At 72.7% G+C, this 115,343-nt stretch carries 101 protein-coding genes, 1 pseudogene and 1 riboswitch (1 of these 103 running past the window's edge); of the genes and pseudogenes, 61 read left to right on the top strand and 41 right to left on the bottom strand.

Annotation, left to right across the window (positions count from 1 at the left end):
• Together ABT369_RS19155 and ABT369_RS19150 are read left to right on the top strand one after the other, a co-directional pair.
• Nucleotides 1-284, top strand: the end of a protein-coding gene (locus ABT369_RS19155; RefSeq protein ID WP_350613569.1) for a DUF1800 domain-containing protein. Its footprint begins 1,144 nt before the window's first position; only the last 284 of its 1,428 coding nucleotides appear in the window; its start codon lies beyond the left edge, outside the window; it ends in the stop codon at nt 282-284.
• A gap of 12 nt (nt 285-296) precedes the next feature.
• A complete protein-coding gene (locus ABT369_RS19150) occupies nt 297-1,517 on the top strand; it encodes a DUF1501 domain-containing protein (protein ID WP_350613567.1) in 1,221 nt (406 codons plus the stop codon).
• Here ABT369_RS19150 and ABT369_RS19145 read toward each other — a convergent pair.
• The gene (locus ABT369_RS19145) at nt 1,514-2,431 is read right to left on the bottom strand and encodes a phosphotransferase family protein (protein ID WP_350613566.1); all 918 of its coding nucleotides are present in this window, start codon (nt 2,429-2,431) and stop codon (nt 1,514-1,516) included. The genes ABT369_RS19150 and ABT369_RS19145 overlap by 4 nt on opposite strands.
• Before the next feature lie 270 nt (nt 2,432-2,701).
• On the opposite strand from ABT369_RS19145, the gene ABT369_RS19140 reads away from it, so the two are divergent.
• Nucleotides 2,702-3,127 carry a hypothetical protein gene (locus ABT369_RS19140; RefSeq protein WP_350613565.1) on the top strand — a complete coding sequence of 142 codons (426 nt, stop codon included), beginning with the start codon at nt 2,702-2,704 and terminating at the stop codon, nt 3,125-3,127.
• A 98-nt stretch (nt 3,128-3,225) separates the two neighbouring features.
• Nucleotides 3,226-4,044 (top strand): PhzF family phenazine biosynthesis protein, encoded by an 819-nt coding sequence (locus tag ABT369_RS19135; protein ID WP_350613563.1) that lies wholly within the window; start codon nt 3,226-3,228, stop codon nt 4,042-4,044.
• 123 nt (nt 4,045-4,167) lie between these two features.
• On the opposite strand, the gene ABT369_RS19130 is transcribed toward ABT369_RS19135, so the two are convergent.
• Entirely contained in the window at nt 4,168-4,731 is a 564-nt protein-coding gene (locus ABT369_RS19130) for a chaplin family protein (RefSeq protein WP_350613562.1), read from the bottom strand.
• A gap of 163 nt (nt 4,732-4,894) precedes the next feature.
• Entirely contained in the window at nt 4,895-5,467 is a 573-nt protein-coding gene (locus tag ABT369_RS19125; protein WP_350613561.1) for a DedA family protein, read from the bottom strand.
• 35 nt (nt 5,468-5,502) lie between these two features.
• On the opposite strand from ABT369_RS19125, the gene ABT369_RS19120 reads away from it, so the two are divergent.
• From ABT369_RS19120 to ABT369_RS19110, 3 genes are read left to right on the top strand one after another with little or no spacing between them, the layout of a single operon-like run.
• Complete coding sequence (locus tag ABT369_RS19120; protein WP_350613560.1) at nt 5,503-5,880, top strand: DnaJ family domain-containing protein; 378 nt, start codon at nt 5,503-5,505, stop codon at nt 5,878-5,880.
• A gap of 59 nt (nt 5,881-5,939) precedes the next feature.
• Nucleotides 5,940-7,181, top strand: coding sequence for a 6-phospho-beta-glucosidase (locus ABT369_RS19115; protein ID WP_350613558.1), 1,242 nt, complete (start codon nt 5,940-5,942; stop codon nt 7,179-7,181).
• A complete protein-coding gene (locus ABT369_RS19110; protein WP_350613556.1) occupies nt 7,178-8,158 on the top strand; it encodes an N-acetylglucosamine kinase in 981 nt (326 codons plus the stop codon). The genes ABT369_RS19115 and ABT369_RS19110 overlap by 4 nt, the downstream gene beginning before the upstream one ends.
• 7 nt (nt 8,159-8,165) lie before the next feature.
• Here the strand turns inward: ABT369_RS19110 and ABT369_RS19105 are convergent, their stop codons facing one another.
• Nucleotides 8,166-8,906, bottom strand: coding sequence for a metallophosphoesterase family protein (locus ABT369_RS19105; protein ID WP_350613555.1), 741 nt, complete (start codon nt 8,904-8,906; stop codon nt 8,166-8,168).
• 120 nt (nt 8,907-9,026) lie between these two features.
• Here ABT369_RS19105 and ABT369_RS19100 point away from each other — a divergent pair, with 120 nt between their 5' ends.
• Nucleotides 9,027-10,670, top strand: coding sequence for a chitinase (locus ABT369_RS19100; protein ID WP_502891785.1), 1,644 nt, complete (start codon nt 9,027-9,029; stop codon nt 10,668-10,670).
• Between the two features lie 22 nt (nt 10,671-10,692).
• On the top strand, nt 10,693-11,511 hold the full coding sequence (locus ABT369_RS19095) for a serine hydrolase domain-containing protein (RefSeq protein WP_350613553.1): 819 nt from the start codon (nt 10,693-10,695) through the stop codon (nt 11,509-11,511).
• Here the strand turns inward: ABT369_RS19095 and ABT369_RS19090 are convergent.
• Together ABT369_RS19090 and ABT369_RS19085 are read right to left on the bottom strand one after the other, a co-directional pair.
• Complete coding sequence (locus ABT369_RS19090) at nt 11,508-13,412, bottom strand: S8 family serine peptidase (RefSeq protein ID WP_350613552.1); 1,905 nt, start codon at nt 13,410-13,412, stop codon at nt 11,508-11,510. The genes ABT369_RS19095 and ABT369_RS19090 overlap by 4 nt on opposite strands.
• Before the next feature lie 158 nt (nt 13,413-13,570).
• Nucleotides 13,571-14,551 carry an aldo/keto reductase gene (locus tag ABT369_RS19085; protein ID WP_350613551.1) on the bottom strand — a complete coding sequence of 327 codons (981 nt, stop codon included), beginning with the start codon at nt 14,549-14,551 and terminating at the stop codon, nt 13,571-13,573.
• A gap of 64 nt (nt 14,552-14,615) precedes the next feature.
• Between ABT369_RS19085 and ABT369_RS19080 the strand changes: the two genes are divergently transcribed.
• A complete protein-coding gene (locus tag ABT369_RS19080) occupies nt 14,616-15,548 on the top strand; it encodes an ArsR/SmtB family transcription factor (RefSeq protein WP_350613550.1) in 933 nt (310 codons plus the stop codon).
• 36 nt (nt 15,549-15,584) lie between these two features.
• Here ABT369_RS19080 and ABT369_RS19075 read toward each other — a convergent pair whose 3' ends face one another.
• Nucleotides 15,585-16,175, bottom strand: coding sequence for an acyl-CoA-like ligand-binding transcription factor (locus ABT369_RS19075; RefSeq protein WP_350613548.1), 591 nt, complete (start codon nt 16,173-16,175; stop codon nt 15,585-15,587).
• Nucleotides 16,176-16,271: 96 nt separating this feature from the next.
• Between ABT369_RS19075 and ABT369_RS19070 the strand changes: the two genes are divergently transcribed.
• Together ABT369_RS19070 and ABT369_RS19065 are read left to right on the top strand one after the other, a co-directional pair.
• Nucleotides 16,272-18,107 (top strand): putative bifunctional diguanylate cyclase/phosphodiesterase, encoded by a 1,836-nt coding sequence (locus tag ABT369_RS19070; protein WP_350613547.1) that lies wholly within the window; start codon nt 16,272-16,274, stop codon nt 18,105-18,107.
• A gap of 4 nt (nt 18,108-18,111) precedes the next feature.
• Complete coding sequence (locus ABT369_RS19065) at nt 18,112-20,139, top strand: prolyl oligopeptidase family serine peptidase (protein WP_350613545.1); 2,028 nt, start codon at nt 18,112-18,114, stop codon at nt 20,137-20,139.
• Here the strand turns inward: ABT369_RS19065 and ABT369_RS19060 are convergent.
• Complete coding sequence (locus tag ABT369_RS19060) at nt 20,136-21,395, bottom strand: MFS transporter (protein ID WP_350613544.1); 1,260 nt, start codon at nt 21,393-21,395, stop codon at nt 20,136-20,138. The genes ABT369_RS19065 and ABT369_RS19060 overlap by 4 nt on opposite strands.
• 210 nt (nt 21,396-21,605) lie before the next feature.
• On the opposite strand from ABT369_RS19060, the gene ABT369_RS19055 reads away from it, so the two are divergent.
• The gene (locus tag ABT369_RS19055) at nt 21,606-22,271 is read left to right on the top strand and encodes a hypothetical protein (RefSeq protein WP_350613543.1); all 666 of its coding nucleotides are present in this window, start codon (nt 21,606-21,608) and stop codon (nt 22,269-22,271) included.
• Between the two features lie 16 nt (nt 22,272-22,287).
• The gene (locus ABT369_RS19050) at nt 22,288-23,049 is read left to right on the top strand and encodes a PH domain-containing protein (RefSeq protein ID WP_350613542.1); all 762 of its coding nucleotides are present in this window, start codon (nt 22,288-22,290) and stop codon (nt 23,047-23,049) included.
• A gap of 258 nt (nt 23,050-23,307) precedes the next feature.
• Here the strand turns inward: ABT369_RS19050 and ABT369_RS19045 are convergent, their stop codons facing one another.
• Nucleotides 23,308-24,669 (bottom strand): chorismate-binding protein, encoded by a 1,362-nt coding sequence (locus ABT369_RS19045; RefSeq protein WP_502891784.1) that lies wholly within the window; start codon nt 24,667-24,669, stop codon nt 23,308-23,310.
• A gap of 175 nt (nt 24,670-24,844) precedes the next feature.
• Here ABT369_RS19045 and ABT369_RS19040 point away from each other — a divergent pair, with 175 nt between their 5' ends.
• A complete protein-coding gene (locus ABT369_RS19040; RefSeq protein WP_350613540.1) occupies nt 24,845-25,060 on the top strand; it encodes a DUF5999 family protein in 216 nt (71 codons plus the stop codon).
• Between the two features lie 21 nt (nt 25,061-25,081).
• On the opposite strand, the gene gcvP is transcribed toward ABT369_RS19040, so the two are convergent.
• Nucleotides 25,082-27,907 carry an aminomethyl-transferring glycine dehydrogenase gene (gcvP, locus tag ABT369_RS19035; protein WP_350613538.1) on the bottom strand — a complete coding sequence of 942 codons (2,826 nt, stop codon included), beginning with the start codon at nt 27,905-27,907 and terminating at the stop codon, nt 25,082-25,084.
• A 78-nt stretch (nt 27,908-27,985) separates the two neighbouring features.
• Nucleotides 27,986-28,080: riboswitch (glycine riboswitch) on the bottom strand.
• Between the two features lie 33 nt (nt 28,081-28,113).
• Between gcvP and ABT369_RS19030 the strand changes: the two are divergent.
• The 3 genes and pseudogenes from ABT369_RS19030 to ABT369_RS19020 all read left to right on the top strand — a co-directional run.
• A pseudogene (locus ABT369_RS19030) lies at nt 28,114-28,767 on the top strand (nucleotidyltransferase domain-containing protein); the annotation flags it as partial.
• Nucleotides 28,768-28,827: 60 nt separating this feature from the next.
• Entirely contained in the window at nt 28,828-29,562 is a 735-nt protein-coding gene (locus tag ABT369_RS19025) for a nucleotidyltransferase domain-containing protein (RefSeq protein WP_350613682.1), read from the top strand.
• Nucleotides 29,563-29,594: 32 nt separating this feature from the next.
• Nucleotides 29,595-30,215, top strand: coding sequence for a methyltransferase domain-containing protein (locus tag ABT369_RS19020; protein ID WP_350613536.1), 621 nt, complete (start codon nt 29,595-29,597; stop codon nt 30,213-30,215).
• A gap of 14 nt (nt 30,216-30,229) precedes the next feature.
• Here the strand turns inward: ABT369_RS19020 and ABT369_RS19015 are convergent, their stop codons facing one another.
• The gene (locus tag ABT369_RS19015) at nt 30,230-31,249 is read right to left on the bottom strand and encodes a hypothetical protein (protein ID WP_350613534.1); all 1,020 of its coding nucleotides are present in this window, start codon (nt 31,247-31,249) and stop codon (nt 30,230-30,232) included.
• Between the two features lie 63 nt (nt 31,250-31,312).
• Here ABT369_RS19015 and clsA point away from each other — a divergent pair, with 63 nt between their 5' ends.
• From clsA to ABT369_RS18955, 12 genes are all read left to right on the top strand, one after another.
• Entirely contained in the window at nt 31,313-31,927 is a 615-nt protein-coding gene (gene clsA / locus ABT369_RS19010; RefSeq protein ID WP_502891786.1) for a cardiolipin synthase ClsA, read from the top strand.
• Complete coding sequence (locus tag ABT369_RS19005) at nt 31,924-32,772, top strand: DUF881 domain-containing protein (protein ID WP_350613531.1); 849 nt, start codon at nt 31,924-31,926, stop codon at nt 32,770-32,772. The genes clsA and ABT369_RS19005 overlap by 4 nt, the downstream gene beginning before the upstream one ends.
• On the top strand, nt 32,769-33,101 hold the full coding sequence (locus tag ABT369_RS19000; RefSeq protein ID WP_350613529.1) for a small basic family protein: 333 nt from the start codon (nt 32,769-32,771) through the stop codon (nt 33,099-33,101). The genes ABT369_RS19005 and ABT369_RS19000 overlap by 4 nt, the downstream gene beginning before the upstream one ends.
• Before the next feature lie 2 nt (nt 33,102-33,103).
• Nucleotides 33,104-33,799: a DUF881 domain-containing protein gene (locus tag ABT369_RS18995; RefSeq protein ID WP_502891783.1), complete on the top strand. Its 696-nt coding sequence runs from the start codon at nt 33,104-33,106 to the stop codon at nt 33,797-33,799.
• Between the two features lie 29 nt (nt 33,800-33,828).
• On the top strand, nt 33,829-34,209 hold the full coding sequence (gene gcvH, locus ABT369_RS18990; RefSeq protein ID WP_350613527.1) for a glycine cleavage system protein GcvH: 381 nt from the start codon (nt 33,829-33,831) through the stop codon (nt 34,207-34,209).
• Nucleotides 34,210-34,366: 157 nt separating this feature from the next.
• Entirely contained in the window at nt 34,367-34,807 is a 441-nt protein-coding gene (odhI, locus tag ABT369_RS18985) for an oxoglutarate dehydrogenase inhibitor Odhl (RefSeq protein WP_350613525.1), read from the top strand.
• 73 nt (nt 34,808-34,880) lie between these two features.
• On the top strand, nt 34,881-35,528 hold the full coding sequence (gene ftsR, locus ABT369_RS18980; protein ID WP_350613680.1) for a transcriptional regulator FtsR: 648 nt from the start codon (nt 34,881-34,883) through the stop codon (nt 35,526-35,528).
• A 226-nt stretch (nt 35,529-35,754) separates the two neighbouring features.
• Nucleotides 35,755-36,219 carry a bifunctional nuclease family protein gene (locus ABT369_RS18975; RefSeq protein WP_223093836.1) on the top strand — a complete coding sequence of 155 codons (465 nt, stop codon included), beginning with the start codon at nt 35,755-35,757 and terminating at the stop codon, nt 36,217-36,219.
• A 952-nt stretch (nt 36,220-37,171) separates the two neighbouring features.
• A complete protein-coding gene (locus ABT369_RS18970) occupies nt 37,172-37,858 on the top strand; it encodes a MerR family transcriptional regulator (protein ID WP_350613524.1) in 687 nt (228 codons plus the stop codon).
• Between the two features lie 162 nt (nt 37,859-38,020).
• A complete protein-coding gene (locus ABT369_RS18965; protein ID WP_350613522.1) occupies nt 38,021-38,188 on the top strand; it encodes a PIN domain-containing protein in 168 nt (55 codons plus the stop codon).
• On the top strand, nt 38,185-38,793 hold the full coding sequence (locus tag ABT369_RS18960; protein ID WP_350613520.1) for a DJ-1/PfpI family protein: 609 nt from the start codon (nt 38,185-38,187) through the stop codon (nt 38,791-38,793). Before ABT369_RS18965 ends, ABT369_RS18960 begins: the two co-directional genes overlap by 4 nt.
• Nucleotides 38,794-38,803: 10 nt before the next feature.
• The gene (locus ABT369_RS18955; RefSeq protein ID WP_350613519.1) at nt 38,804-39,421 is read left to right on the top strand and encodes a DUF2461 domain-containing protein; all 618 of its coding nucleotides are present in this window, start codon (nt 38,804-38,806) and stop codon (nt 39,419-39,421) included.
• Between the two features lies 1 nt (nt 39,422).
• Here the strand turns inward: ABT369_RS18955 and ABT369_RS18950 are convergent, their stop codons facing one another.
• A complete protein-coding gene (locus tag ABT369_RS18950; RefSeq protein ID WP_350613517.1) occupies nt 39,423-40,886 on the bottom strand; it encodes a glycosyltransferase family 4 protein in 1,464 nt (487 codons plus the stop codon).
• 25 nt (nt 40,887-40,911) lie between these two features.
• Complete coding sequence (locus ABT369_RS18945) at nt 40,912-42,909, bottom strand: amylo-alpha-1,6-glucosidase (protein WP_350613516.1); 1,998 nt, start codon at nt 42,907-42,909, stop codon at nt 40,912-40,914.
• A 242-nt stretch (nt 42,910-43,151) separates the two neighbouring features.
• Between ABT369_RS18945 and glgX the strand changes: the two genes are divergently transcribed.
• The 4 genes from glgX (at nt 43,152) to ABT369_RS18925 (ending at nt 49,904) form a co-directional block, all read left to right on the top strand.
• Nucleotides 43,152-45,257, top strand: coding sequence for a glycogen debranching protein GlgX (gene glgX / locus ABT369_RS18940; RefSeq protein ID WP_350613514.1), 2,106 nt, complete (start codon nt 43,152-43,154; stop codon nt 45,255-45,257).
• A complete protein-coding gene (locus tag ABT369_RS18935; protein WP_350613513.1) occupies nt 45,254-47,443 on the top strand; it encodes a malto-oligosyltrehalose synthase in 2,190 nt (729 codons plus the stop codon). The genes glgX and ABT369_RS18935 overlap by 4 nt, the downstream gene beginning before the upstream one ends.
• Before the next feature lie 4 nt (nt 47,444-47,447).
• Nucleotides 47,448-49,148, top strand: a complete 1,701-nt coding sequence (treZ, locus tag ABT369_RS18930; protein WP_350613511.1) for a malto-oligosyltrehalose trehalohydrolase — start codon at nt 47,448-47,450, stop codon at nt 49,146-49,148.
• Between the two features lie 144 nt (nt 49,149-49,292).
• Nucleotides 49,293-49,904 carry a hypothetical protein gene (locus ABT369_RS18925; protein WP_350613509.1) on the top strand — a complete coding sequence of 204 codons (612 nt, stop codon included), beginning with the start codon at nt 49,293-49,295 and terminating at the stop codon, nt 49,902-49,904.
• A 13-nt stretch (nt 49,905-49,917) separates the two neighbouring features.
• On the opposite strand, the gene ABT369_RS18920 is transcribed toward ABT369_RS18925, so the two are convergent.
• Nucleotides 49,918-50,175, bottom strand: a complete 258-nt coding sequence (locus ABT369_RS18920) for a hypothetical protein (protein WP_350613507.1) — start codon at nt 50,173-50,175, stop codon at nt 49,918-49,920.
• A gap of 79 nt (nt 50,176-50,254) precedes the next feature.
• Here ABT369_RS18920 and ABT369_RS18915 point away from each other — a divergent pair, with 79 nt between their 5' ends.
• Together ABT369_RS18915 and ABT369_RS57990 are read left to right on the top strand one after the other, a co-directional pair.
• Nucleotides 50,255-50,605, top strand: coding sequence for an ArsR/SmtB family transcription factor (locus ABT369_RS18915; protein WP_350613505.1), 351 nt, complete (start codon nt 50,255-50,257; stop codon nt 50,603-50,605).
• Entirely contained in the window at nt 50,595-51,497 is a 903-nt protein-coding gene (locus ABT369_RS57990; protein ID WP_502891782.1) for an SRPBCC domain-containing protein, read from the top strand. Before ABT369_RS18915 ends, ABT369_RS57990 begins: the two co-directional genes overlap by 11 nt.
• On the opposite strand, the gene ABT369_RS18900 is transcribed toward ABT369_RS57990, so the two are convergent.
• A complete protein-coding gene (locus ABT369_RS18900) occupies nt 51,395-53,740 on the bottom strand; it encodes a GH116 family glycosyl hydrolase (RefSeq protein ID WP_350613503.1) in 2,346 nt (781 codons plus the stop codon). The genes ABT369_RS57990 and ABT369_RS18900 overlap by 103 nt on opposite strands.
• Before the next feature lie 135 nt (nt 53,741-53,875).
• Here ABT369_RS18900 and ABT369_RS18895 point away from each other — a divergent pair, with 135 nt between their 5' ends.
• The 9 genes from ABT369_RS18895 to ABT369_RS18855 all read left to right on the top strand — a co-directional run bounded on the left by ABT369_RS18895 (nt 53,876) and on the right by ABT369_RS18855 (nt 63,600).
• A complete protein-coding gene (locus ABT369_RS18895; protein ID WP_350613501.1) occupies nt 53,876-54,841 on the top strand; it encodes a LacI family DNA-binding transcriptional regulator in 966 nt (321 codons plus the stop codon).
• 149 nt (nt 54,842-54,990) lie between these two features.
• Complete coding sequence (locus ABT369_RS18890) at nt 54,991-56,310, top strand: ABC transporter substrate-binding protein (RefSeq protein ID WP_350613499.1); 1,320 nt, start codon at nt 54,991-54,993, stop codon at nt 56,308-56,310.
• 13 nt (nt 56,311-56,323) lie between these two features.
• Nucleotides 56,324-57,262, top strand: a complete 939-nt coding sequence (locus tag ABT369_RS18885; RefSeq protein ID WP_350613498.1) for a carbohydrate ABC transporter permease — start codon at nt 56,324-56,326, stop codon at nt 57,260-57,262.
• Nucleotides 57,259-58,086 (top strand): carbohydrate ABC transporter permease, encoded by an 828-nt coding sequence (locus tag ABT369_RS18880; RefSeq protein WP_350613496.1) that lies wholly within the window; start codon nt 57,259-57,261, stop codon nt 58,084-58,086. The genes ABT369_RS18885 and ABT369_RS18880 overlap by 4 nt, the downstream gene beginning before the upstream one ends.
• Nucleotides 58,086-58,676 (top strand): hypothetical protein, encoded by a 591-nt coding sequence (locus ABT369_RS18875; RefSeq protein WP_350613494.1) that lies wholly within the window; start codon nt 58,086-58,088, stop codon nt 58,674-58,676. The genes ABT369_RS18880 and ABT369_RS18875 overlap by 1 nt, the downstream gene beginning before the upstream one ends.
• Nucleotides 58,673-59,524 (top strand): alpha/beta hydrolase, encoded by an 852-nt coding sequence (locus ABT369_RS18870; protein ID WP_350613492.1) that lies wholly within the window; start codon nt 58,673-58,675, stop codon nt 59,522-59,524. Before ABT369_RS18875 ends, ABT369_RS18870 begins: the two co-directional genes overlap by 4 nt.
• Nucleotides 59,518-60,489 (top strand): LacI family DNA-binding transcriptional regulator, encoded by a 972-nt coding sequence (locus ABT369_RS18865; RefSeq protein ID WP_350613491.1) that lies wholly within the window; start codon nt 59,518-59,520, stop codon nt 60,487-60,489. Before ABT369_RS18870 ends, ABT369_RS18865 begins: the two co-directional genes overlap by 7 nt.
• A complete protein-coding gene (locus ABT369_RS18860) occupies nt 60,486-61,943 on the top strand; it encodes an FGGY-family carbohydrate kinase (protein WP_350613489.1) in 1,458 nt (485 codons plus the stop codon). Before ABT369_RS18865 ends, ABT369_RS18860 begins: the two co-directional genes overlap by 4 nt.
• 19 nt (nt 61,944-61,962) lie before the next feature.
• The gene (locus ABT369_RS18855; protein WP_350613488.1) at nt 61,963-63,600 is read left to right on the top strand and encodes a fucose isomerase; all 1,638 of its coding nucleotides are present in this window, start codon (nt 61,963-61,965) and stop codon (nt 63,598-63,600) included.
• A 743-nt stretch (nt 63,601-64,343) separates the two neighbouring features.
• Here the strand turns inward: ABT369_RS18855 and ABT369_RS18850 are convergent.
• The 6 genes from ABT369_RS18850 to ABT369_RS18825 form a co-directional block, all read right to left on the bottom strand.
• Nucleotides 64,344-64,607: a hypothetical protein gene (locus tag ABT369_RS18850; protein WP_350613486.1), complete on the bottom strand. Its 264-nt coding sequence runs from the start codon at nt 64,605-64,607 to the stop codon at nt 64,344-64,346.
• 140 nt (nt 64,608-64,747) lie between these two features.
• Nucleotides 64,748-66,454 carry a 4-alpha-glucanotransferase gene (gene malQ / locus ABT369_RS18845; RefSeq protein ID WP_350613484.1) on the bottom strand — a complete coding sequence of 569 codons (1,707 nt, stop codon included), beginning with the start codon at nt 66,452-66,454 and terminating at the stop codon, nt 64,748-64,750.
• A 99-nt stretch (nt 66,455-66,553) separates the two neighbouring features.
• Nucleotides 66,554-67,408, bottom strand: a complete 855-nt coding sequence (locus ABT369_RS18840) for an MEDS and STAS domain-containing protein (RefSeq protein ID WP_350613483.1) — start codon at nt 67,406-67,408, stop codon at nt 66,554-66,556.
• Between the two features lie 113 nt (nt 67,409-67,521).
• Nucleotides 67,522-68,409 carry a polyphosphate kinase 2 gene (gene ppk2, locus ABT369_RS18835; RefSeq protein WP_350613482.1) on the bottom strand — a complete coding sequence of 296 codons (888 nt, stop codon included), beginning with the start codon at nt 68,407-68,409 and terminating at the stop codon, nt 67,522-67,524.
• 69 nt (nt 68,410-68,478) lie between these two features.
• Nucleotides 68,479-70,107, bottom strand: coding sequence for a VWA domain-containing protein (locus ABT369_RS18830; RefSeq protein ID WP_350613481.1), 1,629 nt, complete (start codon nt 70,105-70,107; stop codon nt 68,479-68,481).
• Nucleotides 70,104-71,159 carry a hypothetical protein gene (locus ABT369_RS18825; RefSeq protein WP_350613479.1) on the bottom strand — a complete coding sequence of 352 codons (1,056 nt, stop codon included), beginning with the start codon at nt 71,157-71,159 and terminating at the stop codon, nt 70,104-70,106. Before ABT369_RS18825 ends, ABT369_RS18830 begins: the two co-directional genes overlap by 4 nt.
• A 230-nt stretch (nt 71,160-71,389) precedes the next feature.
• On the opposite strand from ABT369_RS18825, the gene ABT369_RS18820 reads away from it, so the two are divergent.
• Nucleotides 71,390-73,033, top strand: a complete 1,644-nt coding sequence (locus tag ABT369_RS18820; protein ID WP_350613477.1) for a hypothetical protein — start codon at nt 71,390-71,392, stop codon at nt 73,031-73,033.
• A 331-nt stretch (nt 73,034-73,364) separates the two neighbouring features.
• On the opposite strand, the gene ABT369_RS18815 is transcribed toward ABT369_RS18820, so the two are convergent.
• From ABT369_RS18815 to ABT369_RS18795, 5 genes are all read right to left on the bottom strand, one after another.
• The gene (locus ABT369_RS18815) at nt 73,365-74,792 is read right to left on the bottom strand and encodes a M1 family metallopeptidase (protein WP_350613476.1); all 1,428 of its coding nucleotides are present in this window, start codon (nt 74,790-74,792) and stop codon (nt 73,365-73,367) included.
• A gap of 10 nt (nt 74,793-74,802) precedes the next feature.
• Nucleotides 74,803-75,657 (bottom strand): metal ABC transporter substrate-binding protein, encoded by an 855-nt coding sequence (locus tag ABT369_RS18810; protein WP_350613475.1) that lies wholly within the window; start codon nt 75,655-75,657, stop codon nt 74,803-74,805.
• Between the two features lie 620 nt (nt 75,658-76,277).
• The gene (locus tag ABT369_RS18805; RefSeq protein WP_350613473.1) at nt 76,278-76,865 is read right to left on the bottom strand and encodes a TMEM165/GDT1 family protein; all 588 of its coding nucleotides are present in this window, start codon (nt 76,863-76,865) and stop codon (nt 76,278-76,280) included.
• A gap of 266 nt (nt 76,866-77,131) precedes the next feature.
• Entirely contained in the window at nt 77,132-78,424 is a 1,293-nt protein-coding gene (gene serS, locus ABT369_RS18800) for a serine--tRNA ligase (RefSeq protein ID WP_350613472.1), read from the bottom strand.
• A 44-nt stretch (nt 78,425-78,468) separates the two neighbouring features.
• Nucleotides 78,469-79,152 (bottom strand): TetR/AcrR family transcriptional regulator, encoded by a 684-nt coding sequence (locus tag ABT369_RS18795; RefSeq protein WP_350613470.1) that lies wholly within the window; start codon nt 79,150-79,152, stop codon nt 78,469-78,471.
• A gap of 84 nt (nt 79,153-79,236) precedes the next feature.
• On the opposite strand from ABT369_RS18795, the gene ABT369_RS18790 reads away from it, so the two are divergent.
• Complete coding sequence (locus tag ABT369_RS18790; RefSeq protein WP_350613469.1) at nt 79,237-80,655, top strand: DHA2 family efflux MFS transporter permease subunit; 1,419 nt, start codon at nt 79,237-79,239, stop codon at nt 80,653-80,655.
• On the opposite strand, the gene ABT369_RS18785 is transcribed toward ABT369_RS18790, so the two are convergent.
• Nucleotides 80,597-82,129, bottom strand: coding sequence for an MFS transporter (locus ABT369_RS18785; RefSeq protein WP_350613467.1), 1,533 nt, complete (start codon nt 82,127-82,129; stop codon nt 80,597-80,599). The two genes, ABT369_RS18790 and ABT369_RS18785, sit on opposite strands and share 59 nt — an antisense overlap.
• A 168-nt stretch (nt 82,130-82,297) precedes the next feature.
• Nucleotides 82,298-83,659, bottom strand: a complete 1,362-nt coding sequence (locus tag ABT369_RS18780) for a cytochrome P450 (RefSeq protein WP_350613465.1) — start codon at nt 83,657-83,659, stop codon at nt 82,298-82,300.
• Between the two features lie 183 nt (nt 83,660-83,842).
• Here ABT369_RS18780 and ABT369_RS18775 point away from each other — a divergent pair, with 183 nt between their 5' ends.
• On the top strand, nt 83,843-84,868 hold the full coding sequence (locus tag ABT369_RS18775; RefSeq protein WP_350613463.1) for an adenosine deaminase: 1,026 nt from the start codon (nt 83,843-83,845) through the stop codon (nt 84,866-84,868).
• A gap of 46 nt (nt 84,869-84,914) precedes the next feature.
• On the opposite strand, the gene ABT369_RS18770 is transcribed toward ABT369_RS18775, so the two are convergent.
• Nucleotides 84,915-85,331, bottom strand: coding sequence for a Fur family transcriptional regulator (locus ABT369_RS18770; protein WP_350613461.1), 417 nt, complete (start codon nt 85,329-85,331; stop codon nt 84,915-84,917).
• 180 nt (nt 85,332-85,511) lie between these two features.
• On the opposite strand from ABT369_RS18770, the gene ABT369_RS18765 reads away from it, so the two are divergent.
• Nucleotides 85,512-87,122, top strand: coding sequence for a DHA2 family efflux MFS transporter permease subunit (locus ABT369_RS18765; RefSeq protein WP_350613459.1), 1,611 nt, complete (start codon nt 85,512-85,514; stop codon nt 87,120-87,122).
• A 39-nt stretch (nt 87,123-87,161) separates the two neighbouring features.
• Here ABT369_RS18765 and ABT369_RS18760 read toward each other — a convergent pair whose 3' ends face one another.
• The 6 genes from ABT369_RS18760 to ABT369_RS18735 all read right to left on the bottom strand — a co-directional run bounded on the left by ABT369_RS18760 (nt 87,162) and on the right by ABT369_RS18735 (nt 96,549).
• Nucleotides 87,162-87,605: a GNAT family N-acetyltransferase gene (locus ABT369_RS18760; protein WP_350613457.1), complete on the bottom strand. Its 444-nt coding sequence runs from the start codon at nt 87,603-87,605 to the stop codon at nt 87,162-87,164.
• Entirely contained in the window at nt 87,602-87,955 is a 354-nt protein-coding gene (locus tag ABT369_RS18755) for a DUF4406 domain-containing protein (RefSeq protein WP_350613456.1), read from the bottom strand. The genes ABT369_RS18760 and ABT369_RS18755 overlap by 4 nt, the downstream gene beginning before the upstream one ends.
• A complete protein-coding gene (locus ABT369_RS18750; protein WP_350613455.1) occupies nt 87,952-88,719 on the bottom strand; it encodes a DeoR/GlpR family DNA-binding transcription regulator in 768 nt (255 codons plus the stop codon). The genes ABT369_RS18755 and ABT369_RS18750 overlap by 4 nt, the downstream gene beginning before the upstream one ends.
• 61 nt (nt 88,720-88,780) lie before the next feature.
• A complete protein-coding gene (locus tag ABT369_RS18745; RefSeq protein ID WP_350613454.1) occupies nt 88,781-89,818 on the bottom strand; it encodes a lysylphosphatidylglycerol synthase transmembrane domain-containing protein in 1,038 nt (345 codons plus the stop codon).
• 326 nt (nt 89,819-90,144) lie between these two features.
• Nucleotides 90,145-93,561, bottom strand: a complete 3,417-nt coding sequence (locus ABT369_RS18740) for a discoidin domain-containing protein (RefSeq protein ID WP_350613453.1) — start codon at nt 93,559-93,561, stop codon at nt 90,145-90,147.
• An 84-nt stretch (nt 93,562-93,645) separates the two neighbouring features.
• A complete protein-coding gene (locus ABT369_RS18735) occupies nt 93,646-96,549 on the bottom strand; it encodes an AfsR/SARP family transcriptional regulator (RefSeq protein WP_350613452.1) in 2,904 nt (967 codons plus the stop codon).
• Nucleotides 96,550-96,688: 139 nt separating this feature from the next.
• On the opposite strand from ABT369_RS18735, the gene ABT369_RS18730 reads away from it, so the two are divergent.
• From ABT369_RS18730 to ABT369_RS18690, 9 genes are all read left to right on the top strand, one after another.
• The gene (locus ABT369_RS18730) at nt 96,689-97,450 is read left to right on the top strand and encodes a polyphosphate kinase 2 family protein (protein WP_350613451.1); all 762 of its coding nucleotides are present in this window, start codon (nt 96,689-96,691) and stop codon (nt 97,448-97,450) included.
• Nucleotides 97,451-97,490: 40 nt separating this feature from the next.
• Nucleotides 97,491-97,991 (top strand): hemerythrin domain-containing protein, encoded by a 501-nt coding sequence (locus tag ABT369_RS18725; RefSeq protein WP_350613450.1) that lies wholly within the window; start codon nt 97,491-97,493, stop codon nt 97,989-97,991.
• A 22-nt stretch (nt 97,992-98,013) separates the two neighbouring features.
• Nucleotides 98,014-101,292 carry a bifunctional lysylphosphatidylglycerol synthetase/lysine--tRNA ligase LysX gene (gene lysX / locus ABT369_RS18720; protein WP_350613449.1) on the top strand — a complete coding sequence of 1,093 codons (3,279 nt, stop codon included), beginning with the start codon at nt 98,014-98,016 and terminating at the stop codon, nt 101,290-101,292.
• 53 nt (nt 101,293-101,345) lie between these two features.
• Complete coding sequence (locus ABT369_RS18715) at nt 101,346-102,083, top strand: IclR family transcriptional regulator (protein WP_350613447.1); 738 nt, start codon at nt 101,346-101,348, stop codon at nt 102,081-102,083.
• Between the two features lie 41 nt (nt 102,084-102,124).
• On the top strand, nt 102,125-102,607 hold the full coding sequence (locus ABT369_RS18710) for a cation:proton antiporter regulatory subunit (protein WP_350613445.1): 483 nt from the start codon (nt 102,125-102,127) through the stop codon (nt 102,605-102,607).
• Nucleotides 102,608-102,613: 6 nt separating this feature from the next.
• The gene (locus ABT369_RS18705; RefSeq protein WP_350613444.1) at nt 102,614-103,792 is read left to right on the top strand and encodes a cation:proton antiporter; all 1,179 of its coding nucleotides are present in this window, start codon (nt 102,614-102,616) and stop codon (nt 103,790-103,792) included.
• A gap of 116 nt (nt 103,793-103,908) precedes the next feature.
• Nucleotides 103,909-104,619, top strand: a complete 711-nt coding sequence (locus ABT369_RS18700) for a hypothetical protein (protein WP_350613442.1) — start codon at nt 103,909-103,911, stop codon at nt 104,617-104,619.
• 129 nt (nt 104,620-104,748) lie between these two features.
• On the top strand, nt 104,749-105,174 hold the full coding sequence (locus tag ABT369_RS18695; protein ID WP_350613440.1) for a MarR family winged helix-turn-helix transcriptional regulator: 426 nt from the start codon (nt 104,749-104,751) through the stop codon (nt 105,172-105,174).
• Nucleotides 105,171-106,904 carry an MFS transporter gene (locus ABT369_RS18690; protein ID WP_350613438.1) on the top strand — a complete coding sequence of 578 codons (1,734 nt, stop codon included), beginning with the start codon at nt 105,171-105,173 and terminating at the stop codon, nt 106,902-106,904. The genes ABT369_RS18695 and ABT369_RS18690 overlap by 4 nt, the downstream gene beginning before the upstream one ends.
• Nucleotides 106,905-106,979: 75 nt before the next feature.
• Here ABT369_RS18690 and ABT369_RS18685 read toward each other — a convergent pair whose 3' ends face one another.
• The 3 genes from ABT369_RS18685 to ABT369_RS18675 form a co-directional block, all read right to left on the bottom strand.
• The gene (locus ABT369_RS18685) at nt 106,980-108,164 is read right to left on the bottom strand and encodes an RNA polymerase sigma factor (RefSeq protein WP_350613678.1); all 1,185 of its coding nucleotides are present in this window, start codon (nt 108,162-108,164) and stop codon (nt 106,980-106,982) included.
• 66 nt (nt 108,165-108,230) lie between these two features.
• Complete coding sequence (locus ABT369_RS18680; RefSeq protein WP_350613436.1) at nt 108,231-108,572, bottom strand: YciI family protein; 342 nt, start codon at nt 108,570-108,572, stop codon at nt 108,231-108,233.
• A gap of 38 nt (nt 108,573-108,610) precedes the next feature.
• On the bottom strand, nt 108,611-109,864 hold the full coding sequence (locus tag ABT369_RS18675) for an amino acid permease (RefSeq protein ID WP_350613434.1): 1,254 nt from the start codon (nt 109,862-109,864) through the stop codon (nt 108,611-108,613).
• Nucleotides 109,865-109,938: 74 nt separating this feature from the next.
• On the opposite strand from ABT369_RS18675, the gene ABT369_RS18670 reads away from it, so the two are divergent.
• Nucleotides 109,939-110,892 (top strand): GlxA family transcriptional regulator, encoded by a 954-nt coding sequence (locus tag ABT369_RS18670; RefSeq protein ID WP_350613432.1) that lies wholly within the window; start codon nt 109,939-109,941, stop codon nt 110,890-110,892.
• 21 nt (nt 110,893-110,913) lie between these two features.
• Here ABT369_RS18670 and ABT369_RS18665 read toward each other — a convergent pair whose 3' ends face one another.
• Both ABT369_RS18665 and ABT369_RS18660 read right to left on the bottom strand, forming a co-directional pair.
• Entirely contained in the window at nt 110,914-111,063 is a 150-nt protein-coding gene (locus tag ABT369_RS18665; protein WP_350613430.1) for a hypothetical protein, read from the bottom strand.
• A 110-nt stretch (nt 111,064-111,173) separates the two neighbouring features.
• Nucleotides 111,174-112,016: an RNA polymerase sigma factor SigF gene (locus ABT369_RS18660; RefSeq protein ID WP_350613429.1), complete on the bottom strand. Its 843-nt coding sequence runs from the start codon at nt 112,014-112,016 to the stop codon at nt 111,174-111,176.
• A 334-nt stretch (nt 112,017-112,350) separates the two neighbouring features.
• On the opposite strand from ABT369_RS18660, the gene ABT369_RS18655 reads away from it, so the two are divergent.
• Entirely contained in the window at nt 112,351-113,112 is a 762-nt protein-coding gene (locus tag ABT369_RS18655; RefSeq protein ID WP_350613427.1) for an SAM-dependent methyltransferase, read from the top strand.
• Nucleotides 113,113-113,878: 766 nt separating this feature from the next.
• A complete protein-coding gene (locus tag ABT369_RS18650; RefSeq protein WP_350613425.1) occupies nt 113,879-114,757 on the top strand; it encodes a hypothetical protein in 879 nt (292 codons plus the stop codon).
• Nucleotides 114,758-114,997: 240 nt separating this feature from the next.
• Here ABT369_RS18650 and ABT369_RS18645 read toward each other — a convergent pair.
• On the bottom strand, nt 114,998-115,343 hold a 346-nt coding region (locus tag ABT369_RS18645; protein WP_350613424.1), incomplete at its 5' end, for a hypothetical protein.

Raw genomic sequence — 115,343 nt, 5'->3', positions numbered from 1 at the left:
ACCTCAACATCGCGGCCGGCTGGTATCCGAAGCAGCTGGCGCGGCCGGCGTCGATGCTGGCGTACCTCGTGCCGAAGCTCCCCGCGACCCACGGCGCGTTCGTCGACGCCCTCGCCACCCGTCTCGTCGGGCAGCCCCTGGCCCCGGCGCACAGCGCGGCGCTGCTGAGCTTCCTCGGCAAGAGCGCGACCGCCCCGCTGAAGGCGACGGACGCGGCCGCGACGGGCCGCCTGCCGCACCTCATCGCCCTGATCCTCGACTCGCCGTACCACCTCTACCGCTAAGGGGCACGTGCCATGGACTGCTGCATCTCCCGCCGCGGGGTGCTGACCATCGGGGCCGGCGCCGCGCTCACCGGGCTGATCGGCGAGGGCCTGTCGACCCGGCTGGCGTTCGCGGGCACCCCGTACACCGGCGACACCCTCGTCGTGCTGTCGCTGCGCGGCGGCTTCGACGGCCTGTCGGCGATCGTGCCGATCGGCGACGCCGACTACTACCGGGCCCGGCCGGCGATCGCGGTGCCGAAGGCGTCCGTGATCGCCGGCGACGGCACGTTCGGGCTGCACCCGGCGTTCGCGCCGCTGCAGGCGCGGTGGGCGGCCGGCACGTTCGGCGCCGTGCACGCCGTCGGGCAGCCGAACCCGTCCCGCTCGCACTTCGAGGCGATGGAGGACATGGAGCGGGCCGCGGCCGGCACCTCGATCCGCACCGGCTGGCTGGACCGGATGCTCGGCGTCGCCGGCGCCTCCTATCCGATGGCGGGCGTGGCGATGGGCACGAGCGCCCCGGCGCGGCTGTTCGCCGGCCCGGCGCCGTCGGTGAGCATGCTGACCGTCGACGGGTTCAAGCTCAACGGCGAGGACGCCAAGACCCCGATGATGGGTACCCTCGCGAAGCTCTACGACGGCGCCCCCGACCTGCTGGGCGCCCCGGCGCGGGCGGTCGGGCAGTCCCTCGGCACCGTCGGCGCGCTGCCCGCCTACACGCCGGGCGCGACCTACCCGGCCACGGCGCTCGGCAACGCGCTCAAGGACGTGGCCCGGCTGGTGAAGTCGAACGTGGGGCTCATGGCCGCGACCGTGGACTTCGGCGACTGGGACATGCACGAGGCGCTCGGGGCGCCCGCGAAGGGCCAGCGGATGTACGACCACCTGACCGAGCTGGCCCTGGCGCTGGACGCGTTCGCGACCGACCTCGGGCCCGCGTTCGGGCGGGTGACGCTGGTGACGCTGAGCGAGTTCGGGCGGCGGGTGGCCGAGAACGGCTCCCGGGGCGTCGACCACGGCAGCGGCAACGCGATGCTGCTGCTCGGCGGCGGCGTGCGCGGCGGGAAGGTGCACGGCACGTGGCCGACGCTCGCTCCGGCGGCGCTGACGGCCGGCGACCTGACCGCGACGACCGACTACCGCACGGTGATCGGCGAGATCCTGCAGCGCCGGTGCGGGCTGGGCTCGCTGGCCGACGTGTTCCCGAACGCGGCGGCCGGCACCGCGCTCGGCGTCGTGGCGGCGCGTTAGGCCCTGTCGTCCTGAGCCCCGAGGCGTTCCCGCAGCCAGGTCAGCATCACATCGGCCTGGTCCTGCTGGAACTTGCGCAGCGTGGGCAGGCCGGGCGGGTCGGGCCGGCGGGCGCGGTCGGCGAACATGCCGGCCAGGCCCGCCACGCACCCGGTGACGTCGCCGGGGTCGCCGCCGATGACGTCGTCGGTGATCCGCCCGCCGTACAGCCGGATGTTCAGCACCAGGCACAGCGCGTCGAACCAGGGCGGGCCGGCGCAGCCGAACGGCCAGTCGACGACGACCACGGTGCCGTCGGGGCGGATGAGGAGGTTGTCGGCGCGCACGTCGCCGTGCACGAGCGCGTCCCCGGCCAGGCCCGCGTGCCCCCGGTCGGACAGCTCCGCCAGCAGGTCGAGGTGCCCGGCCGCCCACGGGTCGAGCGTCGCCGGCGGGTCGGCGGCGATGTTGCGCCACCCGGCGAAGTCCTCCACGGTGCCGTCCTGCAGCTTCGGAAGGTTCCGCACCGGTACGGCCAGTGCCCGCAACGCCTCGAGGACCGGCCCGACCTCGTCGTCGCGCCACGGTGTGTGCGGGTGGCGGCCGTCGACGTCGGCGTAGACCAGCGCGACCCAGTCGCCGTCGTCGTGCACGCCGAGCAGCGGCGGCGTCGGCAGGCCCGGCGGCAGCTGGGCGACGACCCCGGCCTCGGCCCGGTGCAGGGCCGGGCTCTGCGGGTTGAGCGCGGCGCCGACGGCCTTCACGAAGGCGCGGCGCCCGGTCGCGGTGACGACCCGGTCGGCGGTGCCGGGCGAGAACCCGCCCGCCTGCGAGGCGGCCGACGCGACCGGCTCGCCGAGGATGTCCTCGACGGCTGCGCGTACGCCGTCCGGCAGGTCGGCCCAGCCGATGCGTACCCCCGATGCCAGCACCATGGCCCGATCGTCGCAGAGGCTTCGCGGCCGGCGACACCGATTTTGGACCGCCGGCCCGTCACGTGGTGCACACGGTGCGTTCGCGCGCCGGCAACCCACGACGGCCCGTCGAGAGACTGCCGGACATGAATACGAGCACGTGAGGCCGGATGTTTCCCGTCGGGAAGCTGACAGGATGTGACCTGTGGCACGTTTGGGGGATTCCGGAACGGGCCACAGTCCGTAACGTCGGTCCTATCGCAGTCTGACAGCACTGAGGGGGAAATCTCCATGAGCGACTTCGACGCCGGAGACACTGGCCAGGACGTCGACTACGGTCACTACGAGGCGGGTCAGGAGCACAACGCCCTCGACCAGCTGCACCAGGCGCACGGCTCCGAGGCCGACGCCCAGTCGCAGTTCGGCGTCTACGAGAACGACCACCACACGGCCGAGTCGACCGACTTCTCGCAGGGTCACCACACCGAGTACGACCAGCCCGCCGCGGTCCACTTCGAGTCGGACGACTACACCAACTACAGCCACGACGCGACCTCGGACGACCACGTCTTCGCGGCCGAGGGCAGCGAGTCCTCGCACCAGGCCGAGTTCAGCGAGCTCAACGCGCTGCAGGAGCGCTTCGACGGCGCGTTCGCCGAGGGCACCGAGTTCCACGGCCAGGGCGGCGAGCAGCAGCTGGGCGTCGCCGACAAGTAGGCGGCCGACCGGCCTGATCCATCGGCCGGCGGGGGCACATGCCACCGCCGGCCGATTGGCATCCGCGGCCGGGACGCGTCCGCAATACGGTCGGGGGCATGGAGATCCTGCGGTACGCCGCGTTCACCGACGTCCCGTCCGGCGGCAACCCGGCCGGGGTCGTGCTCGACGCCACCGGCCTCGCGGACGCGGACATGCAGCGCGTCGCGGCCGAGGTCGGCTACTCGGAGACGGCGTTCCTGACGCCCTCCGGGGACCGGGCGGCCGCGGTGCGGTACTTCAGCCCGCTCGCCGAGGTCCCCTTCTGCGGCCACGCGACGATCGCGACCGCGGTCGCCTACGCCGAGCGCTTCGGGCCGGGCCCGATCCGCCTCGCCGCGCCCGTGGGCGAGATCGCGGTCGACACCGCGCACGGCTCCGCCACCCTGCGCACCGTGGCCCCCGCGACCCGGGCGATCCCCGAGGAGGTCCAGGCGCGGCTGCTGGGGGCGCTGCGGTACACCCGCGACGACCTCGATCCGGGGCTGCCGCTGCTGGCCGCGTTCGCCGGTGCCTGGCATCCCGTCGTGGCCCTGCGCAGCCGGGAGCGGCTGGCCGGGCTCGGCTACGACGAGCCGGCGCTCGGCGCGCTCATGGCCGAGCGGGGCTGGACGACCGTCGACGTGGTGTGGCGCGAGTCGGCGACGGTGTTCCACGCCCGCAACCCGTTCCCGCCCGGCGGGGTGTACGAGGACCCGGCGACGGGGGCGGCGGCCGCGGCGCTCGGCGGCTACCTGCGCGAGCTGGGCCTGGCCGCGACGCCCGCGGCGCTGACGATCCACCAGGGCGACGACATGGGCCGCCCCAGCCTGCTGCGGGTGGATCTGGACGACCGGGACGGGGTGCGGGTCACGGGCCGCGCGGTCGCCATCGCGTGACCTGCCATCGCGTGACACGCCAAGAGCGTTGACCGATGGACCGCGGAGAGGGGCTGCTCCCCGCGGGCATCGGTCAACGCTCTACGCACCCGGGGCAGGCGGTGCCCCGTCACGCCGGACGGTTCAGCAGCTCGACGCGAAGCCGACCAGGGCCACCGAGTTGCAGGACACGTTGATCGGCGCCTGGATCGTGGTCGACGTCTGGTTGCCGTTGCCGAAGCCGGCGTTGAAGCCGGTGTTCCAGCCGCCACCGTTGGCGTTGACCGCCCACGCGCCGCCGTTGCCGCCGCGGCCGTTGTCGCGGTCGTCGTACGAGGCCGCGTTGGCGTTGCCGTTGCCGTTGCGGTGCTTCTTGTGCTTCTTCTTGTGGTTCACGCCGTAGGCGTTCGCGTTGCCGCTGCCGTTGCCGTTGCCGTTGTTGTAGCCGGCCCCGCTGAACGCACCGCCGCTGCCGTTGTAGGCCACCGCGCCGCCGTTGCAGTTCGCGCTCGCGAAACCGATGATCGCGATCGAGTTGCCGCAGATGTTGACGGGCGTCTGGATGGTGGTGGAGCTCTGGTTTCCGTTGCCGAAACCAACGTTGGGGCCGCTGTTCCAGCCATCGGCGTGGGCGGCGGTCCCGGTGAGCGCGAGGCCACCCATTGCCAGCGCGGCCACCTGCACCGACCGGATGAGCCAGCGTTTCATGATGACGACCTTTCGACGAGTGATCGACGGGGAACGTCCGTCGCGATGTCCACCTAACCCGAAATGCGAGCTGCGGACGGATATTTCGGGAAATCTTGTCACGCAATGCACCCGCCCGGTGACATAACGTAGTCTTTCCGGCGCGCCTACCGGGGCCGTTCGGTCAGCGGCGGCGACGCTTGAGCAGGTACCGCACCAGGAGCACGAGGGCGACGACGCCCGCGCCGCCGAGGATCCAGAGTTGGTAGCGCCGCAGCTGCTCCACGTTGTTGCCCGCGACCGCGCCGACGGTGACCCACAGCGCCGTCCACACCACGCCGCCGATCGCGTCGCGGGGCGCGTACTGCCGCCAGGGCAGCGCGGTGGCCCCGGCGATGATCCCGTTGGTCTGGCGCAGGCCGTCGATGAAGCGCGCGACCACGATGATGTTCTTGCCCCGGGTGGCGATGAACCGCTCGGCGCGCTCGAGGCGCTGCTCGGTCAGCCCGACGCGGCGCCCGAAGCGCAGCACCGCGGGCCGCCCGGCGCGCCGGCCGAGCAGATAGCCGAGGTTGTCCCCGGCGACGGCCGCGAGCAGCGTGACGACGGCGACCGCCACGACGTGCGCGGGGTTCTTGTGCGCGGCCACGGCGGACAGCGCGACGATCGCCGTGACCGCGGGGGTCGGGATGCCCAGGCCCTCCAGCAGCACCAGGATCGCCAGCGCGGGGTACCCGTACTGCTCCAACTGCTCCATCGATCAAGATCCTGCCACGGGTACACTCGCAGGCGATGGCCAGCTGGTATGAATCGCACATCGACCGGCAGATCCGCGAGGCCCAGGAGCGCGGCGAGTTCGACGACCTGCCCGGTGCGGGCCGCCCGCTGCCCGACCACGGCGAGCTGTACGACGAGGACTGGTGGGTCAAGGACCTGGCGCGCCGCGAGCGCCTGCCCTCGGGCATCCCGCCGACGCTGCGCCTGCGCCGCGAGGTCGAGGACCTGCCGGAGTCCCTCGGCGACTTCCGCACCGAGGAGTCCCTGCGCCGGGCCGTGGCCGACCTGAACGTGCGCATCGAGCGCGCCCGCCGCGGCCTGACCGAGGGCCCGCCGACCCTGCTGCACCCCCTGGACGCGGACGCCATGGTCGCCGAGTGGCGCCGGCGTTGACAGCGACCCCACTGAACTGTTAGTTAGTCTTCCTATTAGTTGACCTGGAGGGCTGGCTCGTGAAGATCGCGGTTGTGGGCGGCGGCTCGACGTATACGCCGGAGCTCGTCGACGGCTTCGCCCGCCTGGCCCCGTTCGCCTCGGAGATCGTGCTGCTGGACCCGGCCGCCGACCGGCTGGCCGTGGTCGGCGCGTTCGCCCGGCGCATCCTGTCGGCCCAGGGCTCCCGCACGACGCTGCGCTGGACGTCGGACGTGGACGACGCCCTGGCCGGCGCCTCGACGGTGGTCATCCAGCTGCGGGTCGGCGGCCAGCAGGCCCGCATCAGCGACGAGACGTTCCCCCTGGCCTGTGACTGCGTGGGCCAGGAGACCACCGGCGCCGGCGGCTTCGCCAAGGCCCTGCGCACGGTGCCGGTCGTGCTGGACATCGCCCGCCGGGCCGACCCCGGCGCCTGGATCGTGAACTTCACCAACCCGGTGGGCATCGTGACGCGGGCCCTGCTCGACGACGGCCACAAGGCCGCGGGCCTGTGCAACGTGGCGATCGGCTTCCAGCGCCGCTGGGCCGCGGCCCTGGGCGTGGACCCGTCGGCCGTGACGCTGGACCACGTGGGCCTGAACCACCTGACGTGGGAGCGGGCCGTCTACGTGGACGGCACCGACCGCCTGCCGGCCCTGCTGGACTCCTCCCTGGAGGAGATCGCCGCGGGCGTGCAGATCCCCCCGGCGGTGGTGCGGGCCCTGGGCTACGTCCCGAGCTACTACCTGCGCTACTTCTACAGCCACGACGAGGTGGTGGCCGCGGAGCGCCACGAGCCGACCCGGGGTGAGCGGGTCCTGGAGATCGAGCGGGAACTGCTGAGCATGTACGCCGATCCGTCCCTGGACCGCAAGCCGGACCTCCTCGGGCAGCGGGGCGGCGCCTTCTACTCGGAGGCGGCCGTGGGCCTGATCGCGTCCCTGCACGACGACGACGGCGGCGTGCACGCGGTGAACGTGCGCAACCGCGGCTTCTTCCCCTTCCTGCCGGGCGACGCGGTCATCGAGACCACCTGCCGGGTGGGCGCCGCGGGCGCGACCCCGGTCCCGGCGCCCCCGCTGCCGGCCCACCTGGCCGGCCTCATCTCCGGCGTGTCGGCCTACGAGGACCTGGCGGTGCAGGCCGCGGTGCGGGGCGGCCGGGACCGCGTGTACCGCGCCCTGCTCACCCACCCCCTGGTGGCCCAGCACGACAAGGCGGAGCGGCTGACCGACGACCTGCTGGCCGCGAACCACGACCACCTGCCGTGGCTGGCGTGACGGCCCGCCTCTACGCCGCGGCCGACGGCGGCAACTCCAAGACCGACGTGGTCGTGGGCGACTCCGACGGCCGCATCCTGTCCCGCGTCACCGGCCCGACGATCTCCCCGCACGTCCTGAGCTTCGAAGGCGCCCTGGCCCAGCTGTCCGCCCTGGTCGCCCAGGCCCGCCGCGAGGCCTCCCTCCCGCCGTCGATCGAGCTGTCCCACCTGGCCGTCTACACCGCCGGCGCCGACCTGCCGATCGAGGTCGACCGCCTCAACACCGAGATCTCCGCCCTGGCCCTGGCCGCCACGACGACCGTCGACAACGACCTCTTCGCCCTCCTGCGGGCCGGCACGGCCACCCCCGACGCGGTCGGCGTCGTCTGCGGCGCGGGCATCAACGCCGCCGGCCGCCGAGCCGACGGCGCGACCTCCCGCTTCCCGGCCCTGGGCCAGCGCTCCGGCGACTGGGGCGGCGGCCAGCATCTCGCGGCCCTGGCCCTGTACCACGCCATCCGCTCCGAGGACGGCCGCGGCCCGGCGACGGCGCTGGAACCGGCCGTGCGCGACCACTTCGGCCTCCCGACCGTGGAGGCGGTGACCATCGCCCTGCACCTGGGCGACCTGCCGGAGTCCCGCCTGGACGAGCTCTGCGAGGTCATGTTCGCGGTCGCCACCGCCGGCGACGAGCTGGCCACCCGGGTCGTGCGCCGCCTGACCGACGAGATCGAGTCCCTCGTCCGCGTCTCGGCGAAGCGCCTGGACCTCCTGGAGGCCCCGTACACGATCGTCCTGGGCGGCGGCGTCCTGACGGCCCGCCACCCGATGCTGCACGACGACCTCATGCCCCGCCTGCACGCACTGTCGCCGCGGGCCACGGTGAACGTCCTGTCCTCCCCACCGGTGGCGGGCGCGGCGCTCCTGGCCCTGGACGCACTGCACGGCGGCCCGTGCCCACCGGCGCTGGAGTCCGCGGTCCGAGCCGCGCTGTAGCCCACGATCAGTCCCCGGTGAACTCGGCGAACGCCTCGAGCGCGTCCGCGTCCCCGTACGGCCTCGTCACGTAGTGCTCGGCCCACCAGGCGGCCTCCGGATGCCGGCCGGCCGCGATCCGCTCGGCCGCCTCCGCGGCGTCGTACGCGGTGCGCCGCAACTGCACCACGCCGTCGCCGAGCAGGGCCCAGTACGCGCCAGCCGGCCCGTAGTTCATCCCGACGCTGCCCGGGTTCACCACGCGCCGCCCTCCGGCGAGCCGGTCGAACGGCATGTGCGTGTGCCCGCACACGACCAGCCCGGCGTCGACACCGTCCAGCACCGCGTTCCAGCGGGAGATCGGCGAGTCGACGAGGACGAACTCGTCGTCCCGGCGCGGGGTGGCATGGCAGAACAGGGTCGGGCCGAGTCCGTCCACGTCGAGCGTCACCGTCATCGGCAGGCCGGCCATGAGGTCGCGGTGCCGCTGCTCGATCAGGGCGGCACAGGTGGCGGCGTCGGCCGCGGACCGGCCCTCGCCGGGCTTGCCGTCGAATGCGTCGACGAGCTCGCGCTCGCCGTTGCCGTGGACCCAGGTGGCACGGTCGCCGAGCCCGGCGAGCACGTCGAGGGTCTCGGCCGGCATCGGGCCCCCGGCGATGTCGCCGAGCAGGACGATCCGGTCGGCCCCGTGCGCCTCGACGTCGGCGAGGACCGCCTCGAGCGCGGGAAGGTTGGCATGGACATCGGCAAGCACCGCCACTCTCATTCCTTCAACGTACGTGTGCGGCGTCCGCCGGAGCCGTGATGATGAAGGCCGGGTTAAGAGCTCTGGACATGAACAGTTAACAAACCTAATAATGGCGACCACCGTCGATGGAGGTCGCCCATGAAGCCCATGAAGCGCGCCGCGCTCGTTCTCGGCGCCGCAACCCTGCTGGTCACAGGCCTGTTCGTGGCCACCAACGCGTATGCGGCCAACCTGCTGTCCAACCCCGGCTTCGAGAGCGGCAACCTGTCGGGCTGGTCGTGCACCGGCTCCGGATCGGGCGCGGTCACCTCGCCCGTGCACTCCGGCTCGTACGCCCTCAACGGCAACGCCACCACCGCCGACACCGCCCAGTGCACGCAGACCGTCAGCGTGCAGCCGAACACCGCGTACACCCTCTCCGGCTGGGTCCGCGGCAGCTACGTCTATCTCGGCGTGACCGGCGGTGCGTCCACGTGGACCCCCGCGGCCACGGCCTACACCCAACTCACCGTCCCGTTCACCACCACCGCCGGTCAGACCTCGATCCAGGTGTACCTGCACGGCTGGTACGGCACCGGCGCGTACAACGCCGACGACATCTCCCTCGACGGCCCCGGCACCCCGCCGACCACGACCCCGCCGACCTCACCGTCCAAGAGCGTCAGCCCGAGCCCGTCGAAGAGCGCGTCGGCGAGCCCGAGCCCGAGCAAGAGCGCCAGCCAGAGCCCCAGCACGAGCACCAGCCCGACCACCCCGGTGACCGGCATCCCGAAGCACGCGCTCATCGGCTACAACCACGCCAGCTTCGCCAACGGCTCCGGCTACATCCGCATGGCCGACATCCCCGCCGCCTGGGACGTCATCGACCTCGCCTTCGGCGAGCCGACCAGCGTCACGTCCGGCGACATCCGCTTCAACCGCTGCTCCGCCGCCGAATGCCCCAACGTCGAGTCCGACGCCGAGTTCCTCGCCGCCATCAAGGCCAAGCAGGCCCAGGGCAAGAAGGTCCTCATCTCCATCGGCGGCCAGAACGGCCAGGTCCAGCTGACCACCACCGCCGCCCGCGACGCCTTCGTCAGCTCCGTCGGCGCCATCATCGACCGGTGGGGCCTCGACGGGCTCGACATCGACTTCGAGGGCCACTCGCTCTACCTCAACGCCGGCGACAGCGACTTCCGCAACCCGACCACCCCGGTCGTCGTCAACCTCATCAGCGCCCTGAAGTCTCTCAAGGCCAAGTACGGCGCCAAGTTCGTGCTCACCATGGCCCCCGAGACCTTCTTCGTGCAGCTGGGGTACCAGTTCTACGGCGGCACCACCCAGGGCGACAACCGCGCCGGCTCCTACCTGCCCGTCATCCACGCCGTGCGGGACTTCCTCACCATCCTGCACGTCCAGGACTACAACTCCGGCCCGATCTGGGGCCTCGACAACCAGTACCACACCATGGGCGGCGCGGACTTCCACATCGCCATGACCGACATGCTCAAGGCCGGCTTCCCGGTCGCCAACACCGGCCAGACCTTCCCCGGCCTGCGCGCCGACCAGATCGCGATCGGCGTCCCGGCCGCGGTCAGCGCCGGCAACGGCTACGTCGCCAACGGCGTCGTGCAGTCCGCGGTCACCTGCCTCGTCAACGGCTCCGGCTGCGGCGGCTACACCCTGCGCGGCGGCACCTCGCCCGCGCTGCGCGGCCTCATGACCTGGTCGATCAACTGGGACCGCTACTACAACTGGGAGTTCCAGAACGCCCAGCGCCCCTACCTGAACACCCTGCCGTAAACGCTTGCCGTAGGTTCGACGGGTGAGCGCACTCGACCTGGTGACCAGCTGGCCCGTACCGACCGCCGCCGTGGCGGTCGTGGACTCCAAGGGTGTCCGCGACCGCCACGGCCCGGACACCGCCCTGCCCTGGGCGTCGGTCACCAAGCTGCTCACGGCCCTGACCGTCCTCGTGGCGGTCGACCGCGGCGACGTCCTGCTCGACGAGCCCGCCGGCCCCGAGGGGGCCACGGTCCGCCACCTGCTCGCCCACACCTCCGGCGTCGCCTTCGACACCGATCAGATCCTCGCCGGCCCCGGCCGCAAGCGCATCTACTCCAACACCGGCTTCGAGCTGCTCGCCGGCTTCGTGCTCACCCGCACCGGCGGCACCTTCGGGGAGCTCATGACCGAGTCGGTGCTGCGGCCGCTGGGCATGGGCGGCACCCGCCTCGAGGGCTCCCCCGCCGCCGGCGCCATCGGGCCCGTCTCCGACCTCGCCCTGCTCGGCCAGGAACTGCTCGACCCGTCGCTCGTGCCGGAGCTCATGCCCGAGGCGGTCACCGTGCAGTATCCGGGCGTCACCGGCGTCCTGCCCGGCTTCGGCCGCCAGGACCCGAACGACTGGGGCCTCGGCTTCGAGCTGCGCGACCACAAGTCGCCGCACTGGACCGGCTCGAACAACTCGCCCCGCACGTTCGGGCACTTCGGCAAGACCGGCACGTTCCTGTGGGTCGACCCCGACGCCGGCCTCGCCCTGGCCTGCCTCACCGACCGCAACTTCGACACCTGGGCCGCCGAGGTCTGGCCGGAGCTGTCCGACGCCGTGCTCAACGAGCACGGCGCCGGAACCGCGTCCTAGTACCAGCCCGCCGTCGACCAGTCGTCGGCCGACCAGTAGTGACCGCTCCAGTAGTGCCCCGACCAGTAGTGGCCGGTCCAGTACTGCTCGGACCACGCCGGGTCGCTCCACGAGCCGGTCCCGGTCCACGGCGTGCCGCCCCAGGTCGCCGCCGACCACGTCCGCGACGTGTACGGCGGCACCCACCGCTGGTTGTCCTGGTCCAGGCAGTCCCACAGCTGCAGCTGGATGCCGTTGGCGGAGCTCCAGTCGGTGACGTCCAGGCACCGGCCCGAGCCGGCGTTGATCAGCTGCCGCGCCGAGGTCACCTTCCACTGCTGCGCCGGCGTGCCGTTGCAGTCGTAGAGCTGGATCTTCGTGCCGTTCTGGTTCGCCGCCGCGGTCACGTCCATGCACTTGCCCAGCGCGCGGACGGTGCCGTCGGACTGCAGCTGCCAGTACTGCGCCGGCGTGTTGTTGCAGTCGTACAGCTGGATCGGCGTCCCGTTGTTGTTGAGCCGGTTCATCACGTCGATGCACTTGCCGGCCAGGCCCGCGATCTGCCCGGTGCCGCCGGTGCCCCCGTCGCCGGTCCAGGTGTCGCCGGCCATCCGGTAGCCCATCCAGACGCCGCCGTTCCACGTCTGCTTCTGCCCGGCGAGGCTCGCCCACGCCGCGTTGTTGAACGGGCCGAAGATGGTCCGCTCGCCCGTCAGGGACACGTTGTCGACGGTCAGGTGGTTGCCGCCGCGGGCCGTCTCCACCGAGCCGGTGCCGGTGCCCTTCGCGAACGTCTGCGTCACGTTCGGCGTGCCGAGCGCGGCCGACGCGGCCACGTTGAGCTCCTTGTAGCCCTTGCCGGTGCCCGTGCTCAGCGCCGACGCGCCGTTGACGAGCAGCGCCTTGACCTGGTCCGGGGTCAGCGACGGGCGCTGCTGCAGCAGCAGGGCCGCGGCCGAGGACACCACTGCGGCCGCCTGCGACGTGCCGGAGCCCTTGAAGCCGGTGTCGCCGACGCGGGCGCCCGGCCACGTCTGGTCGACGTAGGAGTTGATGTCCCGCAGCGACACGATCGACTCGCCCGGCGCCAGCAGGTCCACCTTGCGCGACGCGGTCGAGCCGTTGGTGAACGTCGCCAGCTCGTCGTCGCTGGTGCTGACCGTCTGCTTCGTCGTCGACGCGCCGACCGCCACCACGAACGGGTCCATCGCCGGGTTCGTCAGCGCCGTCGTCGTGCTGCCGTTGTTGCCGGCCGCGATGACGACCACGATCCCGGCCTGCCACGCCTGCTCGACCGCGTACATCAGCGGGTCGACGTTCTGCGCGGACATGCCCGCCGTGCCGTACGACAGGTTGATGACCCGGATCGGGTTCGCCGGGTCGTAGTTGCGGTTCTGCACCACCCAGTCGATCGCCGCGATCATCTGCGTCACGTCGGCCGCGCCGGTCGCGGTGCCGACCTTCAGCGAGGTCACCTTGGCCTTGGGCGCCAGGCCGACGGTGCCGCCGGCCGTGTCGTTGCCGACCATGATGCCCGCCATGTGCGTGCCGTGGCCGAACGTGTCCAGGTAGCGCAGCTGCGCCGACTGCGACTCGAACGACAGGTCGGGTCCGTTCACGACCTGCCCGGCCGGGAGCCCGGTCACCGGCGCGATCCCGGTGTCGACCAGCGCGATGCCGACGCCCTGCCCGGTCAGCGACGCCGCCGAGCCGGTGTCGGCCCGCACGATCGACCGGACGCTCTTCAGTGTCGTGCCCGCGCTCGTCGGCCACTCGTCGGCGAGGAACCCCCCACCGGCCTTCCTCGCGGCCGTGCCATCCCCGGGCAGTGCCGCCGCGGCCGGGGTGGCCGCGGCGAACAGCCCCAGCGTCGCCACCGCGGCCACCGCACTCCAGCGCCGGCCCGCTCTCGCTCTGCTCATCAACCATCTCCCCGTCCATGGAGCTTCCCGGAAGATCACGATGAGCCGCCGGCAACGGAAAGTCACGACCTGACCACGAGAACGCGCCGAACGCCCGACAGGATTTCCTCAGCGCTGTCGTACGGCCGGTGAGCTGCGAAAACGAATCGCCCGACAGATCACCAGGCCCACGCCTCCGGGCCTGGTCCCCCGTTGCCGACCGGCGGGAAGATCGCGTTCAGCCGCTCCTCAGCGTCATCGGTGAGCGTCGTGGCGAGGGCCTCCAGCGCGTGGTCGAGCTGCTCCGGCGTGCGCGGCCCGACGATCGGCGCGGTCACCCCCGGCCGCGCGAGCAGCCACGCGAGGGCGACGGTCGCCGGGTGCACGCCGAGGTCCTCGCAGAACGCCTCGTACACCTCCAGGACGTGCCGGTGCTCGGCCACCCGCGCGGCCGCGTGGGTCATGGTCCGCCCGGCCGCGGCGTCCCGGTGCTTGCGCAGCGCCCCCGACAGCAGCCCCTGCGCGAGCGGCGACCAGGGCAGCAGCCCGATCCCCAGCGCCTGCGCCGCGGGCACCACCTCGAGCTCCACGGCCCGGGTCAGCAGGCTGTACTTGAGCTGCTCCGACACCAGCCCGAGCGAGTGCCGCCGCATCGCCGCGGCCTGCGCGCCCGCCAGGTGCCAGCCGGCGAAGTTGGAGCTGCCGACGTACACCACCTTCCCCTGCGCGACGAGCACGTCCATCGCCTGCCAGATCTCCTCCCACGGCGTGGCGCGGTCGACGTGGTGCATCTGGTAGAGGTCGATGCGATCCGTGCCCAGCCGCCGCAGCGACGCCTCGCACGCGGCGACGATGTGCCGCGCCGAGAGCCCGCGGTCGTTGGGGCCCTCACCCATCGGCTGGTACACCTTCGTGGCCAGCACCACCTCGTCGCGCCGCCCCGTCTTCGCGAACCACGAGCCGATGTAGGACTCGGAGGTCCCCTCGTAGTCGCGCGCCCCGTACATGTCCGCCGTGTCGACGAAGGTGATGCCGTTGTGCATGGCCCGGTCGAGGATCGCGTGGCTGTCGTCCTCGCCGAGCTGCCAGCCGAAGTTCATGGTGCCGAGGCACAGCCGCGACACCTTCAGGCCCGAGCGCCCCAGGTTCGTGTAGTGCATGCCGGGAACGCTATGACCGCGGCCACGCTGGGCCGAGCCGTTCGACCGTGCTCGAATGGAAGGCGTGAAGCGCCTCGAACTCGTCCCCGACGACCTGCTGCGGCTGCGCTTCGCCCACTCCCCGATGGCGGAGGTGGTGACCAGTGCGCTGGCGGCGCGGGACGGTTCGTGGCAGTACGGCCGCTGGCGCAGCCGCCTGGGCTCGAGGACCGACGATCTCGACGTCTTCTGGCGGGTCGTGGCCACGCCGAGCGGCGGCATCCCCGACTTCCTGACCCCGTTGCCGCGCACCGCCCGCCCCACCCTCCAGGCCGAGCTCGAGGCGATCGCCGCGACCGATCCCGCGCGCGTCGCCGCCGACCTCGACGGGTGCGGCGTACCGTTCGGCGACCCCGCGGCGCTGCTGCCCCCGCTCGTCGCGCAGATCCGGCGGTACTTCCGGCTGGCCCTGGCCGACCTGTGGCCCCGCCTGCGGGCGACGGCGGACAACGAGATCGCGCACCGCACGAACACGGCCGCGTTCCCGGGCCCGCACCGCCTGCTGGAGAACCTGCACCCGCGCATCCGCTGGAACCCGGACACGCTGCAGCTGGACTACCTCAAGGACTCCGAGTACCCGTCATGGTCCCTGGACGGCCACCCGCTGTTCCTGCTGCCGACCGCCTTCACCGGCACGAAGGCCTGGATCATGGACTCGACGGCCGGCCGCGCGCTGTGGTATCCGCCGCGCGCCATGGGCGCCCTGTTCGCCGCCCCGCCGGCGCCCCCGGAGCCCCTGGCCGCGCTGCTGGGCGCGACGAGGGCCGCGGTGCTGGCCCTGCTGGCCAACCCGGCCAGCACCGGCGACGTGGCGGAGCAGCTGGGCCTGGCCCCGGCCACGGCGTCGCACCACCTCACCGCCCTGCGCGACGCCGGGCTGATCGTGGCGGCCAGGTCGGGCCGGCGCCTGAACTACCGCCACACGGATCTCGGCGAGCGGCTCACGACCCTGGGCTGAGCGTCCGGGACGGCTCCGGGCAGATCCGGTGCCCGCTCAGTAGTCCGCGAGGTGCCGCAGCGCCTCCTCGACCAGCGGCTGCAGGGGCACCGGCGGATCGGCGTGCAGCCAGCGGTGCGTGGCCGCGTCGCACGCGGCCGCCACCGCCCCGCCGACGACCTCGGGCAGCAGCGAGGTCGGCGGCAGCCCGAGCCGCTCCGCGATCGCCGAGGACAGCGCATCCTGCATCGCCGCCCGCACGCGCAGATACTCCCCCTGCATCGCCGGCGTCGCCAGCACCATCCGCAGCCCCGCGAACCACACCCGGTCGGGCACGTGCTCCGGCACCGCCCCGCCCGCGAACTCGGCCAGCATCGTCGCCTCGATCGCGGCGCGCAGCGGCTCGCCCGGCGGCCGCGCCCGCAGCGCCGCCCCGGCCCGCTGGGCCCGGTCGACGGCCAGGGCGCAGATCGCCTCGGCCTTCGAGGAGAAGTAGTTGTTGAAGGTGCGCGGCGACACGCCCACCTCGGCCGCGATGTCCTCGACGAGCACGCCGTCGAAGCCGCGTTCCACGCTCAGCCGCAGCGCGGCCAGCGCCAGTGCCCGCCGTGTCGCCTGCTTCTTGCGCTCGCGCAGGCCCGGTTCCATCCCACCAGCCTAGCAAAACGTGCTGGATCAGCAACTTTGCGTGGCACGCAAGAAATAACCCCTCAGCTCGGGACGAACCCCGCCGATCAGGGGCTCATGGTGCGGGACCGGCTCTGGATCGGCCTGCTCGGGATCGGGCTCACGGCCACCGCGCTGTGGGCGGCCGACGTGCTGCCCGGGCTGGCGTTCCCGCTCATCGGCACCCTCTCCGCGCTGGCCTGGGCGTTCGGGCCCCGCCTGCACGACCTGCGCCCCCGGCGGCCCTGGCGCCTGCTCACCGCGGCCGCGCTGTTCTTCCTCGCCGGCGTCGTGCTCCGGGCGCTGCTCGTCACCCAGCCCTACCCGCTCGCGCAGCTCGGCGACGCGTTCTCCGTGTGCGGGTTCGCGTTCCTCGTCGCGGGCATGGTCACGTTCCTGAGCCGGTGGGGCATCAACCGGCACGCGCTGCTCGACGGGCTCATCGTCTGCATCGGCGCCGCGATCACCTCCGCCCTGCTGTTCATCCTCCCCGCGACCGCCGTCCCCGGCCGGCCGGTGCTCGTGAGCGTGCTGGCCGGGTTGTACCCGCTGCTGGACATCGTCATCCTGCTGCTCGGGGTGAACATGGCGTTCACCACCGCGGTCCGCCGCCCGGCGTTCATCCTGCTCGGCGCCATGCTGCTGCTCATCTTCGCCGGGGACCTCGGCTACGCCGTCATCGGCCGCGAGGGGCACGTGACCGGGTCGCCGCTGCTGGACCTGCCCTACCTGCTCGCCTTCACCGCCGGCGGGGCGGCCGCCCTGCACCCGAGCGCCGGCGCCCTGGCCAAGGCCACCCCGCTGCCGATCCAGGCGTGGTCGCCGGCCCGGATGCTCATCATCGGTCCCGCGGTCGCGGCCCCGTTCGCGCTGACGGTACTGCTGCCACATCCGGCGCCCCTGTCGCGCTGGATCCTCGGCGTCGGCGGCGCGGCCATCGTGGCGCTGCTGCTCGCGCGCGCGTCCGGCGCGGTGCAGAGCCACGCCGCGGCGCAGCGCCGCTTCGAGCACCAGGCCACCCACGACCCGCTCACCGGCCTGCCGAACCGGCGCCTGCTGCAGCTCATGGTCGACCGGCGCCTCGCCGAGGGCGGCGAGCGCGTCGAGATCGAGGTCGCCCTGCGCGCGGCCGTCGCCCAGGAGCAGCTGGCGATCGCCTACCAGCCGATCGTCGACCTCACCGACGGCCTCGGCACCCGCACCGTCGGCGCCGAGGCGCTCGTGCGCTGGGAGCACCCGGTGCGCGGCTGGCTCGGCCCGAACATGTTCATCGCCGTCGCCGAGGACGCGAACCTCATCTCCGCGCTCGGCGCCTGGGTGCTGCGCGAGGCCGTGCAGCAGCTGGCCCGCTGGCGCGCCAAGGGCGTCGTCGGCGAGGACTTCTGGATGTCGGTGAACGTCTCGCCGCGCCAGCTGGGCGACGCCGCGTTCGCGGAGCGGGTCGTGGCGATCCTCGCCCAGGCCCGGGTGCCGGCCCGCAACCTGGTGCTGGAGATCACCGAGTCGGTCATGGTCGAGGGCGGCGAGCTCACCGAGCGGCTCCTGCTGCGCCTGCGCGAGCTGGGGGTGCGCATCTCCGTCGACGACTTCGGCACCGGCTTCTCCGCGCTGGGGTACCTGCGCCGCCACCCGGTCACCGGCGTCAAGATCGACCGCTCGTTCGTCGGCGGGCTCGGCGCCAGCACGCAGGACGAGGAGATCGTGCGGGCCGTGGTCGCCATGAGCAGCGCGCTCAACCTCGCCGTGGTCGCCGAGGGGGTCGAGACCGCCGCCCAGCGCAACGTGCTCGCGGCGCTCAAGGTGCCCCTCGCGCAGGGCTGGCTGTGGGGCAAGGCGGTGCCGGCCCACACGTTCGCCGCGACCCTCCGCGCGCGTGAACGGGTCGCCGAACCCGTGGCCGTTCGGTCAGACTGATCGGATGCCGGACGAGGATGACCTGAACCTGTGGCTCGAGGACGTCGAGGGCACGGAGGCGCTCGCGTGGGTCCGTGAGCGCAACGCCGAGACCGTCGCCGCGCTGACCGGCGGGGAGCGCTTCGCCGCCCTGCGCGACGGCATCCAGGCGGTGCTCGACGCCGACGACCGCATCCCGATGATCGCCTGGCACGGCGAGCGCGTGTACAACCTGTGGAAGGACGCCGGGCACCCGCGGGGCCTCTGGCGGCGCACGACGCTCGAGTCGTACCGCGGCGGCACCCCGGACTGGCAGACCGTCCTGGACCTCGACGCGCTCGCCGAGGCCGAGGGCGAGAACTGGGTCTGGCAGGGCCCCACCTACCTGCGCACCGGCCCGCTCGCCGGGGAGCACCGCTGCCTCGTGGCGCTGTCGCGCGGCGGCGCCGACGCCTCCGTGGTGCGCGAGTTCGACCTCGACGCGCTCGAGTTCGTCAAGGACGGCTTCGAGCTGCCCGAGGCCAAGAGCAGCGTGAGCTGGATCGACGCCGACTCCGTCTTCGTCGGCACCGACACCGGCCCCGGATCGATGACGTCCTCGGGCTACCCCCGCCAGGTGCGGGCCTGGCGGCGCGGCACCGCCGTCGCCGACGCGCCGGTCGTGTTCGAGGGCTCCCCCGACGACGTGTCCGTCCGCGCCACCTCCGACCCGTCGGTCGACGGCCGCCGCGCGATCGTCCGGCAGGCGACGGACTTCTTCAACGCCCGGCGGTACCTGCTGACCGACGGCGAGCTCACCGAGCTCGACGTCCCCGAGGACGCCGGCGTCGACATCCACCGCGAGTGGCTGCTGGTGCGGGTCCGCACCGACTGGCCGGTGGCGGGCGTGACGCATCCGGCGGGCACCCTGCTCATCACGCGGCTGGAGTCGTACCTGTCCGGCGACCGCACGCTCACCCCGCTCTTCACGCCGGACCCGCACACCTCGCTGAGCTACGCGGAGTGGACCCGCACCGGCCTGATCCTGGTGCTGCTGGCCGACGTGCGCAGCCGGCTCGAGCTGCTGTCCTTCGCCGACGGCGAGTGGCGGCGCACGGTGCTCGGCACGGAGCTCGGCCAGACCGACGTGTGGACCACGAACCAGGACGCCGACGAGCAGTACCTGCTGCTGTCCAGCGGCTTCACCCTGCCCCCGACGCTGCGCCACGGCGTGCTCGGGTCGGCCGAGGGGCCCGCGATCCTCAAGCAGGGCCCGGCGTACTTCGAGGCGGACGGCATCGAGACCCGGCAGTTCTTCGCCACGTCGGCGGACGGCACCCAGGTGCCCTACTTCGTGGTCGGCCGCCCCGGCGCCGGACCCGGCCCGACCCTGCTGTCCGGCTACGGCGGCTTCGAGGTGTCCCGCGTCCCGTCCTACAACTCGATCATCGGCCGCGGCTGGCTCGCCCGCGGCGGCACCTACGTCGTGGCGAACATCCGCGGCGGCGGGGAGTACGGGCCGGCCTGGCACCGGGCCGCCCTGCGCGAGCAGCGCCCGCGCGCCTACGAGGACTTCGCGGCCGTCGCCGGCGACCTCGTCGAGCGCGGCATCACCACCCGCGAGCAGCTCGGCGCCGAGGGCGGCTCCAACGGCGGGCTGCTCATGGGCGTGATGCTGACCCGTTACCCGGAGCTGTTCGGCGCGATCGTGTGCGCGGTGCCGCTGCTGGACATGCGCCGCTACCACCTGCTGCTCGCGGGGGCGTCGTGGATGGCCGAGTACGGCGACCCCGACAACCCCGAGGACTGGGCCTACCTGTCGCTGTTCTCGCCGTACCAGAACGTGCGCGACGCCGTGCCGTACCCGCCGACGCTCATCACCACGTCGACGCGCGACGACCGGGTGCACCCCGGGCACGCGCGCAAGATGGTGGCGCGGCTGCGCGAGCACGGCAAGAACGTCACGTACTACGAGAACATCGAGGGCGGCCACGGCGGGGCGGCCGACAACGCGCAGCTCGCCTTCAAGTGGGCCCTCGCGTTCGAGTTCCTGTGGCGGACGCTCGCGGCTTAGGCGGGGGCGAGCGCCGCCAGGTCGTCCGCCGCGACCCTCCGGCGGGTGGTGCGGCGGTAGCGGTAGACCTGCACGGCGCCGGCGATCCACAGCAGGTACTGCACCGCGAACGCCCACCGGAACGCGGCCAGCGTCGGGTGCTCGGCGCCCGGCGGGGTCCGCACGTCCAGGATCACGCCAACGGCGACGATGAGCACGATGGAGGCCGCGAACCCGCCGACGTTCACGATGCCGGTCGCGCCGCCGATGCGGTCCGCGGGGTTGAACGAGCGCGCGTAGTCGAAGCCGATCATCGAGCCGGGGCCGTTGACCGTCAGCACCAGCACGAGCACGGTCAGCAGCCACAGCGGGGCGCGCCCCGGCCACAGCAGCACCACGGTCCAGGCCAGGGCGGACGCGCCGACGATGCCGAGGACGAGGGTCGAGCGGTGGTACGGCAGCCGCCCGCAGAAATGCCCGATAGCCGGGCCCATCACGAGCCCGCCGATGGTGAGCAGCGACAGCAGCAGCGCGGCGGTGTCCGGGGCGAGGCCCTCGCCCTGGGTCAGGAACGGATACCCCCACAGCAGCGCGAACACCGAGCCGGAGAACTGCGTGACGAAGTGCGTCCACAGCCCCAGCCGCGTGCCCGGGTGGTTCCAGGAGTGCTTCAGGCCGAGCTTGCGCGGCGGGCCTTCGCCGGCCTCGCCGGCCTCGGCGGCCTCGGGCTGGTCGCGCAGTGCGACCAGGACCAGCACGACCGCCACGGCACCCAGCCCGGCCGCACCGAGGAACGTCGCCGTCCAGCCCTCGTGGCGCAGCAGCAGCACCAGCGGTACCGCGGACGACAGCGCGCCCAGCTGCCCCAGCATGCCCGTGACCTGCACCATGAGCGGGTTGCGGCGGGGCGGGAACCACATCGCCACGATCCGCAGCACGCTGATGAACGTCATCGCGTCGCCGACCCCGATGAGCACCCGGGCGGCGATGGCCGTGCCCACGTCGCCGGCGAAGGCGAACACGAGCTGCCCAGCGAGCATGAGCGCGCCACCGGCGGCGAGCAGCCGACGGGAGCCGAACCGGTCCAGCAGCACGCCGACCGGGATCTGCATCGCCGCGTACACGGCCAGCTGCGCCACGGAGAGCATGGACAGCAGCGCCGTGCCGACGCCGAGACGGTCCGCGGCCTCGACCCCGGCGACGCCGAGGGAGGAGCGGTGGAAGACGGCGACGATGTACGCGAGGAGCCCGACGGACCACATGATGTAACGGCGCATAGCGCGACCCACGCTATCGGCCCGCGGGCGGGATGCGGGGTGAGTGTGACGGCCCTCAACTGTGCGTTTGCAGACACCGCCTACGCTGTCGGGGTCTGCTTTGCCGTTTCTCGTCCGGTTGACACGCATCGCTTCGCTGTTTCTCATCCGGTTGGACACGCATCGCTTCGCCGTTCTCGTCCGGTTGACACGCATCAGGGGAACTCCGTCATGACCGACCCGACCGCCCTGACCGACCGCCCGATCGCGTGGGAGCATTCGGGCGACGGCGAGTTTCCCTACCAGGCCGAGGTCGACGGCCGGGCCCTGACCGTGCGCGTCAACGACTTCCCGGCGGAGCCGCTCTACACCCTCATCGTCGACGGCGCGGAGCTGGCCGACCTCGACGACTGGCCGCGGTCGTGGCGCCGGCCCCCGACCCCGAACCACCTGCTGGACCTGGTGGCCCGCCCCGTGACGGCGGACCTGCTGGGCACCTGGGCCCGCCGCGTGTGCGGCGTGACGACGGAGCACGCCGCCGAGGTGGCCGCGCTGCTGGGCCTGCCCGCCCCGACCCAGGACGACCTGGGCCGGCTGTTCGTGCAGCCCAGCCCGCCCGGGACCGCGTGGCTGCAGCTGTTCATGAACGACCGGGCGGGCCTGGCCTCGGTGGAGGTCCGCTTCGCCGAGCCGTCGCTGACCCGGGCCGACCTGGACGCGTGCTTCGGCCCGAGCGAGAACCTGCCCCGGGTGCACTGGGACTCCCCGCACGTGACCGCGCACCGCATCACCACGCCGGACGCCCCGCTGTCGTGCACCCTGTTCGCGTCCTTCGACGAGGACCCGGCCCCGGACTCGCGCGCCTTCCAGATCTCCCTGCGCCGCGACCACCACTGAGCTTGGTGCCGGACCCATGCCGCTCGCCTACAGGATCACCGCCACCGTCGTCGGCGTGGCGGGCTTCGCCGCGCTCGCGGTGCACCGGTTCGTGCTGCAGGCGATGTTCTGGCGGACCGAGCCCGCGTCCACCGGCGTCTGGCTGAGCTCCGCGACCCTCGGGATCGCCCTGCTCGGCCCGCTCCTGGTCTACCTCGGGCTGACCTGGCGGCGGCTGCGCCCACCGGCGGCCTTCCAGCGCGGCGCCGGCGGGGCGGCGTTCACCGTGTCCGGCTCGCCGGCGCTGCCCGGCTTCCTGGCCATCCTGCTGATGCTGCAGGCCGGCAACGCGCTGCCGTACGAGAAGGTGCCGGGCACGGACCGGATCGGGCTGCCCGCCGACCCGGTGCTGCAGTGGTTCTTCGCGCTGCCCGCGCTGGAGGTCCTGCTCGCGCTCGCGGTGCTGTGGCTGCCGCGCACGGCGCTACGGCTCACCCCGGCCGGGATCACCGTGCGCAACGTCTCCCGGGTTCAGGAGATCGCCTGGGACGACCTGCTCCCGGGTGGCCCGCAACCGGGGCGGCAGTGGATGATGCGGCTGCGCTTCCGCGGCCCGGGCGGCGACCCGCGCTCGTGCCGCGTCGCGCTGTTCCTGTTCTCGGTCGACGGGGCCTTCCTCGCCTCGGTCGTGCGGCATTACGCCGAACGGCCGGAGCACCGCGCCGACATCGGCACCGAGGGCGAACTGGAGCGGCTCCGGTCCGGCTTCGGGCAGCGGGTGCCGCAGCCGGCCGCCTGAGGGAGTGCCACGCCTTCCGAATCTCCCTGCGCCGCGACCACCACGAAGCGTGTCGCCAGGTTCGACGCTCCGGATCGACCGCCATGATCGGTTAGGTGGCGGAGGGTAAGATTAGGTTAGTAAAGATGAGCCCGGCCGACCGACCCGTGCGCATTCGCGAGGCCGCGGGTCACCAACCACGCAACGCCCGCTTGATCGGGGCCGTCTTCGCCGCCGCCTCGGCCACTGGGTCGCTGTCCCAGATGAACCCGCCGCGGGTCACCAACCGCGCAACGCCCGCTTGATCGGGGCCGTCTTCGCCGCAGCCTCGGCCACCTCGGCTGCCGGGTCGCTGTCCCAGACGATCCCGCCGCCAGCCCACAGGTGCGCCCGGCCGTCCGCGACCGCCACCGTGCGGATCGTGAGGCCGAGGTCGACCTCGACGCGGCCGTGCGGCGCCCCGGGGCCCGGCGCCCCGTGGCCGATCCACCCGCAGGCACCCATGCTCGGGCCGCGGCCGACGGGCTCGAGGCGCGTGGCCACGTCGATCGCGGCGAGCTTCGGCGCGCCCGTCACCGAGCCGCCCGGCCAGACCGCGGCGAGGAGTTCGGCCAGGCCCACGCCCGGCGCGAGCCGCGCGCTGACCGTCGACTCGGCCTGCCACAGCCCGGACCACCGGCGCAGCGCGAACAGCTCGTCGACGCGCACCGAGCCGACCTCGGCCACCCGGCCCAGGTCGTTGCGCTCGAGGTCGACGATCATCACGTGCTCGGCGCGCTCCTTCGCCGAGGCCAGCAACTCGGCGCGGCCCTGCGCCGTCGCCGGGCGGGTGCCCTTGATCGGGCGGGTGACGGCCCGGCCGCCGGCCACCGCCACCAGGGTCTCCGGGGACGCCGAGGCGACCCACCAGCGCTCGCCGCGCAGCACGCCGCCGTAGCGGGCGCCCGGGAGGGCCGCGACGCGCGCGAGCGCGGGACCGGGGCCGGGGCCGGAGCCGGAGCCGGAGCCGAGGCCGGGACCAGCCCCGAACGGGGCGCTGGCGTGCCCGACGAGGTTGACGACGTACACGTCGCCGCGCGCGATCGCCGCCCGCACGCCGTCGACCGCCGCCGCGTGCTCGGCCTCGGTCCAGCTCGGCGTCCACGGGCCGATGGCGGAGACACCCCCCGGTGAACCCGCCGAAAAATCGGATATTTCCGAAACACCCGGGGAATCGGCAGCGAGGGGCGGGGCCGATTCGCGCCATGTGAGTGAAGAGGCAAATCGCCCCGAATCCGGAGAATCCGCATCCGGCGCCGGTGCAACGTTCACGGTTCCGGGTGACGAATAGGCGACAGTTGTCCCGGGCTCGGGTGACCGGCGCGGGCCGTGCGAGTACGCCACCGCCACCAGATCCGGCACGGAGGGTGCCGGCGACGGAGTCACGGAGGGTGGCGCCAGGAGGACCGAAATCCCACAGGTGAACGCGTCAGTGACGGTGGGTGACGCCGAGATGTCCGCGAGATGCACGCCCTGCGACGCGGCGAACTCGGTCAGTAATTGAAGAGGGTCTCCGCCGTCCCGGGAATACCATTCGAAGCGGGAGCGCTCCCAGATTCGGGCTCTGCACGCGCCGGGTAACCCGGGCGGGTGAAGATCCACAGTCCCGGGCTCGTACCCGACAACCGGTCCTAGTGTGCTCATACGAAGGGTGGATTATCCCCAAGTTGTGCCGTCACATGTTCGGAATAGTGTCGTTGGCCGTAGTAGCGTGCATCACTGGTCATGTGAAGAACCCCACAGACCTCAATTGAATCTCTCAAATCGGAGACCCCCGATGCTCTGCCAGCACCAGCCCCCCTGTCCCACCGCCGAAGACAACGACCGCGAAGCCGCCCGCGTTTCCGCGAGCCACCCCGAGCAGGGGTGGAGCCTGCTCTGCAACGGCGTGATCGTCTTCGAGGACACCGGCGAGCTTCTGCCCGATTGCTCCGTGATCGAGCCTCACCGCGGGTGGGCGCCGCACACGCTGGTGGGCGCCGCACCGCGGTAACACTCCGTAGCTACGGGGAAGTCACTCTTCGTAAGCGGAGGCCGGAGGACACGAGCACACCAGGTTCCGGTCTCCGTAGCTGTCATCGATGCGGCGCACCGGCGGCCAGTACTTCGCCTCGCGCGAGGCCGCCGACGGGAAGGCCGCCACCGACCGCGGGTAGGCGTGCTCCCACGAGTCGGCCGTCACCACCGCCGCCGTGTGCGGCGCGTTCACGAGCGGGTTGTCGTCGGCCGGCCATGCACCCGCCGCCACCCGATCGATCTCCGCCTTGATCGCGATCATGGCGTCGCAGAACCGGTCCAGCTCGCCCAGGTCCTCGCTCTCGGTCGGCTCGACCATGAGCGTCCCGGTCACCGGGAAGGACATCGTCGGGGCGTGGAAGCCGTAGTCGATGAGCCGCTTCGCCACGTCGGCGACGGTCACGCCGCTGGCCTTGGTGATCCCCCGCAGGTCCAGGATGCACTCGTGCGCGACGAGGTGCTCCGCGCCGCTGTAGAGCACCGGGTAGTGCTCGCGCAGCCGGGCCGCCACGTAGTTGGCCGCCAGCACCGCCGTCGCCGTCGCCTTCGCGAGGCCGTCGGGGCCCATCAGCCGCAGGTACGCCCACGGGATCGGCAGAATGCCGGCCGATCCGAACGGCGCCGCCGAGACCGGGCCGACCGGCGCGTCCGCGGCGAGGAACGGGTGCGAGGGCAGGAAGCGCGCGAGGTGGGCGCGGACCGCGACCGGCCCGACGCCGGGGCCGCCGCCGCCGTGCGGGATGCAGAAGGTCTTGTGCAGGTTGAGGTGCGACACGTCGGCGCCGAACTGCCCGGGCTTGGCGAAGCCGAGCAGCGCGTTGAGGTTGGCCCCGTCGACGTAGACCTGCCCGCCGGCGTCGTGGACCTTCCCGCACAGCTCGGCGATGCCGGTCTCGTACACCCCGTGCGTCGACGGATACGTGACCATGATGGCCGCGAGCCGGTCGCGGTGCTGCTCGATCTTCCGGTCGAGGTCGGCGAGGTCGACGTTGCCGAGCTCGTCGCAGGCGACGACGGCGACCCGCATGCCGGCCATGACGGCGCTGGCCGCGTTGGTGCCGTGCGCGCTGGACGGGATCAGGCACAGGTCGCGCTCGGTGTCGCCGCGGTCGTGGTGGTAGGCCCGGATCGCCAGCAGCCCCGCGAGCTCGCCCTGCGATCCGGCGTTGGGCTGCAGGCTCACGGCGTCGTAGCCGGTGACCTCGGCGAGCCAGCGCTCGAGATCGGCGATGAGGCGGCGGTACCCCTGGGTCTGCGCGTCGGGCGCGAACGGGTGGACGTTCGCGAACTCGGGCCAGGTGATCGGCTCCATCTCGGTGGTCGCGTTGAGCTTCATGGTGCAGGAGCCCAGCGGGATCATGCCGCGGTCGAGCGCGTAGTCCTTCTCGGAGAGCCGGCGCAGGTACCGCAGCATCGCCGTCTCGGATCGATGGCTGCTGAACACCGGGTGCGTGAGGTAGTCCGACGCGCGGCGCAGCGGCGCCGGGACCGAGTCGGCCGTGTCGAGCCCGGTGACGTCGGCGTGGGCGAGGCCGAAGGCGGCGAGCACGTCGCGCAGGTGCCCGAACGTCGTGGTCTCGTCGCAGGCGATGCCGACCCGGTCGGCGTCGACGCGGCGCAGGTTGATCCCGCGCGCCGCGGCGGCCTCGACGATCTCGCCGGCCCGACCTGGTACGACCGCCGTCACCGTGTCGAAGAAGGCCCGGTGCTCGATGGTGACCCCGCCCGCGCTGAGCCCGGCGGCGAGGCGCACGGCCATGTCGTGGGTCCGCGCGGCGATCTCGCGCAGCCCGTCGGGGCCGTGGTAGACCGCGTACATGCTCGCGACGACGGCGAGCAGCACCTGCGCGGTGCAGATGTTGCTGGTCGCCTTCTCGCGGCGGATGTGCTGCTCGCGGGTCTGCAGCGCGAGGCGGTAGGCGGGGGCGCCGCCGGCGTCCTTGGACACGCCGACGAGCCGGCCGGGCAGGGTGCGCTCGAGGCCCTGGCGGACCGCGATGTATCCGGCGTGCGGGCCGCCGAAGCCCATCGGCACGCCGAAGCGCTGGGCGCTGCCGACGGCGACGTCGGCCCCGATCGCGCCGGGCTCGCGCAGCACGCACAGGGCGAGCAGGTCGGCGGCGACGGTGGCGATCGCGCCCCGCTCATGGGCCAGGGCGATGACGGCCTCGTGGTCGCGCACGGCCCCGGAGGCGCCCGGATACTGCAGGTGCACCCCGAAGAACGCCTCGGGCAGCTCCTCGACGGCGAGGTCGAGGACGCGCACCTCGATGCCGAGCGGTTCGGCGCGGGTCCGGATGACGGCGAGGGTCTGCGGGAGCACGTCGGCGTCGACGACGTACACCTCGGACTTCACCTTCGACGAGCGCCGCGCGAGGGTCATCGCCTCCGCGGCCGCGGTCGCCTCGTCCAGCAGCGACGCCCCGGAGACCGGCAGCCCGGTGAGGTCGGCGACGACGGTCTGGAAGTTCAGCAGCGCCTCGAGCCGGCCCTGGGAGATCTCCGGCTGGTACGGCGTGTAGGCCGTGTACCACGACGGGTCCTCGAGCACGTTGCGCAGGATCACCGGCGGGGTGTGGGTGCCGTGGTACCCGAGGCCGATCATCGACACCAGGGTCCGGTTCGCCGCGGCGAGGGCCCGCAGCTCGGCCAGCACCTCGGCCTCGGACGCGGCAAGCGGCAGGTCCAGCGGCTTGTGCCAGCGGATCGAGCCGGGGATCGCGGCGGTCATGAGGTCCTCGACCGTCTCGTACCCGACGGTCTTGAGCATCCGGGCCTGTTCGTCGGCGCTCGGGCCGATGTGCCGCGCGGCAAAACTGGTCATGGGCCACACTCTCTGGGCGGATCTCGGGACAGGGGCGAACGTGCGCTCCTCCCCCTCTGTCGCAGACTCCAGAGGTGCCAACCCGCCGCGGTCCTTTTGCCTGAGAGGTTCCGGGGAGGATTTGCCCCTTCGGCGTCGCTGCTCTGCACAGCGATCTCTCCCGCGCGGGTATTGCCGGCACGACTACCCTACCAACAGTGCAGGACTTGACCATCGTGGCGAAGCACACGATCTACTCCGCGGTCGTCGGCTCCCGCGCCTACGGGCTGGACGGCCCGGACTCCGACACCGACCGCCGGGGCGTGTTCCAGACGCCGAGCGACGCCTTCTGGTCGCTGGACAAGCCGCCCACGCACGTCGAGGGGCCGCTGCCGGAGCAGTTCTCGTGGGAGGTCGAGCGGGCCTGCACCCTGGCCCTCGCGGCGAACCCGACGGTGTGGGAGTGCCTGTCGTCGCCGCTGGTCGAGCACGTCACGGACGCCGGCCGCGCGCTGCTGGAGCTGCGCCCCGCGTTGCTGTCCCGCCGCGCCGCCCGCACCTACGGCGACTACGCCCGCGACCAGCTCGGCAAGCTCACCTCGGTGCGCGCCCGCACGGGCGAGGTCCGCTGGAAGCAGGCGATGCACATGGCCCGCCTGCTGCGCGCCGGCGCCCACGTCCTGCGCACCGGCGAGGTCCTGGTGGACGTCACCCCCTGGCGCGACGAGCTCCTGGCGATCCGCCGTGGCGAGCTGAGCTGGGAGGACTTCCAGTCCCTGGCCGGCGCCCTGACCGCCGACCTGGCCGCCGCCGACTCGGCGTCGAAGCTCCCGGAGGAGCCCGATCGGGCTGCGGTGGAGCGCTTCCTGTTCGCCTTGCGAACCGCGGCACCTGTACCGCCCGTGCGAGTGACCACCACCCAGCCCCCGACCCCGGAGGGCATCCCGGCCTGGGCCGGTGCGGTGGCCGACGAGCACCCGTATCCCCTCGCCTTCGCCACGGTCAGCGGCGCCCACCTCTACGGCTTCGCCTCCGTCGACTCGGACCTCGACCTGCGCGCCTGCCACCTCCTGCCCCTGGACGAGGTGGTGGGCCTGGACACCGGCCCGGACACGGTGGAGCTGGGCGGCGAGCGCGAGGGCATGGAGCTGGACATCGTCAGCCAGGAGCTGGCGAAGTTCATCCGCCTCCTCCTGCGCCCGAACGGTTACGTCCTGGAGCAGCTGCTCTCCCCGCTGGTCGTGCGCACCAGCCCCCTGCACGACGAGCTCAGGGCCCTGGCCCCGCACTGCGTGACGCCGGAGCACGCCCGGCACTACCTGGGCTTCGCCTCGGGCCAGTGGCTGCTGTACTCCAAGACCGGCGAGCTGAAGCCCGCCCTCTACACCCTGCGGGTGCTGCACACCGGCATCCACCTGATGCGCACCGGCGAGATCGAGTCGGACCTGCGCGTGCTCAACACCCTCTCCTACGTCCCGGACCTGATCGAGGCCAAGAAGGCCGGTGAGCACCACGCCCTGCCCCCGTCGCTGGTCGCACCGGAGGTCCTGGCCGCGGACGTGGCACGGCTGACGGCGGATCTGGAGTCGGCGCGGGACACCTCACGGCTGCCCGCGACCCCGTCGGCGGCCCCGGCGCTGAACGACCTGCTGATCCGCACCCGGCTGTCGCGATGACCGAGCCTTTGCACGGCCCTTTGCACGACCCCTTGAACGAGCCTTTGCACGGGCCGTCGGGCCGGGCCGAGACCATCGCCGCCTTCCACGCCGGGCTCGGGCTGGACGGCCCCACGTGGCGGGCGGCCGGCTGGGGCAGCGAGGACCTGCAGCGCGTCCGCTTCGAGGCCCTGACCCGCGCCGCCGGCTACGCGGGCGGCACCGTGCTCGACTGGGGCTGCGGCCCCGGCGACCTGTACTTCCACCTCCGCGCCATGCGCCTCCCCCTGCACTACACCGGCGTCGACCTGAACCCGGCCATGGTCGAGCTGGCCACGTGCCGCGGCGTCCCCGGCGTCTCGCTCCTGCCGGTGGCCGAGACCCCGGCGGGCCGCCACGACTACGTGTTCCTCAGCGGCGTCTTCCAGTTCGCCGACCCGGACGACCCGCTCTACTACCTCAGCACTTTAGAACACGCGTACGACATTTCCGGGCGAGCCGTGGCCGCGAACTTCCTCAGCGCGAACCGCCCGGCGGCCGCCCGCGCGCACGACGAGCTCTACGCCGACCCGTCGGTCCTGATGCGGTTCGCGGCCGCCCTGACCGACCGGTGGCGCATCGACCACGCCTACCACCCGCAGGGCGCGGACTTCACGATCGCCCTGCTGCGCTAGGGCCCCGGCCCCGTTCAGCCGGCGCGGCAGCGGGCGGAGTTGGGGTCGACCATCAGCAGCGAGGAGTCGACGGCCTCGAAGTCGGAGCCTTTCAGCGCCTTGAGCGCGTCGAGCTGGGTGTTGCTCCACTTCGGGTCCTCGGCGCCGGTGAAGTACCACGGGGAGCCGTTGTCGGCCAGGATCGCGCCGTACGTCTTCAGCGCCTGCGCCACCGCCCGGGCCTGCGGCGGGTACTTCGCGATGTCCACCGACGCCTTGAGCCGGAACCGGGCGCCCATCGGCGGCAGCGCGGCGTCGGTGGCATCGGACGCGGCGTGGCGGGCCGGCCAGACGAAGGACTTGCGGGTCTTCGGCGCGGTGAAGCGGATCGCGTGGTCGATCCGGCCCGCCGCGGCCTCCTCGGCGCGGGGCAGGCCGGGCAGGATCGGCAGGCCCGCGGCGTCGGCCGAGGTCCAGCCGCTCTTGCGCAGGGCGTTGCCGCGCAGGTCGTACACGGCGCCGGAGCCCGCCTTCCAGGAGCCGTCCGGCTGCACCGACGCGGCGTAGAGCTCGTACGCCTTGCAGGCCGCGGTGTCCTGGACGATCACGTGCCGGTCGCCGCCGGCGTTCGCACCGCCCTCGACGCGCGCGTTACGCGGGATCGGGTACGGGCCCGGGTCGCTCTCGCCGGCGTACTCGAAGGTGACCTGGACCTTGGCCTGGCCGGCCGGGACGTTCGTGATCGGGATGCCGAACGTGGTGCCGAAGTCGGGGTGGGCGTGCGCGGCGGCGCCGATGCTCGCCACCCAGGCCGCGGAGTCGCGGCTCACGGGCAGTTTGGACACGTCGGCGTGCCAGACGTTGTCGGCCGGGAAGATCGTGCAGGGACCGGCGGTGGAAGGCGCCGGGGAGGCGGTCCCGAGCCCGCCCTCGGCCCCGGGGATCGCGGGCGACGCGGCCAGGGCCGGCTGCGGCGTGGCCGGGGGCGGCGTCGCGGACGGCGAGCAGCCCTGCAGCAGTACCAATGCCAGCACCACGGCCGTCGTCCGCCTCATGCCGCGCGACGCTACCCGGCGGGCCGCGGCGCCTCCACCAGGTCACCCGTGCGGGCTGTTAGCATTCCCCGCGTGGCAGACCGGCAGGGTCTCGGGCCGGTGCTCACCGTCCCGAACCTCATCAGCTTCATGCGCCTGCTCGGCGTGCCATTGTTCCTGTACCTGTTCCTCGCCACCGACGCCACCGGCTGGGCGGTCACCGTGCTCGTCATCGGCGGGCTCAGCGACTGGGTCGACGGGTACGCGGCGCGCCGGCTCAAGCAGGTCAGCCGCCTGGGCGAGCTGCTGGACCCGCTCGCCGACCGGCTGTACATCCTGGCCACCCTGTTCGCGCTGACGTTCAAGGACGTCGTGCCCTGGTGGTTCACGATCGCGCTGCTGGCCCGCGAGGCCGTGATGGTGCTGGTCCTCGTGGTGCTGCGGATCCTCGGCCACGGCCCGCCGCCGGTGCACTACGTGGGCAAGACCGCCACCGCGATCCTGCTCATGGGCTTCCCGATGATGCTGCTGGCGCACTTCGCCGAGTCCGCGCGCTCGTGGGCGCAGCCCAGCGGCTGGGCGCTGCTGTGGTGGGGCATCGTCCTGTACTGGGTCGCGGCCGTGTTCTACGTGATCCAGGCCACCGTGCACGTCCGCGCGGGGCGGGCGGTGCAGTTGAAGGCCTCCAGCTCCTCGTGACCTCGCCCCGCCGCGACGACCTGCTCGGCGAGCTGTTCCGCAACCCGCTCGACCCCGGCTACGCGGCCGCGGCCGCGCGCCGCGGCGACGCTCCCCCGCCGCGGTCCGGCCGGTGGCTGACCGTCGTGGCGATGCTGGCCATCGGGTTCCTGCTGGCGGTGGCGTACCACCAGGTGGTGCAGGCCGCCCCGGGCACCTCGAAGGCCCGCGACGATCTCGTGGCCGACGTGCGCGCCCGTCAGAAGACCGCCGACGACCTGCAGCGGCGCGCCGCCGAGCTGCGCGCGCAGGTCGACCAGGCCCGCGACGACGCGCTCGCCGACGGCGACAGCGCCGCCCGGCTGCGCGACCTGGCCGCCGGCACCGGCACCGGCAAGGTCACCGGGGACGGGGTGGCGGTCCGCATCGCCGACGCGCCGCCGCAGGTCGATCCGGTCACCGGCCGTACGCAGGACGAGAATCTCGGCGTCGTGCTCGACCGGGACCTGCAGGACATCGCCAACGGGCTGTGGCAGTCCGGCGCCGAGGCGGTCGCGGTCAACGGCCAGCGGCTCACCGCGACCGGCACGATCCGGGCCGCCGGTGGAGTCATCCTCGTCGACTTCCGGCCCGTGACCAGCCCCTACGAGGTGACCGCGATCGGGCCGCCGGACCTCGCCGACCGGTTCAACGCCTCCGCGACGGCGAAGCGGTTCAAGCGGTACGTCGACGAGTACCGCATGCAGTTCGGCGTGAAGAAGCGCGCGAACCTCGCCCTCGCCGGGGCCGCCGAGCCGCCGCTGAAGTACGCCCGGACTCCCGCCCCGACCCCTTCGTCGACTCCCTCTGGAGGTCCCACGCGATGATCGCCGTGATCGCCCTGGCCATCGGCGTTGCGGCCGGTGTCTTCCTCGAGCCGTCGGTGCCGCTCGGGCTGCAGCCGTACCTGCCGATCGCCGTCGTCGCCGCGCTCGACGCGGTCTTCGGCGCCCTGCGGGCCAAGCTCGACGGCATCTTCGATGACAAGCAGTTCGTCGTCTCGTTCGTGTCGAACGTGCTGGTCGCGGCGCTGATCGTGTACCTCGGGGACAAGCTCGGCGTCGGCGGGCAGCTGTCCACCGGCGTCGTGGTGGTCCTCGGGGTGCGGATCTTCGGTAACGTGGCCGCCATCCGCCGGCATCTGTTCCGGGCGTAGCCGTGCGCAAGCCCGCCAACCTCGTCATCGCCGTGCTGCTGGCCCTGCTCGGCTTCGCCGTCGCGGTCCAGTTCAAGGCCGGCGGTACCGATGCCGAGCTCTCCTCCGCCCGGCCCGAGGACCTCGTGCGAATCCTGTCCGACCTCGACGCCCAGCAGGACCGCCTGCGCGGCGAGATCAGCGACCTCGAGGACACCCAGCGGCAGCTCGACTCGGGCGCGCAGGGGCGCGACGCGGCCCTGGCCGAGGCCCGCAAGCGCGCCGACGAGCTGGGGATCCTCGCCGGAACGCTCCCCGCCGAGGGGCCGGGTCTGCAGATCGACCTCACGCAGGGCTCCGAGGCCATAAAATCCGAAACCGTGCTCGACGCCATCGAAGAACTGCGCGGGGCCGGGGCCGAGGCCATGCAGATCGCCGGGGCCGGTGGGCCCGCGGTGCGCATCGTGGCCTCGACGTACTTCGTGGACGCCCCGGACGCGGGCCGGCTCGTGGTCGACGGGACGATGATCGCCGCGCCCTATACGATCACGGTCATCGGAGGTCCGGACACCATGCGGACGGCGCTGAACATCCCGGGAGGGGTCGTGGACAGCGTCCGCCAGCACGGCGGTACGGTTTCCGTGCGCGAATTGGATCCCGTGCGCGTCAACGCGTTGCACAATGCCGGTGCGCTGCAGTACGCCAAGCCCGCACAGTAGTACCCCAGCCGAGCGAAGAAGGACTTGACGTGATTCCCGACGATCTGCGGTACACCGCCGAACACGAATGGCTCGCCCCCGCCGGGGAGGGCACGTTCAAGGTCGGCATCACGCACTACGCGCAGGACTCGCTGGGCGACATCGTGTTCGTCCAGCTGCCCGAGACGGGTGCCGCGTTCGAGACCGGCGGGTCGCTCGGTGAGGTCGAGTCGACCAAGAGCGTCTCGGAGATCTACGCGCCGGTCGCCGGCGAGGTGGTCGCGGTGAACCCGGCCCTGGAAAGCGCGCCGGAGCTCATCAACTCCGATCCGTACGGCGAGGGCTGGCTCGTCGAGCTCAAGGTGAACGACCCGGCGGCCGTCGACGCGCTGCTCGACGCGAAGGCGTACGCCGACCTGACCGCCGGCTGATCTCCCGGGAATTCGCCCGGTATTTCACCGACGCCCTTGCCGCGCGTCCGGTTGACCCGTGATTTCGCGCGTGACTAGGCTCGCTCAGTCAACCGTATGCGTTCCGAGGCTTCCCATGCATCCGGCTGACCCCGACATACGACCGTGAGGTGGTTCGATGACGCGCCCAGACGACGAGTTTCCCCCACTCGACGTCACGTCCACGCTCAACCTTGGCGCCATTGAGGATGCCATCGAGGGGCCGGACAACGACATGGTGCCCACCCGCATGTCGGGTTCCCTGCCGCCGGGCACGGCGCTGCTCGCCGTCCGCCGCGGCCCGAACGCCGGTGCGCGCTTCCTGCTCGACCACGACGTGACCACGAGCGGCCGGCACCCCGACAGCGACATCTTCCTCGACGACGTGACGGTCTCGCGCCGCCACGCCGAGTTCCACCGCGAGGGCGGCACCTTCACCGTGCGCGACGTCGGCAGCCTCAACGGCACCTACGTCAACCGGGAACGCGTCGAGGCGGCGACGCTGAGCAACGGCGACGAGGTCCAGATCGGCAAATTCCGCCTCGTGTTCGTCGCAGGACCGCGCCCCGACGAGAGCTGAGGCGATGACGGCGTCGGCGGCCGCCTGGAACAATCCCACCCCGGGTGAGGACCTCACCCGGGGTGAGCGTCTCATGAGCATCGGCGAGGTCCTCGCGCACCTGCGCGGCGACTTCCCCGACGTGACCATCTCCAAGCTGCGCTTCCTGGAGACCGAGGGGCTCGTCGAGCCGCGGCGCACCCCGGCCGGGTATCGCAAGTACACGTGGATGGACGTTTCGCGGCTGCGCTACGTGCTCACCGCGCAGCGGGACCAGTACCTCCCCCTGCGCGTGATCCGCGAGCACCTCGCCACCATGCGTGAGCCGCTGACCGAGGTCACGGATTCGGTACCGGCCGAGGCCCCCGCCGAGATCCGCCTCACCCGCGAGGAGCTGCTGAGCAAGGCCGGGCTCACCGAGGCGGCCCTCAAGGCGCTCGAGGACCACGGGCTGCTCAAGTCCCGCCCCGGGGCCGGCTATGACGCCGACGCCCTCGAGGTGGCCATGGCCGCGGCCCGCCTCGGCGAGTTCGGCGTGGAGCCGAGGCACCTGCGCGCCTACCGGGCCGCCGCCGACCGCGAGATCGGGCTGTTCAGCCAGCTCGTGACGCCGCTGACCAGGCAGAACGGCCCGGCCGGCCGCGCCCGGGCGGCCGACACGGTCCACGAGCTCGCGGCGCTCACCCAGCGCGTGCACGCCGCCCTGGTGCGCGCCGGCCTGCGCGAGATCCTCGGCAAGTAGCCCCGCCACCCGGCCCATGTCCGGCCCGCGTCCGGCCCTCGGAGGCCGGACGTTCTCCACCTTCCGGGCAAAAACTGGGTGAACGGGACGTTTCGCACCACGCTCGATCGGCTCCATCCGCAGGCGATCTTCACCACTCGGCACACCAGACGGGCATCGCGAGTGGCACGACTGCGGTGGAGTCCGTGTAACGTGCAGGGAGAGGCAAGTCGACACGGAGGCGGCAGTGCGAGAGCTGAATGTGGTCGGAGTTCGCGTGGAGCTGCCTACCAATCAGCCCATCGTGTTGCTCAAGGAGGTCGACGGAGACCGCTACCTGCCGATCTGGATCGGCGCGGTAGAGGCCACCGCGATCGCCTACGAGCAGCAGGGGGTGAAGCCGGCCCGACCCCTGACCCACGATCTGATGCGCGACATGCTCGCGGCCCTGAAGGCCCCGCTGCACGCCGTCGAGATCGTGGAGATGCGCGACAACATCTTCTACGCCGAGCTCGTCATCGGCGACAACGTCCGCGTGTCGGCCCGCCCGAGCGACTCGATCGCCCTGGCCCTTCGCGTGGGCGCCCCGATCCGCTGCGCCGACCAGGTGCTGACCGAGGCCGCCATCGTCATCCCCGACGAGCAGGAGGACGAGGTCGAGAAGTTCCGGGAGTTCCTGGAGCAGGTCCGCCCGGAGGACTTCGCCGGCTGATCGCCCGGCACGTCCGATCCGGCCGCCGCGGCTCTCATCAGCCTCACCCGCCCCGGTCGCGGCCTGGCAGCAGTTCGGCGCCTCCGCAGCGACTCACCCAGTCTCGGGCGAGTCCACCATGCCCCGGGCTCCCACCGACCAATCTCACCCCGATACCGCCCGGCCGAGGCAAAGCCGTGCGCAGCAATGGGCGAGCGGCGGGCCACGAGCCGGACAACAGGCGGCGGACCGAGGACCGGACGGCAGGCGGCGGCAATGCGGGCGGCGGTGCGGCGAACCGAGGACACAGACGCCAGGCCGCGGCACAGGCGGCGACAAGGCGGGCGCGGCAACGTACGCGACGATGAGCCGGCAGACGGCGACGACGTGGGTGCGGGGCGGCGAAGGACCAGCGCGCGCGGCGTTGCGAGCGTGTGGGGGCGGTTGCGGCGGCCTGGGTTGGGCGCGGGTGGGTGAGCTCGGGCGGGCCCAGGGTGGCGAGTGTGCGACGCGGTTGGTAACAAATCGGGCACACGCCCGTGTGACAGGGGCGGAAACGCCTGCGCAGTTCGGTGAAGACGCTTGCCTTCCGGAACACGACAGGTAGCGTCGGTGGTGGGTCAACCGCAGCGTCGGGATGCCGTCGCCGACGGTCAACCAGTGCCACGGGCGGACGCGCGCAAGGTTTCACGCACCGGCACGCGGCGTGTCGCGGCGTTACCTCCCCGCAGACCCTCAAGGTGCGCTATAGGGTTGCGGGTGTTGACGCTGGAGGTGGGTCGCAATGCAACAGCCCCCGGATCCCGGGATACCCGGCCATGCCGCTGAGGCCGCTGAGTATGCCCAGGTGAACCCGGCCACGCAGCCCCGCACGGCGGCAGGCGCGCCGAACGGTCACGCACCCGTTGCCGGGCTCGGTACCCAGATCGACCACCGTTCACACATCGGCCCCGGCTCCCCCGCCGGATTCGCGATGACCGCCGATGCCATGGACACCAGCGACATCGGAGGCGACGTGGACGCCTTTGGGGCGAGTTCAACCGCCGGGGCCGGCTCGAGCCCCGCGAACAGCACCGGATCCGCGGACGCCGCGTCGGCCAACGCCGCCACCAGGCCGAGCATCGCTGACGCCGACGACGTCGGCTACCGCGGCCCGACCGCCTGCCACGCCGCCGGGATCAGCTACCGCCAGCTCGACTATTGGGCCCGCACCGGGCTCGTCGTGCCCTCCGTGCGCGACGCCAGCGGCTCCGGCAGCCAGCGCCTCTACTCCTTCCGCGACATCGTCGTGCTCAAGGTCGTCAAGCGCCTCCTCGACGCCGGCGTCTCGCTGCAGAACATTCGCAAGGCCATCGACACGCTGCGCTCGCGCGGGGTCGGGGACCTCGCCGGGATCACCCTGATCTCGGACGGGACCACCGTCTACGAGTGCCGCTCGCCCGAGGAGGTCGTCGACCTGCTCCAGGGCGGCCAGGGCGTCTTCGGCATCGCGATCTCCGGGGCGTTCAAGGAGATCGAGGGCACGCTGTCGCACCTGCCGGCCGAGGCGGCCACACCGGGCGAGGAAGTGCCCGCGCCGCCGGCCACCGGCAGCGCCGAGGACACCTACGCCGGGGGCGACGAGCTCGCGATGCGCCGCGCCCGCCGTCGCGCCGGCTGACCGAACCCACCACCGCACCTCGCGACCTCCGTTCACCGAGCCGTGCCCCCAGTTTAGAACAGGGGTACGACACAAACGGGCGTGTCACGAAAGGTGGGCAGCACGTCGTTGCCGACACGCCGACCCGGCACCAAGATCAGACGCATGCCCCCGCAGCGAGTCGTGATCGTGGTCTTCGACGGCGTCCAGAGCCTCGACGTCACCGGTCCGCTCGAAGTCTTCACAGGCCGCCGACAAGGCGAGCGGCAGGCCGCGCGACAGCAAGGCGAGCGGCAGGCCGCCCGCCGACAAGGCGAGCGCCAGGCCGCGCGGTGTTGTACCGCCGGATGACCGCCCTGGACATCGTCGGGCCCTACGAGGTGCTGTCCCGCCTGCCCGGCGCGTCGATCACGTTCGTCGGCTCGGGCCCGGGACCGGTGCCGGCGGACACCGGACTGCTGCACCTCGGCGACCGGTCCGGCTTCGCCGAGGCGCCGGAGCCCGACGTGGTCGTCGTCCCCGGCGGGCCCGACGTCGCCGCCCAGGTCGCCGACGCCGAGCTGGGCGAGTGGCTGCGCCGGGTCGACGCGGGCGCGACCTGGATGACGTCGGTGTGCACCGGCTCGCTGATCCTCGCCGCCGCCGGCCTGCTGCGCGGGCGCGCCGCGACCTCACACTGGCTCGTGACCGAGCGGCTGCGGGAGTACGGCGCGCTGCCGTCCCCCGGACGGGTGGTCGTCGACGGGAAGTACGCGACCGCGGCCGGCGTCTCCGCGGGCATCGACCTCGCGCTCACGCTCGCCGGGCGGATCGCCGGGCCGCAGGTCGCGCAGGCGATTCAGCTCGCGATCGAGTACGACCCGCACCCGCCCTTCGCCGCCGGCTCCCCCGCGTCGGCCCCGCCGGAGGTCATCGCGTTCCTGCGCGCCAACCGCCATCTCGTGGTGTCGTCGTAAGCTCCAGGGCGTGACGTTCCGTGGCTGGCCCGCCGAGGCGCTCGAGTTCTACGACGGACTCGAGGCGGACAACTCGAAGACGTACTGGACCGCGCACAAAAGCATCTACGAGGAGCAGGTGCGCGGCCCCATGAGCGAGCTGCTCGCGGAGCTGGAACCGGAGTTCGGCCCGGCGAAGATCTTCCGCCCCTACCGCGACGTGCGCTTCAGCGCCGACAAGTCGCCGTACAAGACCTCGTGCGCGGCCTCGTTCGAGCGCGGCGGCTACGTCCAGCTGACCGCCGGGGGCCTCGCCGCCGGCGCCGGGGCGTACATGATGGACTCGCCCCGCCTGGCGCGCTACCGCCAGGCGGTCGCCGCCGACGCGTCGGGCCGCGAGCTGGCCGCCATCGTCGCGGACCTGGCCGCCCGCGGCTGGTCGGTGACGTCGCACGAGCAGCTCAAAACGGTGCCGCGCGGCTTCGACAAGGAGCACCCGCGGGCCGGCCTGCTGCGCCACAAGGGCCTCATCGCCTGGCACCAGTTCCCGCTGAAGCCCTGGCTCGGCACCGCCAAGGCGCGCGGGCACGTCGAGACCTTCCTACGCGGCTGCCGCCCCCTGCAGGACTGGCTAGCCGCGCATACCTGATTCAGCGGCGCTCGACGGCCGCCATCAGCACGTCGAACGGGGCCGCGGCCGCCCGGGCCGCCGCGTCGCGGTCCGCGGCCTCGCGCGCCGCCGGTTCCGCCCACAGACCGCCCTCCAGCGCGAGCGCCGCCCGGGCCGCGTCGGCGCCCGCCTGCCAGGCGGCCTCCTCGGCCGCCGCGCGGACCAGGCTCGCCGGCCGCTCGCCGACCGGCACCTGCGGCGGGTCGGCCAGCAGGTTGCCCGGCGGCACGAACACGACCGGCAGGCCGCTGCCGAGGACGGCGGCCTGGCGCCGGGCCTCGAAGGCCGGCGAGTCGTCGATCGCCGCGCCGTAGACGGCCGCGGTGCGGGCCGCGATCGCGTGCCACGAGTGCCGCTCGCGGGCCATGGCGCGGGCGCGGGTCGCGAGGGTCTGGGCGAACATAGGGTCCTGCAGCAGCGCCCCGACGGCGTCGGCGAGGCCGTCCGGGTCGCCGGCCGGGAAGCGGATGCCCGTGACGCCGTGCTCGACGATCGAGGCCAGGCCGCCGGTCGAGGCCACGACGAGGGCCGCGCCCGAGGCGGCGGCCTCGAGGGCCACGGTGCCGGTCGGCTCGTAGCGGCTCGGCATCACGAACGCGTCCGCGGCGGCCAGGACCGCGGCCAGGGTCGGCTGGTCCAGGGTGCCGGGGAAGGAGACGGCGCGGTGCAGCTTGAGGCGGCGGGCCTCCTCGATCAGGGTGCCGCGGTAGGGGCCGTCGCCGGCGACGACCGCGCGGGTGCCGGGGTGGCGCTCGCGGATCGCGGGCATCGCGGCGAGGAGATCCTGCACGCCCTTCTCGTTGACGAGGCGCCCGGCGTAGGCGATCAGCGGGCCCTCGCCGGCGAAGCGGAGGCGGGCCTGGAGCACGGCGCGGGGCTCGGCGGTCCACACGTCGGGGTCGATGCCGCTGGGGACGACGTCGACGCGCTCGGCGGGGACGTCGAAGAGGTGCTGGACCTCCCAGCGCAGGTATTCGGTCGGCACGATCACGCGGCAGGCCTCGGAGCCCAGCCACCACTCGACGGAGTGCACCGAGCGGCTGGTCTCCCCCTCGAGGTAACCCTGGCGGCGGCCCGCCTCGGTGGCCTGCAGCGAGGCCACGAACGGGATGCCGAAGTGCTCCTTGAGGGTCACCGCGGCGTGGGTGACGAGCCAGCCGTGGGCGTGGATCACCTCGTAGCCGGCGGCCGGCGCGGTGCGGATGGCGGTCTCGGCCAGCATGTGGTTGACGGCCATGGTGTGGCTGAGGTCGGTGTCGTCGGTGGACGGCACGGCGGCGGCCCGGATCACCCGGACGTCGCCGAGCATCGATGTCGCCGGGGTGCCGGACTCGTGCCGGGTGACGACGGTGACGTCGTGGCCGGCGGTGCCCAGCGCGGTCGCGAGCGCGGCCGTTCGTGCATCACTCGAAGGAAAGTCCCAGGCGATCATCAAGACGCGCATAGCGGATACCTCTCGTCGCCGACTGTCACCGTAGCGCGTTCCGACGCTTCCGCGGACCGGCTTCGCGGGTCAATTTCACTTTTCCCGATGTTGCGGGACGTGCACCTTGCACATTGCAGTTTTGCCTGATGACGGTGCGTGCGTGCAGCAGAGCGGCGACCGATCGGGCGGAGAACGGCGCCCCGGTCGGGCGGTACGGCGCGTCACCCTCCGCGATCTCGCTGACCGAGCCGAGACCGCACTCGCCCAAATGTCCCTCAACGGCGACGGGCAGCGCGTCCACCGGCCGGCCGGCGGCACACATCGCGTCGACGTACGGCCCGAGCCACCACGGCCACACCGTTCCCTGGTGATATGCCGTGTCCCGGGCGACGACTCCGCCCTGGTGCGCACCAAGGTACCCGTATTCACCAGGGCCAAGCGTGCGCAGGCCCAGCGGCGTGAGCAGGCTCTCGCCGACGGCCCGCAGCACGTCGTCGCGCAGGCGGGGCTCGTCGGCGCCGGGGGCGTACGGCAGGCTGAACGCGAGGAGCTGGTTGGGGCGCAGCACCGAGTCGTCGTGGACGCCGGAGCCGCCTTTCGGGTAGGGCGCGGGGCCGGCGTCGACGACGTCGTAGAGCCAGCCGTCGGGCGCGCGGAAGCGCTTCACGAACTGAGCCCGGACGGCGTCGCGGCGGCCGTGCACGACGGACGCGTCGCGGCCGCAGCGCTCCCGCAGCGCGGCGACGGCGCCGAGCGCGTTGGCCCACAGCGCGTTGAGCTCGACCGGCTTGCCGTCGCGCGGGGTCACCGGTCCGCGCGGCAGGCGGGCGTTCATCCAGGTGAGGCCGGCGTGGTCGGCCTCGAGGACGAGCAGCCCGTCGAGGGGGTCGACGCTCACGCCGTCGAGGGTGCCCTTCGTGTACGCCGCGATGACCCCCTCCACCGCGGGCAGCAGCTCCGCGGCGAGGTCGGCGTCGCCGGTGCGCGCGATGTGCCGGTCGACCGCGTGGACGTACCACAGCGCCCCGTCGGCGTCGCCGAGCTCCTCGGCCCGCAGGCGCGCGCCGAGGCCGGCGTGGGCCCGCAGCAGCTCGCGGCCCTCGGCGGCGCGGCCGGTGTGCAGGAAGAGCCCCTCGTAGGCGGTCATGGTGTCGCGCAGGTAGCTGCCGAACCACGGGTACCCGGCGATCACCTCGGGCACGCCGTCGCGGTCGATGATGAAGGCGTCCGCGGCGAGCGTGAGCAGGCGCTCGGCGGCGGTGCGCACGCCGGCCTGGCGCACGAGCCGGCGGGCGCGGCGGCGGGCGGCCTCGACCACGGCGGGGCCGTCGGGCAGCGGCGCGGCGTTGCCGAGGTCGGAGCGGGCGGTGACGGTGAGGGTCTCGCCGGCGCCCAGGTCGGCCGCGAACGTCCCGGCGGCCCAGAGGTCCTCGACCGGGTTGAGGCCGCGGGCGGTCTCCTCGCGGTGGTAGGCGTCGAGGTACCACTCGCCGAGCGGCGTCCAGCCCGGCCCGTCGAGCTCGTACGCGTCCTCGATGTCCAGCGGGCCGTCGGTGCAGAAGCGCTCGCCGTCGGCGTCGCGCCACGTGCACAGGGCGGTGAGGCCGAGGTGGACCCGGGCGCCGGGCGGGGCCGCGACCAGGCGGTGCACCACGGCGACGGCGTTGCGGCCGCGGACCATCGCGACCTCGCGCTCGAGGACGTATTCGCCGAACCGCCAGCGCCAGCGCGGTACACCGTCGACGATCTCGAAGGATTCGAGGTGGTGGTGGCCCTGGGGGTCGATCGCGCCGGAGCCCCACTCGTGCACCGCGAGGCGGTGCTCGGCGCCGCCGGGCAGCCGCAGCACCGGGTCCAGCGCGGCGAGCGCGACGCGGCGCTGCGAGGTGACGAGCAGCGCGTGGTACCGGCGCGTGCGCAGGCCGGCGACCGTGCCGGTCGCGTATCCCCCGAGGCCGTCGGTGACCAGCCATTCCGCTTCGAATCCCGCCGGGGTGGCGCAGGCATGCGGGCCGAAGGTCATCACCGATCCGGGGGGCATGTGCCCAACTATGATCCGAACCCCCTCGTTTCAAACGCGCGCCACGGCTGAATTCGCCGGAGATTCATCCTGGAACCGTGTCGGGAATCCGACGCTGCGCCGAGCACGATTCATTATTGAAGGAGCGGGGCATATGGCAGCCAGCTTCGCGCGTACCCGCGCGTGAACTTTCGACGCACGTAACACTGTGGCAACGGGGGCACCGTTGAACAGCGGTGCCGAGCAATGGAGCGGGAGCGAACATGCAGGTCTGGCCGGGCAACCGGTACCCGTTGGGCGCGACCTACGACGGGCAGGGCACCAACTTCGCGATTTTCAGCGAGGTGGCCGAGTCCGTCGAGCTGTGCCTCTTCGACGACCACGACGCCGAGGAGCGCATCAAGCTGGTCGAGGTCGACGCGTTCGTCTGGCACGCCTACCTGCCGGGGGTCGAGCCGGGGCAGCGGTACGGCTTCCGCGTCAACGGCCCCTACGAGCCGCAGCGGGGCCTGCGCTGCAACCCGCACAAGCTGCTGCTGGACCCGTACGCGAAGGCCATCGACGGCGACATCGCCTGGGATCCGGCGGTGTACGGCTACGACTTCAACGACCCCGAGCGGATGTCGGAGGCCGACTCGGCCCCGTTCATGCCCAAGGCGGTCGTGGTGAACCCGTACTTCGACTGGGGCAACGACTCGGCCCCGCGGGTGCCGTACCACCACACGGTCGTCTACGAGGCGCACGTCCGCGGCCTGACCATGCGCCACCCGGACGTGCCCAAGGAGCTGCGCGGCACCTACGCCGGCATCGGCCACCCCGCGGTCGTCGAGCACCTCAAGCGGCTGGGCATCACCGCCGTCGAGCTGCTGCCCGTGCACCACTTCGTGCACGACCAGCGCCTCGTCGAGCTGGGCCTGTCCAACTACTGGGGCTACAACACGATCGGCTTCTTCGCCCCGTACCACGGCTACGCCCACCGGCACCGCGGCCAGCAGGTCCAGGAGTTCCGCGGGATGGTCAAGGCGCTGCACGCGGCCGGCATCGAGGTCATCCTCGACGTCGTCTACAACCACACCGCCGAGGGCAACCACCTCGGCCCGACGCTGAGCTTCCGCGGCATCGACAACGGGCACTACTACAAGCTCGAGGACGAGGACAACCGGTACTACACCGACTACACGGGCACAGGCAACAGCTTCAACGTGCGCAACCCGCACTCGCTGCAGCTCGTGATGGACTCCCTGCGCTACTGGGTGACGCAGATGCGCGTCGACGGCTTCCGCTTCGATCTCGCCTCGACCCTGGCCCGCGAGTTCTACGACGTCGACCGCCTCTCGACGTTCTTCGAAGTCGTGCAGCAGGACCCGGTCGTCAACCAGGTGAAGCTCATCGCCGAGCCGTGGGACGTCGGGCCGGGCGGCTACCAGGTCGGCAACTTCCCGCCGCTGTGGACGGAGTGGAACGGCCGGTTCCGCGACACCGTGCGCGACTTCTGGCGCGGCGAGCCGGCGACGCTGGGTGAGTTCGCGTCGCGGATCACCGGCTCGGCCGACCTCTACCAGGACGACGGGCGGCGGCCCTTCGCCAGCATCAACTTCGTCACCTGCCACGACGGCTTCACGCTCAACGACCTCGTCTCCTACAACGAGAAGCACAACGAGGCCAACACCGAGGACAACCGCGACGGCGAGAGCCACAACCGCTCGTGGAACTGCGGCGTCGAGGGCCCGACCGACGACCCGGCGATCGCCGCGCTGCGGGCCAAGCAGCGCCGTAACTTCCTCACCACGCTCATGCTCAGCCAGGGCGTGCCGATGATCTGCGCGGGCGACGAGCTCGGGCGCACCCAGGGCGGCAACAACAACGCGTACTGCCAGGACAACGAGATCAGCTGGGTCGACTGGGAGAACGTCGACGAGCAGCTGCTGGCGTTCACGCGCGGCCTGGCGCTGTTCCGGGAGCGCCACCGGGTGTTCCGCCGCCGCCGCTTCTTCACCGGCCGGCCGGTCGCCCGCACCGAGGGCACCCCGATCGCGGACGTCGCCTGGTTCGCCACCGACGGGCGGGCGATGACCGAGGAGGACTGGGACAACCACTTCGGCAAGGCGCTCATGCTCTTCGTCAACGGCGAGAGCATCACCGAGCGCGGCTCGCACGGGGAGCGGCACGTCGACGACTCGTTCCTGCTGTGCTTCAACGCGCACTACGAGCCGCTCGACTTCGTCATCCCGACGCAGGAGTACGGCAAGGAGTGGGAGCTGGTGATCGCGACGGCGACGGGGCCGGCCCGCGACGGCGTCAGCTACACCGCGGGCGGCACGATCACGGTGCCGGACCGCTCCCTCGTCGTACTGGACCGCACGGTATGAGGGTGCCGACGGGGACGTACCGCGTGCAGGTGCGCCCGGACTTCGGGCTGGACGCGACCGCCGGCCTCGCCGGATACCTCCGCGCGCTCGGGGCCTCCCACCTGTACTCCGCGCCGCTGCTCACCGCCACTCCGGGCTCGCCGCACGGGTACGACGTCGTCGACCCGCGCAAGGTGAACCCGCAGCTCGGCGGGGCGCCCGCCCTGGACCGGCTGGTGGCGGCGCTGCGGCAGCAGGGGCTCGGGCTCGTGGTCGACATCGTGCCCAACCACATGGGCCTGTTCCAGCCCGCGGCCAACCCGATGTGGTGGGACGTCCTGGCGAGGGGGCGGGCCAGCGTGTACGCGGACTGGTTCGACATCGACTGGGACGCCGGCCCGATCGTGGTGCCGGTGCTCGGCTCGCCGGCCCTGGACGACCTGCGCGTCGAGGACGGCGAGCTGCGCTACTACGAGCACCGCTTCCCGATCGCCGCCGGCACCGGGGACGGGACCGCGCAGGAGGTGCACGCGCGGCAGCACTACCGGCTCGTGTACTGGCGCGAGGGCAACGAGCGGCTCAACTACCGCCGGTTCTTCGCCGTCACCGAGCTCGCCGGGGTGCGCGTCGAGGACCCCGCGGTGTTCGAGGCCACGCACGCGGAGATCCTGCGCTGGGTCCGCGAGGGCCTCGCCGACGGCATCCGCGTCGACCACCCCGACGGCCTGCGCGACCCCGGCGAGTACCTGACCCGTCTGCGCGAGCGGGCCCCGGACACGTGGCTGCTCGTCGAGAAGATCCTCGAACGCGGCGAACCGATGCCACCGTGGCCCGTCGACGGCACCACGGGCTACGACGCCCTGGCCGAGGTCTGCGGCCTCTTCGTCGATCCCGGTTTTCCGGAGCCATCCGGCAAGAGCTGGGAGCAGGAGTCGTACGAGCAGATGCTGGACGTCACCGGGCGCCTGTTCACCGCGGAGCTCAACCGCCTGGAGCGCCTGGGCGGCGACAGGGCGCTGCTGGCCGAGATCGCCGCGAACTTCGACGTGTACCGGACCTACCTGCCCTACGGCGTCGAGCACCTGGAGAAGGCCGCGAAGGGCAACGTCCCCGAACGGCTGCGGGACCCGGGCGACGAGCTGGCGGTCAGGTTCCAGCAGTTCACCGGCGCGGTCATGGCCAAGGGCGTCGAGGACACGGCGATGTACCGCTGGAACCACCTCATCGCCCTGAACGAGGTCGGCGGCGACCCCAGCCGCGTCGGCGTCGAGCCGGACGAGTTCCACGAGGCCCAGGCGCGCCGGCACCGCGAGTGGCCGAACGGCATGACCACCCTGTCCACGCACGACACCAAGCGCGGCGAGGACGTGCGGGCCCGCCTCGCCGTGCTCAGCGAGGTGCCGGACGAGTGGCGGGCCGCCGTCGCCGGCTGGCGCGAGGCCGCCCCGCTGGACGACCCGTCGTTCGAGGCCCTCTTCTGGCAGACGATCGTCGGCGCCTGGCCGATCTCGCAGGAGCGGCTGCGGCTGTACTTCCAGAAGGCCGCCCGCGAGGCGAACCGCTCGACCTCGTGGGACGAGCCGGACAAGGCCTTCGAGGACGCCGTCGAGTCGAACCTGGCCCGGGTCTTCCGCGACCCTGACCTGCACCGCTCGGTGCAGGACTTCGCGTCCCGGATCACCCCCTACGGCTGGAGCAACGCGCTGGGCCAGAAGCTCGTGCAGCTGACGATGCCGGGCGTGCCGGACGTGTACCAGGGCACCGAGCTGTGGGAGAACTCCCTCGTCGACCCGGACAACCGCCGCCCGGTCGACTTCGCCGAGCGCCTCGACCTGCTCGCCGCGCTCGACGCCGCCGCGGCGGCCGGCCAGCCGCTGCCGCCGGTCGACGTGTCCGGCGCGGCGAAGCTGCTCGTGGTCAGCCGCGCGCTGCGGCTGCGCCGCGACCGGCCCGAGCTGTTCGGCGACTACCGGCCCGTCGAGGCCACCGGCGCGGCGCAGCAACACGTCGTCGCGTTCGACCGGGGCGGCGCGCTCACGGTCGCCACCCGGCTCCCGGCCGGCCTCGAGGCCGCCGGCGGCTGGCGCGACACCGAGCTCAAGCTCCCGGCCGGCGACTGGGTCGACGCGCTCACCGGGCGCGGGGCCACGCCGAGCCTCGCCGATCTGTTCGCCTCCTACCCCGTCGCGTTGCTGGTGAAGGGCTGACCGCATGGAGTTCCGGGTCTGGGCGCCGTCCGCGCGCCGTGTCGTGCTGCACAGCGGGGACGCCGCCATTCCCATGACCGCCGACGGGCAGTGGTGGACGGCGCAGGACCCGTCGGCCGGCCACGGCGCCGACTACGGCTTCGCGCTCGACGACGCCGGGACGGTGCTGCCCGACCCGCGCTCCCGCTGGCAGCCGGGCGGGGTGCACGAGCGCAGCCGGGTCTACGACCACGCCCGGTTCGCCTGGGGCGACGCGGGCTGGACCGGGCGCCAGCTCGCCGGGAGCGTCGTCTACGAGCTGCACGTGGGCACCTTCACGCCGTCGGGGACGTTCGACGGGGCGATCGAGCGGCTGCCGTACCTGCGCGAACTGGGCGTCGACCTGGTCGAGCTGCTGCCGGTGAACGCCTTCAACGGCGAGTACAACTGGGGCTACGACGGCGTCGGCTGGCACGCGGTGCAGGAGAGCTACGGCGGCCCCGACGGGCTCAAGCGGTTCGTCGACGCCGCCCACCGGGCCGGGATCGGCGTGCTCATCGACGCCGTCTACAACCACTTCGGCCCGTCCGGGGCCTACGCACCCCAGTTCGGCCCGTACCTCTCCGCCGGCGCGAACACCTGGGGCCGCTCGCTCAACCTCGACGAGGCCGACTGCGGCGAGGTGCGCCGGTTCATCATCGACAGCGCGCTGCAGTGGCTGCGTGACTACCACGCCGACGGCCTGCGCCTCGACGCCGTGCACGCGCTCGTCGACCGCGGCGCGACCCACCTGCTCGAGGAGCTCGCGGCCGAGGTCGACGCGCTGTCCGCGGCGCTCGGGCGCCCGCTGACCCTCATCGCCGAGTCCGACCTCAACGACCCGAGGCTCGTCACGGCCCGGGAGGGTGCCGGCTACGGCCTGCACGCCCAGTGGGACGACGACGTCCACCACGCCCTGCACGCCCTGCTGACCGGGGAGCGGCAGGGGTACTACGGCGACTTCGGCAGCCCCGAGTGCTTCAAGACGGTGTGGGAGTCCGCGTTCTTCCACGCGGGCACCTGGTCCTCGTTCCGCCGCCGCGTGCACGGGCGCGCCGTGGACCGGGCGCGCATCCCCGGGTACCGCTTCGTCGTCTGCCTGCAGAACCACGACCAGATCGGCAACCGCGCGACCGGGGACCGGCTCACCGCGACCCTCTCCCCCGGCCTGCTGCGCGTGGGCGCCACGCTGCTGCTGACCTCCCCGTTCACGCCGATGCTGTTCATGGGCGAGGAGTTCGCGGCCCGCACCCCGTGGCAGTTCTTCACGAGCCACCCGGAGCCGGCCCTGGCCGCGGCCGTGGCCGACGGGCGCCGCGAGGAGTTCGCCGCGCACGGCTGGCCCCCAGGCGACGTGCCCGACCCGCAGGATCCGGAGACGTACGCGCGCTCCCAGCTCGACTGGGCGGGCATGGACATGGAGATGCTCGAGCTGTACCGCCGGCTGATCGCGCTGCGCAAGTCCCGGCCGGGCCTGTCGGACCCGCGTCTGGACCGCGTCCACGTCGTCCACGACGACGGGGTCCTGCTGATCCGCCGCGGCGAGCAGACGGTGGTGGCCAACCTGACGGCCGACCCCCGGACGGTCCCGCTGCGCGCCGAGTGCGTGCTCTTCGCGACCGACGAGGCCGTCCTGCTCCAGTCCGGCCTGCTGACCCTCCCCGCCGAGTCGGCCGCGATCCTCTGACGGCCCCGCGGCGCCTCCCGGCCCCGAGGGCGGCGTGGACGGCCTCGCCAGCCTGCTGGACCCGACGGCCTGAATCGTCGCCATCCGCGCGAAACGACCGATAGGCGACAGCCCCGGCGGGGGTGCCGGCACCACAATGCGATCATGACGAGGTTCATGCCGGTGGGCAGCCGGCGCCACGCCGCGCTGCTGGTCGCCGCCACCGCCGTGGTCTGGCTGATCGCCGGCGTGGCGGTCGCGCTGGGCGGCCGGATGTGGTGGGCGGTGGCGGCGTTGCCGATCGCGGCCCTGCTCGTCCCGCCGATCCTGCTGTTCCGGCTCAGCGGCGAGCGGACCTGGCCGACCTGGGTGGCGTTCGGCTTCGTGTTCGTGCTGCTGCTGACCGCGTACGCCGGGCCGGGCGACTGGTACCTGCGCGCCGCGGGCACCCGCACCACCGCGACGGTCCGCGAGGTGTCCTGCCCGGCCCCGACCCGCGATGCCCGCACCAACCGGTGCCTGTACACCTACAAGCTCTACGACGCGTCCGGCGCCCAGCTGCCGGGCGAGTTCCGCGACACGGTCGAGTACGAGTACGGCAGCCCGGTCGACGTGGTCGTCGATCCGCACGGCCTGCTCGGCCCCCGCCTCGCCGCCGACCTCGACACCCGGGTGTTCGACGTCCTGGCGCTGGCCGGTTTCGCCGGCTTCGCCGCGACCGTCGCCGCCGCGGCCCACGCCGGCCGCCGCACCAGGAAGCCTCAGGCCGGGCCGTAGAGCGGCTCGGCGGTCAGCTGCCCGCCGGGGTCCACGAGGCGGCGGGGCCGGCGACCCCGGCGGCCAGCAGCAGGGTCCGGCCGGACAGCCCGCGCTTCGCGCGGTCTGACGCCGCGGCGAGGGGGAGCGCGGGCCAGGTGCCTCTGGCGGCCTTCGTGCGCGCGTCGAACAGCCGCGTCCCGCCGTCGCCGTGCGGCGCGAGCAGCGGGCCGTCGGGCGTCGGCAGCACGGCCACCCAGGCGGCCATCGGACGGGCGGCGTCGATTCGCACGAGGGACTCCTCTTGACCACGTACGGGCCGAGCTGGTTAAGTAACCAATAGGTTAGATAACCACTTGGTTAGGTACGCGATGAGCACTGATCGGCTGAGTATGACCTTCGCGGCCCTCGCGGACCCGACGCGGCGGGCGATCCTCGCCCGGCTCAGCGCGGGCGAGGCGACCGTGAAGGAGCTGTCGGCGCCGTTCGCGATGAGCGGGCCCGCGATCTCCAAGCACCTGCGGGTGCTGGAGCAGGCGGGGCTGATCTCGCGCGGGCGGGAGGCGCAGTGGCGGCCCTGCCGGCTGGAGGCCGGGCCGCTGCGGGAGGTCGCCGCGTTCGCCGAGGAGTACCGGCGTTTCTGGGACGAGAGCTACTCGCGCCTGGACGCTTATCTGCAGTTTCTTCAGGACGACATCAAGGAGCCGGACGATGAGCACTGACACGCTGGGCGTGACCGGATTCGAGCTGGACGGCGAGCTGGGGGTGCGGATCACCCGGGTCGTGGCCGCGCCGGCCGGGCTCGTGTTCGACGTGCACACCAGCCCGGAGCACCTGCCGCACTGGATGGTCGGGCCGCCCGGCTGGACCATGGGCGTGTGCGAGATCGACCTGCGGCCGGGCGGCGCCTTCCGGTACGTCTGGAGCACCGCCGGCGGCGAGGAGCTGACGATCTCGGGCGCCTTCGAGGAAGTCGAACGGCCGCAGCGGCTGGTGAGCACCGAGGCCTGGGCGGGCTGGCCCGCGACCCGCAACACCCTGACGTTCACCGACCTCGGCGGCCGGACCCGGATCACGACCCACATCACGTACCCGTCGGCCGAGGCCCGCGACAACGCCCTGCAGAGCGGGATGCGCGAGGGCATGGACGCCACGTACGCGAACCTGGAGTCGTACCTGAACACGCGCACTGACGGCCGGTTCACCATGCGGCTGGAGCTGGTGCCGATCCCGGTCGCCGACGTCGACGCGGCCCGGGTCTTCTACGCCGACCAGCTCGGCTTCCACGTCGACCACGACATCGAGCCCGGCAACGGCGCCCGGATCATCCAGCTGACCCCGCCGGGCTCGGCCTGCTCGATGCTGCTCTCCAAGGGCCTGCCCGGCATGGACCAGGCGCCGGGCGTCGTGCACGGCCTGCACCTCGTCGTCGACGACGTCCGCGCGGCCCGGGAGGCGCTGCTCAAGCGGGGCGTCGACGTCGGCGAGGTGCAGGACATGGGCGGCATCCTCTACGCCGGGTTCGCCGACCCCGACGGGAACTCGTGGCTGCTGCAGGAGATCCCGCCGTCGGCGGCGACCTCGAGCGAGCCCCAGGACGTGCCGGCCACGTAGGGATAGCGGCCGGGGCGCCGGCCACGCGTCCAGGCCGTCAGCAGCGACCAGCCCGCCATGGCGCGCACGTAGTGGTCGCCGCACTCGATCTCGTTGAACGGGTTGCGGCGCGTGCCGTCGTAGCGGGCCCGCACGCCGCGGACGATCGCCAGGCCCTCCTCGTCGAGGCCCTCATACAGGCAGTGGGCCGCCACCTGGTACTCCACGCCGGTCCAGACCTCGTCGCAGTAGCGCAGCGGGACCGCCGGGCGCCCCCCGTGGGGCCAGGTGCAGACCACCAGCCCGGTCTCGTCGCCGTCGGCGAACTCCCGATAGCTGTGTTTCGCAAAGCCACTGCGGAGGTTGTACCGAACGATCGACCGCAGCGCCGAACGCACCCGGTCGACCGGCAGCAGGTGGCCGAGCCCGAGCTCGTGCGCCCACCACTGCCCGAGCAGCTGATCCGACAGGCACCCGCCGCCGAACGCGTAGAACTCGCCGTTCCACAGCAGCTCGTCGTACGCCTTCGAGGCGCGCTCGAAGCGCTCCCCGTACGCCGGGTCGTCCCCCATCTCGTGCATCGCCCGCAGCGCGGCCAGCCACAGCCCGCCGACGAACATGTTGGGCTCGTGCAGCGAGATGTCGTACGTGACCGGCTGATCCCCGCGCAGCACCCCGTCGCCGCCGGTGTCCCAGGTCTCGGAGACGTACGACATCAGGCGGACCAGCGAAGGCCAGACGGAGGCCAGCCACGAGGCACCGGCGCCGTCCTGCACCGAGCGGTAGGTCTTCAGCACCGCGCCCAGCATGCCGTCCAGCGCCGGACGCTCCGGCCCGCCGATCGGCACCCCGTGCAGCTGCGGGAGGTACAACGGCAGCACGACCCGGTGCGGGATCGAGCCGTCCGGGGCCTGGATGGCGAACTCGGTCTCGCGCATGTCCCGCCCGACGGACGGGAACAGCCGGGCCAGGGCCTGCTCGTAGTTGAGCACGTGGTTGCAGTTGAGCGGGCAGGAGCCGCCCGCGTCGCCGTTCCAGTTGCGGGTGGAGGCGCCCAGGGCGCCCTCGAACGCGTACGTGCGGCCGTCCGCGGTGCGGAACACGCTCGGCGAGCGAACCAGGGCCGGCTGGGCCGCGATCGTCTCCCGCAGCGGCTCGGGCAGGTCGCTGCCCGCCACCGCGTCGGCCCACGCGCGCGACGCGGCGTCGAGCCGGTCGCGATCGGCGAGGTAGGCGTCGAGCACGTCGAGGGCGCCGCCGAACCGGGTCGCGTAGTGGTTGCCGACCCAGAAGCGGGCCGGGCCGTACGGGTGCTGGGGGCCGAAGCGGTCGAAGTCGGCGTACCGGTTCGGGAACCACCACGCGTGCACGATGTCGATGGTCGTGGACTCCCCCGGCGCCAGCGCGAACGCGGCCGCGACGGCGGCGTCCCAGGTGTGCCCGGCCGGGCTCGGGCCGCTCGGCGCGCGCATCGGCGACGCGCCGGAGGCCAGGGCCGCGCGCAGGGCGGCGTCGGAGTAGTCGCCGAGCTGGGTCGGGGCGACGAGGCGGACGGTCTCGGCGAAGCGCAGCAGCGCGTCGGCGTCGTGGGCGCGCGGCAGGACGGCGGCGGGCGAGTCGGTCCAGAGCAGCAGCTCACCGGCGGCCGGGTCGTCCTCGGCCAGGCCCGGGTGGTCCATGAGCACGCCCGACTGGCCCGGCCGGCGCAGCAGCCGGTTGACGTTGCCGCCGTAACCCGCCCCGCGGGTGCCCCGGATCGGGGTCACGCCGTCCCAGCCGGCCGCGTTCTGCAGCGCGCCCAGCAGGAACCCGTGGCGGAACTCGGCGCTGTCGTTGCGGATCGTGAAGCGGAAGCGGACCAGCGGCAGCGCGCTCGCGTCGGCGTCGAGCGGCACGAAGGGCGTGTGCGCCTCGAGCGCGACGGCGACGGGCAGCGCCGGGTCGCGATAGGTGACGGTCGCGAACGGGTAGGCCGCCTCGAACGTCGTGTCGGCCACGAACGGCCAGCGCCAGGACTCCCCCGCGTCCGGCACGTCGGCGTCGGAGACGTTCGCCGCCGGGCGCGGGTGCGGCGCGATCGGCGCGGCGCGCAGCAGGCGCACGACGTCGTCCGGCGGTTCGAGGGAGGAGACCCGCAGCGCGAAGAACGAGTCCGGCAGCAGGCCCGTGTGGTTCGGCGGCCCGTTGAGCTGCCACTGCCGCAGCGCTCCGTCCCCGCACAGCGCCATGTGCCCGGTGCCGAGCCCGCCGAGCGGGAACGCCACCGCGCGCCGAGCGTCTCCGACGTACACAAGATCCTCCGCCTGTGAAGCAACTGTGTGAACCAAACCTGTGAAATCGATTTCACGGAAAGTAGATCCTGGCCCCCCGTCTGTCAAGACGCCCTAGAGTGTGGCTCCATGGCCACGATCTACGAGGTAGCGGCGCTGGCAGGGGTCTCGCCCGCGACCGTCTCGCGCGTCTTCAACGGCAACACCGTCTCGCCCGAGAAGCAGCGAGCCGTGCGCGACGCCGCCGCCAAGCTGGCCTTCACGCCCAACAAGACCGCCCGCCGGCTGCGCAAGCAGAGCTCCGAGGTGGTCGCCCTGCTCATCCCCGACATCGAGAACCCGTTCTTCACCGCGCTCGCCCGCGGCGTGGAGGACCGGGCTCAGGAGTCGGGCTTCTCCGTGGTGCTGTGCAACACCGACGACGACCCCGCCAAGGAGCTGCGCTACCTGCAGATCGCCGCGTCCGAGCAGATGGCGGGGGTGATCCTGGCGCCCGCCTCGGACGAGGCCGACCTCGGCGCGATCGCCTCGCTCGGCCGCCCGGTCGTGGCCGTGGACCGCACCACGCCCTACCCGGTCGACGCGGTCAAGGTCGACAACCGGGCCGCCGGCATCGCGGCCACGACGGCGCTGTTCGACGCCGGCTACCGCCGCATCGCCTGCATCGCCGGGCCGATCGGCATCGAGGCGACCGAGGACCGGTTCCTGGGCTGGCGGCAGGTCATGACCGCGCGGCGGGCCGCGGTGCCGGACGGTTTCCTGCGCCACGCCAACTTCCGCGCCGACGGCGGGCACGCGGCGATGCGGCAGCTCCTGGCCCTGCCGGAGCCGCCCGACGCGGTGCTGACCACGAACAACCTCATGGGCGTCGGCGCGCTGCAGGCGATCCTCGAAGCGGGCGTCGATCCGGCGAAGTTCGGGCTCGCGGTCGTCGGCGAGCTGCCGTTCATGTTCCTGACCCCGCCCGCCGTGGTGCAGGTCCGGCTGCCCGCCCGCCACCTGGGCACGACCGCCGCGACGATGCTGCTGGAGCGCCTCGGCGGAGACGCCCAGCCGCCCCGCACGATCGTCCTGCGCGCCGATCTCGCCCCGTGACTGCAATCGATACCAGCAGAGAAGTTCCCTGATCAGGGGCATCATGACGAGTCTGTGGAGGGGTCCTTGACGAAATCGATTTCTTGGACTTCACTGTGCCCACCGCACCGCCTCCCAACCGCCTCCCAATCCGAGAGGGACGCAGGCTCATGAACACCCCGTTACGCAAGTTCGCGCTGCTGTGCGCGACCGCCGCGCTCGCGGTCTCACCCTTGGCGGGCTGCTCGAACGACGACCCCGGGGCCTCCGGCGGCGACAAGTCGCTCGAGATCGTCTACTGGAACTACGGGCCGGCCGCGGAGTCCGGCAACAAGGCCACGGCCGACGCCTTCATGGCCGCCCACGCCGGCACCAAGGTGACGCTCACCCCCGTCACCGGTGAGAACTGGGGCACCTACTACGCGAACGTCGCCACGCTCATCGCCTCCGGCAAGCGCCCCGACGTCATGGTCATCTCGGGCGAGGGCGCCCAGTTCGTGCACGCCAACAAGCTCGTGCAGCCGATCAACAAGTACCTGGAATCCGACGCCGAGGCCAAGACGCTCACGGGCGACATCGCCAAGGGGCTCATCGACGGCTTCACGGTCAAGGGCGACGTCGTCACGCTGACGTACGGCTGGAACGACATGGTCGTCTACTACAACACCGACGTGTTCAAGCAGGCCGGCGTCGAGCCGCCGAAGGCCGACTGGACGTGGGCCGACTTCGAGGCGACCGCCAAGAAGCTCACCGCGGACACCAACGGCGACGGCAAGCCCGACCGGTACGGCTTCACGTGGGCCAGCAACGAGATCTTCCCCGGCATCATGCCCTGGGTCGCCAACGCCGGCGGCAACCTCACCAGCGACGACGTGTGCAAGGCGACCGCGGACTCGCCCCAGGTCAACAAGGCCGTGTCGTTCCTGCGCAACCTCATCACCGAGGGCGTCGCCCCCGCCCCGATGCCGATGAGCGACGTGTTCACCCGTTTCCAGAACGGTCAGGTGGCCATGTTCGGCGCCGGCCGCTGGCCCATCGCGACCTTCCTGCCCGCCGGGTTCAAGGCGTTCGACATCCAGCTGTACCCCAAGGGCGACACCTACAAAACGGTCTTCGGCGGGGCCGGGTACCCGATCCTGAAGTCCTCCAAGAACCCCGACCTGGCCTGGGAGTACCAGAAGTTCACGGTCAGCGAGGAGATCGAGAAGCAGTACGTCGGCACGCCCGACAAGCCCGGCGACTCCATCCCGTCGCGGCGCTCGCTCGCCCAGACGATCTCGAAGGTCGGCGTGCCGCCCGCGAACTCCGACCTCTACTACGACAGCATCGACAAGTACCCGACGCTCGTGCCGTACCCGGCGCCGGCGAAGTACAGCGCCTTCGAGTCGACCGTCCTGCGCCACCTGCAGCTCATCTTCGCGGGCGAGGCGAGCGTCGCCGACGGTCTCAAGAACATGCAGGGCGAACTGAGCAGCATCGTCACCTGCTGAAATGGCTGACCTCATGACAACTGGCACCATCCCTCCGGCCGCGGTCGTCACCGACCCCGGCCGGGGGGTCCCCCGCCGCAAGCGCCGGGACGGGCTCGCCGCCCTGGGGTTCCTGTCCCCGTCGATCGTGACGTTCCTCGTCTTCGTGCTCGCCCCGACCGCGGGCGTGCTGTACCTGAGCTTCTACGACTGGAACCTGCTCAGCGACGGCGAGTTCGTGGGCCTGGCCAACTTCGACCGGCTGGTGCACGACGAGCGGCTGCTCGGCGTGTACGGCTCCACGACCTACATGGCCCTGGCCATCCTCGCCGTGAACGTCGTCTTCGGCCTGCTCCTCGCGGTGCTGCTGGAGACGCGGATGCCCCGCTGGCTGCGCGGCTTCTTCCGGCTGTCGTTCCTGTTCCCGTTCGTCGTGTCGGCCTCGGCGGTAGCGCTGATCTGGCGGTTCCTGCTGAACAAGGACCTCGGCCTGGTCAACTACCTGCTCGGGCTGGCCGGCGTCGACCGCATCGACTGGCTCGGCTCCTCGGCCTTCGCGCCGGTGTCGGTGATCGTCGTGAACTCGTGGAAGACGATCGGGTTCTCGATCCTCGTCTACATCGCCGGGCTGCAGGCCATCCCCGATGCGCTCAAGGAGGCCGCGATCGTCGACGGGGCCAACGCCTGGACCCGCTTCTGGCGCATCACGTTCCCGATGCTCTCGCCGACGATCTTCTTCCTGGTCGTCATCAACACCATCAACTCGTTCCAGATCTTCGCCGAGCCGCGGGTGCTGACCCAGGGCGGGCCGGGCGACGCCAGCCGGACGATCGTGGAGTACCTCTACGACCGCGCGTTCGGCGACTTCGACCTCGGCTACGCCTCCGCCATCGGCATCACCTTCATGCTGGTGCTCATCGTGCTCACCGCGATCCAGTTCCGGCTCTCCAGAAGATGGACCTTTTACGAGTGAGCCGCATCCTGTCCCGCGTGGCGACGTTCACGATTCTCGTCATCGCCGCGCTCGCGATCACCGCGCCGTTCCTGTGGATCTTCCGGGGCGCGTTCTCGGGCTCGGACGCGGAGCTGTACCGGCTCCCGCCCACGTTCGACCCGGACAACCTCACCACGGCGAACTTCGGCAAGGTCACCGACCAGGTGCCGTACTTCCGCTTCTTCCTCAACTCGATCATCGTGTCGACGACGATCACGCTGGCGCAGCTCGTCACCTGCTCGACCGCCGGCTACGCGTTCGCCCGGCTGCGCTTCCGCGGCAAGGGCGTGCTGTTCGCGGTCGTCATCGGCTCGCTCATGATCCCGATCCAGGTGACGATCGTGCCGCTGTTCCTGGTCATGTCGAAGCTCCAGCTGACCAACACGCTGTGGGCGCTGATCCTGCCGGGCATCTTCAGCGCGTTCGGCATCTTCCTGCTGCGCCAGCACTTCCTCGCGCTGCCGTTCGAGCTGGAGGAGGCGGCGAAGCTCGACGGCGCCGGGCACCTGCGCACCTTCCTGCGGGTGATCCTGCCGCTGTCCGGCCCGTCGATCGCCACGCTGGGCATCCTGTGCTTCACGTACTGGTGGAACGACCTCCTGCTGCCGCTGGTCATGATCAGCGACACCGAGCGGCAGACCCTCCCGGTGGGCCTGGTGCTGCTGGCCGGGCGGTTCTCCACCGGCTCGCTGGGCACCATCGCGGCCGGCATCGCGATGGCGATCGTCCCGGTCCTGGTCGTGTTCATCGTGGCCCAGCGCTACATCGTGCAGTCGATCGCATCGAGCGGATTGAAACTCTGATGGACAACACCACCCTCCCCGCGCTCGCCTGGTCCGGCGCCACCGCCTTCTGGCACGAGCTGCCCCGCAACCTCGGCGCCGGGCTGCTGCTCGGGCTCAGCGCGGTGCCGCTCGGCGCCGCCCTGCTCACCGGCGCGCCCGGCTGGGTCGCGGCCGCGGCGACGCTGCCGGTGACCCTCGCGCTGACCGGGCTCGCCGCGCTCACCGCCGGCGAGGACCCGCGGCTGGCGGCGCTGCTGCGGGTCGACCCGGTGCTCGCGGCACTCCTCTCGGTCGCCGGCCTGGCGCTGCTCGCCCCCTGGGGCGTGGTGCCGGCCGCGGCCGTCCTGATCGTCGGGCCCTACGCGCTCGCCTACGGTGCGGTTCGGGGCAAGCGCGGCCTGGCGGCGCTGCGCGGCGGGGTCATCCTCGCCGCGTACCGCCCCGCCTGGGCCCTCACCCTGACCGGCCTGACCGTGCTGGGCGCGTTCGCCGCCGCGGCCTCGGCCGGCGTGCTCGCCCTCGTCGCCGCCCCGCTGCTGCTGACGATCGCGGCCCGCCAGACCGCCGCGCTGCTGGGAGAGATCGACGCGCTGCAGGCGACCCGATGATCCCGCTCACCGCGCACCTGCCCGACGGGCCGCTCTCGGTGGCCGCGGTACGGGCCGTCGACGACCGCTTGCGCGCGCTCGTCGAGCCCGCCGTCGCACCGCGGGTCGCCGGCGCGGACGGCGTGGCGCTGCGCGTGCACGGCACCGGGCCCGCCTGCGTGCTGTGGATCCACGGCGGCGGGATGTTCCTCGGCGCCGCCGAGTACGACGACGCGTTCTGCTGCGACCTCGCCGCCGCGCTCGGTGCCACGGTCGTGGCCGTGGACTACCGGCTCGCCCCCGAGCACCCGCACCCGGCCCCGCTGCACGACTGCCGCACGGCCCTGGCCTGGTGCGCGGCCCGCCACGAGCGGGTCGTCGTGGCCGGGGGCAGCGCCGGCGGCGGGCTGGCCGCGGCCCTGTGCCTGCTGACCCGCGACGAGGGCGGCCCCGCGATCGCCGCCGCCCACCTCTACTACCCGATGCTCGACGACCGCCACGAGACCCCGAGCGCCGCCGAGAACGCCGACGCCCCCGTGTGGAACCGGCGCCTCGCCGACGTGGCCTGGGAGGCGTACCTCGGCGGCCGGACCGCCGACGCCTACGCCGCCCCCGCACGAGCGGAAAACCTGCGCGGGCTGCCGCCGACCTACCTCGACACCGGCGGGCTCGACCTGTTCCGCGACGAGGACGCCGGCTACGCGCGCCGGCTCGCCGAGGCCGGGGTGCCGACGGTGTTCGAGCTGGTGCCGGGCGGGGTCCACGCGTTCGAGGTCTACGACCCGGCCGCCGAGGCCAGCATCGCCACCCGCGAGCGCCGCCTCGCCGCGCTGCGCCGCAGCCTGCGCGAGGACTTCCGCACGTGGTGACGATCTACGAGGTGGCGGCCCGGGCCGGCGTCTCCCCCGCGACCGTCAGCCGGGTGCTCAACGGGGCCAAGGTCTCCGCCGAGTCCGAGCGGCTCGTGCGGGCGGCCGCCGCCGAGCTCGACTTCACCCCCAACCGCACCGCCCGGCGCCTGCGCGGGCAGCACTCGGCGGTGATCGGCCTGATCATCCCCGACATCGAGAACCCGTTCTTCACGGCGCTCGCCCGCGGGGTCGAGAACCGGGCCCGGGCGGCCGGCTTCTCCGTGGTGCTGTGCAACACCGACGAGGACCCGGACCGCGAGGCGACCTACATCGACATCGCGCTCGCCGAGCACATGGCCGGCGTGATCCTGGCCCCGGCCGACGACGCCAGCGACGTGAGCCGGCTCGTCGCGCACCGCCGGCCCGTCGTCGCCGTCGACCGCAGCCTGGCCCGCGCCGACGTCGACGCGGTCACCGTGGACAACCGGGCCGGCGGGCGCTCCGCGGCCGAGTCGCTGTTCGCGGCCGGCTTCACCCGGGTCGCCTGCATCACCGGGCCGAGCTCGGTGGAGACCGCGCAGCTGCGGATGGCGGGCTGGCGGCAGGCGGCGGCCCGGCACGCGGGCGAGGACTACCTCGAGGACCTGCTGCGCTACGCCGACTACCGCGTCGACGGCGGCCGGGCGGCGATGGCGGAGCTGCTCGCGCTGCCCGAGCCGCCGGACGCCGCGGTGGTGGCGAACAACCTCATGGCCGCGGGGGCGCTCGACGCGCTGCACGACGCCGGGCTCGCCCCGCCGGGGTTCGGCCTCGCGGTCTTCGGCGACCTGCCGTTCGCGTCGTTCGGCCGCCGCGGCATCCGGGTCGTGGACGTGCCGGCGCGCGAGCTCGGCGAGGCCGCGGCGACCCTGCTGCTGGAGCGCATCGGGGGCGACGCCGGCCCCGCCAAGACCGTGGTCCTGCGGACGAGGGAGCAACGATGACCCTGTTTCTGGGCGTCGACATCGGTACCTCCAGCAGCAAGGGCGTCCTCGTCGACGCCGGCGGGGCCGTGGTGCGCACCGCGGTGCGCGAGCACGACGTGGACCGCCCGCACCCGGGCCACGTCGAGATGGACGGCGCGGTGTGGTGGGACGAGTTCGTCTCCCTCGCCGAGGAGCTGACCGCGGGCGTCACCGTCGCCGCCGTCGGGGTCAGCGGCATGGGGCCGTGCGTCCTGCTCACGGACGCGGCGGGCACCCCGGTGCGGCCGGCGGTGCTGTACGGCATCGACACCCGCGCCACCGCCGAGATCGAGTCGCTCACCGAGCGGCTGGGCGGCGCCGACGCGATCCTGGCGCGCTGCGGCTCGGTGTTGTCCTCGCAGGCGGTCGGCCCGAAGCTGGCCTGGCTCGCCGCGCACGAGCCCGCGGTGTCCGCCCGTGCGCGCCGGCTCTTCATGCCGGCGTCGTGGCTGGCGTACAGGCTGACGGGCTCCTATGTCCTGGACTTCCACTCGGCCAGCCAGTGCACGCCGCTGTTCGACACGCACGCGCTGGACTGGCACCGGCCCTGGTCCGAGCTGATCGCCCCGGGCCTGGAGCTGCCGCCGCTGGCCTGGCCCGGCGACGTGGCCGGCACCACCGCGCGCGCCGTCGCCGGCATCCCCGCGGGCACCCCGGTCATCACCGGCACCATCGACGCGTGGACCGAGGCCGTCAGCGTCGGCGCCCAGCGCCCGGGCGACCTCATGCTCATGTACGGCACCACGATGTTCCTGGTCGCGACCGTCGACCGGCTCGTGACCAGCCCGGTGATGTGGGGTACCGTCGGCGCCTTCCCCGGCACCCGCAACCTGGCCGGCGGGATGGCCACGTCGGGCGCCGTGACGTCGTGGCTGCGCTCCATCACCGATGCCTCGTTCGAGGCGCTGCTGGCCGAGGCCTCCGCGTCCGGCCCGGGCGCGCGCGGGCTGCTGATGCTGCCGTACTTCGCCGGGGAGCGCACCCCGATCCAGGACCCGGACGCCCGCGGGGTGATCGCCGGGCTGACCCTGTCCCACACGCGCGGCGACCTGTACCGGGCGGCGCTGGAGGCCACCGCGTTCGGCGTGCGGCACAACGTCGAGGCGCTGCGCGCGGCCGGCGCGGACATCTCGCGCGTGGTGGCGGTCGGCGGCGGCACGCGGGGCGGGCTCTGGACGCAGATCGTCTCGTCGGTGACCGGCCTGCCCCAGGTGGTGCCCCAGGTGACGGTGGGCGCCTCCTACGGCGCCGCCTTCCTGGCCGCCTCCACGCTTTCCGAGATCGACATTGATGCATGGAATCCGCCGGCTGCCGTCGTAGAGCCCTCCTCGCAGGCGGAGTACGACGAGCTCTACGCGCTCTACCTCGGCCTCTACCCGGCCACCCGCACCATCGCCCACACGCTCGCGGCCCGCCAGCGGCTGCTCGCGTGACATCTCCCGGAGGACCCCGATGAGCACCTACACCCTCCCCGCCGCACCGTCCCGCCCGGCCGCCGAGCCGAACACCGCGTACCTCATCGCCAGCGGCGACCTGCGCCCCGCCGCGAACCGAGCCGGCTGGCCGACCCAGGAGCGCATGGAGGCCGCCGTGGCCGCCGCGCTGGCCGAGCTCGGCTGGACCGTGCGGCGGGCCCACGACTACGACCCCGAGGCCGGGCACGGGTTCATCTCCAGCCAGCGCATGGGGCTGGAGGTGTTCAAGTCGATCCCGCCGGACGCGCCGCTGATCGTGGCGGAGGCGGTGTGGCAGTACAGCCACCACGTCCTCGCGGGCCTGCGGACCCACCGCGGCCCGATCCTCACCGTGGCGAACTTCGCCGGCGACTGGCCCGGCCTGGTCGGCCTGCTGGGCGTCAACGCCGGGATGGCGAAGATGGGCGTGGCCTACTCCACGCTGTGGTCGGTCGACTTCACCGACGAGTGGTTCCGGTCCGGCCTGCGCTCGTGGGTCACGACCGGCTCGGTGCCGCACGACGCCTCGCACGTGCGCGACCTTCCGGCGCTCGCGGACGGCCCCGAGGTCGCGCTGGGCCGGGCGCTGGCCGGGCAGCTCCTCGCCGACAAGGCCATCATCGGCGTCTTCGACGAGGGCTGCATGGGCATGTACAACGCCATCATCGACGACGAGCTGCTGAACCCGATCGGCATCTACAAGGAGCGGCTCTCGCAGTCCGCGCTGTGGGCCGAGATGCAGCGGGTTCCCGACTCGGAGGCCGACGCCGTGGGCGCGTGGCTCTCGGCGGCGGGCATGACCTTCCGGCTCGGCACCGACGAGGCCACCGAGCTGACGCCTTCGCAGCTGCGGTGGCAGTACAAGATGTACGTCGCCGCCCTGCGCATCAGCGACGACTTCGGCCTCGACGCGGTCGGCATCCAGTACCAGCAGGGCCTGAAGGACATCTGCCCCGCCTCGGACCTGGCCGAGGGCCTGCTGAACAACGTCTCCCGCCCGCCGGTGACCTCCCGCGACGGCTCCCGCGTGCTGTGGGACGGCGCCCCGCTGCCCCACTTCAACGAGGCGGACGAGGGGGTGGCGGTCGACGCCCTGGTCACGAACCGGATCTGGACCGCCATGGGCCTCGACCCGGCGACGACCCTGCACGACGTCCGGTGGGGCGAGGACTACGACGGCCGCTTCGTGTGGGTGTGGGAGATCTCGGGCTCGGTCCCGGCGTCACACTTCGCCACGGGCTACGCGGAGGCGGTCGGCTGGCGGCAGGACCCGGTGTACTTCCCGCTCGGCGGCTCGACCATCAAGGGCATCTGCAAGCCGGGCGAGGTGGTCTGGAGCCGCGTCTTCGTCCAGGGCGGCGCGCTGCACGCCGACCTCGGCCGCGCCTCGGCCGTGTCCCTGCCGGACGAGGAGTCCCGGCGCCGCTCGGAGGCCACGACCCCGGCGTGGCCCATCATGCACGCGGTCCTGCACGGGGTGAGCCGCGACCAGTTCATGGCCCGGCACAAGGCCAACCACCTGAACGTGGCCTACGCCCCGGACGCCGCGACCGCGGACAAGGCCCTGCTGGCCAAGGCCGCCCTGCTGTCCACACTGGGCGTGGAGGTCCACCTCTGCGGCGACGTGAACCTCTAGCCACCGCCGATAGGGCCGGCCCGGGGACCCGGACCGGCCCTATCGCGAGACCGCCCGAATGAGCGCGGTCATGATGGACACGAACCCCTTGATGATGGCGATCGTCAGGCTGAACATGCCCGAGATGAGCGAGATGACGATGCCCACTGCGACTCCCAAACCGTCGGCGCAACCGTAGAAAGGCATCGTCGCGGCGTCCGGCGCGGCTGACCATCGCCCGAAGCGATCGCCACCGGCCCCGCGCGACGGACGCATTCCGGCAGCGATCTCCCGACGCCGCCGTCCTGACCGTGTGCGTCAGGACGGCGGCGGCGGGTCGAGGCTGAACGCGCCGACCGGCAGGGAGAGCGGGAGCCAGAACACCCACCCGGGCGGAGCCGGTTGCCACGAGGGATCCGGGCGCCAGCCGACGGGCGGCGCCCATCCCGCCGGCGGCGAAGGCCAGCCGGGCGCGGGGCGGAAGCGCCAGCAGCCGGATCGTCGGCAGGTACTCGCCGCTCATCTTCGGCGTGAGCGTGCCCGCGACGCTGCCGTTCACCCGCACCTCGACGACGGTACGGGTCGTTCGCGCTGCCTGCTCGACCGGCACCGCCCGGCGGCAGACTGGCCGGCACGATGAGGTGCGGCTCGGCGAGATCGAGGCGGACGGAGCCGACAAAAGCGAAGGCGGTCCTGGGCCCGGCCGTCGTCGGACTCGTGGTCATGGCGGTACCCGCCCCAGACCGCGCATTCACCTGCGGCAACTAGCCCTGGCCGACGAGGGCCGTGAGGATCGGGAAGCAGGCCCGCGGCTCCTCGCGCGGCAGGTGGCCGACAACGCCGCCGCCGCATTTGACCACGACCACCTTTGCGTCGCGGGCGTTTGTCGGTTCGGGCAGCAGTTGTGCCGCCATCTCCAGCTCGGCGCCGTCCTCGCCGACCGTGGACGGCAGGAGCCGCCGTATGTGCTCGGCGTAATGCGACTCGCCAACAACGTCGCGGCCCGCCCATCCACGCTGTCCCCCCAAGGTCGAACGGCTGCATTCGCGCAATGGTGGGGCCGGCCTAAAACGGACTATCATAACACGATCTCGGTCAATCCGTGCGATTTCAAGCCGGGAGTCGAGGTGAGACGGCTCGGCCGGTGCTGCCGGCCGGCCACCGTCGTTCAGGCCCGGGCGTCCAGGATCTCGGCGATCTGCAGCATGCGCGGGTCCGCCGTCAGGTCCTCGAGCTTCAGCGGCAGCGGAATGCGCCAGTTCGGGTACTGCTGCGAAGTCCCCGGCAGGTTGGGCTGCCGCGGTTCGCCCAGCACGTCGTACGGCGACGCGAGCAGGATGCGGCACGGCGTGCGGGTCAGCAGCTTGTGCATCGCCACCACGAGTTCGGCGTCCGTGCTCGTCTCGTCCGCCAGGCCCTCGGCGCTCAGCAGGGCCAGCAGCGCGGCCCGGTCCTGGCCCGCCGCGGCCTGCTCCTCGGGCACGGGGCGGGTCAGCACGCCGGCCGCGGCGCGGGCGTGGACGTGCTCGCCGGTCAGGAAGCCCGTCGCCGTCGGCAGGTCGTGGGTCGAGATGCTCGCCATGGCGTTCGCGGGCCACTGGGCCGGCGGGATGAAGGCGCCGTCCTCGTCCCGCGTGAACCACAGGACCGCCGAGCCGAGGATGTTGCGCGCCTGGAGGGTCTCCGTGACCACCGGCTCCACGGTGCCCAGGTCCTCGCCGACCACCACGGCACCCGCGCGGACGGCCTCCTCGATCAGGACGCCGAGCATGGACTCGGCGTCGTAGTGCACGTAGGCGCCCTGGGCCGCGCCGTGGCCCGGCGGGATCCACCACAGGCGCCACAGGCCGGCCACGTGGTCGACCCGCAGGCCGCCGGCGTGCTCGAAGATGCCGCGCAGGAGGTTTCGGTACGCCTCGTAGTCCGTGGCCGCCAGGCGATCCGGCCGCCACGTCGCCAGGCCCCAGTCCTGGCCCTGCTGGTTGAACGCGTCCGGCGGGGCGCCGACCTTCGCGCCCGCGGCGATCACGTCCTGCAGGGTCCACGCGTCCGCGCCGCCCGGGTCGATGCCGACCGCGAGGTCGTGGACGATGCCGACCGCCATGCCCGCCGCGGCCGCGTTGGCCGCGGCGAGCTGTTCGGCGCAGCGGCGCTGGAGCCAGACGTGGACGGCGGCCCGCTTCGGGTCGGCCGCGGCGTACGCGGCGGGGCCCGGGCGGCGCAGCTCCTGCGGCCACTCGCGCCAGTCGACGCCGTGGACCTCGGCGAGCGCGGTGTAGGTGGCGAAGTCGCGCAACGCCGGCTCAATATCCGAAATGTCCGAAAGGTCGCCAGCGAGCAGCTCCAAGGCCGACCGCTTCGCGCGCCACACGGTGTCGTAGTCGATCAGGTCGGCCGAGGCCGGGCGCAGCGCGTCGACCCGCGAGCGCAGCTCGGCATCCGCCGATCGGTACTCGGGCAGGTCCTCGACGCGCAGGTAGACGGCGTTCACGAAGCGGCGCGAGGACGGCGAGTACGGCGACGACGGCATCGGGTCGACGGGCGCCACGGCGTGCAGGGGGTTGACCAGGATCGCACCGGCGCCGGTCAGGGCCGCCCAGCGCGCGAACACGGCCAGGTCCGCGAAGTCGCCCACGCCCCAGGAGGCGGCGGAGCGCACACCGTACAGCTGGATCATCCATCCCCACGTGCGCGGCACCTCGGGCAGCGCGACGGGTGCGGCGGCCGGCGCGACCCCGGCACCGCGCGGCTCGAGCAGGGCCATGACGGACCGCACGACCTCGGAATCGATGTCGACGCGCCGGTGACCGGCGGTCTCGTACCAGGTGGCGACACCCCGGGCCGCGGCCTCGGCGGCCAGGGACTCATCAGACATAGGCGACACGTCGCCAGTCTTACCCCAAGGCCGTGATCACGAAGCGGCGAAACGCGTAAGGTCGTGATCGCGAAGCGGCGAAAACGCGCAAGGCCGCGATCACGAGGCGGTGGCGACCGGACCGGCGGCAACGCGGTCGCGCAGCACCAGGCTCGGCACCGACTCGGCGCCCACGAGCTGTAATGCCTGGCGCACCCCGCGGCCGCAGCGCACGACCGTGTGCCGGTGCGGGCGCGACGCGGCGAAGCGGACGATGTGCGCGGCCCCGGCCGCGTCCACGAAGTCGAGGTCGCTCGCGTCGAGCATGACCACGGAGTCGGCCGCCGCCACCAGCTCGAGAATCGACGGCAGCGACTCCGCGTTCGAGGCGTCCAGCTCCCCGGTGAGCCGCAGGTGTGCGCCCCAGCCGCCCAGCGTGAACGCCAGCAGCGGCCCGGGGTGTACCGCCCCGATGCGCGCCAGCAGCTCCTTGCCGAACCGCCGCCGGTCGTAGAGGCACAGCCCCGTCACGCGCGGGTCGCCGAAGAAGCGGTTCACCTGGTGCTCGTAGGCGAACAGGTCGGTCGGCGTCCACGCGGGCCGGTCGGTCCAGGTCATCTCGGCGGCCACGCAGAGCGCCGGCCACCCGCCCCGCAGCGTGCCGTCGACGAGCCGGCCGAGCAGGTCGAGCATGTCCGCCACGCCGAACAGCGGGCCGCCGAAGCTCCCGAGCGGGGCACCGGTCTGACCGGTGTCGTAGCGCACCGTGCTGAGCTGCCCGGGCGCGGCCCCGATCACGTCGGCGGCCAGTGCCTGGGCCAGGTCGGCCGAATCGGTGTCGAGGAATATCACAACGCGGTGACCAGCGGTGACGGCGCGTTGCGCGAAGTCGGTCAGCAGCCCGCGGATCTCGTGGTCGCCTGAGTAAGACAGCGTCACGTGCCTGCCGAACAACGCCGTCCCAAGCTCCCGCACGGGCAACACTTTACGACGTGCAATGCCGTGCCGTGAGTGCCGCAGGCGTGAATGCCCGACTTGCTCTACTCAACCCCTCGGCGTGTCGCTACTCAGCCGTACGCGGCCATGTCTCAGAGCCGCGGCGCGTCGTCCGCCTTGTCGTCGGCGAGCGCCGCCGGGCCCAGGATGAGCGGGTCGGGCGTCCCGACGAGATCGGAGTCCTTGTTGGCGTAGTCGAACCGGCTCAACACGTGCCGCATCGCCTCGAGCCGCGCCCGCTTCTTGTCGTTGCTCTTCACGACCGTCCACGGCGCGTCGGCGGTGTCGGTGTAGAAGAACATCGCCTCCTTGGCCTCGGTGTAGTCGTCCCACTTGTCCAGCGACGCGAGATCCATCGGCGACAGTTTCCACTGCCGCACGGGGTCCACCTGCCGGATCAGGAACCGGGTGCGCTGCTCGTTGCGCGAGACCGAGAACCAGAACTTGACCAGCTTGATGCCGGAGCGCACGAGCATCCGCTCGAGCTCGGGGGCCTGACGCATGAACTCGAGGTACTCGGCCCGGTTGCAGAACCCCATGACCCGCTCGACCCCGGCCCGGTTATACCAGGACCGGTCGAAGAGGGCGATCTCGCCGGCGGCGGGCAGGTGCTGGACGTAGCGCTGGAAGTACCACTGCGTCGACTCCCGCTCGCTGGGCTTCTCCAGCGCGACCACGCGGGCGCCGCGCGGGTTCAGGTGCTCCATGAACCGCTTGATCGTGCCGCCCTTGCCGGCCGCGTCGCGCCCCTCGAAGAGGATCACGAGCCGGTCGCCCCGGTCCTTGATCGAGTTCTGCAGCTTCAGCAGCTCGATCTGCAGGAGACGCTTGGTGCGGTCGTACTCCGCGCGCGTCATCCGCTCGCCGTAGGGATAGTCCTCCCGCCACGTGTCGACCGGCTGACCGTCCTTGCGCAGCAGCACCGGGTCGTCATCGTCGTCGTCCTCGACCAGGTAGTCGTCGAGCGAGAGTTCCGTCATCCTTTCGATGTACCCCAAGCCCCGGCATTTGACCACTGCCGGGGCCTGAACAGCGGGCAACGAACAAGATCACTGGTACCCGCGGATCTCCTTGAACGCCGCCGGCAGTGAGGCCGTGCGGGCGTCGAAGGTGCGCCCGCCGGTGAGGTCGGCGATCTGCTGCATCTCGGCGACGTTGCCCTCGCCGAAGAGGATCGTGAACACGGGCACCTTGGCCAGCTGCGGCACCCGCGACCTGAACGCGTCCAGGCGCGAACCCGCGGTGACCTCGCCGTCGGTGAGCAGCACGATCGACGTGAACCGGTCCGGGTCGTCCTTGGCGAGGGCCGCCGCCTGGTCGTAGGCGGTGAACAGGGCGTCGTAGATCGCGGTGTCCCCGGACACCTTCAGCCCGGCGGCGTAGCCCCGGATCTGATCCAGCGTCGGCTGGAAGTTGTCCTCGGGCACGTCGAACCGGCTCACCTGGCCGGGCTTCGTGCTGAACGGGATCATGAGCACCTGCTCGCGGCCGTTGAACCGGCTGAACTGCCCGGACAGGCTGGTGTCGGCGCCGGTGAGGCCGATGAGCGCGTTCTTGAGGCCCTCGATGCGCTCGCCCTTCATCGAGCCGGACAGGTCCAGCACGTAGATCGTGCGCGCGGGCTTGCGCAGGTCGTCGCCGAACGCCCCGATGAGCGCGTTGGCCGCCTCCAGCTTGCCGGGGAAGGGCAGCTCGGGCAGGCTTCCGCCACCCTTGGGGCCGAACTCGGGAGCCAGAGCCAGATTCGGTACGGCGGGCCGCCGCCACGTGCGCGCCATGATCTCCTGCTGCACGCTCGGCCGGCGCAGGTAGTCGGCGATCGCCGCGTAGTTCGTCTTCGTCTGCTCGGGCACTCCCGCCAGCAGCGTCAGCGGGTAGTCGGCGGTGACGGCGCCGTCGGACGGGTACACCACGGAAAGCTTCTCGGGAAGCTTGCCGGAGGCGTTGAGCGACAGGATCACCGACTCGTAGTTGACGAGCCCGTCGACGGCATGGTCGTTCTTCTCCACGGCGTTCTTGGTGAACGCGTCGGCCAGCCAGCCCGACGAGCCCGCGGTGAGGTTCTGCCCGGCGAAGAAGGCCCGCAGGCGCGGGGTGAGCGGGGCGATCTGCTCGGTGCCCAGGGCCGCGCCGGTGCCGGACAGGGCCGCGGCGACCCCGACGAGCGCGGAGAAGCCCGAGTTCGAGCTGGCCGGGTTCGTCATGCCGTAGGTGAACTTGTGCTCGCCCGCGGCGACCGCGATCTCCGACCAGGTCGGGCGGTGCTCGACCCAGCCCAGCTGCTTGGCGACGGACTCGCGCAGGCCGAGTACGACCGGCGAGGTCGCGACCTTGGTGGCGGTGCCGATCTTGTCCCCGGCGCCGGGGTGCAGCTGGAGGTACCGGTTGCTGGCGAACCAGATCGCGTCGTAGCTCTTGGCGGCGTTGCCCGACACCACGTTCTCGACGCCGTCGAGGGTGCCGGTGGCCTGGAGCTTCACCTCGACCCCGGTGGCCTGGCGGGCCTTGTCGAGGATCGGCTGGAGGTCGGCGAGCTCGCTGCCGGCGAGGACGCGCAGGGTGCCGGAGCCCTTGAGGAACGGGCCCTCGCTGGCCGCCGGTTCGGACCCCTTCGGCTTGCTGGTGCACGCGCCGAGCAGGAGCACACCAGCCAGGGCCGCGACGCCGAGCCTCCTCATGCCATTTTCTCCTCAAGCCGAGCCAGCAGGCTGTGCTGGGTGTCGTAGTCGGGGTCGGGCACGGCGCCGGCGATGGAGTCCGGCAGGGCGGCGTCTCCGGGCCGTACCTTGGCAAAAACCGGCGCGGTCAGCGTGCTGTCCGCGGTCCGGAAGCCGTGCTTGGCCGCCAGGCGCTGCAGCTCCTGGTCGCTCGCCAGGAGCTTGGCCACCGTGACGCCGTCCGCGCTCAGCGGCACGATCGTGTGCTCGCACATGAGGGTCGGCGTGGGGTACAGCACCGTCTGCCCGTTGGCGAGCCCCTGGTTGACCGCGTGGTCGACGAACTGGGCCTCGTAGATGAGCACCATCGGCGCGAAGTCGGTCCCGCGGCGCAGGTAGCTCTCGAACGGCTCCTCGCTCGTGGTGTCCACGGCGCCCTGGTCGGTGAAGAGCTTCGCGACGGCGCCGAGGTCCCCGCCGGTGACCTTGTCGAGCAGCGCGGCGAACATCGCCGCGGAGTTGGAGTCCTCCGGCCGCGTGGTGGCCACGAGCACGTTCTGCGCGACGGGCCGCGTCGTGTTGCCGGGGATGTCGGTCCACTTCAGGTTGCGGCGGTTCGCGTCGACCAGCGCCTTGAGGTCCAGCCGCCAGACCTGGGCGCTGTCGCGCTGGGCCAGCTTGGCGCTGCCCAGCAGGTCCACGATCGGCTGGAAGGTCGCGACGGCCAGCGGGGAGGAGAACACCACGACGTTCTCGCCCTTGGGGTCGGCGTGCCGGCGCACCTCCTCGGCGGCGGCCTTGCTGCTGGGGAAGGCGAAGTCGTACCCCGTCGTGCGCGTGACCATCTGCCGGGACCCGGACGCGTCGGCGCGCACCGCCCAGCCGTGCCGGGCCAGGGCCGCCTTCACCGCGGGGTCGTCGAAGAACGGCTTCTTCTCGGAGCCGACGATCGCGGTGAGCTGCTTGACGTCGCCCCCGCCGGGCCCCTCGCCGCGGCCGAGCAGGTGCCCGGCGACGGCGCCGGCGACGACCAGCACGAGCGCCAGGACGATCAGGGGTCCGGTCCGTTTCACGCCCCGATCCTGCCCTATTCGGTCAAGCTTCGTCCGTCAATGTCCTGTTCAGCCGGCGTTCATTTCGTCCACAGTGGAGCACCGCCGTGTCGGCCGCATCACCCTGCGTCGCGAAGTGCGTGGAATGCTTCATCCGAACGGCCGAGCCTCGCCGCCGACCGGCTGGCCAGGGCCTTAATCCGCCTTGCTCGATGTCATACTGCCCGTCGGTCAGGGGGAGGGTGGCGCGGATGGGACGGCATCAGACGACGGGCGGCCCGCTCGGCGTGGTCCTGCGCGGGCTGGTGCTGCTGCTCGCCGTCGGGCTCCTCGGCGGCGCCGGCTGGTACGTGCTGCACGACAAGTCCGCCGGCGACGACGGCAGCCAGTGCCCGACCACGCTGCGGGTCGTGACCGCGTCCTCGTTCTCCACCGTCGTCTCCGCGGCCGGCCGGACCCTGCGCGCCGGCAAGGACTGCATCCAGCTCGACGTCACCACCGCCGACGGGCGCCCCGCGGCCGGCCAACTCGCCCAGGTCAACGCCGACGTGTGGATCCCCGACGACGCCAGCTGGGCCACGATCGCGGCGCCCGGGCTCCTCGCCGCCACGGCCAAGGACAGCCCCGCGCCGACGCTCGCGACCTCGCCGATCTTCATGGTCACCGACGAGGCCACCGCGGCGAAGATCAAGGGCGGGCAGGACGGCGGCTGGCTGGCCCTCGCCGAGCTGCTCGACGCGAAGTCGTCCGGCGTGCGCCTGGTCGTGCGCGACCCGTCGCTGTCCGGCGACGGCCTGGTCGCGGCCGGGGCCGTGGGCGAGGCGGTCTGGCTCAAGGAGGGCATGGACGCCTCCTCGCTCGCGCTGAACACCACCCTGGCGGTGACCCGCACCGTGACCCACGACCTGGCCGCGACCCCGGACGAGGCGGGCGAGGTCGGGCTGGTTCCGGAGTACGCGCTGCTGCCCATCATGAACCTCGCGCGGACCCGCACCTATCTGGCCGGGGCGGACCATACGGCGCTCATGCGGTACACCTGGCTGCCCATCGCCGCCGCGGCCCGTGACCCGAAGCGCGCCGCGGCCCTCAAGCGCCTCCTCGACAGCTTCGGCAGCACCGACGTGCGCCAGGCCGTCAACGCCGCGGGCCTGCGCGGCCCCGGTCAGGTCCGCCCGCCCTTCGAGGGCGGATCCGCCCTGCCCGAGCCGACCGCGCCGCCGTTCGACGTGCTGGCCGCCCACCACGTGCAGCACGTCTTCGCGACCTGGGACCCCGAGGACCGCCGCAGCAACCTGCTCATCGCCGTGGACATGGCCGGCTCGGGCAACGGCGCGAGCCCGGCCGGCTCCCCGCCGGGCAAGCAGGCCCCGATCGACGTGCTCAAGGCCGGCTGCCGCGTGGTCGGCGACCTCATGCCGGTCGGCTCCCGCCTGGGCCTGTGGGAGATCAGCCCCGGCCAGCCCGGCGGCTACCGCAAGCTGCTGCCGTCGGACCGCCTGGACGACACGTCGAAGGCCGCCTTCACCCGCTCCGTGAACACCCTGACCACGCACAAGGCCGGCCCGGGCCTGCTGGACACGATCGTCGCGGCGTACCAGTCCGTGCGCGACGACTGGCACGACGACATGTTCAACCAGGTCTTCATCCTGACCGACGACGCGAACAAGGACAGCGCGAACGCGGCCGCGGTGTCGGCGATGGTCGAGAAGCTCAAAGGACTCCAGGACCGCGAGCGCCCGGTCACGATCAGCGTGGTCGTGCTCGGCAAGAAGGACGCCGCGGACCGTCTGAAGACCGCGCTGCAGCCGCTGGGCGCGTACGTCGACAACGCCCAGCAGGTCGACGACGTACAGGCGGCGTTCATCCACGTCGTGGCGGGCGGCCTGCACGAATAGCCCGGCCACGTTGACGCCCTTTGATAGGAAGGGGCAACGTCGGCGAGCGTGCCGCCCCGGGGATCGGCGGCGCCGCTCGCGACGCGGGAGGGGCCCCGCGGCGCGCGCCGGTGGACATCCACCGGCAACGGGGGCGCGCCGCGGGCCACTACGCACTCCGCGCTCGGCCCGCCGCCTACCGCCAGGACCCGCAGATCAGCGGCGCGGTCCCGGCAGCGGCGCGGCCGATGCTCCTGACGGACGCACCCGACCTCGACGCGACCTGCGTCGGCGGGTTGGCGTCGCTCGGCGGGCCGACCAGCCCGCCGCCGCGGCGACGGTTGCTCGGCGGTCAGGAGGGCGTGGTCGGGGAGTCCAGCCAGGCGTTGATCAGGGACGTGAAGTCGCGGCCGGTCTGGCGGTTCACGAACGCGATGAAGTCCGCTCGCGACTTCGCCGTGCCCGCGTTCGACGACGCCCATGCCCGGCCCAGGGCGAAGAAGCGCTCGTCGCCGAGGGCCTTGTGCAGCTGCCGCAGCATCAGGGCCGGGCACACGTAGACGTTGTTCTCGGCGAAGCTGTCCGCTCGCGGGTGGCCCGGCGGGCCGATGCGCCCGCGCAGGTCGGCGTCGGCGGAGCGGGCCGCCTGTTCCCAGCGGGCCATCGCCACCGGGTCGGACTGAGTGCGGTACAGCTGCTCGACGTAACTGGCCCAGCCCTCGTTCAGCCACACGTCCTGCCAGGTCGACGGGCCGACCGCGTCGCCGAACCACTGGTGGGCGAGCTCGTGGACCAGCACATCGGGGGCGCCGGTGCCGTGGGCGACGTCGGCGCCGACGGTCATCATCTGCTGGGTCTCCATCGCCGACTGCGACGGGACGAGGACCACGCCGGTCGAGGGGAACGGGTACGGGCCGAAGCGGGTCTCGAGCCACTGGACGTACGCCGGGAGCTGCCGCAGCGCCTCGAGCTGGCCGGCGTTGTCGGAGGGGCGGGTCCACAGGGTGATCGGGAGGTTGTTCGGGCCCTTGAGCTCGGTCTTCGTGTACTGGCCGACCGCCAGCGTGGTCAGGTAGGACGCGACAGGCGTGGCCGAGGTGTAGCGGAAGGTGGTGCCCGAGACCGGGCCGGGCGTGCCGCTCGCGACGGCCGACCAGCCCTGCGGGACCGTGACGGCGATGTCGTACAGCGCCTTGTCCGACGGCTGGTCGTTCGCCGGGTACCAGGTGCTGGCCCCGTACGGCTCCTGCATCGTCCACAGCTCGCCGCCCGGGGTCACCGTCAGGCCGAGCGGCTCCACGTCCCCGCGGTGCGAGGGCATCGCGACGGTCGTGGGAGTCCCGCTGTACCCCACCGCCAGCGTCGCCACCGCCCCCGCCGGCAGCGCCTTGTCGACGACGAGATCGCCGTCCGCGACCCGGCCCGTCGCGGTCGCTCCGTCGATGCTGATGGAGCTCAGGGTGTACGCGCTGGAGAAGTCGAGCCTGACCGAGTCCACGGCGTGCACGGCGCGGACGCGGATCGTGGCGGTGCCGGTGAGCGTGCGCGGCCCGGGTGCCCAGGTCAGGGCCAGGTCATAGTGCAGGACGTCGAGCGCGGGGTTGCCGTAGGCCGGGTAGATCGGGTCGGCCACCGGCGACGAGGTGCCGTCGCGGTTGCTGTGGTCCTGCACGGTGGCGCTCGGGCTGGTGATGGGCAGGCCCTGGGCGCGCGGCGGCTGGGGCGTGCAGCCGGTGACCAGCAGCACGGCCGCCGTCAGCACCCCAAGCGCGCGTCGCACCCGACGAAGACTAGCCGCAGCCGAGGGCGGTGCGGAGGGTCGCGAGGTTGGAGTGCATGGCCGTGAGGTACGTCTCGCCGTCCTCCACGCCCTCGATCGGGTCGAGCACGGCCGCCCGGGCGCCGATCTCGCGGGCCACGGTCTCCGAGAGCTTCGGGCTGACCAGCGACTCGAAGAAGATCGTGGTGACGCCGCGCTCCTTCGCCAGCCGGGCCACGTCCCGCACGCGCTGCGGTCCCGGCTCCTCGTCCGGGTTCAGGCCGGTGACGGGGACCTGGGTGAGCCCGTAGCGCGCGGTGAGATAGCCGAACGCCTCGTGACTGGTGACCACGTCGTGCCGGACGCAGTTCGCCAGTCCGCGGCTGTACTCCCCGTCAAGCTCCCGCAGCCTGCCCTCCAGCCCGGCGGCGCGCTCCCGGAACTCGGCGGCGTGGGCGGGGTCGGCCTCGGCGAGGCGGTCCGCGACCTTGCCGGCGATGGTGGCCAGCCGCATCGGGTCGAGCCACACGTGCGGGTCGGCACCGTGCAGGGCGGCGACGGTGGACACGTCGAACGTCTTGGCCTTCTTCTGCAGGTCGGCGCCCTCGTCGACGGCGGGCTGGAAACCTCGCAGGTACAGCACCAGGTCCGCGTCCTCGAGCGCCGCGAGCTGGCTCGGCTGCAGCTCGAGGTCGTGCGGCTCGGCCCCGGCCCGGGTCAGGTTCTCCACGGCGACGCGGTCGCCGCCGATCTCCTCGGCGACGAACTGCAGCGGATAGAACCCGGCCACGACCCGCACCCGGCCGTCGTCGGGCTGCTCGTGCACGGCGCATCCGGCGAGCGAGACGAGGGCCGCGCAGAGCACTGCCGACGCCCTCCACCGCATGCCCCAAGTCTCCCGGGGATGACAACCATTGTCAAAAACGCATGGATTCGGCCGCGCGTCCCGGCACGTCCCGGCACGTCCCGGCTCAGTCGCGGCGATGCGCTTCCACGCGGGCCGCCATGAGGCTGGCCGCAGGCCGTCGCGAGTCCGGGCCGCAAGTAGGGCGCCCACACAGGCCGTCACAAGCCCGGCCACGGGCCGGGCGGCGTCCGCGCGCAGGCCACCGCGAACCCGGCCGCAAGCCGAGCGCCCGCGCGCAGGCCATCGCGGGCCGGGCGTGGGCTGGGCGTGGGCTGGGCGTCCGCGCACAGGCCACCGCGAACCCGGCCGCAAGCCGGGCGCCTGCGCGCGAGGCGGCCCGCCGCACGCCGACGCGGACGATCACCGCTCCGGCGCCAATCAATCCCCGCTGCCCCGGTCCGGCCGCCTGCGAGGCGCCCTCACGGAGGGCGACATCGACGCCAAGAGGCCGCCCGCACCGCCCGCGCGAGGGCGGAGGAGCGGGCGGCCCGCAAATGGCCGCAGCAAATTGCACTGATGTCGGATTTATACCCTGGCGGGTGATAAATCCGAGCATGTCGTGGCGCGAAGCGCCCGACATGTCGGGAAAACCCCCCGCGTCAGAGCAGCTCGCGCAGCGCCTCAACCAGCAGCCAAACGCCGAAGATCGCGAACAGCGCCGCGGCCCCGTACTTGATGGCCTTCTCCGGCAGGTGGCGCCCCAACTGCCGGCCGACCACGATCGCCAGGGCGTCCGCGGCGACCATGCCGACCGTCGAGCCGATCCAGGTGCCGAGCCAGCCGTGCTGGGTGGCGAGCGTGATCGTGGCCAGCATCGTCTTGTCGCCCAGCTCGGCCAGGAAGAAGGACACGCCCACGGCGATGATCGCGGAGCGGGTGGTGCGCTCGGCCTTGCCGCGCTCCTCCTCCGTCAGCCTGTCGCCGCGCAGGGTCCAGGCGCCGAAGGCGAAGAACGCCAGCGCGGCCACGAGCGAGATCCAGGCGGTCGGCAGGGCGGCCCCGAGGCCGTAGCCGACGGCGACGGAGACGAGGTGGACGACCGCCGTGGCGATGGTGATGCCGATGAGCACCGGCACGGTGCGGAAGCGGGTGGCGAACGTCAGCGCCATCAGCTGGGACTTGTCGCCGAGTTCGGCGACGAAGATGACGCCGAAGCTGATGGCGAGGGCGGAGAGGAACGCGCTCAAGGTGGAACCCTTCCCGGGACGGACCGGGAGGCGAGGGCGGACGACCTCGACCCGGCCGTCCGACTTGTGAAAACACAGCCGACAGCGAGGCCGAAAGTCTCGTCCGCTTCCGAGAACGGAAGCCGCACGGCCGGGCCTGAAACTTCCAGCGCCAGTATGTCGACCGGGCAGTTGAGGACTACTCCCCTTCGTTCACCCTCACCTTAGCGGAAACGCCCGGCCCCGCACGACGTGATCACCGGCACGTCGTGCGGGGCCGTGGCGCGCTACTTGCGCTTTGAGGGCTTCGTGATGCGGTCGGTGCCGACCTTGTCCCGCAGGACCTCCGGGACCAGCACCGAGCCGTCGGGCTGCTGGAACTGCTCGAGGATCGCGGGGACGAGCCGGCTGGTCGCCAGCGCGGAGCCGTTGAGCGTGTGCACGAACTTGTTGTTCTTGGAGCCCGGCACGCGGTAGCGGATGCCGGCCCGGCGGGCCTGGTAGTCGCCGGCCCAGGAGACCGAGGAGATCTCCTTGTACTTGCCGGTGCTGGGCATCCAGACCTCGATGTCGATGGTCTTGCGCATCGAGGCGCTGGCGTCGCCGGCCGCCAGCAGCGAGCGGCGGAAGTGCAGGCCCAGGTCGCGCACCAGGCCCTCGGCGTAGTCGACCATCTCCTCGAGGGTCTTCTCGCCGTCCTCCTGGCTGGTGAACTGGAAGATCTCGACCTTGTTGAACTGGTGGCCGCGGACCGTGCCGCGCTCGTCGGAGTGCGAGCCGGCCTTCTCGCTGCGGTAGCAGGGGGTGTACGCGTACACCCGGTGCGGCAGGCTGTCGGTCTCGAAGATCTCGTTCTGGTAGGCGCCCAGGATCGCCGTCTCCGAGGTGGGCAGCAGGAACCGGCCCCGCTCGCCCTCCTCCCCGGCGATGTGGAAGACCTCGTCGTAGAACTTCGGGAACTGCCCGGCGGCGTAGCCGGCCGAGTCGAGCAGCAGGTGCGGCGGGAGCATGAACTGGTAGCCGGCCGCGAAGTGCCGGTCGATGAACCAGTTCACCAGCGCGAACTCCAGCCGGGCGCCCCAGCCGGTGTAGATCCAGAAGCCGGAGCCGCCGAGCTTCACGCCGCGCTCGTAGTCCACGAGCCCGAGGTCGCTGGAGAGCTGGACGTGGTCGCGCAGGTTCTCGATCACCGGCGCCTCGCCGTAGACCTGCACGACCTGGTTGGCCTCCTTGCCGCCGGCCACCACGTCGTCGGCGGGGAGGTTCGGCAGCACGCTCATCGCGCTGTCGAGGTCGCGCTGGGTCTGGGCCAGGCGCTCCTCGAGCTCGGCGAGGGCGGCCTTGGCGTCGCGGGCGCCCGCCTCGATGGCCTGGCCGGCGGCCTTGGCCGCGGCGAACGCGCGCGCCTCCTCCTTGCGCCGGGCCCGCTCGGCGTCGATCTCGCCGATGAGCTCGCGCCGCTGCTTGTCGAGGTCGGCGATCGCACTCAGCGCGCGGGACACCTCGGACGGCTCGAGCCTCTTGGACAGTCCGGCCTCGACGGAGGCCCGGTCCTTGCGAATCAAGTCGATGTCGAGCATGCTGCCGCGCACCTTCGCTTCGATTTGGGAGAAAACCCGGACGCTCAGGATGCTACCGGGCGGCCCGCAGCCATTTTCTCCACCGCGCCCATTACCAGGTCGATGCCGAAGGAGTAGTACCGCTCGAGGTCCGGCAGGGACCGGTAGCTGTCGGCGAGGCGGACCATGTGCGGGAACTGCTGCGGGGGCAGGCCCTCCAGGTGCAGCCGCTGCCGCCGGAGCCACTCGTCGACCTGGTCCGGGGGCACCGCCAGGGGGCAGCCGGGCTGGGCCTGCACCAGGCCGATCGCCGCGTGCAGCAGGTAGGAGGCGACCCAGTACGCCTCTTCGAGGGTGAACCCGGCCCGCTCCAGCAGCCCGAGCGCGTCGTCGGTGGCCCTCGTGAAGCCCTCGACCTGCTGCTTGTCGGCCGCGTGCAGCAGGTCGGGCAGGCACGGGTGGGCCCGCATGGCGCGCACCAGCGCCTCGACCATCGCGCGTAGCTGGTCGGGCCAGGGGTCGGTCGCGTGGCGGTCGGCGCGCACCTCGGCCAGAACGTGGTCGATCAGGCCGAGCAGCAGCTCGTCCTTGTTCTTGAAGTGCCAGTACAGCGCCATCGGGGTGACGCCGAGCTCCTGGGCGAGCCGGCGGATGGTGATGGCCTCGAGGCCGTCGGTGTCGCCGATGCGCAGGGCGCGCTCGGCGACGGCGGACTTCGTGAGGCGCTCGGCGGAGGTCTTGGGCGGCACTTGACAACTGTACAACGTATGGGTTCTCCTCTACAACGTACATGTACGACGTACAGGTACACCGTATAGGGGGAGCACATCACCATGAGAAATCGCTGGCTGGCCCTGGTCGCCGTGGCCCTGGGCACCTTCATGACCTACCTGGACAACAACGTCGTCAACGTGGCGCTCCCGTCGATCCAGCGCGACCTGCACCTGAGCATCTCGGGGCTGGAGTGGATCGCGAGCGCGTATATCCTGGTCTTCGCCGGCCTGCTGCTGGTCGGCGGGCGCGTCGCCGACGTGTTCGGCATGCGCGGCATGTTCTTCATCGGCCTGGGCGTCTTCACGGTCGCCTCCGTCGCCGCGGGCCTGGCCGGCAGCCAGGAGATCCTGATCGGGGCCCGGGCCCTGCAGGGCGTCGGCGCGGCCCTGCTGACCCCGACGGCCCTGGCCCTGCTCACCGAGCTGTTCCCGGACCCGAAGGAGCGCGGGGCGGCGGTCGGCATCTGGGGCGGCGTGGGCGCCCTGGCCCTCGCGATCGGGCCGCTGACCGGCGGATTCCTCAGCCAGCACGCCTCCTGGGGCTGGATCTTCCTCATCAACGCCCCGATCGGCGTGGCCACGGCCGTGCTCGGCGCGCTGACGCTGCCCGCGGGCCGGCGCAGCGCCGACCGCAGCCTCGACCTGCCCGGCCTGGCCACGAGCGCCCTGGCCCTCTTCGCGCTGACCTACGCGCTCATCGAGGGCGAGTCGAGGGGCTGGGGCTCCGGCACCATCCTCGGCGCGTTCGCGCTGGCCGCGTTCGCCGCGATCGGGTTCGTCGTGATCGAGCTGCGCACCGAGCACCCGATGGTCGACCTCAAGTTCTTCCGGATGCGGGTCTTCAGCGGCGGCCTCGCCACCATGGGCCTCTGGGCGTTCGGCGTCTTCGGCATCTACTTCTTCACCGCGATCTTCCTGCAGAACGTCCTCGGGTTCTCCCCGACCGAAGCCGGCTCGGCGTTCGTCCCGATGGCGCTCGTCATGGCGGTCATGGCCACCGTCGCGCCCCGGCTCGAGGCGCGCTTCGGCGCCGGGCCCACGGTCGCGGCCGGCATGGCGCTGATGGCGGCCGGGGTCGGCGCGCTCGCGACCGTCGGCGAGGGCGCCGGGTACACCGACCTGCTCCCCTGGTTCCTGGTGTTCGGCCTCGGCGGCGGCCTGCTGGTCCCGCTCAACAACGTGATCCTGGGCGCGCTGCCCCAGGGCCGGGCCGGGATCGCCTCGGGCATGCTCAACGTGTCGCGCGAGGTCTTCGGCCTGCTCGGCATCACGATCCTCGGCGCGATCCTGTCCAACCGGCAGGGCGCGGCGAGCGGCGAGCCGCTGCACCGGTTCCTGGCCGGCTACCAGTTCTCGCTGGTCGTGGCCGCCGCGCTGGTCGCCGCCGGGGTGCCGATCGCGCTGGTGATGCTGCGGCGCATCACGACTCCGCGGACGCCGGCGGCCGTGGCCCCGGAGCCGGAGCTCCAGCCCGTCTGAGCGAGGCCGGAGGAGCATCCAGGGCGCAGTGCCGCAAGGGGTGCTCCTCTGGCGGCCGCGGCTCGGCCCGGGGGTTGCGGATGCTCACCGCGGCCAGGCCGCCGGCGAGCACGCACAGCGCCGCGCAGATCAGCACGGCCCGGTGGAAGCCCGCGGACAGCAGGTCGGGCGAGGCGTAGGCGGCCGCGGTGATGCCCGCGGCGGCCGGGAGCACCGCGACGGCGACGAGACCGGCCGCCCGGGCGACGTCGTTGTTCACCGCCGAGGCCATCCCGGCGTGGGTGGCCGGCGCCGAGGACAGCGCCGTGGAGGTCAGCGGGGCGACGGTGATGGACAGACCCAGACCCAGCACCAGTACCGCCGGCAGCACCTCGGTCAGGTACGAGCCCCCGGCGTCGATGCGGGCGTACAGCGCCATCCCGGCCCCGGCGACGACCGGCCCGAGGCTCATCTGCAGCCGCGGCCCGATCCGCGCGGCGAGGGCGCCCGAGCGCGAGGACAGCAGCAGCATCACGACCGTCAGCGGCAGCAGGGAGACGCCGGCCTCCAGCGGGGAGTACCCGGCGACCTGCTGCAGCTGGATCGGCAGCAGGAACAGGGCGCCGCCGAGCGCGCCGTAGAGGATGAACGTCACCACGTTGGTCGCGGTGAACTGGGCGGAGCCGAACAGCCCGAGCGGCAGCATCGGATGCTCGAGCCGGGTCTGCCGCCAGAGGAACCCGGCCACGAGCAGGGCCCCGGCGACCAGGGCGGCGAGGACGGGCGCGCTGGTCCAGCCGAGGGCCTGGCCCTCGATGAGCCCGTAGGTGACGCCGATGAGCCCGGCGGTGATGAGCGCCCCGGAGACCAGGTCGACCCGGCCGCTCGCCTCCTCGTCGCGGGACTCGGGGACGTGGCGCCAGGTGAGGTACACCACCGCCGCCGCGATCGGCACGTTGATCGCGAAGATGAGCCGCCACGACGAGGAGCCGAGGCCGACGAGCCAGCCGCCGAGGAAGGGCCCGATCGCCGTGGCCACGCCGCCGAGCCCCGACCACGCGCCGATCGCCCGGCTGCGGTCCTCGGGCCGGAACGACGCCTGCAGGATCGCAAGGCTGCCCGGCGTGAGCAGGGCCGCGCCGACGCCCTGCAGCGCCCGGGCGGCGACGAGCGTCCACCCGTCCGGCGCGATCCCGCAGAGCACGGACGCGGCCGCGAACCAGACCACGCCGAAGGTGAAGACCCGCCGCCGGCCGTACCGGTCGCCGAGCGCGCCCGCGAGCAGCAGCAGCCCGGCCAGGGTCAGCGTGTAGGCGGTGACCACCCACTGCAGCACCTGCAGGCCGGTGTCGAAGGAGCGCCCGATCGCGGGCAGGGCGATGCCGACGACGGTCGCGTCGATGGAGGCGATGCCGGAGCCGAGGATGGTGGCGGTGAGCACCCAGCGGCCGGTGGGGCTGGCGAACGCGAGGCGCTCGTCCGCGGTGGCGGTCATGCGCCCAACCTAGACCGTCGCACCCGGTACGGTCTTGCGCCACGGACGCCGGTGCGCCCAGTCTGGCTCGGCGAGGCTTCGCTGATGCCGACCCAGACCGGGCGTTCCTGGCGGGAGCGACGGTCCGCCGGTGACGCGGGCCCGAGCCATGAATCCCGGCGGCACCTGTCAGTTGCGCAGGCCCTTGACCCTGACCTTGAACGACATCGCGGGGCCCGGGGTCGGGGCGGTCTTCGTCGCCAGGGTGTAGTCCGGCGACTCGAGCTCCAGGTCGAGGCGGTGGAACAGCCGGGCCATCGACAGGGCCATCTGGACGTCGGCGAAGCTCTTGCCGAGGCAGGTGTGGGGCCCGCGGCCGTACGGCGAGTACGCCCCCGGCCGCAGGTGCTCGGCCCGCGGCTTCTCGTAGCGGGTGATGTCGAACGTGTGCGGCTCCCGGAAGTACTCCTCCATGAAGTGCGGGACGGTGGTGCCGATGTAGACCGTCTCGCCCTCCCGCACGGTGTGCCCGGCGAAGGAGAAGTCGCGGGTCGCGGTGCGGATCAGGGTGACCGCGACCGGATACATCCGCATGGTCTCCATCAGCGCGTACCGCGTCGCGGGCAGCCGCCGCACGTCCTCGTCGGCGATCGGGCCGCCGGCGAACAGGGCGTCGGCCTCGGCCTGGATCCGCGCGAGGACCTCGGGGTGCTTGAGCACCGCGTAGACGAACGCCGCCGTCGTGTTGGCCACGGTGTCCAGGCCGGCCACGTAGGGCCCGGTGAGCGTGAGCACCAGGTCCTCGGCCGGCACCAGGTGGGGCCGGTTGAGGTGGGCGTCCATGAGGTCCTCGACGAGGTTGCGCTCGCCCTCGGGGGTCTGCCCGTGGCGCGCCTTGAGGTCGGCCGCCATCTGCTCGCCGAGCTCGAAGACCCGCGCCTTCGCCTTGCGGTACTTCGGGTTGCGCAGCAGGATGCGCGGGCGCTGGCGGGTGACGAGGACGTTGAGCACGTAGAGCGTCAGCAGCCGGATGTCGGGTACGTACTCGCGCGGCGCGGCCCCGGTGAGCAGCTCGCCGAGCTGCTCGGTGACGAGGTACTGCATGCCCTGCACGACGGGCACGGTCGTGCCCGGGCGCCAGTCGCGCTCGAGCACCCGGTCGGTGATGTCGAGCAGCTCGGGGCCGCGGCCCTTGATGGCGTCGCGGGAGTAGCCGCGGCGCATGAGCTCGCGCAGCTCCTTGTGGCTCTCGCCGTCCTCGCCGGTGATGGTCCGGGTGGCGCCGTACTCGTCGATCATCCCCTGCCAGAACTCCCGGGAGCGCAGGCACTCGCGGCCCTCGCGGGAGTTCATGAACTCGGCGGCCTCGGCGCCGGCGAGGACGGTGCGGGACTTGCCGAGCAGCTTCATCCGGAAGACCGGGCCGTGCTCGCGGTATGCCTTCACGAGGAAGGCCGCGGGGTCCTTGCCCATCTCGAGGGCGCTGCCGAGGATGGGCACGCCCTTCACCGTCGGCGTCGGCTTGACCGGCGCCTCCTCCGCGATCGTCATTTGATCGAGGGTATCGAATGTGACTGCGTTTCGATGCCCTGGACGTTACTGATCCGTGACGAACGACTACCTGTTATGGTCGGCCTGCGGGCCGAGAGGCGCTGCGACGGGTGCCGTGCATCCGCCACGCTCGGACCGCCCCGCGGACACGAAGGGCGCCTCCGACGCGGAGGGCACATCCCCATGCGCGACCTCACCGAGTTCGTGGCCGGCCTGCCCAAGGTCGAGCTCCACGTGCACCACGTCGGCTCCGCCGCCCCGGCCACGGTGGCCCGCCTGGCCGAGCGCCACGCCGGCAGCACCCCCGTCCCCGCCGACGCGCAGCTGCTGGCCGAATACTTCACGTTCACCGACTTCGCCCACTTCATCGAGATCTACCTGTCGGTCGTCGATCTCATCCGCGACGCCGAGGATGTGGCGACGCTGACGTACGACATCGGCGTGAACCTGGCCGCGCAGAACGTCCGCTACGCCGAGCTGACCCTGACGCCGTACTCGTCGATCACCCGCGGCATCCCGGCCGAGGCGTTCTGCGAGGCGGTCGAGGACGCCCGCGCCCGCGTGGCCCGCGACCACGGCACGGAGCTGCGCTGGTGCTTCGACATCCCGGGCGAGGCCGGCATCCCCTCGGCCGACGTGACCCTGGAGACGGCGCTCAAGCACCGCCCGGACGGCCTGGTCAGCTTCGGCCTGGGCGGCCCCGAGCGCGGCGTGCCCCGCGAGTGGTTCGCGCCGCACTTCGCCCAGGCCCGCGCGGCCGGCCTGCGCAGCGTCCCGCACGCCGGCGAGTCGACGGGCCCCGAGACGATCTGGGACGCCCTGCGCCACCTCGACGCCGAGCGCATCGGCCACGGCATCGCCGCCGCGTCGGACCCCGCGCTCATGGCGCACCTGCGGGACAACGACATCGCGCTCGAGGTCTGCCCGACGTCGAACGCGTGCACCCGCTCGGTGCCGTCCCTCGCGGAGCACCCGCTGCCGGCCCTGGTGGCGGCGGGCGTGCCGGTGACCATCAACTCCGACGACCCGCCGATGTTCTCGACCACGCTCAACCAGGAGTACCTCGTCGCGGCGTCCCTGCTGGGGCTGGACGCCGACGGTGTCGCCGGCCTGGCGCGGCAGGGGGTGCGGTACTCGTTCCTCGACGACGCGCGCAAGGCCGCCCTGATCGCGGAGATCGACGCCTACACCGAGGCATTCCAGGGGTAGGCGCGCACTCCCCCGGGCCGTCACCCCCGGCGGCGGCCCGGGCCCGTCAGTGCTTGCAGGCGGCGCAGGTGCCGAAGATCTCCAGCGTGTGGCTCACGTCGGAGAAGCCGTGCTCCTCGCCGACGCGGTCCGCCCAGCGCTCCACGGCCGGGCCCAGCACCTCCACCGTGCGGCCGCAGCCGCGGCAGACGAGGTGATGGTGGTGGCGGTCACTGCAGCGACGGTAACGCGTGTCACTGCCAGGGACCTGCATCACATCGATCTCGTTGGTCTCGGCGAGCAGCTGCAGGGTGCGGTAGACGGTCGTGAGGCCCACGTTCGCGCCGCGCTCGCGCAGCATCACGTGCAGCTCCTGGGCGCTGTAGAAGCCGTCGACGTCGCCGAGCAGCGTCATCACGGCGTCGCGCTGCTTCGTGTTGCGACGGACCGGGTGCGCGTCCAAGTCGTGGGCATGGTCGTTCACCCGTAGAGCTTAGCGTAGCCTTAGTGAGTTGAACCTCCCCCGGTTTGGGCGTCCGTTCTGCGTTGCGCCAGCGGCGTAAGCAGGGGATCTCGATCACGGCCCGCAACACGGGCCGCGTAGGCTGAGGCCGAAACCAAACACTTGTACGTGTGATTCGCACACGGTGGGGGGAGCAAGGACGTGGCTCAACCGGAAGTAGCCGCAGCCTCGGGTGGAGGCGCGGCGGCGGCGCCTGACAAACTCGACGCCGCCGTATTCAAGATCGCGGGCGTGGTCGTGCTCGGCGCGATCATGTCGATCCTCGACGTGACGGTCGTCAGCGTGGCGATCCCGACGTTCATGGACAAGTTCGACGCCACCTACGCGCGCGTCGCCTGGACGATGACCGGCTACACCCTGGCCCTCGCCACCGTGATCCCGCTGTCCGGCTGGGCCGCGGACCGGTTCGGCACCAAACGGCTCTACATGCTGGCGCTGTTCCTGTTCACGGTCGGCTCCGGGCTGTGCGCCACGGCCGGCTCGATCGACCAGCTGATCGGCTACCGCGTGCTGCAGGGCCTCGGCGGCGGCATGCTGATGCCGATCGGCATGACGATCATGACGCGCGCGGCCGGCCCGCAGCGCATCGGCCGGCTCATGGCCGTGCTCGGCATCCCGATGCTGCTCGGCCCGATCGGCGGCCCGATCCTCGGCGGCTGGCTCATCGACGTGGCGAGCTGGCACTGGATCTTCCTGATCAACCTGCCGATCGGTGTCATCGCGCTCATCTACGCGCAGTTCGCGCTGCCGAAGGACAACACCGAGCCGTCGGAGTCCTTCGACTTCCTCGGCATGCTGATGCTCTCCCCCGGCCTGGCGCTGTTCCTGTTCGGCGTGTCCTCGCTGCCGGAGACCGGGACGATGAGCGCGACCAAGGTCTGGCTGCCGATGCTCATCGGCGGCCTGCTGGTGATCGGGTTCGTCTTCTACTCGTTCAAGCCCAAGCACCCGCTGCTGGACCTGCGGCTCTTCCGCAACCGCAACCTGGCGTTCGCGTCGCTCTCGCTGTTCGTCTTCATCATCGCGTTCATGGGCGCCGGCCTGCTCTTCCCGAGCTACTGGCTGCAGGTGCGCGGCGAGTCGACGCTGGACGCGGGCCTGCTCATGGCCCCGCAGGGCATCGGCGCGATGCTGACCATGCCGATCGCCGGCATGCTCGCCGACCGGATTCCGGTCGGCCGGACGGTGCCGTTCGCGATGGCCCTCATCGCCATCGGGTTCTTCTCGTTCACGCAGGTCGGGCCGGACACGTCGTTCCTGCTGCTGGAGGGCTCGCTGTTCGTGATGGGCCTGGGCATGGGCGGCACGATGATGCCGATCATGACCTCCGCGCTCAAGACGCTGACCGGCCATGAGGTCGCCCGCGGCTCGACGCTCGTGAACATCCTGCAGCAGATCGGCGGCTCGGTCGGCGGCGCGATCATGTCGGTGATCCTGACCAGCAAGACCGGCGACGCCCCGGCGGTCCCCGGCGCGACCAACCCGCAGACCGGCGGGCCGCTGAAGATCACCGACCTGGCGGTCGCCTCGCACCACGACCCGGCACTGGCGGAGAAGCTCGGCCCGGGCGGCCCGGGCCTGATCGATCAGGGCCTGCACTACCTCGCGGACTCGTTCGCCTCGACGTACTGGGTGGGCTTCATCCTGGTGCTGTGCACGTTCATCCCGATCGCCTTCCTGCCGCGCAAGAAGGAGGTCTCGCACCTGCTGGACGACCAGCCCGCGGGTGCGCCGGCGGTGATGATCCACTAGGCGGCGACGCCACCAAAAGAGCTGTGAGGCCCGCGGGCCTCACAGCTCTTTTGTGTAGTACACCCGGTGAAAGCCGGCCTCGGTCGCGCGGCGGGTCTCGCGATAGCCGCGGCGCGGGTAGTAGGCGAGGTTCTCGTGCATCGCCGCGTTGGTGTAGAGCCGGATCTCGGGGAGGCCGAGCGCGCGGGCGCGCTCCTCGGCGAAGCGCAGCAGGGCCGCGCCGACCCCGCGGCCCTGCGCCGCCGGGTGCACGGCGACCGTGTCGAGCAGCAGGTGATCCGGCATCGGCACGAGCACCAGGACCCCGACGGGGTCCGGGTCGGCCCCGAGCCAGACGTGGCCGGCCGCGATCAGCGCCGGGTAGTCGGCCGTCATCGGGGCCGGCGGGCGGCCGATCCGCGGGACGTAGCCGGCGAACGCGGCTGCCACGACGGCCTCGGTGACCGCCGCGTCGGCCGCCGTCGCGCGGACGACCGCCGTCACGCCGCCGGGACCTCCGCGAGGGAGGCGAAGACCGCCTTGCCCTCGGCCCGGGCCTGCGCGACCATCTCGTCCGCGCCCGCCGAGGGGCCGCCGATGCGCAGCACCGCGTCGCAGCGCGCCAGCAGCCGCGCCGAGATCGGGTGGAAGATCTCGTCGAACACCGCGTCGCCCACGGCCGCCGACCCGGCCCGCTCGATGAGCGGCAGCGCGAGGGCCTCGCCGGTGACCGGCAGGTGCCCGGCCCGGAAGAGCGTGACGGCGGCGTCGTTCATGGTGTCGACGTTGGCCCGCAGCTTGGCCGGGTCGTCGCCGGTGCCGGAGCGGTAGGGGCCGGCCACGAGAATCATCATGCGGGAACTCCTTCGATGAGCACGCCGGCGTCGCGCACGGCGGCGAGGGTTTCGTCGGACGGGTCGGCGTCGGTCACGAGCACGTCCGCCGCGTCCAGGGGGCCGACGCGCGCGAAGGCCTGGACGCCGAGCTTGGTCGCATCGGCCACGACGATCGTGCGACCCGCCCGGCGCAGGGCGGCCCGCTTCACCGCGGCGTCGTCGAGGTCGAACTCGGACCAGCCCAGGTCGGGGTGCACGGCGCCGATGGACATGACGAACGTGTCGAAGCGCAGCTGCTCCAGGGCGGCGAGCGCCAGCGGCCCGACGAGGCTGCGCTCCCCCGCCCGGGACTCGCCACCGATGACGAGCAGCCGGATCCCCGGCTGATCCGCCAGCCGTACGGCCGCCTGCAGGCTCAGCACCGCCACCGTCAGCGGCGCCCGGGCGGGCAGGTGCGCGGCGAGCTCGGCGGTGGTCGTGCCGGCGTCGAGCAGCACGGTGCCGCCCGGCTCGATCAGCGCGGCCGCGGCCCGCCCGAGCCGCGACTTGGCCGCGGCCGACCAGCGCTCGCGGACCGCGAACCCGGCCGACTCGGCCGGCACGCCGAGCGCGACGGCGCCGCCGCGGACCCGGCGGACCAGGCCCTGCTCCTGCAGCTGGTCGAGGTCGCGGCGCACGGTCATCTCGGAGACGCCCAGGCGCTCGGCCAGCTCGCCGAGGGTCAGGCGGCCGCTGCCGCGCACCAGGCGCAGGGTCAGGTCAAGGCGATCCGGCACAGGCACGCACGGAATCTAACAGCGATCTCTCAAATCTCACAAACGAGTGTCGGATGAACTCACAAAGCTAACGGCGACTGGCGAGCGCGGGCGGCTGGACCGGCGGCGCGTCCGGGATCTTCGGCCCCCGGCGCAGGGTGGCGTACGCGAGCAGGCCGAGCGGGATGATGATCCAGCAGGAGAGCAGGCGGTACACGAGCATCGCGGCCGCCGCGGGCCCGTGCCCGGCGCCGGCGGAGACGAGCCCGGCCAGCAGCGCGACCTCGACCACGCCGATGCCGCCCGGGCTCAGCGGCACCTGGCGGACGAGCTGCACCGTGAGGTACACCGTCGCCAGCCGCACCAGGCTCACGTCGATGTCGAACGCGGCGGCGGTCGCGGCCAGGCAGGCGAAGTCGAGACCCCAGTTGACGGTCGCGTGGACCAGGGACAGCACCCAGGAGCGGCGCGGCAACCGGCGCAGGTCGTCCCAGGTGCGCCGCACCGAGGCCTTCGATCGGGCCACCCAGCCATCGGCGCGGGCGGGCTCCTCGTCGTCGGCGAGCACCGGCGGCGGCACCGGGCGGCGCGGCGAGATCAGGAAGTCGAGCCCGAACACCATGGCGGCGATGACCAGCATCGCGATGACCAGCACGAGCGTGTCGGTGTTGCCGGTGGCGCCGCCGCGCGGGATGAGCACGACCGCGCCGTACATGAGGATGAGCGCCACCCCGGACAGCACGCCGGAGAGCACCGCGACCGCGCCGGCCGTGCGCCGGGTGGCGCCTGCCGTGCGGAACTGGCGGAACGCGAAGCCGGCCGACACCGCCGAGCCGGCGGGCAGGCTGAACGAGATCGCCGAGCGCGTGAAGGTGACGGCGATGGCCCGCGGTACCGACATCCGCACCCCGAACCCGGCGAGCAGCCGCCGCTGCTGCAGGGCGAAGTGCCGCAGCGAGGTCATCTCCGCCGCCGCGGCGAGCACCAGCCACCACGGGCCGGCGGAGCGCAGCACGCCGAGGGTCTGGCCGAAATCGGGCAGGTTCTTGCGCAGCGTGAACACCGCCACCGCGAGCACCAGCAGCAGGCCGGTGACACGCAGCGCGGTCCTGCGTCGCTTGCCCACGAGATCACGATCCCACCGGGAGGTAGCGAAACGGCGAAGATCCTCAGTTCCGTCACAGTTGCGCGCGTCACCTTCCGGGGCGTGGCCCTGCCGCGCCGGCCCGGCAGGGGCACGGGCTCACCGCCGGCTCACCGCATGGCGGCCGGCGTCCCGGGGCTGCTCCGCCTCCTCGACGGCGACCGCGACGGGGACGCGGCGCCATCATGCCGGCGGCGAGCAGCCCTGCCCCGGTCAAGATGACGGCAAGGGTCGGCGGAGGACCGCAAGATCGAGTCGGCAGCCCGCCGGCCCGGCCCGGCGCGGGGCCGGGCCGGCGGTGGGGTGGGTCAGGAGTCGTACGCCCGGAACTCCCACAGCGAGAAGCCGTACTGCGTGCCACGCTGCGTGCCGTGCATCCGGATGTAGCGGCCGGTGCCGGAGACGTTGAGCGTCTCCGTGCCGCCCTGTCCGACCGTCGTCGAGGAGATCGTCGTCCAGTGCTCGCCGTCCGGAGACATCTGGATCTCGTAGCCCTCGCCGTACGCCGTCTCCCACTGCAGGACGATCCGCTTCACGGTCTTCGTTTCGCCCAGGTCGACCTGCAGCCACTCCTGGTCGGTGTACTGGCTCGACCAGCGGGTGGTGCTGTCGCCGTCGACCGCGTAGCGCGGCTCGAAGCCGCTGACCTCGACCGACGAGCTGGTGGCCGGGCGCCCCTGGGCCAGGGAGCCGACGCGGTGCAGGACCGTGTCGACCGCCTGCAACTCGGCGACGATCGCCTCCACCTCCGGCGAGCCCTCGACGTAGCGGCCCTCGGCCAGCTCCTTGGAGTGCCGGTCGTACTGCGCCTGCAGCAGGTCGGCCCGCGGCTTGAGGTAGCCGGCCACGCAGTTGGCGACGTGCTCGCCGACCTGGTCGGCCACCGGGCAGTCGACGTTGAACGGCGCGGACTGCCCGGCCTTGACGTTGGGCACGAAGCCCTCCGCGCACGGCCGCCCCGTCGAGGCGGGAATGCAGTTGCTGTAGGCGGACCCGGCGACGAGCAGTGCGTCCGTCAGCCCCGCGCGGCCCGGCATGTCGCCCAGGGTCACCTGGTCGCCGATCAGGCGCTGGTCGCCGTACAGCAGGCCGTTGAGGATCGCGTTGCCCTCCAGAGCCTTGGGGAAGGCCACCTCCGTGTACGCCTGGATGAGCGCGAGGGTCGTGGTGAGGTTCCGGTTCGCCGTGCCCAGCGCCGTCTCCTTCTGGATCTCGTCGAGCACGATCTGGTAGTACAACAGCTGCTTGCCGTACAGCGCGGACTGCGTGCGCCGGGTCGTGTCCTGCAGGACCGGCTGGTCGACGGCGACCGATCCGGACTGCTCGATCAGCGGCTTCCAGGTGCCGGCCCAGTTGTTCGCCACCTCGTCGCGGGCGGCTGTGCACTTCTGGGTCTCGGTCTTGCGGTTGAACGTGCAGATCTGGCCGACGTACTTCTTGACCGTCACCCGCCGGATGTCCTGGGCCGGCTGGTTCGGCCAGTTCATGCGGGTGACGAACGTGACCTGCGCGCTGCCCGACAGGTCCTCGAGCGGGTCGCCTTCGGTGTCGACCCACTCGGCGGTCCAGCACGTGGAGAACGCCGGCTTGACGTCGCCCGGCATGGCCAGCGCCGCGTTGTGGTAGACGTTGGGCAGCGACGCGTTGTTGGCGTTGGCGGGCGCGCTCAGCCTCGCCCCGGTGCCGCTGCAGACCGGCACCGGGGACGTCTCGGCGATCCGGATGCCCGGCGTCTGGTCCGCCGCGCCGAAGGGGCTGTAGCGCCCCTTGCCCTCGGCGGCCCGGTCACGGATGGCCAGCAGCGCCGCCGACACGTCGCCGGTGTAGCGCTTGTAGTCCGTGACCAGGGTGTTGAACACCGGGTTGGTGGCGCCGCCGGCGGCCGGGGCGCTGAGCCCCCGGGTGGCCGTCAGGTAGTCGTTCCCGGCATCGCGGATGGCTTTGGAGCGGCTGACGTCGTACTGCCGCGCGTACGCCTGGTTCTGCAGTTGCAGGGCCATGTACGCGCGGGCGCCGAGCTGGTACACGCCCGCACTCGGCGGTGCCTGGCCCAGTTGTGGCGTGCCGGCGCGGTACACGTCCCTGGCCCGCCAGTTCAGGTACCCCACCGACCCTTCCGGCCCGTAGGTCGTCAGGACGAACTTGATGTCGGCCTTCTCGCTGAAGTGGTCCGTCCATGCCGCGAACGTCGACGACCGGGCCTTCTGGGTCGCCAGCAGGTGGAAGCGGTCCTGGACGGTCTTGTAGACCTCGTACTCCGGGAACGGCGCGTGGGCAATCTGCTCGTAGTTGACGTACGTGTTGATGTTGTTGCGTTCGAGGTCCAGCTGGCCGTCCTGCAGCGCGTGCGCGGTGAACAGGGCGAGCGTGTCGACCTTCGACTCCAGCCGCAGCAAGATCTGCTGGATGTCGCCGAGCTGGCCGCGGATCACGTCGATGTCGCCCTTCAGACGATCCAACTGGGCGACGAGGTTCGTGTACACGACCGAGAGCGCCTCCTCGATCGCATCGAAGCGCTGGTCCATCTCCTTGTGCAGGCTGGCGATGTCCGCCCGGATCACCTGCAGCTGGTCGAGGATGAGCTGGTTCGGGTTGGGACCGGAGGCGAACAGCGGCAGCACGCTCATCACCGCGCCGATGATGTTGCCGGTGAGGGCCATCGTGGAAAGCGACGTCAGCGCCTCCCCCAAGCCCAGGCCGGCGATCGTCGGCAGGTAGTTGTTGATCGCCGTCGCGATCGCCAGCCCCGACTTGCCCAGGGTCGCGACCTGCGTGCCGAGGTTGCTGTCGGCGAAGCCGGCCAGGGTGGACAGCACCAGCACCCCGGAGCCCAGCCCGTCCAGCGTCCCCTGCCGCTGGTCGGCCGCGGCGCGCGCCCGGGTGTAGTCCTCGGACTTCGGCTGGTTGCCCGGGCCGACCGGATGCTGCGCCGACGCCTCCTTCATCTGGGCGACGACGGCGTCGTTCTTCTCGCTCAGCTTCTCCATGGCCACCTGGACCTGGCGGCGGACCTCCGCCAGGTAGGCGTCCCGGTTCTGCTGGCGCGTCCGCAGCGCGTTCACGTCGACGCCCGTGGCCAGCAGCGGGTCGGCGAGCAACTGCTCCTGGCTCGCGTCGAGCCCCACGCCGGCCCGGCCGCCCATCATGGCGTTCCAGGCCGCGGTGAACGCCGCGTCCTGCTGGCCGAGGCGGGTCACCCGGCCCCAGGCGGCGCCCTGCACCCCGTACCACTGGGACAGGTACATGTTCGTCTGGTAGATGCCGGTCACCTGGTTCATGGACTGCCCGATCTGCGCGAGGCTCTCGCCGACCGTGCTCTCGAGCAGCATCCTGAGCCCGGGGGTGACGATGTCGACCCCCGGGAGTGTGACCGCGGCGGCGACGAGCTTGCTCAGCGACTCGTACGTCCCGCCGCCGTAGGGGTCGGTGATCTGCTGCGCGTCGAGGGCGTCCTTGACGCGGGTCATGTGCCGGCTGATGTCCGCGGTGGTGGCGTTCGGGTTCGCCGCGCGCCAGTCCGCCGCCGCGACCGAGATCACCAGGTCCTTGAGGCCCTGCAGGCCGGTGTCATGGGTGCGCATGTGCGCGGCGAACAGCTCGTCGCGCAGCTGCTGCTCACTCCAGTTGACGGCGGCGCCGGCCCGGGCGGCCGGCGCCAGCGTGATGCAGAGGGCGACCGCCAGCAGACCGGCGAACCGGTGCAGCCGCCGGAGGGTGATACTCACGAGACCTCCTTCGCCGTCCGCGGGGGTGCGGAACGGGCCGGGACAGTCTGGGAACCGCCACTGCGAGATGACTGGAGGTGCCGGTCAGGCCATGGTCTGGTACGGCCGCAGGAGCGCGGTGACGTCCGAGCGGCCCATCAGCCGGCCCCGTCGCGCGGCGGCGTCGAGGCGCCCGGGCGCAAGTGCCGCCTCGACCGCGGCCCGGACCGCCGGGGCGTGCAGCGGGTCGGTCCGCTCGGCGGCGAAGCCGACCTCCGCGGACATGGCGTCGACCGCCGCGAGCAGCTCCGCGGCGTCCACGGCGGGGTCGCGGCCGGGCGTGGCGGCGTCCGGGGCGAGGCCGGCCAGCGCGCCCGCGGTGGTGTGGGCGATCATCAGCCAGGACGTCCGGTCGCCGGAGTCCTCCAGCTGGGCCAGCACCGCCGCGCCGAGACCGGCCGCGACCCGGGGGCGGCCCCGCTGCTGCTCGATGCGGATCAGCGTCCAGGCGGCGGACCAGGCGACCCACTCGTGACCGCAGCGCATCGCGGTGCGCCAGGCGGTGTCGAGGTGCGCGACCGCCGTGTCCGCCCCCGTCACCAGGCTGCGCACCACGCCGAGCGACGACGACGCCTCCGCCCGCACCCAGTCCAGGCCGGTCGTCTCGGCCAGCCGTGCGCCCCGCTCGGCATCGGCCAGGGCCTGGCGTGGGTCGGCGCCCGACAGCACCGCGAAGTGCGCCGCGTAGCCGAGGCAGCGGGCCTCGATGACCGGGTCGCCGGCGCGCGCCGCCGTGTCGTGGGCGGCGGCCGTCAGCGCGTGGGCCTGGTGGAGGTCACCGCCCAGATAGCACAGGGCGCCGAGGGCGAAGCGGGCGTGGGCGACGACCGCGGGCGGCGCGCCGTCGCGGTCGGCGGCCGCCAGGAACTCCCGCAGCACCGCGGTGCCCTCGCCGATCGCTCCCCACCGGTACCAGAACCACATCAGCGCGGCCGCCAGGCGCAGCCCGGACTCGCCGTCGCCCGCGGCCCGCGCCGAGGCGAAGGCGGTGCGGAGGTTGTCGCGCTCCTGCTCCAGCCGGGCACCCCAGTAGCCGGCGCCGCCCGCGACCATCGCGCGGTCGGCCTCCTGCGCCAGCCCCACCATCCACCCCAGGTGCGCCCGCCCGGCCGCGTCCCGCTCCGCGGGGCCCTGCTGCTCGCGGGCGAACTGCCGGACCGTCTCCAGCAGCCGGTACCGCTCGGCGGGTCCGCGCACCACGAACGAGCGCTCCACCAGGTCGGCGATCCGCTCGGCCGGGCCGCTCTCGCCGGCCGGGTCGAGCCGCGCGATCAGCTCGTCCGCCGCGTCCAGGGTGAACCCGCCGGCGAACACGCTGATCGCCCGCAGCAGCCGCTGCTCCGCCGGTTCCAGCAGCGAGTACCCCCACTGCAGGGCGGCCGAAAGCGAACGGTGCCGCGCCGGGCCGCCCCGCCGGCCGTCGGCCAGCAGGCTCAGCCGGCCGGCCGCTCCCCCGCCCGGCGGGGCGGTCAGGGCGTCGGCCAGGCGGTCCAGGGGCAGCACGCGCGAGCGCGCCGCGGCGATCTCCACGGCCAGCGGAAGCCCGTCCACGGCCGCGCAGATCCGCCGGATCGCCCGCTCGTCGGCGGGGCCGGCCGACCAGCCGGGCCGGGCCGATCGCGCGCGCTGGACGAACAGCTCGGCGGCGTCGCCGGCCGGTAGTGGGGCGAGCTCCACGAGCGTCTCGCCGGGCGCCCGCAGCGGCTGGCGGGCCGTGGCGAGCACCCGCACGCCTGGGCAGAACTGCAGCAGGTTCGCCACCACCTCGGCGGCCTCGTCCGCCAGATGCTCGCAGTTGTCCACCACGAGCAGCGTCTCCCAGGCCCGCAGCACGTTCGTCAGCTGCCCGGCGTCCTCGACGCCGACGAGGCCGAGCGCCCGCGCGACCGTCGCGGCCACCAGGCTCGCGTCGCGCACGGGGGCGAGCTCGACCAGCCACGCCCCGGCCGGCGGCCGGGGCGCCGAGCGGGCCACCTCCAGCGCCAGGCGGGTCTTGCCCACACCGCCCGGGCCGACCAGGGTGACCAGCCGGTGCCCGGCGAGCAGCGCTTCGACGGCGGCGATCTCCCGCCGCCGGCCGACCAGCCCGTCCAGCGCCACCGGGAGCCGTCCGGGCGGCGACACCGCCGGCGGCTCGGCCGCTGCCGGCCCGGCGGCCTGCGGACCGCTCAGCGCCGGCGCCTGGACCAGGATCCGGGCCTCCAACCGGCGTAACCGGTCGCCGGGATCGACACCGAGTTCCTCGGCGAGCCGACGGCGCGCCGCCCGGAGGGTGGCCAGCGCGTCACCCTGCCGCCCGGCCCGGTACTGGGCGAGCGCCAGCAGCTCCCACAGCCGCTCGTCCAGGGGCGACTCCTCGATGAGGGCCGCGAGCGGCGCGATCGCCCCGGCGTGCTCGCCCAGGCCGATCGCGGCGGCCTGCCGGTCCACGTTCATGGTGGCGCGGGTCCGCTCCAGCCGGGCGGCGTGCGTGACGAGGAGCGGGGCCTCGGGCACGTCCTCGTACGGCCGGCCGCGCCACAGCGGCAGCGCCGCGTCCAGCAGGGCCGCCGCCGCGGCCGGCCGGTGCGCCACCAGGGCCGAGTGGGCGGCGGACGCCGCCCGTTCGAACCGGTCCGCGTCCACGCTCGCGTAGGGCAGCCGCAGCGCGTAGCCGGCCCCGTCGAGCACCACGCGCCGGGCGGTCGCCCGGGCCGCCCGCCCGGGCTCGAGCATCCGTCGCAGCCCGGCGATGTAGCCCTGCAGGGTGTTGCCGGCGCGGCCCGGCGGCCCGTCCGGCCAGACCTGATCGATCAGCGTGTCGACCGGGACGACCCGGCCACCGGCGCAGAGCAGCAGCGCCAGCACCGTGCGCGGCCGTGGCCCGCCCACCCGGACCTCACGGCCACCTACCCGCACCCGCATCGGCCCCAGCACCGAGACCGCCACCTCGTCGAATGCGTGCGTCACACAGACCTTCCGGTTTCCAGGATCGCGCGTCGAGCCGCCATGGTAGGCCCGGCGGACCAGGGGTCAGCATCGATGGGATGCGCCGACGGGTGGTGCGGCTCGGCGTGCCCGAGGCTCACGAATGTGACAGGCTCTGATCATGACCAGGCTTTCCAAGGTCGATCTGTCGGCCGATTTCCCGCGGGACGAGGCGGAGGATCGGCTCGTCGCGGCTCAGCAGCGGCTGCTGCGGCTGCGCCTGCTGCTGGGCGGCCAGCTCGGCGAGCACAAGATCGGGCCGCCGCTGTGCATCATCTTCGAGGGCTGGGACGCCTCCGGCAAGGGCGGGACCATCAAACGGCTCGTCGCGCCGCTCGATCCCCGCCACGTGCGCGTCGCGCAGTTCGCCGCGCCGACCTACGACGAGAAGCGGCACCACTTCCTGCAGCGGTTCTGGGCCGTCCTGCCCGGCTGGGGCGGCATGGCCGTGCTCGACCGCTCCTGGTACGGCCGGGTCCTCGTCGAGCGCGTCGAAGGCTTCGCCACCCCGAAGCAGTGGAAGCGCGCCTACGACGAGATCGCCGAGTTCGAGCGCACGCTCACCGCCGAGGGCATGATCCTCATGAAGTTCTGGATGCACGTCTCGCCCGAGGAGCAGCTGCGACGGTTCGAGGACCGCGCGAACGACCCGCTGCGGTCGTGGAAGCTCACCGACGAGGACTGGCGCAACCGCGAGCGCCGCGCGGACTACGAGGCCGCGGTCGAGGACATGCTCGACAGGACCGACCGGCCGCGCGCCCACTGGACCGTCGTGCCCGGCGACAGCAAGCGGTACGCGCGCGTCGCCGTGCTCGAGGAGGTCTGTCACACGATCGAGACGAAGCTGGCCAAGCGCGGCTACGACCTGGACGCCGCCGGCTGAAGCCGGTTTGAAAACCCCCGGACCAGGTGATGAAGTCGGGATGGACGACATCACCGCGCTCATCCTGGACGACCACGCCGCGTTCCGCCGCGGATTCGCGCGCCTCGACGACGCCGAGGGCGAGGAGCAGCTGGCCGCGGTCTGGGACGCGCTCGCACTGCACCTGGAGATCCACGCCGAGGCCGAGGAGCGGATCCTCTACCCGCACCTGCTGCGCCAGCACACCGACGAGGCCGAGGAGGAGACCGACGACGCGATCCGCGACCACAACAAGATCCGCGATGCGATCGACGCGGCCAAGGAGCACAAAGCCGGCTCCGACGCCTGGTGGAAGGCGGTCTGGGAGGCGCGCAAGGAGAACAGCGAGCACCTCACCGAGGAGGAGGACGAGGTGCTGCCCGACTTCCGCAAGCACGCGGGGATGCAGCTGCGCGTCGAGCTGGGTGAGCAGTGGCTGACCTTCTACGGCGAGCACCCGAGCGGCAAGGGTCTCACGTTCACCGACAAGGACCCGAAGCGGTACATCCAGGAACACAGTTGAGGCAACGGGGCATGATGACCCGGTGAAGCGAGAGCGTATTCCGGACTGGTTCGCGGCCGGCCTCATGGTCGTGGCGGTTCTGTGCATCGCCGCCGCGGTCAGTGTGGCGCTCGGCGCCCGGGTGCATCCGGTGCGCGCCAGCATCGACGCGCTGCTGCTGCCCGCCCCGGCCAACGTCGGCTACGCGGCATTCCTGATGACCCTCGCCGCGGGCGTGCACAACCGCAAACGGATCGCGTTCTGGCTGCTCGTGATCATCCTCTCGGTGCAGGGGTTGTACGACCTGTTCGTGCTCTCCGACCTGGGCGAGCGCGGCGCCGAGGCCCGCGAGCTGCGGCTGCCGTTCCACGGGACGACGGCCGCGGCCGTGAACCTCGGCGTGACCGTGGTCCTGCTCGGGCTGCTGTGGCTCGGCCGGCCCCAGTTCGCCGCCAAGGTCCAGCCGGCCAGCCTGCCCAAGGCCCTCGCCACGCTCGGCGTCCTGCTCGTCGCGTTCACCGCGGTCGGCTGGGGGCTGCTCGAGCTGTTCCCGGGCTCGCTCGGGCACGGGGTCCAGCGGCTGGAGTACAGCGGCCGCATCGTCCTCGGCGGCGCGTTCGGCTTCGATGTCGGGCGCCACGGCCGGGCCCCGGGCTGGGTCAACCTGGTGCTGGGCGCCTTCGGCGCGATCGCCATCTTCGCGGCCCTCTTCGCCCTGCTGCGCTCCCAGCGCATGATCGCCTCGCTGGACCCGGACGAGGAGCGCGCGGTCCGCCGGCTGCTGGCCGAGCACGGCGAGCGGGACTCGCTGGGGTACTTCGCCACCCGCCGCGACAAGGAGGTCATCCTCTCGCCGTCGGGCCGCTCGGCGATCACGTACCGCGTGGTCTTCGGCGTGTCGCTGGCCAGCGGCGACCCGCTCGGCGACCCCGACTCCTGGGGACCGGCGATCGAGGCGTGGCTGCAGGAGGCGCGCGAGTACGCCTGGACGCCCGCCGTGATGGGCGCGAGCGAGGAGGGCGCGACCGCCTACGCGCGGGGCGGCCTGCGCGTGATCGAGCTCGGCGACGAGGCCATCCTGCACGTGCGCGACTTCGACCTGGACTCCCCGCGGCTGCGCCAGGTGCGCCAGGCCGTGCACCGGGTCGAGCGGGCCGGCTACACGGTGCGCATCCGCCGGCACGCCGAGATCCCCGCCGACGAGATGGGGCGGATCATCGAGCTCGCCGCCCGCTGGCGCGACACCGAGACCGAGCGCGGCTTCTCGATGGCCCTGGGCCGCCTCGGCGACCCGAACGACGGGCGCTGCGTGCTCGTCGAGGCCCACGACGCGAGCGGGCGCGAGGTGGCGCTGCTGTCGTTCACCCCGTGGGGCGCCGGCGGGCTGTCGCTGGACCTCATGCGCCGCGACCGGCAGTCCGACAACGGGCTCATCGAGACCATGGTCGCCACGCTCATGCGGGAGGCGCCGCGCATCGGGGTGCACCGGGTGTCGCTGAACTTCGCGGTGTTCCGGGCGGTGTTCGAGGAGGGCGCCCGCATCGGGGCCGGGCCGGTGCTGCGGCTGTGGCGGGCGATGCTGCTCGTGGCGTCGCGCTGGTTCCAGCTCGAGTCGCTGTACCGCTCGAACGTGAAGTACAACCCGCAGTGGCTGCCCCGGTTCCTGTGCTTCGAGGACGTGCGCGACCTGCCCAAGGTCGGGCTCGCCTCCGGCGTCGCCGAGGGCTTCGTTGTCGTACCGTCGCTGCTGACCCTGCTGCGCCGGGGCAAGTCGTCGCCGTTCGCCGCCGACCGGCGCGATCTCGTGATCACCGACGAGGAGCTGGCCGCCGCGGCAGCGGCCGCCGCCGAGGCCGGGCCGGACGTTCGCAAGCGGCCCGAGCAGGTGCGCATCCGCATCGCCAAGCTCGACGCGCTGCGGGCGTCGGGGATCGAGCCGTACCCGCCCGGCTTCGCCCGCACCCACAGCGCGGTGCAGATCCGGGCCGCGCACCCGGACCTGGCCGCGGACACGCGCACCGGCGACCGGGTCGCGCTCGCGGGCCGGGTGATCCGCCTGCGCGACCACGGCGGGCTGTGCTTCGCCACCCTGCGGGACTGGACCGGCGACCTGCAGGTGGTGCTCACCGGCCGGCCCGAGTTCGCCGCGACCGTCGACCTCGGCGACCACGTGGGGGTCGCGGGCGAGGTCGGCACCACCAGGCGCGGCGAGCTGTCGGTCTTCGCCGACGCGTGGGAGCTGACCGCCAAGTGCCTGCAGCCGCTGCCGGACAAGCACAAGGGCATGGCCGACCCCGAGGCGATGGTCCGCCGCCGCCACGTCGACCTCATCGTGAACCCGCCCGCCCGCGACATGGTCCGTACCCGCTCCGCCGTCACGTTCGCGCTGCGCCGGGCGCTGCACGGGCACGCGTACGTCGAGGTCGAGACCCCGGTGCTGCAGCCGATCCACGGCGGGGCCAACGCCCGGCCCTTCGTCACCCACAGCAACGCCTACGACATGCGGCTCTACCTGCGCATCGCGCCGGAGCTGTACCTCAAGCGCCTCGCCGTCGGCGGCGTCGAGCGGGTCTTCGAGATCGGGCGCAACTTCCGCAACGAGGGTGTCGACGCGACCCACAACCCCGAGTTCACGATGCTGGAGGCCTACGAGGCGTACGGCGACTACACCACCATGCGCGGGCTGGTCCGCGAGCTGATCCTGGCCGCCGCGGGCGACGAGCCGGTGCTGCGGCGCGAGTTCGCGGGGCAGGAGCGGGTGGTCGACCTGCGCGACGAGTGGCCGGTGGTGCCCGTCTACACCGCGGTGTCGGAGGCGGCCGGGGCCGCGGTGACCCCGGACTCGACCGTGGCCGAGCTGCGGGAGCTGGCCGACAAGCTCTCGATCGCCTGGCTCGACGGGTGGACCCACGGGCAGCTGGTGCTGGAGCTGTACGAGCACCTGGTCGAGGGCGCGACGGTACGGCCGACGTTCTACACCGACTTCCCCGTCGACGTCTCCCCGCTGACCCGCCAGCACCGCGACGACCCGCGGCTGGCCGAGCGCTGGGACCTCGTGGCCTTCGGGATGGAGCTCGGCACGGCGTACACCGAGCTCGTCGACCCGGTCGAGCTGCGGGCCCGGCTGACCGCGCAGTCGCTGCGGGCGGCGGCCGGCGACCCGGAGGCGATGGAGCTCGACGAGGACTTCCTGGACGCGTTCGAGTTCGCGATGCCGCCCAGCGGCGGGCTGGGGCTGGGCGTGGACCGGCTCGTCATGTTGCTGACGGGCCGGACGATTCGCGAGACGCTGCCGTTCCCTCTGGTGAAGCCGGGGCGCTAGAGTGGAATGAGTCCAAAGTCCTTGTTCGTGCCGGCGATGGGAACACACGCCGAATGGCCGATGAGAGCCCGACCCTGGATCTCCTCGAGCGGCTGGCGGCGGCGTCCGATCGGATGACGATCGACGCCCTGTCCCGCCAGATCGGACTGCCCGAGCCGATCCTGCGCGGGCGCCTGGCGCTGCTGGTCGCGCGCGGCTGGGTCGAGGCCGACGCCGACGGCTCCTCCTACGCGATCGGCGTCGGGGCGCTGCGGCCGCTGGGGGCCTACCTCTCCGCCGACCGCACCGCCCGGCTGGCCGGGCCGATCCTGGGCCGGCTGCGCGACCAGCTCGGCGAGTCGATCCGGCTCGTGCGCCTCGACGGCGCCGCGATCGTGTGCCTGGCCGTGCGCGAGTCCGCCCACGACCTCGGCGGGCCGGTCGTCGGCCGGCGCTTCCCGGCCATCTCCGCGGCCAGCGGGCGAGCGATCCTGGCCACACGCGGCGCCGCCGAGATCGACGCGATCGTGGCCGCGGGCGTGCGGGCGCACACGGCGGACTCCGTGGTCGAGCGGGCCGAGCTGGACGCCGCGCTCGCCGAGTGCCGGGCGCGCGGGGTGGCCTACGAGCGCGGCGAGGTGCTTCCCGGCGTCGGGTGCATCGCCGCCGCGGTGCGCGTGGACGGGCTGCCGGTCACCGACGCGATCAGCTGCGGGGCGCCGCTGTCGCGGCTCACCCACGACCACGCCGAGGACATCGCCGCCGGGGTCCGGCGCGCGGCCGACGACCTGGCGGCCGCCATTCTGGGGTGAAACCGGCATTTGCGGACCTTCTTCGCTTTTAGCATGGGTCCATGGACGTCGAGCGCATCGACCTGCCCGGGATCGGCACCAGCCACGTGGTCACCACGGCGCGCGGCCGGCGGATCGGCATCGTGTCGCACCGCAGCGGCCGGCGGGACCTCGTGGTCTACGACAAGGAGGACCCGGACACGAGCGTCGTGTCGGTGGCCCTGAACGCCGACGAGGCGAACGCCGTCGCGGAGTACCTCGGCACCGCCCGCATCGTCGAGCAGCTCGCCGAGATGCAGCGCCAGGTCGCCGGGCTGGTCACCGAGCAGCTCGTGATCGCGCCGGGCTCCCCCTACGCCGGGCGGACGCTGGGCGACACCAGGGCCCGCACGCGCACCGGCGCGTCGATCGTGGCGGTGGTGCGCGGCAACGACGTGATCGCGAGCCCGCGGCCGGACTTCGGGCTGCGGGCGAGCGACCTGATCGTCGCGGTCGGCACCCCGGCCGGGGTCGAGGGCGTCGCGGCGCTGCTCACCGACGGGTAGGGCCGCGTGCACCACGACACCATCCTGGTCGAGCTCGGCGCCGTGATCCTCGCCCTCGGGCTGCTCGGCGCCGTGTCGCTGCGGTTCTCGATCTCGCCGATCCCGCTGTACCTCGTCGCCGGCCTCGCCTTCGGGGCCGGCGGGGTGCTGCCGCTGGACACGAGCACGGAGTTCATCTCGGCGGGCGCGAAGATCGGCGTGATCCTGCTGCTGTTCACGCTCGGGCTGGAGTACACCGCGCCGGAGCTCGTCGGCACGCTGCGCACCTGCGCCCCGGCGGGCCTGGTGGACCTCGTGCTCAACGCCGCGCCGGGGGTGGCGGCCGCGCTGATCCTGGGCTGGGGCCCGGTCGCCGCCGTGGCTCTCGGCGGGGTCACGTACGTGACGTCGTCCGGGATCACCGCGAAGGTGCTCGGCGACCTCGGCTGGCTCGGCAACCGCGAGACGCCGGTGGTGCTGTCGCTGCTGGTCTTCGAGGACCTCATGATGGCGCTGTACCTGCCGATCCTGACCGCGGTGCTGGCCGGCGTGGGCGTGCTCGGCGGCACTGCGACCCTGGCCCTGGCCGCCGCGACGATCAGCTTCGTGCTGCTGGTGGCCCTGCGCTTCGGCAACGTCGTGGAGCGCTTCGTGGCCAGCGAGAGCGAGGAGGTGCTGCTGCTCAAGGTGCTCGGGCTGACCGTGCTCGTGGCCGGGGCGGCCGAGCTGCTGCAGGTCTCGGCCGCGGTCGGGGCGTTCCTCGTCGGCATCGCGCTGTCCGGGCCGCTCGCGCACACCGCCCGGCAGCTGCTGACCCCGCTGCGGGACCTGTTCGCGGCGGTGTTCTTCGTCTTCTTCGGCCTGCAGACCGACCCGCGCGCGCTGCCGCCGGTGCTCGGCGTGGCCGCGCTGCTCGCGCTGTGCGGGATCGTCTCGAAGCTCGCCACCGGCTGGATCGCGGCCCGGCGGGCCGGGGTCGCGCTGACCGGGCGGGTGCGCGCCGGCGCCGCGCTGCTGCCCCGCGGCGAGTTCAACATCGTCATCGCCGGGCTCGCGGTCGCGGCCGGGAGCCATCCGAAGCTCGGCCCGCTCGCCGCCGCCTACGTGCTGATCCTCGCCGTCCTGGGCCCGATCGCGGCCCGCGCGGCCGAGCCCGTGGCCCGGCTCTTCACCCGGCGAGCCCAGCGCCGACGAACGGCCGCATAACTTTGCCCGAAATGCGGAATTTCCCTGATCCACCCGGCTTTGCCCGAATAAGCGTGTTTGGCTCACGTCGGAGGTGCCACGGCAGCGCAGCCGTGGCGGACGACGGGGGAACACCAATGTTCAAGCACAACCGGATGCTGCCCGCCATCGGCGCGGCGACGCTCCTGGCGACGCTCATCGGCGCGCCCGCCCACGCGGCCGGCACGGGGCACGGCCCGGGTGGCGGCGGCGCCACGTTCGACCAGCCCAAGCACGCGCACACCAAGGCCGCCCCGATGGCGTGCCGGGAGATGACCGTGGACGGCGGCTTCGAGTCGCCGAAGCTCGGCGGCCAGGACTGGATGCAGTTCGACGAGGACGACGTGCCGGGCTGGCGCACCGACGACCCGGACGGCAAGATCGAGATCTGGGGCGGCAACATGGGCGTCGCGCCGCGCTTCGGCAAGCAGTTCGCCGAGCTCAACGCGACCGGCTCGGGCAACTCGATCTACCAGGACATCAAGACCAAGCCGAACACGAAGATCTACTGGTCGTTCTGGATCCGGGCGCGGGACACCTCCGGCGGCAAGGACGTGGACGCGACCTCGATCCACTTCGGCCGCACGCCGAAGAACGACACGAGCGTCATGGGCGTCGGCTCGGCCTTCGCCTACGCCAACTCCGCGGACGACGTGCGCTGGAAGCGGCTCTACGGCTGGTACAAGACCGGCCCGGGCCAGACCTCGACCCGGGTCACGCTGACCGCGGACTCGAGCGCGTCGACGGACGACGGCTTCGGCAACCTGGTCGACGGCCTCACCATCACCGAGAGCCCGGACTGCATGTAAACCGGATACCCGACACGACGCCGGTCGACGCGCACCCAGCGCATCGACCGGCGTCTTTTGCTGTCAAGGGCGGGTGAACTTGGCGACACCGCATAAGCAACTTCTATAAGTACGTGATACGAATTGGGTATGCCCGCAGCTCGTACCGCCTTGGATCCTGCACGCCTGACGGTCGCCGTCGAGCGCGTGTTCAGCCTCCTGCGGCAGGGCAACCCACCGAACGACATCAGTCTCACGGCCGCCTCGACGCTGCGGCGCCTGGAGCGCGAAGGACCGCGGCGGCTCACCGAGCTCGCCACCGCGGAGGGCGTCACCCAGCCCGCCATGACCCAGCTCGTCCAGCGCATGGAGCGGGAGGGGCTGGCCGACCGGGCCGCCGACCCCGCCGACGGCCGGGTCGTGCTGGTCAGGATCACCCGGGCCGGGTCCGAGCTGCTCGAGCGCCGCCGGTCGGTGCGCGCCGCACATCTCGCCGCCCTGCTGGTCGACGTGTCCGACGACGATGAGGCGCTGATCGCGGCTGCGCTGCCGGCGCTGGAGAGGCTCGCCAAGTGACCGACACCCTTGAGGCGCACGGGGGCAGCAAGTCCGGCTTCCGGGGAGCGTTGTCGGGTGGCAAGGACCACCCGCACTACAAGTGGGTGGCGTTGTCCAACACCACCCTCGGCATGCTGATCGCGACGATCAACTCCTCGATCGTCCTGATCTCGCTGCCGGCCATCTTCAACGGCATCCACCTCAACCCGCTCGCCCCCGGCAACGTGTCCTATCTGCTGTGGATGCTGATGGGGTACATGCTCGTCAGCGCCGTGCTCGTGGTGACCCTGGGCCGGCTCGGCGACATGTACGGCCGGGTGCGCATCTACAACCTCGGCTTCGCGCTGTTCACGATCACCTCGATCGCCCTGTCGCTGGACCCGTTCGACGGGGGCGGCGGCGCGCTGTGGCTCATCGGCTGGCGCGTGCTGCAGGCCGTCGGCGGGGCGATGCTCATGGCCAACTCGGCCGCCATCCTCACCGACGCCTTCCCGGCCGCCCAGCGCGGCATGGCCCTCGGCGTGAACATCGTCGCCGGCATCGCGGGCTCGTTCATCGGCCTGGTGCTCGGCGGGCTGCTGGCCGAGTGGAACTGGCGGGCGATCTTCTGGGTCAACGTGCCCATCGGCGTCATCGGCACCATCTGGGCGTACCGCAGCCTGCACGACACCGGCCTGCGCCGGCCCGGGCGGATCGACTGGTGGGGCAACCTCACGTTCGCCGTCGGGCTGACCGCGGTCCTGGCGGGGATCACCTACGGCATCCAGCCGTACGGCGGCCACAGCCAGGGCTGGACGAACCCGTGGGTGCTGACCGGCCTGATCGGCGGCGCGGCGATCCTGGGACTCTTCGCCTGGATCGAGCGCCACGTGGCCGAGCCGATGTTCCCGCTCGGCCTGTTCAAGATCCGCGCGTTCGCCTACGGCAACATCGCCGGCCTGCTCGCCGCGATCGCCCGCGGCGGCCTGCAGTTCATGCTCATCATCTGGCTGCAGGGCATCTGGCTGCCGCTGCACGGCTACACCTACGAGTCCACGCCGCTGTGGGCGGGCATCTACCTGCTGCCGCTCACCGTCGGCTTCCTCGCGGCCGGGCCGGTCGCGGGGCACCTGTCGGACAAGTACGGCCCCCGGCTCTTCGCCGCGGTCGGCCTGATCATCATGGCCCTGTCGTTCGGCGGCCTGCTCATCCTGCCGACGGACTTCAACTACTGGGCGTTCGCGCTGCTGGTCTTCTTCAACGGCCTCGGCGGCGGCCTCTTCGCGGCCCCGAACACGTCGCTGATCATGAACAGCGTCCCGGCCCACCTGCGCGGCGCCGCGTCGGGCATGCGGGCCACGTTCCAGAACGCGGGCATGGTGCTGTCGATCGGCGTGTTCTTCTCGCTCATGATCGCGGGGCTGTCGACGTCGCTGCCGGACTCGCTCAGCACCGGCCTGACCGCCCAGGGCGTCCCGGCCCCGGCCGCGGAGCAGATCGCCGGCCTGCCGCCGGTGGGCACGCTGTTCGCGGCGTTCCTCGGCTTCAACCCGATCCAGTCGCTGCTCGGCCCGCAGCTGCTGGGCACCCTGCCGGCGTCGAACGCGGCGACCCTCACCGGCCGGGAGTTCTTCCCGCACCTGGTGTCCGGCCCCTTCCACGACGGACTGGTCATCGTGTTCTGGCTGGCGATCGGCATGGCGCTGATCGGTGCCGTGGCCTCCCTCGTGAAGCCGGCCAAGCACCCGATCGAGCCGGTCTCGCAGTAGTTCAGAGCTCCCTTCTGTGGGAATGGCGTCGTCCGGTTCTTGCCACGGGCCGGCGTGACGCCGCGGACGGGCCGATCACCCCGGGGTGTGGGGTGGTCGGCCCGTCCGTTGTCTGCGCTGCGACAGGAAGGCCCGCTCCACGGCGTTGTCGCAGTGCTCCAGGGCCTCGGTGTAGGCCGCGCGGGCGCCGTCGAGGTCGCCGGTGCGGGCCAGCAGGTCGGCGCGGGCGGCCGGCAGGTAGTGGTAGCCCGCCAGGCGGGGGTCGGCCGCGAGCTCGTCCAGCAGGCGCAGGGCCGCGGCCGGGCCGTGCACCATGGCGACGACCACGGCGCGGTTCAGCGCCACGACCGGGGTCGGCCAGGCGGCCAGCAGCAGGTCGTAGACGGCCAGCAGCTGGCGCCAGTCGGTCTCGGCGTACGTCGGGGCCTCGGTGTAGAGGGCGGCGATCGTCGCCTGCAGCGCGAAGCGGCCCGGGCGGCCGCCGCGCAGCGCCGCGCGGACCAGGGCCAGGCCCTCCTCGATGCCGGCGCGGTCCCACGCGCCGCGGTCCTGCTCCTCGAGCAGCAGCAGGCGGCCGTCGGTGGCGGTGCGGGTCGCGCGGCGGGCGTCGTGCAGCAGCATCAGGGCGAGCATTGCCCTCGCCTCGCGCTCGTCGGGCATCAGGGCGCACAGGGTGCGGGCCAGGTCCAGGGCGCGCTCGACCAGGTCGGGGCGCAGCAGGGTGTCGCCGGCCGGGGCCGTGTGTCCGGTGGTGAAGACCAGGTGGACGACCGTCAGCACCGCGTCCAGGCGCTCCGGGAGTTCGCTCGCCTCGGGGACGCGATACGGGATGCGGGCCGCGGCGATCTTCTTCTTGGCCCTCGTCACGCGGGCGGCCATCGTGGACTCGCTGACCAGGAAGGCGCGGGCGATCTCGGCGGTGGTCAGGCCGCACACCAGCCGGAGGGTGAGCGCGAGCTGGGCCTCTCGCGCGAGCGCGGGGTGGCAGCACGTGAAGACGAGCCGCAGGCGATCATCGGGAAAGTGCGAGACATCCGGGACATCCGTCGGTACCACGAGCAACGGCAGCTTCGAGCGAAGCGTCGCCGCCCGCCGGTGCGCGTTCAACGCCCGGCGCTGCGCGGCCGTGGTCAGCCACGCGCCCGGGTTCGATGGGACGCCCTGGCGCAGCCAAGCGTCCAGCGCCGAGACGTACGCGTCCTGGACGCACTCCTCGGCGAGGTCCAGGTCGCGGGCGACGCGCACCGTCGCGGCGAGCACGCGGGCCCACTCGCGGCGGTGCGCGTCGGCGATCGCCGACCGGACGTGTGACGGCTCCGGCAAGACTTACTCGAAGACCTGCACCGGGCGGACCTCGACGCCGCCGAAGCGGGCCGGGCACAGCTTGGCGATCTCCAGGGCGTGGTCGAGGTCCTTGGCGTCGATCAGGTAGTACCCGCCGAGCACCTCCTTGGTCTCCACGAACGGGCCGTCGGTGACGACGTCGCCACGCACGGAGGTGGCCGTGTTCGTGGCCTGCAGCGCGTTGCCGCCGGCCAGGGTGCCGCCGAGCTCGCCGACCTGCTCGGCGAAGCGGTTGTGGGCGTCCATGACCTCCTGGAACAGCCGCTGGTCGCCGGTGGCGTAGCCGGCCTCGTCCTCGTAGATCAGGATCAGGTACTGGCTCATCGAGGTCTCCTCGAGTGCGAAGGTGTGTGCTGACACTCCTACGTCAATCGGGCCGGCACCGAATCGACAACGCGGCCGCGCTTTCGTGTATACGCCAGCGCGCCCGCGGCGATGACGAGCACACCGGCGACGTACCAGCCGGTGACGAGCATCAGGCCGGCGGACGAGACGAGCGCGATGACCGGCAGCGTCTTGTTCGGCAGCAGCTTGACGGCGGCGGCGGAGCCCACGAGGTACACCAGGACGAAACAGCCGCTCGTGAGCAGCACGAGCGCGCGGGTCCCGGTGCCGGTCGCGGCGGTCACCACGAGCGACACGGCGCCGAGGAACGCGACGAACAGCAGGCTGCGGCGGGGCACCGCGCCCGGGGCGGCCCCGCGGGCGAACCAGGCGGGCAGCGCGCCGTCGCGGCCGAGCGCGGCGCCGAGCTTGGCGGCCCCGGCGTAGTAGGCGTTCATGGTGCCGAGCGTGAGCAGGACGGCCGCGCCGGCGGCGATCGTGCGCACCTGGCCGCCGACGCCGATCGCGAGCAGCTCGGCGAGGGGCGCGCCGCCCGTCCGGCCGTCCGCGGCGAGCCCGGGGCCGAGGACCAGGGTGCTGGCGGCGGCGATCCCGAGGTACAGCACCGCCACCACGACCAGCGCGATCCCGGTGGCGCGGGGCAGGTCGCGACCCGGCCGGGCGAAGTCGGCGGCGAGCGACGTGACCGCCTCCCAGCCGGCGAAGCCCCAGACCAGCACGGCGGCGGCGGGCCCGATCGCCCACCAGCCGTGCGGCGCGAACGGGTGCAGGTTCGCCGCCCGGGCGTGCGGCAGGGCGGTGAGCGTCGCCGTGAGCAGCAGCGCGATGAGCAGGGCGGCGAGGCCGAGCTGGAGGCGGCCGGAGACGCGCACGCCGCCGAGGTTGCCGGCCGTCACCACGGCCATGAGGGCGGCGGCGGTCGCGAGGGTCGTGGGCGTACCGCCGCCGAGGGCCGCCGCGACGTACGCGCCGCCGAAGAGCGCCGCGGCGGGCGCGCCGAGCGGGATCGCGAAGTAGAACGACCAGCCGACGACCGCCGCGGCCCGGTGCCCGAAGGCGCGCCGCGCATACGTGGCGACCCCGCCGGCGTCGGGGTGGCGGGCCCCGAGCGCGGCGAAGGTGGCGGCGAGCGGCACGGAGAGCACCACCAGGGCCGCCCAGGCGATGAGGGAGGCGGGTCCGGCGGTCTGCGCGGCGAGCGCGGGCAGCGCGATGACACCGGTGCCGAGCACGGCTCCGATGGACAGCGCGGCCCCTTGGGGGACGGTCATCACGAGAAGATTTTTTCCGCGGTACCGCCAATGCCTCCAGTGGCAGGAATGCCGTTCTGCGCTAGATTTCTGCCATGAGCCGACACGTCGTAGGGGTGGCCGTCACCGCCGACATGCCGGTGTTCGAGCTGGCCGTGCCGTGCGAGGTGTTCGGGATCGACCGCGCCGACCTCGCCGACCCGTGGTACGAGCTGCGCTTCGCCGCCTCGGCCCCCGGCCGCCACGCCGCGCGCTCGGGCCTGAGCGTCGAGGCGCCGTATCCCCTGTCGTCCCTGCCCGACGCCGACACCGTGATCCTCCCGGCGTTCTCGAGGGCGCGGCAGGTCGAACCGCCGGACGACCTCGTCGCCGCGGTGCGCGCTGCCCACGAGCGCGGGAAGCGGATCGTGGCCATCTGCACCGGGGCGTACGTGCTGGCCGCGGCCGGGCTGCTCGACGGGCGCCGCGCGACCACGCACTGGATGAACGCGTTCGACTTCGCCCAGCGGTACCCGCGCGTCACCTTCGACCCCGACGTGCTCTACACCGAGGACGACAACGTCTTCACCTCGGCCGGCACCGGGGCCGCGATCGACCTGTGCCTGCACCTGGTGCGGCTCGACCACGGCTCGGCCGTCGCCAACGAGGTGGCCCGGCGCATGGTCGTGCCCCCGCACCGCGACGGCGGGCAGTCCCAGTTCGCCACGCCGCCGCCGCGCCCCCGCGCCCACGACGGGCTCGGCGGCGCGCTGGACTGGGCCCGGCAGCGGCTCGACCAGCCACTGACCGTCGCCGACCTGGCCCGCGAGGCGCGGCTGAGCCCGCGCACCTTCGCCCGCCGGTTCCGCGAGAGCGTGGGGACGAGCCCGCTGCAGTGGCTGGTGGGGCAGCGGGTGCGGCTGGCGCAGGAGCTGCTGGAGACCACCGACGACTCCATCGAGCGGATCGCGCACCGCACCGGCTTCGGCACCCCGGCGAACCTGCGCGTGCACTTCGCGCGGCAGACGAGCGTGACGCCGACGACCTATCGGCAGGTGTTCCACCGCTGACCGGCCCTTGGGCCGGTCAGCTCAGCACGGGATCAGCTCGGTGCGGCGCACGCGGACGCGGGTGCCGTCCGTCAGGGTCACCTCCACCCGGCCCACCATGTCGGTGTCGCCGAAGGAGTAGATCTCCTTGCCGTCGTGCTCGGCGAGCTCCGCGTGGCTCGGCCGTAACACCCACTTCAACTCACGCGATTTGCCCGATTTGCCCATAAAGTACACAGTAGAGCAGGAGCCCGCCCGGCACGCCGAAGCGCGCGGGGCGGGCACCCGTGGGAGTGGCTGGATCAGTCCTCGCGCGTGAGCTGGTCGCGCAGCGAGCGCAGCGCACCGGCGAGCAGGCGCGAGACGTGCATCTGGGAGATGCCCAGCTCGGCCGCGATCTGCGACTGGGTCAGGTTGCCGTGGAAGCGCATCGCGATGATCTTCTGCTCCCGCTCCGGCAGCCGGGCCAGCAGCGGCCGCAGCGCCTCGCGGTTCTCGACGTTGCGCATGTCGGGGTCGTCGCCGCCGAGCATGTCGCCGAGGCCGTTCGCGCCACCGTCGCCGCTGTCGCCGACGGGCGCGTCGAGGGAGAGCGCGCGGTACGCCTGCCCGCAGTCGAGACCCTCGATGACCTCCTCCTCGCTGACCCCGAGCCGCCCGGCGAGGTCGGCGACGGTCGGCGAGCGGCCGAGGTCCTGAGCGAGGTCGCCGGAGACCTTGCTGATCTCCAGGCGCAGCTCCTGCAGCCGGCGCGGGACGCGCACGTCCCAGCCCTTGTCACGGAAGTGCCGCTTGAGCTCGCCGACGATCATCGGAATCGCGTAGCTGGTGAACGCCGCCCCGCGGGTGGGGTCGAAGCCGTCGACGGACTTGATCAGGCCGAGGTTCGCGACCTGCACGAGATCCTCGAGCTGCTCGCCGCGGTTGCGGAAGCGCCGCGCGAGGTATTCGGCGAGCGGGATGTAGAGCTCGATGAGCCGGGCCCGGACGCGCTCGCGGTCGGTGCCGGCGGGCAGGTCGCCCAGCAGCGACAGCAGCGCCTTGGCCTGGGCGTCGGTCTCCCGGTTAGCCCGGGTGCCGTGCGTCTGGGCAGGCGCCTGGGTCCGCGTCTGGACGGACTCGTGCTGTTCCACGGTGATGCTCATGGCTGGCGTGGCCTTTCATTCGGGTACCGCAACGACCGGCGCCACAACGCATGCGCGTTTCGGTGGCGTGCAGGCGGGAAACCCTGCTGCGAGGGCAGGGTGCAACGCCTGGGAGAAGACCCGGTCGCATTACGCATGCGGCGCCCATGTTTTGAGCGCCGGCGCAGACCTCCGGCGTCGCCACGCTCCGGGGAGCCGCCCTTGTCTGGACGGGCCCGGCCGCACGGGGATACGTCACCCGGCGGGGTGGGACGACTCCCACCTTACAAGAACTTGCCGCAGGGCAAAAGACGAGCGGCGCGTTCGCACCCCGCGTGGCCTTATTGTGGCGCCCATGACGATCGATGCCACGGTCCCGAACGTCGCCCGGATGTACGACTACTACCTCGGCGGATTCCACAACTTCGCCGCCGACCGGGAGGCCGCGGAGAAGATCCTGGCGATCTTCCCCGACACGCCGGCGGCCGCGCACGGCAACCGGCGATTCATGCAGCGCGCGGTGCGGTACCTGTCCCGCGAGGCCGGCGTGCGCCAGTTCCTCGACATCGGCGCGGGGCTGCCGACCCAGGGCAACGTGCACGAGCACACGGACGGGCGGGTGGTGTACGTCGACAACGACCCCGTAGCCGTCGCGCAGGCCCGATCGCTGGTCGAGGACGAGGAGCGGGTGTCGGTGGCCCTGGCCGACCTGCGCAACCCGGAGGCCCTGCTGGCCGACCCGCACGTCTGCGGCCACCTCGACCTCGGCGAGCCGGTAGCGCTCATGCTCGTGTCGATCCTGCACTTCATCCCCGACGAGGCCGACCCGTGGTCGATCATCGCCCGGCTGCGCGACGCGCTGGCGCCGGGCAGTCACCTGGTCGTGTCGCATCTGACCCTGGACGGCGTCGACGCCTCCCCGGCCCGCCAGGGGACGCAGGTCTACCGCCGATCGAACGCCCCCATCATCCCGCGCACGCACGCGGCGATCGAACGCTTCTTCGACGGCTTCGAGCTGGTCGGCCCGGGGCTGGTGTGGATCGGGCAGTGGCGTCCGGCCGAGGGCGAGGATTCGACGTCGCACGGGTACGGCGGCGTCGGCCTCAAACGTTCGTAGCCACGGCCGGGGATTTCCTGGGCGGTCGGCGTCGCTGTGCTGCCGGGCGTTCGAGCGTTTGGTGCTGCCGGGCGTTCGGGCGCTTGGTCGTTTGGTGCTGCCGGGCGCTTGGTCGTTTGGTGCTGCCGGGCGTTTGGTCGTTTGGTCGTTTGGCGCTTCCCGCGGTTCGGCCGCCTCGGGCCGCTCGGCCGTCAGCACGGACGGTAACCGCCGCGAGGCGGGGCAGGCGCGGGCCGGGGCCGGGCGGTATTCTGGGCTCGGGCAGTGCGCCTGCCCGAGCCTTCCCCGGCCGCCCACGCCGACCGGGACCGAGGCCAAGAGGCTCCGACTCAGCGCACCGGCCCGGGCAGCGCGAAACCCTGCCCGGCGGGAGGCATCAGCCGTCCGATCGGTGCGAGCGTGGGTCGACGCCGGAGGACTCGAGATGGCCGACCAGCCGCAGGACCAGACCCCACCACCACACTCGGACGGCCCCGCTCCATCGCCGGACGCCTCTCCAGACGCGGCATCCCCGCAGGCATCCTCGCAGGCCTCCCCGGTCCCTGCGGACTCCCCTGCGACACCGCCCCCGCCGGCCGCCGAGCCCGGCACGGCCCCTTCCCCTCCGGCCGCCGAACCCGGCACTCCCCCGCCCTCTTCGGCCGCCGAACCGGGCACCGCCTCGACCGCTCCGGTCTCCACTTCCCCCGGCGGCACCACTCCCCCAGCGGCACCACGCACCCACCCGAGGTCCCGCTCCGGCCGCGACCGGGCCCGCCGCCGAGCCGTGCGCGCCCACGCCGCCCAGACCGGCGTCGCCTACTCGATCGCCGCCCGCCAGCTCGCCGCCGCGGCCCTGGCCCCCGGCGAGAGCCTGGCCAACACCGGCCGCACCGTCTATCCGGCGGCCCTGTCCCGAGACCGCGGGACCATCCTCGCCCGCGAGGCCCGCTCACCCGGCGACAAGCTGGCCACCACGAGGATCGCCGCCCGCATCCCGACCGGCCGCGCCCGGCACCTGACCGACCGCTTCCCGCCCGGCGAGACGGCCGGCCTGCACTTCTACGCCGGCGACCTACGCCCGGAACTGCTCGCCATGGTGTACCTGGCGATCGCCCACGAATCCCCCGGCCTGATCCCGTCCCCGCTGGACCTGGCCTGGACCGCCGAACTCGGCGAGGAGACAGCCGTGGACACCACCTGCGCCGACCTGGACCGAGCCGCCCGGGCGCTGCTGTCCGACCGCCCCGCCGCCCGCTGGCACCGCATCGACGCGGCCCTGTCCGCGGCCCAGCACCACGCCGAACCGTCCACCCGCTACGCCGCCGACCTGCTGACCCTCGCCCACCGCCGCCTGTGCACCCCGACGGAGAACCCGGCCGGCGACCCCCAGGTGCCCCCGGCCCCCTGGCAGGGCGCACGCCAGACTCTCGACGCCCTCCTCATCGTCACCGAGGACGGCCACGCACCGGGCACCCGAGTCCGCAGACCCGGCAAAACCCCCCACTCCGAGGGCACCGTCCTAGGCGCCCACTGGTCGGCGACCGGCCCCCCGATCGCCTACGACATCACCTTCGACGACGACCCCGCGACTCGAACACTCCCGCCGGCAGACATCGTCGTACTCCCCAGCCAAGAGTCCGACGCCCCCGCCCTCACCCACTGACCGACCCCGCCGACACGCGAACCGACCCGCTCGACGTCCCTGACCCCGGCCCGACCGCCCGCCGAACGCCTCGACCAGGTGCACGATCCCGACCTGATCGACGCAAGCGCGGCCGATCGACGGCCTGGCGCCACAGAACCACCACGGCCCGGCCAGCACCGCACCACGGCCAGCGAGGCCGGACCGCCGCACCGCCTCACCGCGACCGACCGGCGGGTCGGCCAGGGTCGGCGGGTCGGCTCACCGGTGGTCGTGCCGCATTCGGCCAATCGGCTGGCGGGCCGTCGGCGGCTGGTTGGCCGGCGCCCAGCTTCGGTGGCGGCGGCAACGAGTTCGTCGACGCTCGCGCTCTCCGGCCGACCGCTGGTCTTCCGCGACCGGCCGGAGCCTCGGTGGCCGCGGCGGCACGAGTTCGTCGACATTCCCGCTCTCCGGCCGACCGCCGGCGCCCAGCCTCGGTGGCCACAGCAGCACGAGTTCGTCGACGCTCGCGCTCTCCGGCCGACCGCCGGCGCCCAGCCTCGGTGGCCACAGCAGCACGAGTTCGTCGACGCTCGCGCTCTCCGGCCGACCGCCGGCGCCCAGC

Source organism: Dactylosporangium sp. NPDC000244 (genome assembly GCF_040300725.1).
Classification (GTDB): Bacteria; Actinomycetota; Actinomycetes; order Mycobacteriales; family Micromonosporaceae; genus Dactylosporangium.
This window is presented reverse-complemented; position numbering and strand designations above follow the sequence as displayed.

Coding starts and splice junctions, on each gene's coding strand:
- ABT369_RS19060 (WP_350613544.1), bottom strand. CDS start 21,395: ATGCGCCGTTACATCATGTGGTCCGTCGGGCTCCTCGCGTACATCGTC.
- ABT369_RS18790 (WP_350613469.1), top strand. CDS start 79,237: ATGAGAAATCGCTGGCTGGCCCTGGTCGCCGTGGCCCTGGGCACCTTC.
- malQ (WP_350613484.1), bottom strand. CDS start 66,454: ATGTCTGATGAGTCCCTGGCCGCCGAGGCCGCGGCCCGGGGTGTCGCC.
- ABT369_RS18860 (WP_350613489.1), top strand. CDS start 60,486: ATGACCCTGTTTCTGGGCGTCGACATCGGTACCTCCAGCAGCAAGGGC.
- ABT369_RS18660 (WP_350613429.1), bottom strand. CDS start 112,016: ATGAGCATCACCGTGGAACAGCACGAGTCCGTCCAGACGCGGACCCAG.
- serS (WP_350613472.1), bottom strand. CDS start 78,424: ATGCTCGACATCGACTTGATTCGCAAGGACCGGGCCTCCGTCGAGGCC.
- ABT369_RS19105 (WP_350613555.1), bottom strand. CDS start 8,906: ATGAGAGTGGCGGTGCTTGCCGATGTCCATGCCAACCTTCCCGCGCTC.
- ABT369_RS18675 (WP_350613434.1), bottom strand. CDS start 109,864: ATGACCGTCCCCCAAGGGGCCGCGCTGTCCATCGGAGCCGTGCTCGGC.
- ABT369_RS18925 (WP_350613509.1), top strand. CDS start 49,293: ATGACGAGGTTCATGCCGGTGGGCAGCCGGCGCCACGCCGCGCTGCTG.
- ABT369_RS18680 (WP_350613436.1), bottom strand. CDS start 108,572: ATGAGCCAGTACCTGATCCTGATCTACGAGGACGAGGCCGGCTACGCC.
- ABT369_RS18935 (WP_350613513.1), top strand. CDS start 45,254: ATGAGGGTGCCGACGGGGACGTACCGCGTGCAGGTGCGCCCGGACTTC.
- ABT369_RS19120 (WP_350613560.1), top strand. CDS start 5,503: ATGGCCAGCTGGTATGAATCGCACATCGACCGGCAGATCCGCGAGGCC.
- ABT369_RS18950 (WP_350613517.1), bottom strand. CDS start 40,886: ATGCGCGTCTTGATGATCGCCTGGGACTTTCCTTCGAGTGATGCACGA.
- ppk2 (WP_350613482.1), bottom strand. CDS start 68,409: ATGACGGAACTCTCGCTCGACGACTACCTGGTCGAGGACGACGACGAT.
- ABT369_RS19145 (WP_350613566.1), bottom strand. CDS start 2,431: ATGGTGCTGGCATCGGGGGTACGCATCGGCTGGGCCGACCTGCCGGAC.
- ABT369_RS18970 (WP_350613524.1), top strand. CDS start 37,172: ATGACCGCCGATGCCATGGACACCAGCGACATCGGAGGCGACGTGGAC.
- ABT369_RS18855 (WP_350613488.1), top strand. CDS start 61,963: ATGAGCACCTACACCCTCCCCGCCGCACCGTCCCGCCCGGCCGCCGAG.
- ABT369_RS19040 (WP_350613540.1), top strand. CDS start 24,845: ATGCTCTGCCAGCACCAGCCCCCCTGTCCCACCGCCGAAGACAACGAC.
- ABT369_RS19075 (WP_350613548.1), bottom strand. CDS start 16,175: ATGGAACCGGGCCTGCGCGAGCGCAAGAAGCAGGCGACACGGCGGGCA.
- ABT369_RS18885 (WP_350613498.1), top strand. CDS start 56,324: ATGACAACTGGCACCATCCCTCCGGCCGCGGTCGTCACCGACCCCGGC.
- ABT369_RS18915 (WP_350613505.1), top strand. CDS start 50,255: ATGAGCACTGATCGGCTGAGTATGACCTTCGCGGCCCTCGCGGACCCG.
- ABT369_RS18870 (WP_350613492.1), top strand. CDS start 58,673: ATGATCCCGCTCACCGCGCACCTGCCCGACGGGCCGCTCTCGGTGGCC.
- ABT369_RS18830 (WP_350613481.1), bottom strand. CDS start 70,107: ATGAGGAGGCTCGGCGTCGCGGCCCTGGCTGGTGTGCTCCTGCTCGGC.
- treZ (WP_350613511.1), top strand. CDS start 47,448: ATGGAGTTCCGGGTCTGGGCGCCGTCCGCGCGCCGTGTCGTGCTGCAC.
- ABT369_RS19000 (WP_350613529.1), top strand. CDS start 32,769: ATGATCGCCGTGATCGCCCTGGCCATCGGCGTTGCGGCCGGTGTCTTC.
- ABT369_RS18670 (WP_350613432.1), top strand. CDS start 109,939: ATGAGCCGACACGTCGTAGGGGTGGCCGTCACCGCCGACATGCCGGTG.
- ABT369_RS18655 (WP_350613427.1), top strand. CDS start 112,351: ATGACGATCGATGCCACGGTCCCGAACGTCGCCCGGATGTACGACTAC.
- ABT369_RS18895 (WP_350613501.1), top strand. CDS start 53,876: ATGGCCACGATCTACGAGGTAGCGGCGCTGGCAGGGGTCTCGCCCGCG.
- gcvP (WP_350613538.1), bottom strand. CDS start 27,907: ATGACCAGTTTTGCCGCGCGGCACATCGGCCCGAGCGCCGACGAACAG.
- ABT369_RS18810 (WP_350613475.1), bottom strand. CDS start 75,657: ATGCGGTGGAGGGCGTCGGCAGTGCTCTGCGCGGCCCTCGTCTCGCTC.
- ABT369_RS19130 (WP_350613562.1), bottom strand. CDS start 4,731: ATGAAACGCTGGCTCATCCGGTCGGTGCAGGTGGCCGCGCTGGCAATG.
- ABT369_RS18725 (WP_350613450.1), top strand. CDS start 97,491: ATGGACGACATCACCGCGCTCATCCTGGACGACCACGCCGCGTTCCGC.
- ABT369_RS19085 (WP_350613551.1), bottom strand. CDS start 14,551: ATGCACTACACGAACCTGGGGCGCTCGGGCCTGAAGGTGTCGCGGCTG.
- ABT369_RS18960 (WP_350613520.1), top strand. CDS start 38,185: ATGACCGCCCTGGACATCGTCGGGCCCTACGAGGTGCTGTCCCGCCTG.
- ABT369_RS18820 (WP_350613477.1), top strand. CDS start 71,390: ATGGGACGGCATCAGACGACGGGCGGCCCGCTCGGCGTGGTCCTGCGC.
- glgX (WP_350613514.1), top strand. CDS start 43,152: ATGCAGGTCTGGCCGGGCAACCGGTACCCGTTGGGCGCGACCTACGAC.
- ABT369_RS18710 (WP_350613445.1), top strand. CDS start 102,125: ATGGACGTCGAGCGCATCGACCTGCCCGGGATCGGCACCAGCCACGTG.
- ABT369_RS18775 (WP_350613463.1), top strand. CDS start 83,843: ATGCGCGACCTCACCGAGTTCGTGGCCGGCCTGCCCAAGGTCGAGCTC.
- ABT369_RS19050 (WP_350613542.1), top strand. CDS start 22,288: ATGCCGCTCGCCTACAGGATCACCGCCACCGTCGTCGGCGTGGCGGGC.
- ABT369_RS19100 (WP_502891785.1), top strand. CDS start 9,027: ATGAAGCCCATGAAGCGCGCCGCGCTCGTTCTCGGCGCCGCAACCCTG.
- ABT369_RS19140 (WP_350613565.1), top strand. CDS start 2,702: ATGAGCGACTTCGACGCCGGAGACACTGGCCAGGACGTCGACTACGGT.
- ABT369_RS18875 (WP_350613494.1), top strand. CDS start 58,086: ATGGACAACACCACCCTCCCCGCGCTCGCCTGGTCCGGCGCCACCGCC.
- ftsR (WP_350613680.1), top strand. CDS start 34,881: ATGAGCATCGGCGAGGTCCTCGCGCACCTGCGCGGCGACTTCCCCGAC.
- ABT369_RS19135 (WP_350613563.1), top strand. CDS start 3,226: ATGGAGATCCTGCGGTACGCCGCGTTCACCGACGTCCCGTCCGGCGGC.
- ABT369_RS18785 (WP_350613467.1), bottom strand. CDS start 82,129: ATGACCGCCACCGCGGACGAGCGCCTCGCGTTCGCCAGCCCCACCGGC.
- ABT369_RS18945 (WP_350613516.1), bottom strand. CDS start 42,909: ATGCCCCCCGGATCGGTGATGACCTTCGGCCCGCATGCCTGCGCCACC.
- ABT369_RS19070 (WP_350613547.1), top strand. CDS start 16,272: ATGGTGCGGGACCGGCTCTGGATCGGCCTGCTCGGGATCGGGCTCACG.
- ABT369_RS57990 (WP_502891782.1), top strand. CDS start 50,595: ATGAGCACTGACACGCTGGGCGTGACCGGATTCGAGCTGGACGGCGAG.
- odhI (WP_350613525.1), top strand. CDS start 34,367: ATGACGCGCCCAGACGACGAGTTTCCCCCACTCGACGTCACGTCCACG.
- ABT369_RS18890 (WP_350613499.1), top strand. CDS start 54,991: ATGAACACCCCGTTACGCAAGTTCGCGCTGCTGTGCGCGACCGCCGCG.
- ABT369_RS19065 (WP_350613545.1), top strand. CDS start 18,112: ATGCCGGACGAGGATGACCTGAACCTGTGGCTCGAGGACGTCGAGGGC.
- ABT369_RS19055 (WP_350613543.1), top strand. CDS start 21,606: ATGACCGACCCGACCGCCCTGACCGACCGCCCGATCGCGTGGGAGCAT.
- ABT369_RS19090 (WP_350613552.1), bottom strand. CDS start 13,412: ATGAGCAGAGCGAGAGCGGGCCGGCGCTGGAGTGCGGTGGCCGCGGTG.
- ABT369_RS18715 (WP_350613447.1), top strand. CDS start 101,346: ATGGCCGATGAGAGCCCGACCCTGGATCTCCTCGAGCGGCTGGCGGCG.
- ABT369_RS18780 (WP_350613465.1), bottom strand. CDS start 83,659: ATGACGATCGCGGAGGAGGCGCCGGTCAAGCCGACGCCGACGGTGAAG.
- ABT369_RS19015 (WP_350613534.1), bottom strand. CDS start 31,249: ATGAGGCGGACGACGGCCGTGGTGCTGGCATTGGTACTGCTGCAGGGC.
- ABT369_RS18730 (WP_350613451.1), top strand. CDS start 96,689: ATGACCAGGCTTTCCAAGGTCGATCTGTCGGCCGATTTCCCGCGGGAC.
- ABT369_RS18755 (WP_350613456.1), bottom strand. CDS start 87,955: ATGATGATTCTCGTGGCCGGCCCCTACCGCTCCGGCACCGGCGACGAC.
- ABT369_RS19150 (WP_350613567.1), top strand. CDS start 297: ATGGACTGCTGCATCTCCCGCCGCGGGGTGCTGACCATCGGGGCCGGC.
- ABT369_RS19125 (WP_350613561.1), bottom strand. CDS start 5,467: ATGGAGCAGTTGGAGCAGTACGGGTACCCCGCGCTGGCGATCCTGGTG.
- ABT369_RS18700 (WP_350613442.1), top strand. CDS start 103,909: ATGTTCAAGCACAACCGGATGCTGCCCGCCATCGGCGCGGCGACGCTC.
- ABT369_RS18695 (WP_350613440.1), top strand. CDS start 104,749: ATGCCCGCAGCTCGTACCGCCTTGGATCCTGCACGCCTGACGGTCGCC.